103 protein-coding genes, 1 tRNA gene, 1 rRNA gene and 8 pseudogenes (1 of these 113 running past the window's edge) are annotated in these 115,343 nt (G+C 36.3%); 44 read left to right on the top strand and 69 right to left on the bottom strand.

Annotation, left to right across the window (positions count from 1 at the left end; all coding sequences use genetic code 11):
• Nucleotides 1-291: 291 nt before the first annotated feature.
• From AAHI02_RS09140 to AAHI02_RS09130, 3 genes are all read left to right on the top strand, one after another.
• The gene (locus AAHI02_RS09140) at nucleotides 292-1,824 is read left to right on the top strand and encodes a M20/M25/M40 family metallo-hydrolase (protein WP_346986376.1); all 1,533 of its coding nucleotides are present in this window, start codon (nucleotides 292-294) and stop codon (nucleotides 1,822-1,824) included.
• 437 nt (nucleotides 1,825-2,261) lie between these two features.
• Nucleotides 2,262-2,948, top strand: coding sequence for a hypothetical protein (locus tag AAHI02_RS09135; protein ID WP_346986375.1), 687 nt, complete (start codon nucleotides 2,262-2,264; stop codon nucleotides 2,946-2,948).
• 140 nt (nucleotides 2,949-3,088) lie between these two features.
• On the top strand, nucleotides 3,089-3,460 hold the full coding sequence (locus AAHI02_RS09130; RefSeq protein WP_346986374.1) for a hypothetical protein: 372 nt from the start codon (nucleotides 3,089-3,091) through the stop codon (nucleotides 3,458-3,460).
• Nucleotides 3,461-3,572: 112 nt separating this feature from the next.
• Here the strand turns inward: AAHI02_RS09130 and AAHI02_RS09125 are convergent, their stop codons facing one another.
• From AAHI02_RS09125 to AAHI02_RS09030, 20 genes are all read right to left on the bottom strand, one after another.
• Nucleotides 3,573-4,268 carry a hypothetical protein gene (locus AAHI02_RS09125; protein WP_346986373.1) on the bottom strand — a complete coding sequence of 232 codons (696 nt, stop codon included), beginning with the start codon at nucleotides 4,266-4,268 and terminating at the stop codon, nucleotides 3,573-3,575.
• Nucleotides 4,269-4,388: 120 nt separating this feature from the next.
• On the bottom strand, nucleotides 4,389-5,453 hold the full coding sequence (locus AAHI02_RS09120) for a hypothetical protein (RefSeq protein ID WP_346986372.1): 1,065 nt from the start codon (nucleotides 5,451-5,453) through the stop codon (nucleotides 4,389-4,391).
• A gap of 76 nt (nucleotides 5,454-5,529) precedes the next feature.
• Nucleotides 5,530-6,000 carry an SH3 domain-containing protein gene (locus tag AAHI02_RS09115; protein WP_346986371.1) on the bottom strand — a complete coding sequence of 157 codons (471 nt, stop codon included), beginning with the start codon at nucleotides 5,998-6,000 and terminating at the stop codon, nucleotides 5,530-5,532.
• Nucleotides 5,921-6,520, bottom strand: a complete 600-nt coding sequence (locus AAHI02_RS09110; protein ID WP_346986370.1) for a peptidoglycan recognition family protein — start codon at nucleotides 6,518-6,520, stop codon at nucleotides 5,921-5,923. Before AAHI02_RS09110 ends, AAHI02_RS09115 begins: the two co-directional genes overlap by 80 nt.
• Nucleotides 6,521-6,768: 248 nt before the next feature.
• A complete protein-coding gene (locus AAHI02_RS09105; protein ID WP_346986369.1) occupies nucleotides 6,769-9,669 on the bottom strand; it encodes a hypothetical protein in 2,901 nt (966 codons plus the stop codon).
• A gap of 113 nt (nucleotides 9,670-9,782) precedes the next feature.
• Nucleotides 9,783-13,193, bottom strand: a complete 3,411-nt coding sequence (locus AAHI02_RS09100; protein WP_346986368.1) for a hypothetical protein — start codon at nucleotides 13,191-13,193, stop codon at nucleotides 9,783-9,785.
• Nucleotides 13,194-13,197: 4 nt separating this feature from the next.
• Nucleotides 13,198-17,418 (bottom strand): hypothetical protein, encoded by a 4,221-nt coding sequence (locus AAHI02_RS09095; RefSeq protein WP_346986367.1) that lies wholly within the window; start codon nucleotides 17,416-17,418, stop codon nucleotides 13,198-13,200.
• The gene (locus AAHI02_RS09090; RefSeq protein ID WP_346986366.1) at nucleotides 17,375-19,993 is read right to left on the bottom strand and encodes a hypothetical protein; all 2,619 of its coding nucleotides are present in this window, start codon (nucleotides 19,991-19,993) and stop codon (nucleotides 17,375-17,377) included. The genes AAHI02_RS09095 and AAHI02_RS09090 overlap by 44 nt, the downstream gene beginning before the upstream one ends.
• Nucleotides 19,994-20,269: 276 nt before the next feature.
• Nucleotides 20,270-21,073 (bottom strand): hypothetical protein, encoded by an 804-nt coding sequence (locus AAHI02_RS09085; protein WP_346986365.1) that lies wholly within the window; start codon nucleotides 21,071-21,073, stop codon nucleotides 20,270-20,272.
• The gene (locus AAHI02_RS09080) at nucleotides 21,070-22,632 is read right to left on the bottom strand and encodes a hypothetical protein (protein ID WP_346986364.1); all 1,563 of its coding nucleotides are present in this window, start codon (nucleotides 22,630-22,632) and stop codon (nucleotides 21,070-21,072) included. The genes AAHI02_RS09085 and AAHI02_RS09080 overlap by 4 nt, the downstream gene beginning before the upstream one ends.
• Entirely contained in the window at nucleotides 22,583-24,388 is a 1,806-nt protein-coding gene (locus tag AAHI02_RS09075) for a hypothetical protein (protein ID WP_346986363.1), read from the bottom strand. Before AAHI02_RS09075 ends, AAHI02_RS09080 begins: the two co-directional genes overlap by 50 nt.
• A 270-nt stretch (nucleotides 24,389-24,658) precedes the next feature.
• Complete coding sequence (locus tag AAHI02_RS09070) at nucleotides 24,659-25,036, bottom strand: LuxR C-terminal-related transcriptional regulator (RefSeq protein WP_346986362.1); 378 nt, start codon at nucleotides 25,034-25,036, stop codon at nucleotides 24,659-24,661.
• A gap of 19 nt (nucleotides 25,037-25,055) precedes the next feature.
• Nucleotides 25,056-25,325 (bottom strand): response regulator transcription factor, encoded by a 270-nt coding sequence (locus tag AAHI02_RS09065; RefSeq protein ID WP_346986361.1) that lies wholly within the window; start codon nucleotides 25,323-25,325, stop codon nucleotides 25,056-25,058.
• Complete coding sequence (locus AAHI02_RS09060) at nucleotides 25,315-26,079, bottom strand: histidine kinase (RefSeq protein WP_346986360.1); 765 nt, start codon at nucleotides 26,077-26,079, stop codon at nucleotides 25,315-25,317. Before AAHI02_RS09060 ends, AAHI02_RS09065 begins: the two co-directional genes overlap by 11 nt.
• Nucleotides 26,058-26,273 carry a hypothetical protein gene (locus AAHI02_RS09055; protein WP_346986359.1) on the bottom strand — a complete coding sequence of 72 codons (216 nt, stop codon included), beginning with the start codon at nucleotides 26,271-26,273 and terminating at the stop codon, nucleotides 26,058-26,060. The genes AAHI02_RS09060 and AAHI02_RS09055 overlap by 22 nt, the downstream gene beginning before the upstream one ends.
• 425 nt (nucleotides 26,274-26,698) lie before the next feature.
• Complete coding sequence (locus AAHI02_RS09050; RefSeq protein WP_346986358.1) at nucleotides 26,699-27,013, bottom strand: hypothetical protein; 315 nt, start codon at nucleotides 27,011-27,013, stop codon at nucleotides 26,699-26,701.
• 161 nt (nucleotides 27,014-27,174) lie between these two features.
• Nucleotides 27,175-27,795, bottom strand: a complete 621-nt coding sequence (locus AAHI02_RS09045; RefSeq protein ID WP_346986357.1) for a site-specific integrase — start codon at nucleotides 27,793-27,795, stop codon at nucleotides 27,175-27,177.
• A gap of 86 nt (nucleotides 27,796-27,881) precedes the next feature.
• A complete protein-coding gene (locus tag AAHI02_RS09040; RefSeq protein ID WP_346986356.1) occupies nucleotides 27,882-28,046 on the bottom strand; it encodes a hypothetical protein in 165 nt (54 codons plus the stop codon).
• Between the two features lie 56 nt (nucleotides 28,047-28,102).
• Complete coding sequence (locus tag AAHI02_RS09035; protein ID WP_346986355.1) at nucleotides 28,103-29,035, bottom strand: IS3 family transposase; 933 nt, start codon at nucleotides 29,033-29,035, stop codon at nucleotides 28,103-28,105.
• Nucleotides 29,036-29,049: 14 nt separating this feature from the next.
• Entirely contained in the window at nucleotides 29,050-29,484 is a 435-nt protein-coding gene (locus tag AAHI02_RS09030; RefSeq protein ID WP_042722216.1) for a helix-turn-helix domain-containing protein, read from the bottom strand.
• Between the two features lie 226 nt (nucleotides 29,485-29,710).
• Here AAHI02_RS09030 and AAHI02_RS09025 point away from each other — a divergent pair, with 226 nt between their 5' ends.
• From AAHI02_RS09025 to AAHI02_RS08995, 7 genes and pseudogenes are all read left to right on the top strand, one after another.
• A complete protein-coding gene (locus AAHI02_RS09025; protein WP_346986354.1) occupies nucleotides 29,711-29,842 on the top strand; it encodes a hypothetical protein in 132 nt (43 codons plus the stop codon).
• Nucleotides 29,843-29,857: 15 nt separating this feature from the next.
• Entirely contained in the window at nucleotides 29,858-30,589 is a 732-nt protein-coding gene (locus AAHI02_RS09020) for a hypothetical protein (protein WP_346986353.1), read from the top strand.
• A 91-nt stretch (nucleotides 30,590-30,680) separates the two neighbouring features.
• Entirely contained in the window at nucleotides 30,681-31,148 is a 468-nt protein-coding gene (locus AAHI02_RS09015; protein WP_346986352.1) for a hypothetical protein, read from the top strand.
• Nucleotides 31,149-31,538: 390 nt separating this feature from the next.
• Nucleotides 31,539-32,716: pseudogene (locus AAHI02_RS09010) on the top strand (IS3 family transposase).
• A gap of 44 nt (nucleotides 32,717-32,760) precedes the next feature.
• Complete coding sequence (locus tag AAHI02_RS09005; protein ID WP_346986351.1) at nucleotides 32,761-33,573, top strand: hypothetical protein; 813 nt, start codon at nucleotides 32,761-32,763, stop codon at nucleotides 33,571-33,573.
• An 18-nt stretch (nucleotides 33,574-33,591) separates the two neighbouring features.
• On the top strand, nucleotides 33,592-35,214 hold the full coding sequence (locus AAHI02_RS09000; RefSeq protein ID WP_346986350.1) for an RHS repeat-associated core domain-containing protein: 1,623 nt from the start codon (nucleotides 33,592-33,594) through the stop codon (nucleotides 35,212-35,214).
• 1 nt (nucleotide 35,215) lies between these two features.
• A complete protein-coding gene (locus AAHI02_RS08995) occupies nucleotides 35,216-35,680 on the top strand; it encodes a hypothetical protein (RefSeq protein ID WP_346986349.1) in 465 nt (154 codons plus the stop codon).
• Nucleotides 35,681-36,380: 700 nt separating this feature from the next.
• Here the strand turns inward: AAHI02_RS08995 and AAHI02_RS08990 are convergent.
• A tRNA-Ser gene (locus tag AAHI02_RS08990) sits at nucleotides 36,381-36,467 on the bottom strand.
• A 54-nt stretch (nucleotides 36,468-36,521) separates the two neighbouring features.
• Nucleotides 36,522-37,538 carry an asparaginase gene (locus tag AAHI02_RS08985; protein ID WP_346986348.1) on the bottom strand — a complete coding sequence of 339 codons (1,017 nt, stop codon included), beginning with the start codon at nucleotides 37,536-37,538 and terminating at the stop codon, nucleotides 36,522-36,524.
• Between the two features lie 80 nt (nucleotides 37,539-37,618).
• Here AAHI02_RS08985 and AAHI02_RS08980 point away from each other — a divergent pair, with 80 nt between their 5' ends.
• Complete coding sequence (locus AAHI02_RS08980) at nucleotides 37,619-38,299, top strand: RNA methyltransferase (RefSeq protein WP_346986347.1); 681 nt, start codon at nucleotides 37,619-37,621, stop codon at nucleotides 38,297-38,299.
• A 15-nt stretch (nucleotides 38,300-38,314) separates the two neighbouring features.
• Here AAHI02_RS08980 and AAHI02_RS08975 read toward each other — a convergent pair whose 3' ends face one another.
• Genes AAHI02_RS08975 through tsaD form a run of 3 tightly spaced genes read right to left on the bottom strand, consistent with a single transcriptional unit; the run spans nucleotide 38,315 to nucleotide 40,418 of the window.
• The gene (locus AAHI02_RS08975) at nucleotides 38,315-39,013 is read right to left on the bottom strand and encodes an RsmE family RNA methyltransferase (RefSeq protein WP_346986346.1); all 699 of its coding nucleotides are present in this window, start codon (nucleotides 39,011-39,013) and stop codon (nucleotides 38,315-38,317) included.
• Nucleotides 39,010-39,405 carry a hypothetical protein gene (locus AAHI02_RS08970; protein ID WP_346986345.1) on the bottom strand — a complete coding sequence of 132 codons (396 nt, stop codon included), beginning with the start codon at nucleotides 39,403-39,405 and terminating at the stop codon, nucleotides 39,010-39,012. Before AAHI02_RS08970 ends, AAHI02_RS08975 begins: the two co-directional genes overlap by 4 nt.
• Nucleotides 39,402-40,418, bottom strand: a complete 1,017-nt coding sequence (gene tsaD / locus AAHI02_RS08965) for a tRNA (adenosine(37)-N6)-threonylcarbamoyltransferase complex transferase subunit TsaD (RefSeq protein WP_346986344.1) — start codon at nucleotides 40,416-40,418, stop codon at nucleotides 39,402-39,404. The genes AAHI02_RS08970 and tsaD overlap by 4 nt, the downstream gene beginning before the upstream one ends.
• A gap of 4 nt (nucleotides 40,419-40,422) precedes the next feature.
• Between tsaD and AAHI02_RS08960 the strand changes: the two genes are divergently transcribed.
• The 4 genes from AAHI02_RS08960 to AAHI02_RS08945 all read left to right on the top strand — a co-directional run bounded on the left by AAHI02_RS08960 (nucleotide 40,423) and on the right by AAHI02_RS08945 (nucleotide 46,271).
• On the top strand, nucleotides 40,423-44,004 hold the full coding sequence (locus AAHI02_RS08960) for a translocation/assembly module TamB (RefSeq protein WP_346986343.1): 3,582 nt from the start codon (nucleotides 40,423-40,425) through the stop codon (nucleotides 44,002-44,004).
• A complete protein-coding gene (locus AAHI02_RS08955; protein WP_346986342.1) occupies nucleotides 43,955-45,220 on the top strand; it encodes a translocation/assembly module TamB domain-containing protein in 1,266 nt (421 codons plus the stop codon). Before AAHI02_RS08960 ends, AAHI02_RS08955 begins: the two co-directional genes overlap by 50 nt.
• 134 nt (nucleotides 45,221-45,354) lie before the next feature.
• Nucleotides 45,355-45,825, top strand: coding sequence for an AsnC family transcriptional regulator (locus tag AAHI02_RS08950; RefSeq protein ID WP_042723244.1), 471 nt, complete (start codon nucleotides 45,355-45,357; stop codon nucleotides 45,823-45,825).
• Between the two features lie 68 nt (nucleotides 45,826-45,893).
• Entirely contained in the window at nucleotides 45,894-46,271 is a 378-nt protein-coding gene (locus tag AAHI02_RS08945; RefSeq protein WP_346986341.1) for a hypothetical protein, read from the top strand.
• Between the two features lie 170 nt (nucleotides 46,272-46,441).
• Here AAHI02_RS08945 and AAHI02_RS08940 read toward each other — a convergent pair whose 3' ends face one another.
• The 14 genes and pseudogenes from AAHI02_RS08940 to AAHI02_RS08875 form a co-directional block, all read right to left on the bottom strand.
• Nucleotides 46,442-47,386: a transketolase family protein gene (locus tag AAHI02_RS08940; protein WP_346986340.1), complete on the bottom strand. Its 945-nt coding sequence runs from the start codon at nucleotides 47,384-47,386 to the stop codon at nucleotides 46,442-46,444.
• A 98-nt stretch (nucleotides 47,387-47,484) separates the two neighbouring features.
• Nucleotides 47,485-48,337 (bottom strand): annotated as a pseudogene (locus AAHI02_RS08935) (transketolase).
• Nucleotides 48,338-48,589: 252 nt separating this feature from the next.
• On the bottom strand, nucleotides 48,590-50,029 hold the full coding sequence (locus tag AAHI02_RS08930; protein WP_346986339.1) for a sodium:solute symporter: 1,440 nt from the start codon (nucleotides 50,027-50,029) through the stop codon (nucleotides 48,590-48,592).
• 156 nt (nucleotides 50,030-50,185) lie between these two features.
• Nucleotides 50,186-50,479: a GNAT family N-acetyltransferase gene (locus AAHI02_RS08925; protein WP_346986338.1), complete on the bottom strand. Its 294-nt coding sequence runs from the start codon at nucleotides 50,477-50,479 to the stop codon at nucleotides 50,186-50,188.
• A 1-nt stretch (nucleotide 50,480) separates the two neighbouring features.
• Nucleotides 50,481-50,879 (bottom strand): OsmC family protein, encoded by a 399-nt coding sequence (locus tag AAHI02_RS08920; RefSeq protein ID WP_346986337.1) that lies wholly within the window; start codon nucleotides 50,877-50,879, stop codon nucleotides 50,481-50,483.
• A gap of 10 nt (nucleotides 50,880-50,889) precedes the next feature.
• Nucleotides 50,890-51,424, bottom strand: a pseudogene (locus tag AAHI02_RS08915) (NAD(P)H-dependent oxidoreductase).
• Between the two features lie 18 nt (nucleotides 51,425-51,442).
• Complete coding sequence (locus tag AAHI02_RS08910; RefSeq protein ID WP_346986336.1) at nucleotides 51,443-52,345, bottom strand: pirin family protein; 903 nt, start codon at nucleotides 52,343-52,345, stop codon at nucleotides 51,443-51,445.
• A 97-nt stretch (nucleotides 52,346-52,442) separates the two neighbouring features.
• On the bottom strand, nucleotides 52,443-53,318 hold the full coding sequence (locus AAHI02_RS08905; protein ID WP_346986603.1) for a pirin family protein: 876 nt from the start codon (nucleotides 53,316-53,318) through the stop codon (nucleotides 52,443-52,445).
• Between the two features lie 534 nt (nucleotides 53,319-53,852).
• Complete coding sequence (locus tag AAHI02_RS08900; protein ID WP_346986335.1) at nucleotides 53,853-55,256, bottom strand: MFS transporter; 1,404 nt, start codon at nucleotides 55,254-55,256, stop codon at nucleotides 53,853-53,855.
• Nucleotides 55,257-55,422: 166 nt separating this feature from the next.
• Nucleotides 55,423-56,235 carry a hypothetical protein gene (locus tag AAHI02_RS08895; RefSeq protein ID WP_346986334.1) on the bottom strand — a complete coding sequence of 271 codons (813 nt, stop codon included), beginning with the start codon at nucleotides 56,233-56,235 and terminating at the stop codon, nucleotides 55,423-55,425.
• 279 nt (nucleotides 56,236-56,514) lie between these two features.
• Nucleotides 56,515-58,199: pseudogene (gene asnB / locus AAHI02_RS08890) on the bottom strand (asparagine synthase B).
• A gap of 317 nt (nucleotides 58,200-58,516) precedes the next feature.
• Nucleotides 58,517-59,545, bottom strand: a complete 1,029-nt coding sequence (locus tag AAHI02_RS08885; protein ID WP_346986602.1) for a PNGase F N-terminal domain-containing protein — start codon at nucleotides 59,543-59,545, stop codon at nucleotides 58,517-58,519.
• A 248-nt stretch (nucleotides 59,546-59,793) separates the two neighbouring features.
• Nucleotides 59,794-60,183, bottom strand: coding sequence for a hypothetical protein (locus AAHI02_RS08880; RefSeq protein WP_346986333.1), 390 nt, complete (start codon nucleotides 60,181-60,183; stop codon nucleotides 59,794-59,796).
• Nucleotides 60,184-60,338: 155 nt separating this feature from the next.
• Nucleotides 60,339-61,544, bottom strand: a complete 1,206-nt coding sequence (locus tag AAHI02_RS08875) for an RsmB/NOP family class I SAM-dependent RNA methyltransferase (protein WP_346986332.1) — start codon at nucleotides 61,542-61,544, stop codon at nucleotides 60,339-60,341.
• Between the two features lie 149 nt (nucleotides 61,545-61,693).
• Between AAHI02_RS08875 and AAHI02_RS08870 the strand changes: the two genes are divergently transcribed.
• Nucleotides 61,694-62,038, top strand: coding sequence for a zinc ribbon domain-containing protein YjdM (locus AAHI02_RS08870; RefSeq protein WP_346986331.1), 345 nt, complete (start codon nucleotides 61,694-61,696; stop codon nucleotides 62,036-62,038).
• A gap of 470 nt (nucleotides 62,039-62,508) precedes the next feature.
• Here the strand turns inward: AAHI02_RS08870 and AAHI02_RS08865 are convergent, their stop codons facing one another.
• Entirely contained in the window at nucleotides 62,509-63,444 is a 936-nt protein-coding gene (locus tag AAHI02_RS08865) for an ABC transporter ATP-binding protein (protein WP_346986330.1), read from the bottom strand.
• Nucleotides 63,445-63,529: 85 nt separating this feature from the next.
• Between AAHI02_RS08865 and AAHI02_RS08860 the strand changes: the two genes are divergently transcribed.
• The 5 genes from AAHI02_RS08860 to AAHI02_RS08840 all read left to right on the top strand — a co-directional run bounded on the left by AAHI02_RS08860 (nucleotide 63,530) and on the right by AAHI02_RS08840 (nucleotide 67,781).
• Nucleotides 63,530-64,189 (top strand): YceI family protein, encoded by a 660-nt coding sequence (locus AAHI02_RS08860; protein ID WP_346986329.1) that lies wholly within the window; start codon nucleotides 63,530-63,532, stop codon nucleotides 64,187-64,189.
• Nucleotides 64,190-64,320: 131 nt separating this feature from the next.
• Nucleotides 64,321-65,331, top strand: a complete 1,011-nt coding sequence (gene pheS / locus AAHI02_RS08855; protein WP_346986328.1) for a phenylalanine--tRNA ligase subunit alpha — start codon at nucleotides 64,321-64,323, stop codon at nucleotides 65,329-65,331.
• Between the two features lie 82 nt (nucleotides 65,332-65,413).
• The gene (locus AAHI02_RS08850) at nucleotides 65,414-65,977 is read left to right on the top strand and encodes a hypothetical protein (RefSeq protein ID WP_346986327.1); all 564 of its coding nucleotides are present in this window, start codon (nucleotides 65,414-65,416) and stop codon (nucleotides 65,975-65,977) included.
• Between the two features lie 236 nt (nucleotides 65,978-66,213).
• Nucleotides 66,214-67,131: a HAMP domain-containing sensor histidine kinase gene (locus AAHI02_RS08845; RefSeq protein ID WP_346986326.1), complete on the top strand. Its 918-nt coding sequence runs from the start codon at nucleotides 66,214-66,216 to the stop codon at nucleotides 67,129-67,131.
• Nucleotides 67,128-67,781, top strand: coding sequence for a response regulator transcription factor (locus AAHI02_RS08840; RefSeq protein WP_346986325.1), 654 nt, complete (start codon nucleotides 67,128-67,130; stop codon nucleotides 67,779-67,781). The genes AAHI02_RS08845 and AAHI02_RS08840 overlap by 4 nt, the downstream gene beginning before the upstream one ends.
• Before the next feature lie 428 nt (nucleotides 67,782-68,209).
• Here AAHI02_RS08840 and AAHI02_RS08835 read toward each other — a convergent pair whose 3' ends face one another.
• A complete protein-coding gene (locus AAHI02_RS08835; protein WP_346986324.1) occupies nucleotides 68,210-68,980 on the bottom strand; it encodes a DUF3108 domain-containing protein in 771 nt (256 codons plus the stop codon).
• A 156-nt stretch (nucleotides 68,981-69,136) separates the two neighbouring features.
• On the opposite strand from AAHI02_RS08835, the gene AAHI02_RS08830 reads away from it, so the two are divergent.
• A complete protein-coding gene (locus tag AAHI02_RS08830; protein WP_346986323.1) occupies nucleotides 69,137-70,192 on the top strand; it encodes an NAD(P)/FAD-dependent oxidoreductase in 1,056 nt (351 codons plus the stop codon).
• Nucleotides 70,193-70,268: 76 nt separating this feature from the next.
• Nucleotides 70,269-70,598 (top strand): ferredoxin, encoded by a 330-nt coding sequence (locus AAHI02_RS08825; RefSeq protein ID WP_346986322.1) that lies wholly within the window; start codon nucleotides 70,269-70,271, stop codon nucleotides 70,596-70,598.
• Nucleotides 70,599-70,668: 70 nt separating this feature from the next.
• On the opposite strand, the gene AAHI02_RS08820 is transcribed toward AAHI02_RS08825, so the two are convergent.
• From AAHI02_RS08820 to AAHI02_RS08790, 7 genes are all read right to left on the bottom strand, one after another.
• The gene (locus AAHI02_RS08820) at nucleotides 70,669-71,241 is read right to left on the bottom strand and encodes a type II toxin-antitoxin system RelE/ParE family toxin (protein WP_346986321.1); all 573 of its coding nucleotides are present in this window, start codon (nucleotides 71,239-71,241) and stop codon (nucleotides 70,669-70,671) included.
• Between the two features lie 70 nt (nucleotides 71,242-71,311).
• Nucleotides 71,312-71,893, bottom strand: coding sequence for a TIGR00730 family Rossman fold protein (locus AAHI02_RS08815; RefSeq protein ID WP_346986320.1), 582 nt, complete (start codon nucleotides 71,891-71,893; stop codon nucleotides 71,312-71,314).
• Nucleotides 71,894-71,906: 13 nt separating this feature from the next.
• The gene (locus AAHI02_RS08810) at nucleotides 71,907-72,206 is read right to left on the bottom strand and encodes a type II toxin-antitoxin system RelE/ParE family toxin (RefSeq protein ID WP_346986319.1); all 300 of its coding nucleotides are present in this window, start codon (nucleotides 72,204-72,206) and stop codon (nucleotides 71,907-71,909) included.
• Complete coding sequence (locus AAHI02_RS08805) at nucleotides 72,190-72,423, bottom strand: hypothetical protein (RefSeq protein ID WP_346986318.1); 234 nt, start codon at nucleotides 72,421-72,423, stop codon at nucleotides 72,190-72,192. Before AAHI02_RS08805 ends, AAHI02_RS08810 begins: the two co-directional genes overlap by 17 nt.
• A gap of 115 nt (nucleotides 72,424-72,538) precedes the next feature.
• Nucleotides 72,539-73,984: an aminoacyl-histidine dipeptidase gene (locus tag AAHI02_RS08800; RefSeq protein ID WP_346986317.1), complete on the bottom strand. Its 1,446-nt coding sequence runs from the start codon at nucleotides 73,982-73,984 to the stop codon at nucleotides 72,539-72,541.
• A gap of 92 nt (nucleotides 73,985-74,076) precedes the next feature.
• Entirely contained in the window at nucleotides 74,077-74,529 is a 453-nt protein-coding gene (locus AAHI02_RS08795) for a hypothetical protein (protein ID WP_346986316.1), read from the bottom strand.
• Between the two features lie 60 nt (nucleotides 74,530-74,589).
• Complete coding sequence (locus AAHI02_RS08790) at nucleotides 74,590-75,195, bottom strand: hypothetical protein (RefSeq protein ID WP_312901631.1); 606 nt, start codon at nucleotides 75,193-75,195, stop codon at nucleotides 74,590-74,592.
• Between the two features lie 383 nt (nucleotides 75,196-75,578).
• On the opposite strand from AAHI02_RS08790, the pseudogene recR reads away from it, so the two are divergent.
• From recR to AAHI02_RS08755, 7 genes and pseudogenes are all read left to right on the top strand, one after another.
• A pseudogene (gene recR / locus AAHI02_RS08785) lies at nucleotides 75,579-76,194 on the top strand (recombination mediator RecR).
• 15 nt (nucleotides 76,195-76,209) lie between these two features.
• Entirely contained in the window at nucleotides 76,210-77,001 is a 792-nt protein-coding gene (locus AAHI02_RS08780; protein ID WP_346986315.1) for a glycosyltransferase family 2 protein, read from the top strand.
• Nucleotides 76,998-77,195 carry a hypothetical protein gene (locus tag AAHI02_RS08775; protein ID WP_346986314.1) on the top strand — a complete coding sequence of 66 codons (198 nt, stop codon included), beginning with the start codon at nucleotides 76,998-77,000 and terminating at the stop codon, nucleotides 77,193-77,195. Before AAHI02_RS08780 ends, AAHI02_RS08775 begins: the two co-directional genes overlap by 4 nt.
• Nucleotides 77,155-77,547: an acyltransferase gene (locus AAHI02_RS08770; RefSeq protein WP_346986313.1), complete on the top strand. Its 393-nt coding sequence runs from the start codon at nucleotides 77,155-77,157 to the stop codon at nucleotides 77,545-77,547. Before AAHI02_RS08775 ends, AAHI02_RS08770 begins: the two co-directional genes overlap by 41 nt.
• 6 nt (nucleotides 77,548-77,553) lie before the next feature.
• Nucleotides 77,554-78,687: an NAD-dependent epimerase/dehydratase family protein gene (locus AAHI02_RS08765; protein WP_346986312.1), complete on the top strand. Its 1,134-nt coding sequence runs from the start codon at nucleotides 77,554-77,556 to the stop codon at nucleotides 78,685-78,687.
• The gene (locus AAHI02_RS08760; protein ID WP_346986311.1) at nucleotides 78,684-79,328 is read left to right on the top strand and encodes a hypothetical protein; all 645 of its coding nucleotides are present in this window, start codon (nucleotides 78,684-78,686) and stop codon (nucleotides 79,326-79,328) included. The genes AAHI02_RS08765 and AAHI02_RS08760 overlap by 4 nt, the downstream gene beginning before the upstream one ends.
• A 22-nt stretch (nucleotides 79,329-79,350) precedes the next feature.
• Complete coding sequence (locus AAHI02_RS08755) at nucleotides 79,351-79,713, top strand: hypothetical protein (RefSeq protein WP_346986310.1); 363 nt, start codon at nucleotides 79,351-79,353, stop codon at nucleotides 79,711-79,713.
• A gap of 89 nt (nucleotides 79,714-79,802) precedes the next feature.
• Here the strand turns inward: AAHI02_RS08755 and secG are convergent, their stop codons facing one another.
• The 3 genes and pseudogenes from secG to AAHI02_RS08740 form a co-directional block, all read right to left on the bottom strand.
• Nucleotides 79,803-80,159, bottom strand: a complete 357-nt coding sequence (gene secG, locus AAHI02_RS08750; protein ID WP_346986309.1) for a preprotein translocase subunit SecG — start codon at nucleotides 80,157-80,159, stop codon at nucleotides 79,803-79,805.
• A 133-nt stretch (nucleotides 80,160-80,292) separates the two neighbouring features.
• Nucleotides 80,293-82,339: pseudogene (locus AAHI02_RS08745) on the bottom strand (pitrilysin family protein).
• 49 nt (nucleotides 82,340-82,388) lie between these two features.
• Nucleotides 82,389-83,702 carry a pitrilysin family protein gene (locus AAHI02_RS08740; protein ID WP_346986308.1) on the bottom strand — a complete coding sequence of 438 codons (1,314 nt, stop codon included), beginning with the start codon at nucleotides 83,700-83,702 and terminating at the stop codon, nucleotides 82,389-82,391.
• 179 nt (nucleotides 83,703-83,881) lie between these two features.
• On the opposite strand from AAHI02_RS08740, the gene AAHI02_RS08735 reads away from it, so the two are divergent.
• The 4 genes from AAHI02_RS08735 (at nucleotide 83,882) to AAHI02_RS08720 (ending at nucleotide 89,770) form a co-directional block, all read left to right on the top strand.
• On the top strand, nucleotides 83,882-85,738 hold the full coding sequence (locus AAHI02_RS08735; protein ID WP_346986307.1) for an ATP-binding protein: 1,857 nt from the start codon (nucleotides 83,882-83,884) through the stop codon (nucleotides 85,736-85,738).
• A gap of 10 nt (nucleotides 85,739-85,748) precedes the next feature.
• The gene (locus AAHI02_RS08730) at nucleotides 85,749-86,117 is read left to right on the top strand and encodes a response regulator (protein ID WP_346986306.1); all 369 of its coding nucleotides are present in this window, start codon (nucleotides 85,749-85,751) and stop codon (nucleotides 86,115-86,117) included.
• A gap of 324 nt (nucleotides 86,118-86,441) precedes the next feature.
• Nucleotides 86,442-88,775 carry a UvrD-helicase domain-containing protein gene (locus AAHI02_RS08725; RefSeq protein WP_346986305.1) on the top strand — a complete coding sequence of 778 codons (2,334 nt, stop codon included), beginning with the start codon at nucleotides 86,442-86,444 and terminating at the stop codon, nucleotides 88,773-88,775.
• 176 nt (nucleotides 88,776-88,951) lie between these two features.
• On the top strand, nucleotides 88,952-89,770 hold the full coding sequence (locus AAHI02_RS08720; protein WP_346986304.1) for an alpha/beta hydrolase: 819 nt from the start codon (nucleotides 88,952-88,954) through the stop codon (nucleotides 89,768-89,770).
• A gap of 56 nt (nucleotides 89,771-89,826) precedes the next feature.
• Here AAHI02_RS08720 and AAHI02_RS08715 read toward each other — a convergent pair whose 3' ends face one another.
• From AAHI02_RS08715 to AAHI02_RS08700, 4 genes are all read right to left on the bottom strand, one after another.
• Nucleotides 89,827-90,918, bottom strand: coding sequence for a serine hydrolase (locus tag AAHI02_RS08715; protein WP_346986303.1), 1,092 nt, complete (start codon nucleotides 90,916-90,918; stop codon nucleotides 89,827-89,829).
• Between the two features lie 105 nt (nucleotides 90,919-91,023).
• On the bottom strand, nucleotides 91,024-92,046 hold the full coding sequence (locus AAHI02_RS08710; RefSeq protein WP_346986302.1) for an alpha/beta hydrolase: 1,023 nt from the start codon (nucleotides 92,044-92,046) through the stop codon (nucleotides 91,024-91,026).
• Between the two features lie 277 nt (nucleotides 92,047-92,323).
• Complete coding sequence (locus AAHI02_RS08705; RefSeq protein WP_346986301.1) at nucleotides 92,324-92,707, bottom strand: DUF3037 domain-containing protein; 384 nt, start codon at nucleotides 92,705-92,707, stop codon at nucleotides 92,324-92,326.
• On the bottom strand, nucleotides 92,694-93,467 hold the full coding sequence (locus tag AAHI02_RS08700; protein ID WP_346986300.1) for a HipA family kinase: 774 nt from the start codon (nucleotides 93,465-93,467) through the stop codon (nucleotides 92,694-92,696). The genes AAHI02_RS08705 and AAHI02_RS08700 overlap by 14 nt, the downstream gene beginning before the upstream one ends.
• Before the next feature lie 88 nt (nucleotides 93,468-93,555).
• On the opposite strand from AAHI02_RS08700, the gene AAHI02_RS08695 reads away from it, so the two are divergent.
• A complete protein-coding gene (locus AAHI02_RS08695) occupies nucleotides 93,556-94,404 on the top strand; it encodes an alpha/beta fold hydrolase (protein WP_346986299.1) in 849 nt (282 codons plus the stop codon).
• Between the two features lie 69 nt (nucleotides 94,405-94,473).
• Here the strand turns inward: AAHI02_RS08695 and AAHI02_RS08690 are convergent, their stop codons facing one another.
• From AAHI02_RS08690 to AAHI02_RS08660, 7 genes and pseudogenes are all read right to left on the bottom strand, one after another.
• Nucleotides 94,474-95,295, bottom strand: a complete 822-nt coding sequence (locus AAHI02_RS08690) for a flavin reductase family protein (RefSeq protein ID WP_346986298.1) — start codon at nucleotides 95,293-95,295, stop codon at nucleotides 94,474-94,476.
• Between the two features lie 97 nt (nucleotides 95,296-95,392).
• The gene (locus AAHI02_RS08685) at nucleotides 95,393-95,803 is read right to left on the bottom strand and encodes a GxxExxY protein (RefSeq protein WP_346986297.1); all 411 of its coding nucleotides are present in this window, start codon (nucleotides 95,801-95,803) and stop codon (nucleotides 95,393-95,395) included.
• Between the two features lie 101 nt (nucleotides 95,804-95,904).
• Entirely contained in the window at nucleotides 95,905-97,155 is a 1,251-nt protein-coding gene (gene fahA / locus AAHI02_RS08680) for a fumarylacetoacetase (protein WP_346986296.1), read from the bottom strand.
• A 122-nt stretch (nucleotides 97,156-97,277) separates the two neighbouring features.
• The gene (locus tag AAHI02_RS08675) at nucleotides 97,278-97,748 is read right to left on the bottom strand and encodes a hypothetical protein (RefSeq protein WP_346986295.1); all 471 of its coding nucleotides are present in this window, start codon (nucleotides 97,746-97,748) and stop codon (nucleotides 97,278-97,280) included.
• 69 nt (nucleotides 97,749-97,817) lie between these two features.
• Entirely contained in the window at nucleotides 97,818-98,948 is a 1,131-nt protein-coding gene (hppD, locus tag AAHI02_RS08670) for a 4-hydroxyphenylpyruvate dioxygenase (protein ID WP_346986294.1), read from the bottom strand.
• Nucleotides 98,949-99,062: 114 nt separating this feature from the next.
• Nucleotides 99,063-100,337 carry an acetyl-CoA hydrolase/transferase C-terminal domain-containing protein gene (locus AAHI02_RS08665; RefSeq protein WP_346986293.1) on the bottom strand — a complete coding sequence of 425 codons (1,275 nt, stop codon included), beginning with the start codon at nucleotides 100,335-100,337 and terminating at the stop codon, nucleotides 99,063-99,065.
• Between the two features lie 153 nt (nucleotides 100,338-100,490).
• Nucleotides 100,491-101,679, bottom strand: a pseudogene (locus AAHI02_RS08660) (homogentisate 1,2-dioxygenase).
• A gap of 121 nt (nucleotides 101,680-101,800) precedes the next feature.
• Here AAHI02_RS08660 and AAHI02_RS08655 point away from each other — a divergent pair.
• Together AAHI02_RS08655 and AAHI02_RS08650 are read left to right on the top strand one after the other, a co-directional pair.
• Nucleotides 101,801-103,874: pseudogene (locus AAHI02_RS08655) on the top strand (TonB-dependent receptor).
• A 207-nt stretch (nucleotides 103,875-104,081) separates the two neighbouring features.
• Entirely contained in the window at nucleotides 104,082-104,543 is a 462-nt protein-coding gene (locus AAHI02_RS08650; RefSeq protein ID WP_346986292.1) for a thioredoxin fold domain-containing protein, read from the top strand.
• 3 nt (nucleotides 104,544-104,546) lie between these two features.
• Here AAHI02_RS08650 and AAHI02_RS08645 read toward each other — a convergent pair whose 3' ends face one another.
• Nucleotides 104,547-104,918 (bottom strand): DUF1304 domain-containing protein, encoded by a 372-nt coding sequence (locus tag AAHI02_RS08645; protein ID WP_346986291.1) that lies wholly within the window; start codon nucleotides 104,916-104,918, stop codon nucleotides 104,547-104,549.
• A 65-nt stretch (nucleotides 104,919-104,983) separates the two neighbouring features.
• On the opposite strand from AAHI02_RS08645, the gene AAHI02_RS08640 reads away from it, so the two are divergent.
• Together AAHI02_RS08640 and AAHI02_RS08635 are read left to right on the top strand one after the other, a co-directional pair.
• Entirely contained in the window at nucleotides 104,984-105,556 is a 573-nt protein-coding gene (locus AAHI02_RS08640) for a Crp/Fnr family transcriptional regulator (protein ID WP_346986290.1), read from the top strand.
• A gap of 65 nt (nucleotides 105,557-105,621) precedes the next feature.
• Nucleotides 105,622-106,065: a carboxymuconolactone decarboxylase family protein gene (locus AAHI02_RS08635; RefSeq protein WP_346986289.1), complete on the top strand. Its 444-nt coding sequence runs from the start codon at nucleotides 105,622-105,624 to the stop codon at nucleotides 106,063-106,065.
• 84 nt (nucleotides 106,066-106,149) lie between these two features.
• Here the strand turns inward: AAHI02_RS08635 and AAHI02_RS08630 are convergent, their stop codons facing one another.
• Together AAHI02_RS08630 and AAHI02_RS08625 are read right to left on the bottom strand one after the other, a co-directional pair.
• Nucleotides 106,150-106,437: a putative quinol monooxygenase gene (locus AAHI02_RS08630; protein WP_346986288.1), complete on the bottom strand. Its 288-nt coding sequence runs from the start codon at nucleotides 106,435-106,437 to the stop codon at nucleotides 106,150-106,152.
• Nucleotides 106,434-107,051 (bottom strand): NAD(P)H-dependent oxidoreductase, encoded by a 618-nt coding sequence (locus AAHI02_RS08625; RefSeq protein ID WP_346986287.1) that lies wholly within the window; start codon nucleotides 107,049-107,051, stop codon nucleotides 106,434-106,436. Before AAHI02_RS08625 ends, AAHI02_RS08630 begins: the two co-directional genes overlap by 4 nt.
• Nucleotides 107,052-107,274: 223 nt before the next feature.
• Between AAHI02_RS08625 and AAHI02_RS08620 the strand changes: the two genes are divergently transcribed.
• The 4 genes from AAHI02_RS08620 to AAHI02_RS08605 all read left to right on the top strand — a co-directional run bounded on the left by AAHI02_RS08620 (nucleotide 107,275) and on the right by AAHI02_RS08605 (nucleotide 110,050).
• The gene (locus tag AAHI02_RS08620) at nucleotides 107,275-108,192 is read left to right on the top strand and encodes a LysR family transcriptional regulator (protein WP_346986286.1); all 918 of its coding nucleotides are present in this window, start codon (nucleotides 107,275-107,277) and stop codon (nucleotides 108,190-108,192) included.
• A 47-nt stretch (nucleotides 108,193-108,239) separates the two neighbouring features.
• A complete protein-coding gene (locus AAHI02_RS08615) occupies nucleotides 108,240-109,115 on the top strand; it encodes an aldo/keto reductase (protein WP_346986285.1) in 876 nt (291 codons plus the stop codon).
• 103 nt (nucleotides 109,116-109,218) lie between these two features.
• Nucleotides 109,219-109,488: a RebB family R body protein gene (locus AAHI02_RS08610; RefSeq protein WP_346986284.1), complete on the top strand. Its 270-nt coding sequence runs from the start codon at nucleotides 109,219-109,221 to the stop codon at nucleotides 109,486-109,488.
• Between the two features lie 115 nt (nucleotides 109,489-109,603).
• Nucleotides 109,604-110,050 carry a lipocalin family protein gene (locus AAHI02_RS08605; RefSeq protein WP_346986283.1) on the top strand — a complete coding sequence of 149 codons (447 nt, stop codon included), beginning with the start codon at nucleotides 109,604-109,606 and terminating at the stop codon, nucleotides 110,048-110,050.
• A 50-nt stretch (nucleotides 110,051-110,100) separates the two neighbouring features.
• Here AAHI02_RS08605 and AAHI02_RS08600 read toward each other — a convergent pair whose 3' ends face one another.
• The 4 genes from AAHI02_RS08600 to AAHI02_RS08585 form a co-directional block, all read right to left on the bottom strand.
• Nucleotides 110,101-111,438 (bottom strand): Mur ligase family protein, encoded by a 1,338-nt coding sequence (locus tag AAHI02_RS08600; RefSeq protein ID WP_346986282.1) that lies wholly within the window; start codon nucleotides 111,436-111,438, stop codon nucleotides 110,101-110,103.
• A gap of 213 nt (nucleotides 111,439-111,651) precedes the next feature.
• Complete coding sequence (locus tag AAHI02_RS08595) at nucleotides 111,652-111,882, bottom strand: hypothetical protein (RefSeq protein ID WP_346986281.1); 231 nt, start codon at nucleotides 111,880-111,882, stop codon at nucleotides 111,652-111,654.
• A 12-nt stretch (nucleotides 111,883-111,894) separates the two neighbouring features.
• A complete protein-coding gene (locus AAHI02_RS08590; protein WP_346986280.1) occupies nucleotides 111,895-112,701 on the bottom strand; it encodes a lysophospholipid acyltransferase family protein in 807 nt (268 codons plus the stop codon).
• A 27-nt stretch (nucleotides 112,702-112,728) separates the two neighbouring features.
• Nucleotides 112,729-113,355, bottom strand: a complete 627-nt coding sequence (locus AAHI02_RS08585; RefSeq protein ID WP_346986279.1) for a CoA pyrophosphatase — start codon at nucleotides 113,353-113,355, stop codon at nucleotides 112,729-112,731.
• A gap of 1,062 nt (nucleotides 113,356-114,417) precedes the next feature.
• Between AAHI02_RS08585 and AAHI02_RS08580 the strand changes: the two genes are divergently transcribed.
• Nucleotides 114,418-115,343: ribosomal RNA gene (locus AAHI02_RS08580) — 16S ribosomal RNA — on the top strand; it runs 592 nt beyond the window's last position.

Genomic DNA, 115,343 nt, shown 5'->3' with positions numbered 1-115,343 from the left:
GTAAAAGTAGATATGAGCATGGTTGTTTAATATTTTAGCTGTGTAAAAATAAATATGACCAATGTTGATTTAAATGTTTGCGTAGTCGAATAAGATTTTTACGATGTAAAAGTATTTTCTTTCAATGATATTGATGAATTTTTGATTGTAAATTAAATTTTTTCTCAGGCTGTTGATTATTTCAATACCTTAGAAATTCAAAACAAGGCCATCGTGAAAGCTGTTAAAAATCCTTAAGTCAAACCCTATATAATATCTCATCCTATAAAAACAACCCAATCCGAAACGCCCATGAAAAAACTCATCTTCATCATAATCGGCATTATTCTCCTCCTCATCATTATTGTTTTAATCAAAACATTTAGCTATCCTTTTAAAAAAGCTAATGCTAATTCTTCTAGTGGCTGGAAAATGATAAAAGACGATTCCGCAGTTCAAAGACTCTCAGGCGGACTGAAGATTCCTTCTGTGTCATCTGGCGAATTGGGAGAATTTAATTACTCACCATTCGATACCATTAAAGAATATCTTAAATCTTCTTATCCTCTTGTTTATCAGAATACGGAATTTATTGAGGTCAATACTTACGGACTGGTATTTAGACTTAAAGGAAATAACTCTTCTCTTGACCCCATCTTATTTCTTTCCCACACCGATGTCGTTCCTCCGGGAGGTGCCGAGGTGAAAGATAAAAGTGAAAATGTTTTCAAACCCGATGATAAACCTTTGCCTGCCGTATCAGACGTTTCTGAAGAATGGGATTTCGGGCCGTTCTCCGGGGCAGTTGCTCATGGAAGAATCTATGGAAGGGGTTCCATCGATATGAAAGGAATGCTTTTCTCTCTTCTTGAGTCCATGAACAATCTAATCAAAACAAAGCATACTCCTCAAAGAGATATCTACCTTGCCTTCGGATTTGATGAAGAAGTAGGCGGACAACAAGGAGCTGTAAAAATAGCGGAGTACTTCAAAAACAAAAATATCACCTTTGATGCCGTATATGACGAAGGCGGTTTAATTCTCGAAAAGGGTAGTGTAACAGGAATTAATTCAGATATTGCAGTAATAGGGTGTGCCGAAAAAGGCTTTCTCTCCATAAAGATTAAAGTAAAAGGTCTTGGCGGACATTCCTCAATGCCGCCCACAGAAAGCGCCATCGGGAAAGCAGCGATCATCATGCAACGTCTTGAAAACGACCAGATGAAGCCTGTTGTAACACCTCTTATTAATCAGTTCTTCACCAATGTTGGTGGATCAATGTCTTTCATCAACAGGATGGCCATCGGCAATCAATGGCTGCTGAAGCCCGTGCTTCTTTCCCAGCTCACCAAAAATAATTCCACCAATGCATTGGTACGTACCACAACCGCGCTCACGATGATGAAAGGAAGTGATGCTCCCAACGTCCTTTCCCCTGAAGTAGAATTCATTGTCAACTTCAGGCTGCTTCCCGGAAATACCGTCAAAGACGTTAAACAGCATATTGCCGAAGCCACCAAAGGATTCGATGTGGAAATTGAAGAAATTGACACTGTCAAAGAAGCTTCAGCCGTTTCCCCAACCAATACAAAAGCCTTTAATTTAATAGAATCTGCCATTAAAGAAATTCATCCTTCAGCAATTGTTACACCTTACCTCACCGTTGGCGCAACAGATGCGTACAAATATCAGATCGTAAGCAAGAACATCTATCGATTCATGCCCATCAAAATAAACAACGCCGAAAAACAATCCATCCACAGCACCAATGAATATCTTAGCATCGAAAACTATATGAAAATGATTCATTACTTTGAATATATCATGAGAAACTATGATGAATAATAATTGATAAAAGATAAATGATAATTGATGAAGGATCATTGATAGGCTTTAAAGATGATAGCAAAAATCGGTCATCATCCTTATCCCGCAGCAGTAGGATCTCTCAACAGAAGTACAATTAAGCCAAAAAGTATATTGTCAGATAGCGATCTTAGCTGAGTGAAGCGCCTTTGCGAACGAAAAATATGCGCACTTATTTAAAAAAAATTAGCGCTCTCCGGCGTTAGAACAAGTTTACCACGATCAATTACATAGCGATCTTAGCTGAGTGAAACGCCTTTGCGAACGAAAATATCCTCAATAATTTAAAAGAAAAACTTAGCGCCTTTTGCGTTCAAAAACAAACCCACTTCAAAAAAAAGTTTTTCAATAAAAATAATACGTCAAGTTTTGTCGCATTACCCAATTAGCTTTGTCATATCAAAAACAACGAAGCTATGGAACTGCCATTATATTTAAGTTTTAATGAATTTGAAAACCATTATTACGACAACCTTGAAAAATGGTTTGAAGAATATCATAATACATCCGAGACTGACTATCTGAAAGCACTTGCAGAATTGTATAGTCCTTATTTGTATTACAATTTTGCCAATGACAGACTTAAGGCAGACGCTTCTATTCAGATCAAAGATTGTTTCTTTCCTTCTTACGACAAAATAGGTCTTTCATTCTGTACAGGTTGCGACAACGGTAAATCTCCGAAAAGTTCTAAAAATATGAATCATGTGTTTGAGTGGAAAACCATCACCATGATGGAATATGCCCAGCATATTTTAGACAAGATCAACAGGCATATTTCCGGAAACAAGGATAAAGATGTCATGAGTTTAATCAACGACTATGACGTCATAACTGCCAGAGATGGTGCCGGATATTGCGTGAATTACAATCAGCACCAGTCTACGCTGCCTTTCCTGAAAGCCTATCTTCCTGTTTACGGGCAAACAGTTAATATTTCTGTTTACAGAGACTTTATATTCTCAATCGTTCAGATCGCAGAATATATAGATCATAAATTAAAAGAATTAGGACTTTTTGAAAGTACGATTTACGCAAAGCTGAAATCGGATGCTAAATTCAAAGTACAAATGAACCACCAGTTCCTTACCTTATGCAACTAAACTAATACACCAACATCATATAGCTAAATTATAGTTTGAAAAGGGGTTGAGACTTTTCAAATGAATATCCCGGTCATTGCAGGCTGGGATTTTTTTGTTACGACTTTACGTAAAATTTGGTTTTCTCTTTTTTCCTATATTTGAAAAAACTAAACTATGAAAAAGCTGTTATTTCTTTTTACAATGATTTCCTGTGTGATAAATATACTGCAGAAATGGAATATACTATAGCGTTTCCTTTAACAAATAATGTAGAATTACAAAAGGAGCACTATAAATTTGATGCTAAAACTGATAGGGCTGCAAAAATTGAATTTGTAGTTACAGCAAATATTTTAAGCAACTTATCAAAAGATATTAAAACTGATTTTAGATCCGGAATTCTAAGAAAGAATGGTGAAATTTTAAAAATAGATTTAGATCAAAAAACAATTGATAGTGTAAACGACAGGTCAAAGAAAATGTTTCCAAATGTAAATTTTAAGCCTTTTAAAATAATTTCTAATTCTTAGACAAGTACGAATGTTAGGTAAAGAGGTTTTTTATTAAATAATTTTTAAATCAAGATGTCCGACCTATTTTAGAGAATCATTAATATTCCTCAACTTCATTAAATCTTTTAAGTTACTTCAAGAGCATTTTTTCTTCCAAATCCTTAAGAACTTTTTCAATAAGTGCTTTGGAAATTTTTCTTGCTATTTTATTTTTATTAGTCTGAAAAATGATACTGAGCGTCTTACTCCCTATCCATCCTGAGAAACGAGTGAATATATTTTCACGATAGTACTTTTGGACAATATAATTTGTTTTTGGATGATTGTTATCTTCTTTGGAATCTGTGATTTTTTTATACGTTAGCTCTATAATTTTTTTCACTCGGGCTTCCATTTTATCAGAAAGCTGGAGTAATTTGTTTGCATCGTATTGGGGCCAATTCTTCACTGTCCTTTCATAAGGATTTCTGTCTACCTTATCAAATTTGTCTTTTAACTCAAAAAGATTGGGAATTATGGGTAAAAAATATTTCCCTTCTCTTTTAAACTTAAAAGCATTGATCATATCGATGGTCCAATTCCTATGTATAGGGTGAATGTTGTTATTATCCGGATCATATTCAAATGAAAAATAGACTTTGAAAAAATTTCTGGCATTATCTCTTCCCAAAAAGAAATCATGATGCCTGAAACTGATGTCTAAAAAACCTCCAAAAGCAAAAACAGAGGAACAAGCAATATGATATTGTTCAAGTTTATGTTCTTTTGTATATCTGACAGGATAGATCTCACCTCGTAAATATTTTTCAGTGTGAAATTCCAGCATCTCTCTTCTTTTTTATTCTTGCCTGGTCCTGCAATGTTCCTAAAATTGAGGGGATTACCGAAAATACATCTTCGGGTTGACTATATTCATCATTGTAAATATGGTTGGGAAATGGATCGATCATGATAAGTCCAAACTTATCATATTCTCCTTCTTTTTTTCTCCGTAACGTTCTTTCAAGACATTCAACACCTCGCCAATAGGCTCGTTATTGATTGCACCTCCGTCAACACCAACAAAATTGAAAGGATCCGCGACATCTTCAAAATCAATCGGAGGATCTGTTGGGATGTTTTCGGGCTGTATTTTATCGTGCAATAATTTTCTGGAATTATTCTTAATATATTCAACAGTAAATTCATTGTTAAAAAACTTTCGAAAACTTAAACCGATCGGAAATGCTCCTGTTGCTTTTGTGGTAAGTTTTAATCGGTCTACAATCTCTTTTTGGCTACTAAATGGAGCAAGAGGCAGATAAAAATCTTTGTGTAATGGATTATTCTCATCATAATCCAATTTAAAATGTGAAATTACAAAATGTTCAAACGTGTTGTATTTTGGATTTTCTTTTCTTTTTTTCAGGCTCCCAAACGGAGTTGAAAAATCCATAGGTAATGGAACATTTCTCAGCATGGTCTGTGATAGCAATACCTCTAGCTCCACTGAAATGTATTTGGGCAATTTCTTATCGCTTCCAACATCATCTATGAATGCATTATCGCAAATTTCATCAATAAAATCAGAATTCAGCAAGGAAATTATTTTATCTTCTTCCAAATCTTTCAGAGACAAAGATTTTTCAAAAACTTTTTCCTTGCTATTTTCATGATCTCCCATTAAGACCCAACTGTCATAAAGGATATTATCTTTTATTGAGGAGACTTTGTAAGGATTATTTACCGGATTTATCTTCCCTTTCATTGCATATATTGCCGACATCATGGTAGTCATCCCTCCGGCAGATGCGCCTCCCATAACATCAATAACAACATCATGCCTGGGAATAAAGTTCATTAAATTTTTGTTCCATCCTGAGGGCAACTCACCGGCTTTTGCATTCTCCCATACTTCGAGAATTTCAAAAAGATAATCCATTACACCTGCAGTGTAACATCCTGCCGATACAGCGCCAGCCATAGTAAGTCCTATGTGGAATGTTTCTTCTTGCACTAGTTTTTCGTCCATGGTTATTAAATTTGAATAATTTGAATATTAAAAAAATCCATTTTAGGCACCTATAATTGTATTGGGTAGAAATTTCCTATAAAAAATCAAGAAAGGAATCTTTTACCCATCGGGACTCAATACCAATCTGCGACCATCCATCTTTTTGAGAATACACAAATATTTCAGTTCCTTTCTTTAAGGAGGCTAGTTTTGGATAGGCAGTCCCTGCTCCTGACCGGACATTCAATACATCGGCGTTTACAACAGCTCTTCTAACTACCTTGGTATATCGGGAATTTACCCAATGCTCTGCAGATGAAGAAATCCTGTACCAACCATTATTTTCTTCATATACCCGAAGGACAGCACCTAAAATTGCCGGAGCTCTCTCTTTAGATAGTGCATAATTATTTCCTGCTCCTCTCCGGATATTTAGTGTATCAGAAGTAACGGAAACATATTTTGAAACAATGGTTAAAACATCTTCAATGACTGGAACATTGAGCTTTTGTTTTATTAATGGGATAAAGTTCTTTTGACAATCTTCTACTTTGTTTCCCCCCAAAGAAGTTAGTTCCCGGACAGGATTTATTATTCCCGGAACCATTATTCCTGACACCTGTAGCTAAATTGAACCAATGATGATAAACGATTCTATTGGTATCGGGATTAAAATTGAATTTCTTACACAGTGCAGCTGTAACACTGATGATCGCATCTCGCTGAGCATCTGTCATTTCATCAGCGCCCTTATCAAAATTACCTATATTCTCAATGCAGATAGCATTCGCATTGTTCCCGGTGATGCAGGCTGGAGATTTTTCAATGCTCCTTCCCGTAAGAATACTGCCATCAGGAAAAATGGAAAAATGCTGACCGATGTCCGCCCAGCCATTAGTATTGATATGGGTGTTCTTCATACTTTTCTGAAGCTCAAAATGATTGTTGTTCTTAAAATGAATATACGAAGGAATATAGGTATGATGCTGCTGAATGAGAAGTATCGTTCTTGCAATTTTCAGATTAGCAATATAAGTTTCAAACTCGCCCAAAGTCATTTTAATGAAGCCGAATTTTGTTTCCATTGGTTAAGTAGTTTTTGATTATCAGGTATGATACCACATACGTTCCAGCATTCTCCTTTATGATACCTACTTGTTTTTCATTAAGCATTATCTTATCCTTTTTAGTTTTTATTTTCTGAGAAAATGCTAAAAAAGGGAAAATTAGTAAAAGAAAAAAATATTTTTTTCATAGGTATTGTTTTCGATTCATTTTTTTTACTACATTTGTCTCATAGGATTGCCTCACCCTCGGGTGAGGTTGTCTTTTTTTACAGGGTTAGTATTTCTTCTCTGGTATAATGTGATAATATATTATTAATTACCAAGCTGATTCTTTTCATTCCTTTATCGTTTCCTGATAATAAAGCTACTTTTAGAACTTCAATATTTTTAGAAACAAAAACAGTATCGTTTCCAAGATTAATGATACATTCTCTTGCTCCCGTTTTTCTGGCTTTTTTTACAGAATTCTTTAAAAAGTGATGTGAACTTCCAGGAATACTTCCATCCCACATTCTCATATAGGAGTAGTAGCATCCGAACTCTTTGGTTCTTAAGTTATAAACATGAGGATTCTTCTTTATATCGGTATTGATTTCAGGAAGAACAAGATACTCATCCTGCATTTGTTTCCAAAAGCTCAGGGCTTCAGGATTATTCATATTAAATGTCCCCGTATTATCCTGATGACCACCTGCAGTATTGTAAAAAGTAAAAGGAGGCATCAATAGATTTTCATCCTTTGTCAGATTTGAAGTTCCAAAATATGGTTTATAACGGGCAAGGTTAATATCATCTTCAATGATATTGAGCAAATCGCTTCCTATCGTAAGGATATTTTCCTGAGTGCTCATCATTCCTGCCGTATTTTCTGTAATCACTTTGAAATGATGGTAGATAGGGTTACCCTCAGAATCCTGAACGGGCAGATTACCAGACCCCCAATCGGTATCGGCAAGATTTAATGATACGAGACTATCATTGGTTTGGACAGTTGCTATTTCTACCCAATTCCCCTGATTATTCATTTTATATAGATGATATTTTGCTTTATAAGCTTGTTTATCCCAATAGAATATAACATCGGACAGTATATTTTGACTATTTTGCGGAAATGCTGTATAAGTTAACACTGGCGAGTTAGGAAGTATATTTTCAGTAATAGTAGTGACCATCAGTTTTGAAACCTCTGAAGGTGCGTAGTCCGTTACAATAACAGGAGTTTGACCAGTATATTGTGCTTCCGCATATTCAATTTCGGCCTCTACAGTTACCCTATAGTACAGCGGGTCACTGAAAGGAATTTCCGGCAGATCTGAAAAATCATCTAGTACAGTCCATAATTCATCTCCAATGATATCTGCTTCTTCAAGATTGACTTCTTTGACCAACGTCATGGAACGGACAGACATTGCATCCGCCATGTTCAATGCCCGGTATAATTTTGCCTTTTTGATATTATGAACACTATCGTAGGAATTAATTTTCACATCCATTCCGGGAGAGATTCCTAAAACAGTATTTTCAAGTTTCGGAATAACACTTCTGATCTCAGGTGTCTTTACAGGATAAGAATTGACAAGTCTTACTGGTCCTACCGCAGGACTCAGCTCACTTTGTTCCATTTGGGAATTGGATTCCTTTACCGCATAGAAATATACACTCTTAGAATTTCCGTCTAAGGTAAAATCTACAAAAAGTGTTTTGTGTGGATTGGTTCCCAAAACCTTTGCCATCGGTGCCATATCGAAGTCGGGAGATGAAGGACTTAAAAGTGTACCGTTCCTGTCTCTTATTACTTGTATCTTTGGAATAGGCTTATAGTCTCCTGATTTGATATATTGATAGATAATTGGTATTTCTGTCAAAGGAATATAGGTATTCTGAACAGTTTGTTTTACAAAATCATAAAATTTCAATTCACCATATCTCCCTTGAGAATCAATGGGAATTACCACCTTTTCAAAATTATTAATATCCTGAACAGAAATATGTGGCACGTTTACACTGAAGTATATGTTATGTTCATCAATAAAACGGTTGATATTTTCAAAAAACGCAGCGTTATTAGGGATTGGCAATCGATAGCCATTATACTCTTTAAACAGATGGTTAACAGTATCAATCGTTACATTCGCCAGGTCAAGCAAACGGTCGTTGATGAATTCATCATTATTATTGTTTCTTATGTCCTCTACAGAATTCGCTTCTACATCTTGTCCATATTTGGTTTGCTTGTAAAGTGAGCTTAGCAGAATATCGTCATTGGTTCTTAAGAAATTTGCACTAAAAGGCTTATGCTCATATTGAGTTGTAAAAGCGTAAGTAGAACGTCCGAAATAGTCAGGTCTCGTAGCATATAATGCCCCAATTGGTTGTTGAGGAGCTTGAGGTACCTGAATCTTCCTTGAAAACATCAGAGTCGGAGTAGAAATTTTAGATCTGTTATTAGTCGTAATATCATTATCTAAACTTCTTAATCCAAAAATGGTATATTTTTCCAAAACATTCTCATCCTGCGAATAAATATTCTGCACATCTAAACGACATGGAGCATTATGATAAAGATATACTCTGTATCCAGGATAAAAGTTTACAAATGATTCATAGATCGGTGTTGTGGCTGAATCAAATAACTCATCACTATCATAACTTTCATCAAATGCATAAATAATTAAATCGCCATTCCCGATCGTATCCTGATCAATTCTCAATACTTTTAAAATTTTTCTTTCCTCTGATTCCCTGCCTTTTCTTGGGATCCGAATAGTTCCCTGATACCATTGAACGCTTACCTGTCCCGGAGAAGGATTGTATTGAGGATGATTATTCAAAATATATCCCGGAAAAGTTATTTTATAAACACCCTGAAAAACAGGAGTAATACTATCTGTAAATTCTACGATCTGAGCTTCCTTGTAAACTCCCCTGAATTTTCTATAGTACAGATTGGTTGTAATATCGGGGTCCTGACCGGAATAAGAAACGACCTCTTCGGTGTGCTCTGACCAATCTGCAGCCCCTATTCTCACTTTTAACGGATGAGGATTTACATTTCCCCAAGTTGTTTCGTTCTGCATATTTTCCACCACCATAAAAGATTGTCCGGTTGAAGGAGTAACAAAATTAGCCGGGTCAAAAGAAATAGTTCCCCCCTTGCCCAAAAGCATCAGCGACTTGTTTTTTTAAAATATGAATTATAGGAAGATCAGGATTTGATCCCAGGACGATGTCTTGAATAATGAATTCGTCCGTTCCTACTGTAAGAATTCCACCTATATAATTAGGAATCTCTGCTGATGAAATGGAAGGTGATAACACCTGTGCAGAATTTGGCGTATTTGGATCCCCCCGTGCTGTACAAAGTTAGATTTCCTGACTGGATAATACATACCAAAGGGTTACCCGGCAGATCAGAAATACTTGAAATGGTTCCGAATATCTGTTTTGGAATCTGAGGACGGTAGAATAGTTCCACTTCATCTCCAAACATTACGGGATTAGCGATCGTTTGATCAAAATCATTGACTTCCTGTCCATTGACTGATTTAAGGTAGGAGATCATATCCTGTGAGGCGTCATAATCGAACGTTAGACGGATAAATGTTTTGTCCTGAATTCCTGTATTCGCAGTAATTATTTCAAGGATATCCTGTTCATTCTGTGACGTGAACAGTAAAGGATTTTCCTTTTGTATTAGAGTAGCATTAATATTTGATGGAGGTAACAGAATATTGGCCGGTTTTATTTCCGTTATAATACTCCAGGTCTGGTATGAGGATCTTGATCTTGAAAACCAGTTAACTCCATATGAACCATAGATATGTGTTGCTGTTTCGGTTTCTCTGTGGACAAATGCGGCCTGCCCAATATCAGGCAATGCAATTGATATGGTCTCATTATGGGCAATATTGCCTGAAGAATCTACATTCTGATACAGAACATCATTCGGCAATTCCGTTGATCTCCATTGCATCTCGCCCTCCCGTTTGTATTCTATGCCCACAAATACCGGATAGGTAAACTTCGACATATCAAAGTTTTGGTTTGAAAAAAAGAATGGACTGTCTTCTGGCTCGTCAGGGGTCAATTCTTTCGCAAATAAGCTCAAAAATCTGGCCGTACCATCGTGTGTGTACCCATCATCGTCAGTTATATTCTGTGTGTTTCCGGTACTTGGATCAGAAGATATGATTCCCGGAACGGGTTCCAACAGGTCGACTGGAAGGGTAGTTCTTTGGTCATTTAAGGATGTTGGCAAAGAGAGCGATAAATGCACTACGGTCTGCGCGCCATTACCATCATTTAGATCTGCGTCAGTAGTGTACTGTGCAGCATAAACAAACTGAGCTCCACTGTAAACCTCCGAAGCAAAATCCAAATGACCTAATCCCAGCATACGGGCAACGTGATAATCAAAGGAAGCCATCTGAAGGATACTAAGATGTGAGATCTCAAGATTATTTTCATCATCAATAACTTCATTATCGTCATTCTCCAAATGATAGATCTCAATAGCAAGAGGATTGTTTGGATCATTGCTTCGTTCTATATATTCTTTTACTGAATGTTTGATCTGGTTTCTTTCGTCATCCAGATCTCCATTCCATTTGGTAAGGTAATTTTTAATATTTACAAATTCTCCGTCATTATATCTGGGCCAAACTGCGTGTACAGGATGATTATCGGGATCAGGATCCAGCCAATTCCTAATTTGATCGTCATCAAGAGATAAACTGTATTTTCCAAGCTCCTGCCACCCACCTGACCTGTTAGCGGAAAGAATAAAATCATTGTAGAATTCAAAATCTATTGCAGTAATATAAGAACCGGATGAGGCAAACCGGATACTTCTTCCGTTTTCAGAAAATATTTTTTGGGATAGTCCATTCACATCAAGATTTTGCCTGAAAGTAGTATTTTTGGGAAGGTTGATCTGATTGGTCTCTACAGAAAGTATCTCGGTTTTAAACGTACCTGTCGAACCGGATGCATACATCCTCACAGCAAAGAACAGATGTTCTTTTATTTCTATTTCAATAAGATTATTGCCATATTGCTGAATAAAGCCTATTGGATTACCCAATGGATCTATTGAGTTTCTGATCTGCTGGTATTTGGTCTGATTTCTAAAGTAAACATAGAATTTCTTATTATTCACCTGATACAGCCAGATTCCCATATTATCGACCGTTGCATTGGGCGGAACGGAAAAATCTAATCTGGTCGATACCGGGTTATAAGGAACTTTGAATATCTTTACAAAATCATCCGGGCGGTTAAATCCTTCCGGAGATCCTGAATAATGATCTCCTTTTGGTAGATGTTCTGCAATAGCTCCTTTGAGCATCCATCTTAAATGGATTCCTGCTGAGCTGTCCTGACCTGTTGAACCGGCTGCCTGAAGATAAAGACAGGCAGATTGTTCCAACCCTTCCAAAATGGTTCCTTCAGATTTACAAATCTCACTTACTTTAGGAATCTCTTCAGAAACTTCATAAGAAATCTTTTCCTCCCGTGCTTCAATGTCCCGAGGATTCTCTGCACGGAAATCCTCGGTATAACTTTGGCTAATTCTAAGTTTATCCCGCTCTAATTCTTTTGTTACACAGGTATTGGCATCTCTATCCATATAAATAGATAAGCCGTTTCCTCCATCAGCAAAAGAACTTGCATATAGCGTGGCTGTAAGGAAACCTGAGGACTCCAGAAACGACAACATATTAAAAGCTGTAGATTCTAAATCTACCGAAATTTGTTTTTTCCAAATAATGTTTAAAGACAGATCTGTTTTATAAATGATATCCTCAATTGCAAAATATAGATGGTCATTTGAAAGACAAAATGCATTTACATCACTTCCTGTTATGATATAATTGGATGTTGATACCGGTGCTGCGACATTTTCAAGAACTTCCTGATTTCTGTTTAAAAGCACTATACCTATTAAACCTTCTCCATTTTCCACTTTTGCAGCCAATATGAGATTATCATTCATCTCTATCCTAAAGATATTATGGAGATCTTCTCGTGCATTTAGGAAATAGATATTCTGTACCGAAAAATCCCAACTGTACAATTCGGCAATTGCCGCTCTTCCCTCATAATTTCCGGCAAGGTATAAAGTGTCGTTCTTGACCTGTAGATCATTTGCATTAATTATTTTGGATAGCGACACTTTTTGATGTAACTGACTCGAACTGTCAAACCTTGATAAGGTTTGGAAAGTGATACCAGAAGATTCATCATATTCCAGACTAAGAACATAGAAATAAGTTTCATTGTTCCCTGCATTAACAATTCTCTGGATATGGTATCCCATGTTGAGATGACTGAATGCCCGTGCTCTGTTTATATCACCGTCACTATTGATGGTCAGTAGATTCAGCGTACTGTTATCGGTACTTTTGGCGGTAATGATATATTGACCATAGAAAGCCGCTTTAACATCTGATTCCTTCATAGGTATTGCTCCAACCTGAATCATTTCCAATTCTATTTCACCAAATGACATTTCGGAATGAAAAAATTCTTTGGACCAGACCACTTTTCCATTAGTGTCTGTTTTAGTGACATTGAAACGATCTCTTATTCTGCCTCCCGGGGAACCGATAGAATAAATGTATGATTCATTATTCTCTACAAATTCTTTTGAGAATGACAGCGTGCGATAATATTGATTTACGAATGACATAGTCTTAGTTTATTTTAATGTTTTCTGCAGTTATCACCGAAGAGTTTATATATTCTGTCCCATTCCATGTTTTATAAATAAATTGGAAGTCAAGCTCTACATCATCGATCCATTTATTGTTATTCATAATAATTGCTTTGGCAAAATCTTTTGAATAAAGAAAATGGAAGTTTTGATCTACGGTAGTCGTACCACTTTGAGGCACTTCAATCATTCCTGGTTTGATACCGTTGCGGTTGACCTCACTCAGTGGAATTTTTGGATGATTGAAAGGTTCAGGATTTCTAATCAGTAAAGCCACCACTTTTCCGGTATTAACATCAATAACCTTATTAAATTCAGTTGTAACCGCATCTTCCAAAGGAGAGAAACCAAATAATCCTTCCATAACCCTGTCAAATGGATGTTGATATTGCAGTGCGATCTGCTCACTTAATGTATTATTTTGTCCTTTGATGGTATCAAGCGCAGCTTGTATCTTCGCTGGTTCAAGAGCTTTTTCCAGTGGATAAACTGCTTGCTTGATCAGATCATTTCCATTTTCGTCCTGATAAGATATGAAACAGCTTTTCACCTGCTCTTCAAACTTACCATATCGGGAAGTTTGGAAAACAAATTTGTGAACTTCCTTGGCATACTTCACTTTGCCCTCTTCATTGATATTCTGGATATCAAAAGCATTTTTCCCCCAATAGAAATTAAGGACCTGAACAGTGTATAATTTCTGTGGTTTCAGCTTTTTAGGAGTGATAATTCTATAGTTTGATCTAGGCTTTATCAGCTTAATATCTCCTATACATGTATTATTTAAAAGCATGTTGAAATACTGATTATAAACTGGAGATACCGGTGGATTATCATCTTCCTCCCAAGATTCTATGGTCTGAGGAATTTCCACATCTTCCACAACAGTATCAAGCCTTGGTGGATTGATAATTTCTGTTCCTTCTACCGGATCTTTGATGATGATCTTCATCGTTCCACCCAACTCGGGAAATACAGGATTACCATTTGTATCTTTAATGGCTTCCCATCCTTCAAGAAGTTTTGAAACATAGGTCTTGTTAAAGTATAATCTGATCTCAGTCGTCTCATCATCATAGAATAAAGGTTTTGCATTGACCACATTTCCATCAGCATTGGGATAAGACCGGTCATAATCAATATAGTTTCTCAGATTGGTATGAGGGTACAAGTCAGGATGTGGTGTTTCTTGTCTCACTGTATTCCAATTTGGATCACGGACGATTCCAGTAGTATCTTCTAATATATTTGGTATTTCAACCGGAATATCTCCGTATGTTGACTGATGATCGAGATGGAAGAATCCTAACGGCCCTGCTGTACGGAATCCGTAAGCATAAGGATAGGTTTGTCCTCCCTGCCCGTTATCTACCGTATCTTTTAGTATAAATTTTACATAATATTTGGTATCTGGTCTCCAAATGGGCTGAATGGATTTTGTAATACTTGCAACAGCTGCCTCTGTATCAGACTGAATTGCATCTTGCCCGGGAATATTAACATTGTATGTATAATTCTCTACAGTAAGCCATTGTATCTCGTGGAAAAGCGTGATACATTTCTTATCTGGCTTACAATTGCCTAAGTCTTTAATAATTGCAACCAATTCATCACAAGCTTGATTATAGCTTACCTCGTTGAGTGAATACAACATCCATCCTCCTTCAAGTATTGACTGAATATAGGTGATCTGTCTATCAAGTATTGAATTTAAATAGCTGTAGTTTGGATTCTGTTTTATAAAATCAAGATATGCGCTTAATAGCGGAGATTCGCTTATAGGAGGTTTATCAGCGAAATGTCCATGGTCTTGATAGGAAAGGTAATCGGCCAGATCACATAGAATCTGATCCTCACAAGGACGAGCAAGTTTCAGCCAGTCTAATATTTGTTCATACTTAGATTTTAATATTTCGAAACGGCTGATAATACCATCAAAGTCATAGGGATCACCTACTATAAAACGTTCTAATACTCTTAGATATCTCGCATATTGCTCCATATTAAGCACAAATAATGATGAGTCAATACCGCTTCCGCTTAATATTTCAAGAACTGTTCTAAAGGCTTCCAGATTATTTTTGATAAAATCCGCAAAGACTTCCTTCAACGTATCAGGGTCGGGCTGATCACCACGATAAGGATACATTTGATTGAAGTTATTATTGAAATACCCGATCAGTTCAGGGTAAATACGGCAAGCGATCTCGTAGTACTCTTTTTCTACGCCCTCACATCCAACTGATCGCAATTTTTGAAGCTGTATGGATAGCTCATTATACAATCTTGGATTGCTTGGCTGTATATTATCAATAGCCCCGCCTTGTTCCAAAGCGATCTGGTAGCCTTCATCCATCAATATTGCCATCTGCTCTAAAATTTCATTGATGGCATCAGTATCAGGTGTGTCAGGGGTAATAACGATTCGGGTCACGGCTTCCTGTGTATTAGGATTTGTGGCGGAGTCAAGATAAATTACTTCCTGATTAAGTTCATCTTTGGTTTTATAGATCTCAAAAACATTGCTATATTGAGGATTATAAATTGTACTATTTAAATCTCTTGTATAGAATGCAATCGTTAAACCTGTACTATAAGTACTTAATTTAAGTTTAATATCCAACGATGGAGCAGGAAGCATAATGATCAGTGGTGTCTTATTTGGAAATTCCAAAGACCGATTGAAACCGAAAACATTAGGTTTATCTGACACCATTGCCGAATCTCCCTGCATCGTAATACTGCCATCAGGATTTACAATATACTGCACATCTCCCTGCAACTGGTAGGAAGCTCCTTTACTTTGGAAGAAGTTGGACGTCGATGCGTAATATACCGTACCTACTGGTTTGTCCAAGAAATCGGAAATAGAATTCTCTATCGTCTGTCCTTGACAGAAAAGTGTAGAAGACATTATCCCATATTGCTCAGGGATGAACCAGCCCGGCTGCCCCTGCTCTGTATAAGAGAACGGTGTAGTCGCTAATAAACGAATGGCATTATACTGGTCGTCCTTTTTCTGCCATTGTCCGACTTTCAAACCTGCGAAAGTGTTTACATCTTCAGGGTATAAGGCTATATATGGATTATAATCTTTCCATTGCCCGGTCAGCTCACTATAGGCTTTGATTTCGATGCTTTCCACAGAATACTGGTGTTTCACCTGTCTCAACTCTAAACCTTTCATTACTTTTTCAGGTGGAATCAGATCTGTGTACAATCCTGCAGGATTGCTGTAACCTCCAATGATATTGGCAGTCGTCGTGTTAGGCAAAAGTCCTTTGGTGGTTTTGATATCGATATAGCTATCCAGAGGAATCACTTTATCAATAGCATTTACATTAATAGAATTAGGATCTAACCTTTTAAGATCAAAAGTTTCATTGGTTAGCATACTGATCCCTTTTACAAGAGCGTCTTCCTGACCAGATATTTCGGTGAATGGATTCACAGGAGTTCTGTCTACCTGTTTGTTGAATTCCCATTTCAGTTCTATCTGGGCTTTGAATTTGATCTTGAAGAATATAACTTTTATTTTGAATTCTACTGTGAAACGCCCATAGATCAGGAATGGTTTTGGAGATTCTACTGCAAGTAAAATTGTTACTGCAATATAAATTCTGAATATTTTTACATTGATATCAATCGCCAATCCTGCCTCGATGTAGGCACCCATCTGAGGTTTTTGGAAACTGATTCGTCCGCCTAGTTCCAAGTATGCTAATACAAAGATCTTTACCGGTCCGAATTTTCTGTCAAATCTGAATTCTCCTCTTGCTCCGGCTTTGATACCTTTTCCTGAGATCATCAGGTATGCTTTCAGAGTAAAAAGTTCCATAAGGAGCTTAGCCGAAATCGGCTGCTGCTCCGTTCCGAAATTGATGTACCAAGCTGACGGATTGTTGAAGTTGAAGCCTGCCTGTATCTCTGCATAGAGCTTGATAATATCTCCTGAATCTTCAGGGAACTTATAATCTGCTCCGAAGCCAAATTCCAGAGAATTATCTCCGAAAATGAAGAATGCAAAGAATGGCGGATCATCAGAGAAACTTACTCGTTTTGAGAGAAGCTTCATTCTTGCATCAACCATAACCATTGATGGCAATGAAAGCAGCAGCATAGCATTGGCGGAAATAATATTTCCCATTGCCATTGTATCACCGATGATTGCCCCAACCCCCCAATGAGAAAGGGAAACCATAATTTTCTGTCTGATCCGGACGGCTGAATTTATGTACGTTAACTCCTCTTTCCGGAGCGGTATAATATTGATACCATGTATTGGTTTCGTTCATACCAATGGCCTTTTTCTCAGCTACATAACGATAGCCTAAAAGTCCACGGAAACCATATAATGAAACAGGTCCCAATGCGATGGGGTTTGGTAATTCTATAGCGGCATCAATAAGAAATGCAGGATATTTTGGAGCCAATCGCATATCCACTTTTCCATTGATTCTAGGTTTCTTTATTTTAAGGTCTACACCTCCCTGATATTCCTGCAATGGATCACCAGGTTCCGGAATAGTCAACCAGCCTTTGATGGCAACACTTGGATCACCGGAATTGGCTGGAATGACCATATCAATATGAATGGTTTGGATATGAAGATAGGAGTCATGCGGTTTGTCAGGTCCGTCATCTATGGTGTAATAATACTTGATGCCATCTCCACGGGCATCTATACCCGCAACACCAATACTTACACCGCCATCAAAACCGAAATAGTTGTATTTCCTGATCTTTCCTTTATATTCTCTTTCGTGGGAACCAAAATGAATGGCAGTGACTGAAAGCTCAGTAGGACCAATTTTTAATTTTACAGGTTTAGGAAGTGTAAGATTACCTCCATTTACACGGAAATCTATACGCCCGTCACTGTAAATACGAAGAGCGGAGATGCTGATGGTCTGACCTTCCAAGAGATCACCGAGAAAATCTAAAAATTCTATTTCTGCTGTTGCTCCAATAAATAAATCGTCTCCTTCTTTACCAAGTTCTATCGAACGTAAATGAAGTTTGAAAACATTTCCAAATTGTATTGGAAATGGAGGATTTGTTGATGCTGTCAACAAAAAGTCTCCGTTGCCATCCAGATGTCCGGCAACATCTATCTGCACGGGTTGCCCGCCAACTACTGGAGTATCATCAGGATATTTGAATTTAGGAATTTTTAGACTTCCCGCAATGTTGGATGCTGTTACAGAATTTTTTAAAAGGGTAACATCAAAAGATCTGAATCCTACGGCAAAGCCATCTTCTTTCCCTATTCTTTTCCAAAGCACATTATCACTAAGACTTGCTAGATATAGCTGATAGGCGGGTGCTGTATCAAAAACAAGTGAATCTGATTGTCCAACTGGAGTTAATGACAAAGGAAACTTAAAAGGATAAGGTGCTTCTGAAGAAGTACTCAGTGATTGTAAAATATTCTTGAGTTCCTGATAATTATTAACATCTATTTCTATCAGTTCTTCTGTTGACGGAGAGATTATATCATAAATGGTAATTGGATAATCGAAGCTGAAATCGTTATTATAATACTCAAAACTACCTCCCGGGTTTATAATCGGAACAGATTCCAGCATTATAGTTCCTGAAACACCGCCATTTCCAACCAATAAATCATATGCTCCTAATCTTAAAGTGGTGGACGAATTTCCAGAAGATGTATTATCATCATAGAACCATTTTGGAGGGAAAGTGACTGAAATAGCTCTTGCATACACTCCCATAAAATCAGAAGAATATCCGTAAGCATCAGCTTCAGGTATGTTTTTAGTTCTGCTCAGGTCTAGTTTTAATCGGTCTATTTGGATGAGCAGACCTGTATTTCCTATTTCCGAATAGTCTGGTCTTAATGTTCCGGCAATGTCAATGTTGTAACCGATTCCGGCAGCAGTATCTGCATAAAATACAGCTTTTGCAAAATCAAAATAGGTCTTATGTGTTTCGTCAGTATCGGGTGTAAGTTCACCATTAACATTATATATCCAAGGCTTTAATATGTTTCTTGGGAATTCAATTGAAGCTGATGTTTCTAAAGTTACTAAAGCGTTAGGTGTTATTATCTCTTGTATATATTCATTAATATTAATAGGTATAATAGCTTCGAAGAAAAAATTGAGATTATCTTTTGTATTGGAAATACTGGAACTATCAAAAATATAAGTGAAAAATACTGCCAGTGATGTACCTCCCAAATAGGCATTATCGATAGACTCTGCTAATTCGCTTATCCTATCTACAGAAGTGGGATATGGAATTGGAGTTGTCAAAGATCCTGCTAATTCATCATTAATATCATCAACAAACTTATTTACTACATCCCCCATTGTAACAGTAAAAATATTTATAGCATTGCTAATAATTGTAGTTTCGGTAAGATTAAGACTAACTACTGCGACATTAAAGAGTTCTTGTGGAGAAAACGAAAAACTGTCAAGATTAAATTCAGAAAAATTTACCAGAATCGGCCAATTATACTGTACAGTTATAGGAAATGAAGATATATTCATATCATCATAATCCCTATTTAATATAAACTTTAGTCCATAAACCAAATCAAAACCGATTTTATCACGAGGCACTATGCTAAGGCTGTAAAACGCGCTGTCTCCTGCCTGGCTGATACTGGCCTGATAATTTTTATAGTATAGTTTTGCAAATATGCTTTGGGCAAGGTTTTTTACAAAGTCCAGCGAACTTGGAATATTATCCAAAGTAATTAAATCGGATAGCTTTGGATAATATGGTTTTTGTGGTAATGTTGGCATCTGATCTATTATTTTAACATTAAAATGGTGTTCTATTTAGTCAACAGTTTCAATTTTAGTTTCTTAAAATTTATGTAAACTAGTGATACATTTTTTCTGTATATATTTGTACAGTATTTCTTTATTAAATAATCCCATGTTTTTTGTTTTTTTGTATTGAACACATTTTGTGAATAAGAGAGTACTTATTAATGAAAAAAGCACTAAGAATATCTTTTTCTTCTTTTTGCGTTATAAATCTTCAAAAAAGAAAATAAACCGTTACAAATCATACATTCACTTAGATTCAAACAAGTGATACAGTTGCTTTCCATATTGTTCCATATTATCTAGTCCTCTGAAGTTATTAAACTCTTCTTGATTCATCTCAAATAAAACTTTTCCGGTTTTGTCATCAATAATAATGGTTTTAGGCTCTATTGGTTGATCCTGTAGTCCCTCCAATTGTATTATCCAAAAAGAATTATTTTTTCCATCAAAACTTCTACTAATTATTATTGAAGGATAGTCATATGAATCTGCAATTTTACCCACATCATAATAGCTCATCCTGAAATATTTTTCGTGATCGATGTGCTGTAATAGATTTCCAGCTTCATCATAAACATACCAATTCCCAGCTGGATAATAGCCATTTGGAGTATTAATCCAATGCCTTATCATATGAACATTTTCATTAGGGTAAAATTCTATTGTAGTTTGCAAATTTTGGGTAAATTCTTTTGGGCTATTAAAATGTTCTTTTCTTCTTGGAATCGGTTTTTGTATATCATCTTTTTTCCTTCTACCAATCAAGACCAATTTGCCATCTTTATATTTATAACTAAAATCATTATGTTCAAAAACTAATTCGTTTTCATTTTTGTTTAATAATTTAGAAGAATCTTTAGTTTTTTCAAATATTTTTTCATTTTTTGCTTTCACTAAATCGCTTAATTTAGGAACTCCTAAATTATCTTTGGTTATATTTGGTATATTCATTCTAAGATGTTTTTTCTGTTTTACAATAATATCTTTATGCTGAGCGTTGCAACTTGTAAAAATTAATAGCAATACGATTATAAAAATTAACTTTTTCATTTTTTCACATTTTTTCTTGCAAGTATCCATTGCCAATGAAATAAAGACCTGCGATTTTTTCCAATATGGTGAGAATAATCTAACAAATTATCCGTCATAGTTCCTTTATACACATAAAATGAATTTACATCAGTTTTATCAAATGTGTGAGGTATACCTAACGAATGATAAACTTCGTGCGCTACAGTTTCATTATTATCAGTAGCGAGTTTAAAGACCAATAGATTAGTCCATTTTCCGCTTGAATATCCATTTAGCTGGCTTTTGAAGGTTGTATCATTAGTCATACAATAGCCATTAATATTCATAAAAAACACTACCAAATAACTTTTATATTTGCTATCATTGTATTTTGCTGGCAATTGATTAGTAAGATATTGCTTAAGATCAAGTCTATTAGCTTTAGAGGGTTCATAATAGGCTCTTATACTATAAATAGGACTACCCGAGGTCCCAGTATTTCTAATAAACATTCCTTCATTGTTTGAAGGATTAGCATCATCAGGGGCGAACTCTTTGTTGAAGTTGATATCAGAGGTTAGATCCAATTGTTTATAATCATCTCCTACTAAAGGAGTACTTGTGTCATTATACATTTCTATATTGGTTTTTATCTGCGATTGTAATAAAAACTGTTCCAGCCACTTCTTATGATTTTTTATATAATCTACACCTACAGGATTTGGATCATCAGTAGAAGAGGGAGGAACTGAAGGCTGCGAAAAGTTTCTTCCTTTTCCATCTGGCATTTTAATTTTAACAGGAACAAGAAGTATATTCTGCACAGGCTTGTTGGCATTGGTAAAAACTTTCAAAACCCCTGCTAATTTATCATCGGCTTTTACCTCAAGAATCTGTGTTGCTCCGAATTCTTCTATACAAGTAATTTCCAAGTCAAAAAACTTTGCTGATGAAGAGACTTTTTTCTGTGCTGCGGGGAGGTCGTAGAAACTATAATTAGGATCAGCTGGATCAATATAATCTGTTGCAGTTATTTTAAAATATTTTTTCGGATATCTTACTCTTAATTTTCCTGGTTCCTTTTTGACTCTTATTCTTAAATTAAGTTTTGCTACGTTTCCTTTATCCAAACTAAGCCAGGAAGTAAAACTTTCTTTTTCACTGTCTGCTAATGACCAATTGGTTTGATTTACAGAATATTCTCGACTTTTTAATTTAGTTAGCATCTTTTTATCAGGCACAAAAGAGCTTAATGGTTCATAGCTATTTCCATCTATTTGATTAGGTAAAGTTCCAACATTATTAGCAAATCCTGTATCATAAATCTTGTTTCCACTTGTATCTTGCCACGTATACTGTCCTTTTCTATACCAATCCATTCCAAACTCTCCGTCCCAATTTTGGTTTGGCCTAAATTCTACAGTAGTTTCTGCAAATTCTTTATAGTAATTAAAGTATTTTGAATAATCACTTGTAAAAAAGAAATACCCGTCAATACTATATACTGAAATTGAAGCTGTAGTTATTTCCTGTATGCCACTAGCATTATCAAATTTTATCTTTAAAGCATACTTTAAAAAAAGAAGCTCCTGTGCCAATAATTTCGTTTTCTAAACTAAAAAACATATTTGTTGCGTTTGGATGATTGGTATTTATGTCATCTATAAGCGTTTTGTAATCTAATTGTGAAATTCCAAGTTGATATATTGGCATACCTTCATCGTTTCTGCGATAAAGTAAACTAAAAATCCCAACACTGCTATCTGTAATTTGACCTCGCCAGATGTCACCTTCGCCATATATGTTTTTACAATATTCAGATGAATCTTTAATTGAATCAAAATATCCAGCAGTAAGATTTCCCTTATTAGAACTCGATAACTCCACATTGGACTCTTGTGGAAATAGGATGTAAGTTCTCAATGTTTTTGATAATATGTTGGGATCTGTTGGGATATTTATAGGATCACTATCTGCAATGTATCCCTCTAAAATAATTTTTAAATTGTAAGCTCCTACGTTTTCACTTTCTTTCTTAAGTGTATACCCTAGAAAGTTAACCACTGCGCCCTGCTTATTAGTAAAATCTTCTCTTTCAAAAATAGAATTAAGATTAGCAAGACCAAATAATAATTCAGATTGGTCTCGGTTGGCATTGTAAAAAATGTAGGTAAAACTGCATATAATTTTATTAGCTCCCGAATCAGCTACAAATGGTAATACAATATTTTTTATTCCCAGAAAATTTGGTACTAAATATCCTGCATTATCAAAATAAGTACTACTATATGCTGAACCTGTTAAATTACTATTGGTGATTTCTAAATTAATTTGTGCTCCCGCAAAAATTATAATCGGCCATTTGGGAGAACTTATATCTTGTTCAGCAGCGTTAATTTTAATCTTATTATTTGTGTCATAAAAATTTAAACTCCTATTTCTAATTCCTTTGACGTAAACATATGTCTTAAATTTATTGATGAATTTATTAATGATATTGGTATAAATACTGCTCTTTGATGAATATGGTGTACTTATCCCCGCAATTCGAATAGCACCTTTATTGTCATTATTATCGGTGATATGAGATCCGTAAAACGCAGCAGGATCTAAAAATTTATAGATGTTTTCTCTAAAGATTTTGGCATCTAAAGCAGTATTGGATTGTGTACCAAATACGTTTGGTAAATTCGCTGTCGACGAATCTTTCGTTGTTAAAATAGTAGAATTGGCTACTATGAAGGACAAGTCGAAATTTAAACCTGTATCAGAGGAATCCTGTGAATAATCTCCTTCATCTAATACGATCTCAAATCCACCGGCATTAGCAACGAACTTACCTAAAGGTGTTCCAGCACTAACCTTTAACAAATTATATGTTTCAGTACTGAAATACTTCTTGATAAGCTCTTTATTTAGACCTCCCGAACCATCTATTACTCCGGTTTTATCTGCTGTAAAATCAGCAGTCGTTTGATTAAACTCTACATATGCATCCCATGCCTTCGTAATAAAATTAAGATTGCTATTTTCATTTATTAAAACGGTTCCTGAAACATCTTTAAAATAATCCGTTGCATCAATGCCTCTATATACAAAATATTTGATTTTAATTCCTAATCCAATTTCCTGCGTAGGTTTCAGAAAAATATTTATTCTATTTGTTGCTCCAGCTTGTTTTGCAATCAATAAAACTCCGCCGGTCACTGCATACGCCTTCAGTGATTGTGCGAAGGTCGTCGTAATCTGAAATCTGTTATTATCTATTGGTCCAAAAGCTTTATCAGTCGGTGCTTGATTGAAATCAGATTCTGTGAAAAAATATGAACTGGGAGATTTTACTTTTATGGCCATTTGCGATTTTATGTTTAATTATTTGTATAAATCTTTCTTACATCTCCAAATATTATATTATTTGAATAACAGAATTTTTAAATTTCTGGCGGAGTGTGATAATTGTTTCGTCTCAAAAGAATCTGAGAATCGTAGCGTACATCAAGGACTGAAAATAGCTTGCAAATTTTAAAATAAAAAAAGCAGGACCATCAAGACCTGCATCAAAGTTCAAATTTAATTTCCAAAAAAACAATACGTAGTTCTACCTGATTTTATAGGTAATGAATATCATAATAATTCTTTGGATATCAAATTAAGATCAATGGCCAAAAGAATAATACCAAGAAATGTTTTGCACCCCGTTTTCTTAATCAAATTATTTTTATGGCCTTCTACAGTACGAAAGCTTATATTTAATTTATCCGCTATCTCTTTACTTTTTAATTCCATAGCAGACCAATAAATAATTTCCAGCTCTCGCTTGGAAAAGTCTAATTTGGTATCTTTTCCACATGGTGCCAATTTCAGATCATCCGTTACTTTTTCAATCCATTTTCTTAGCCTACCTTCAAAATAAAAACCGCCTTGCTTTATTTCCCTGATAGCAGTCAATAATTCATCAGGATCAGAGTCTTTTGTAAAATAACCACGAACTCCATTTATCAAAGACTGTTTCAAATAATGCTCACCTGATAAATGTGATAAAATAATAACGTTTATATGCGGGTAACTTTTTTTGAAGTAATTGAAGGCATTGCAGACCATCCATATTTGGCATCTGGATATCCAGTAATATAATATCTATCTGGTCTGAATTAGAAGAAAGCTTTTTCAATAATTCAGCACCATCGCCGGCATCCAATACTACTCTGATATCTGAAGTATCGTGAATCAGTCTTGTCAAACTTCTTCTAAACATACGATGGTCATCCGCAATAGCAATATTAATCCCCATTTTTTATAAATATTACAAAATGATTACCCGTATCTACATTCATTTGATGTAAATTACCATGCAGATTCTCTATGCGGGTAAGAATGTTTTTTAGCCCATATCCCGAGGAATGCTGTATTTCATTATAAAAATCATACTTCTGACCATCATCTACATAAGTCATTATATTATAGTTCTTCGTCGAACTAAGAGTTATTTTAATATTTTTCGATTTTCCGTGCGTACAACTATTGGTAACAAATTCCCGTAAAATTAACAAAGCTTCATATGACACCTGCTGAGAGAGCTCAAGAAATCCAAAATTATGAACTGTATAAACAAATTCATTACGGCCACTTCTCCTGCGAAGATAATCTTCTAGGGAAGGGACAAAACCAGATGTCACCAATATAGGTGGCATAAGGTTATACGTGATTCGTTTGATTTTTTCTTGAGTACCTTTCAATTCATCTGCTGCTTCATTAATAATCTCCAAAATTTCAGGTTCTTTGATTCTGTTTTTTAATAAGCTAAAATAAATATTGATGGATGATAAATTTCCCGAAACTGTATCATGCAAATCGGATGAAATTCTTGCTCTCTCTTCCTGTTCCTTATTTAGAATTGCCCTCATTCTGAGAAAGGATTCACTTTTCTTTAGTTTGAACATTCTGTCTTGATAGAATATCGCTAAGAATATAACTCCAAAAGCAAGGAAAGCCATTACTGCGGTTCCAAGCCAAAAAAATAACTTTATCTGTGCGGAGTTTTCCAAACGCCAATAATTAATAATGTTCTTAATATAAAAGTAGCAATGATATTCAACAACCAATAATCCATAAACATTTCGGAATCAATATTCAGAATAACATCACTAAGTAAAAATAAGAAAAATGTTGTGGAGTGGTATATGAAAAGACCTGAAATGTAATAAAAATCAGGTGTTTTCCATAGACTCGGAATTTCCATTTTTTTGAAAATATCTCTGAACCACAAAAAGGTCATTATAAAAACAAATACAGTTATTCCTCCTGAAAATAAAGCCTGGACATTTAAAAAATGATGGATACTTTTGTTGATTTGAAACACATTCGGAATAATTAAAAATAGGGACAGACCAAAAAATGTCCATAGTATGACTCTGTATTTAGGAAAATTAAGTTTTAAAAAAAAGTAAAATATTAACAAAAACTCAATAATATCATAAATTGTAAACCAGATTTTGACATCTTTTTTCAGGATAATTGTAATAATTATCTCATACAATGAACTTACTGTTGTTAAATACAAAAAGGGCTTTATAGGTCCTATATTATTTCTTCTATTTCCTAATAAAAGTATTTGAATAACAGGAACAACTCCCAGCAATAAAGTGATATATAATACAATCATTTTTAGTATAATCCACCCGTACCTCCGCTACATATAGGAGGACAAGGTACTAATTTTTCCAATATAACATCTTCGGTCATATCATCACCGTTTGAATTAACACCAATCAGGACTTTGTTCGATTGGGAATCTTCATCATTATATCCATTATAGATACGAATTCCCATACATTCAGAATTTTCCAATATTTTCATTAATGGGTCTCTTCCTACGAAAAAAGCTTTTTTCTCGTTTGGATACAATTTTTGGAAAGACTGCGTATATTTTTTAGCTTCTTCCAAAGTAATAATTTCTCCTGATGTTCTATTGATTTCCATAATAATATTAATTTAATTGTAAAAATACACGCAATTTTGAATTAAATCAATAGGTATTTCTACTTGGTTTATTAGTTATTTTTTTGAAATTTGTTCTTTTTTATTTTCATTAAATCATCTCATCAAATTTTTAGAGAATTTTTTTATAAGAAATTGGTTAATCACCCAACCTTATTGTTCTTAATTAACACATTTCTTAAAATAGATATATCTTCCCCGATTTTTTTGTCCTGTATTTTAGCATAATGCTGGGTCATCCTAATACTGGTGTGTCCAAGCATTTTGCTTACAGTTTCTAAAGGAACGCCATTATTAAGCGTAATTGTCGTTGCGAATGTGTGTCTCGCTGTGTGGAAGGTAATATCAAAATCAATTTCGCATAACGCTCCAATCTCTTTTAGATATTCGTTCATCTTTTGGTTACTTAATACAGGTAAAACCATATTCTCATTCAAACATTTTGGATGATTCTCATACCTTTTCAAGATTTCCTGTGCTTCGGATAGCAGGGGAATACTGGCTTCAATTTTTGTTTTTGCCCTTTTTGTTTTTATCCACAATCCTCCATCAATACCTATACTGATTTTATGTTTTGTAAGGTTCTTGACATCAATATAAGCTAAACCTGTATAACAACAGAAAACAAAAATATCCCGAACGATGCCTAAACGATCAGAAATAAAGTTTTTCGATTGGATGCTCTTTAATTGTAAATCGGTCAGAAATCTGACATCTACATTTTCTATCTTGGATTTATATCCTATAAAAGGGTTCTTATCCATCCATTCGTTATTAAGGCAGATATTGATTATCTTCTGAAAATTCTTGATGTATTTTACAGCAGAATTATTGGAACAATCTCTGATCGTTAGTAAGTAAACTCATAATCGGAAACAAATGCAGGATTAATATTGCAAACATCAATATCCGATAGATTGAATTTCCATTTTAAAAATGATTGAGTATGTCTCAAAGAGGTTTCATATCGTTCCCACGTGCCTTTGGAAAATTCTTTTCCTATTAGCTCTTTCATTTTTGAATTATGGTCTTTAAAAGCTTCTACAAGGGTAACTTTTCTTTCCTCAATTTTCAGATATTTGTTACGCAGGCTATCACAATGTGACTAGTCCTAAAAAATCGATACAAATTTATTAGACAAAAATAATTAATTAAACACTTGCAAAAACGTTTTTGCAGGTGTTTTTTTGATTTATAAGTTTTTATTTTCAATGTGTTTTGCTGATGCATTTGATTAGGTGTAAGCATATGATTGGAATAATGGGGTCTTTTTTCATTATAGATTTCAACCGTTTCTTTTATTATTTGTTTCATAATTGGCAAGTCTTTATTGTACTTATCAATATTGAATTCTTGTTTTAAAATACCATTTATTCTTTCGGCGACAGCATTTTCATACGGATCAGAGTTTTGTGTCATACTTGGTTTTATTCTGTTTTTGCTTAATACTTTCTGATATTCATTGGCACAATATTGCAGTCCTCTATCGGAATGGTGTATCAAAATTAAATCCTTGTTTTTTCTTTGTTTTATAGCTAATCTTAATGCTGCCAAACTACTTTCTGTGTTTAAATTATCAGATACATTGTACCCAACGATCTTTTTAGAATAGGCATCTGTTATCAAACTTAGGTAGCAAGGTTTGTCTCTTTTCCCTATGTAAGTGATGTCAGATACCCAGACTTGTTCCGGCTTGTTTATTTCCAGCTCTATTATTTGATTGGTGTATTTCCTAAAACGATGATGCGGGTTTGTGGTGATATGATAAGAACGTTTTGGAGTGATTAGCAAATGATTAGCTCTAAGGATGTCTATAAATTTATCTCTGCCAATTTTCAATGTTTTTAAGTCTTGATGTAATAAATAATATAACTTTTTAGATCCAATTCTTGGCATTTGCTGTCTAATTTCTAAAACCATATCAACCACCAGCCGGGCTTTGTTTTGCTTGTTAAAACGAAGTCTTATTTTTCTATAATAAACCTGTCTATCTATCCCAAACAAAGTACAGGCAAACTTTATTGTTTGTTGTTCTTTTTCTTTAAAATGGTCGATTGTTCGGGAGGTAAGTTTTTTCTGATGTCGATTTTATACTCTTGTTCGGCAATATCAATCATCATATCAAAGATGATGGCTTTCTTATCGGCTACAAAAGCTTGCCTTTCCAAAAGAGCTTTTTGCTTTTCTAATAATTTAACCTGAGCTTCAAGTTCCATTATTTTTTGTTCGGGTGATTTTGGCATATGGGATGGGTTTTGATTCTCCCAATCAAAGTTACCAAATTTCCTGAGCCATTCCACAACTGTTTTCCTACTTTGAACACCATACCTCCTGGTTGCTTCAGAAATAGAGAGCCTGCCTGTTTCTATTTCTTGGACTATTTGAAGCTTTAAAGACATTGAATAGTCTTTTTGAGTTCGCTTTACATAGCGGTTTTCTTGATTGTTTTCCATAACGATAAAAATTTGTGTATCGCTATTTCAGGACAGGACAATTATAACCTGCCTAGTATTACAAATCAAAAGATGAATGAGTATATCAAGGAGGTTTTTAAAAAGTTAGAATTTACTGATGAAATAAAAAAAGACTATGAAATATGGGGATGAGTTGGTAGACCAAAAGGCTGAGTTTTGGACAAGAATTTCCTCACATACTGCAAGAAGAAGTTTCATCACTATAATGAAGAACAAACGAGTTCCGGATAAAGTAATTATGAGTTACACTGGTCATACTAGTTTGGAGGTCTTTAATGCTTACTACAGACCAAGCGAAGATGACAAGATCAACTATATGAATGAGGTTTTTAAATAATCAATAGTTTATATTATGGATCAAAAAAAAATTTACGGACGGTGGAATCTTTGGGAAGAATTTGCAGGCTATCCAATGATGATTTATGGATTAGAAGGCAAAAAAATTCACGAACGTTTGCGAAGTAGAATTGAAAAAGCGCAACAAAAATCCTCTAAAATTGTTCTCAATGAAAAATTGAGGAATGAGTTTTTGATTAGATATGAAAAGTTAGACAATTTCTTCAGTTTTCATTTCAAAGATATTGATGAATCAAGAAATCACAATTTTGAAGAAAAAATCCAATACTGTTTGGATCAATATAAAAAAGAATCAAACAGTCTGTTAAGTCCAAGTAATCTAATGAAATTGCAGGGCAATTTTTTAAATGGTGCCGAAACTACACTTTTTCTATATTTCGCCTTGGAACACAAAACAAATAGAGAAATTAGTTTATCAGATATTATGATTGGTGATAACAGTTCAAAAATTTTACTCACTTTTTTAAAAGACAAAAAATTCATCGATGAAAATCACAATCTGCTGGTTGATCAGAAATCATCATTTATAAGAATTCACCGTTTTCTAAAAGACAATCACATAATCAATCCAGATTTTCAAGATACTACAATAATCGAGGCTATGGAAAATGAATATAATACCAATTTTGACAAAGGAACATTTTCAAGAGCAATCACTGTCAAACCAAATGACTTTGAAGAAAATATCTACCAAGAATTATCGAAGTTACTTAATATAAAGTATTGATTTTATATAGTTGTTAGAGTTAAATTAATTTCACTGGCAATAAATTGTATATATTTGGATGTTATGCGACATTTCAAGGCGACCAACAATAATGAAACAACTGACATTTAAACTTATACTTCCACTAACAGTAATTTCGTTTGCGACAATTATTAAATGGTGGTATGTTTTACCTATTGACGCACCAGACACATTGTATAGTGGATTTCCATTCCCATTTGTTGGTGACGGCTGGCATACGTCAATGTCCTTGCAAATTTTTATTCTCGAACTATTTACCGACTTTCTTATTTACTTTCTTTTCTGGTTTTTAGTCTTGTTTTTTGTGAATAAATATTTGACAACAATTAGAACGTATAAAATTTTGACTGTCGGACTTTGGACAATTTCAGGAATAATAATTCTTGGAGCATCATACATCGCAAGCTTTCCAGAACATAGATTTTACTTTAAACGACCCTATCAAATGGAAATAATGCAGACTGGTTACAAGTTTATTTGGCAGCATACAGAACGACCAGACTATTATAAGTATCATCCGGAAGACAAAAAGGAATGAAAAAACGACCTCATAAAAGCATATTTGCAACAGGCGGGGTTTCGTCTCCGCTTGGAACGTTTGTGATAGCAGAAAGTTCTGTTCTCCGAACTAAAATATAGACTGAAAAGCTCGCGCATTGCCCATTCAATTAAATAGGCATAACCCCACGATGTCAATTCTACAAAAGTTGGAAAATTCTTTTTGGTCTTTAGATTACCGAGGAGCAATATGCCTACACCAATAATTTATATATAACTAAATATCAATTATTAAACTTCACGCAATTGAGTAGAATTGCAATATTATTTATTCCAATCATACAATTTTGTCTGCAAATAAATACCACAGATTATGTGGAGTTGCTAACTTTGTTAGGACACAATTCTTATACTCTTTATCTTTAAGAGTATGAAAAAGATCAGAAAAAATTACAGTTTAGAGTTTAAGATCCAAGCAGTATCTTTAAGTGAGCAGCGAGGCAATATATCCTCGGTAGCTGAAGAATTGGGAATTTGTAAAGAAAGTTTAGTCAATTGGAGAAAGCTTCACAAAGAAGGTAAGCTTACAAAGGAAAAACAAATATCCTCTGATCCGATAAGGGAAGAGCTATTGAGGCTACGTAAGGAACTGGAAGAAACAAAGCTTGAACGTGACATCTTAAAAAAAGGTAGGCATCTTCTCCAAGAGAGATGGGTAAGATATAAATTTATCAAAGAACACGCTGGAGTGTTTCCTGTCGGGAAGATGTGCAAAGTATTAAAGGTAAGCAGGAGCAGTTTTTATCATTGGAAGAAAAGAAAACCGAGTAGTCGGTCAGAAAGAAGAGCCATTTTATCAGCAGAAATCTTCAGTATTTATCATTGGAGCCGTGGGAGATATGGAAGCCCTCGTATTGCCCGAGAACTAGAAGCAAAAGGAATGAGAGCCTCACGTCCTTTAGTGGCTAGATTAATGAGAGAACGCAACCTGAGAAGTATTGTAAAGAAAAAATTTAAGAAAACTACCCAACTCATCTCATCGATACCCTGTTGCTGAAAATTATTTGAATCAAAACTTTCAGGTTAAAAGCAGTAAAGAGGTCTGGGTGTCTGATATTACGTATATCCGCACAGGTCAGGGTTGGTTGTATCTTACTACAGTCATTGATTTGTTTGACAGAAAGGTTATCGGCTGGTCATTAAGTGAGACGATGAAGGCTCAGGACACCAGTATTGCAGCCTTGAAGATGGCAAGGCGCAAGGCTTCATCGGCCTTTACAAGATCATGATAGCTTGATTTTCCATTCAGATAGAGGGATACAGTATGCGTGTACAGAATTTACATCAATAGTCGGAAAAAACATTACCCGAAGTATGAGCGGAAAAGGAAATTGTTATGACAATGCTGTAGCTGAGAGCTTTTTCAAAACTCTGAAAACCGAACTTGTCTATCAAAATAAATATGAAACTAGAGACCACGTCAAAAACTCTGTGTTTGAATATATAGAAACATTTTACAACACTCACAGAAGGCATTCGGCTTTAGGAAATTTAACCATAAAAGAGTATCAAAATTTAATGTCTAATCAATCTAAAAATGTAGCATAAGGAGTATATAAATTTTGTCTCAAAAATAGTTGCAAGTTCAAAATTTGGAAGAATCGTATATACTGGCTTTTTTTGCAAATACTGCCTCGAGAATAGCAATGCAAACGGCCATTAATAATATGTCAGCCAATGCGAGTAATAATGAAACAAGGACTTCCAATCCTTTTACATTAAACGGTTTAGATATTTATTACACAAAAGAGGCATTTCCGACAGGGAGTATGACCGTTTTAACTGTTAATTATTATGATGTTTATCCTGTTGGTGCTCTGGTTATTCCTTCTGTTATTTTGGGGCAAGAAGTTTTGCAAGACAGTCAAGGGCTTACGAGAAGTACCAGGACTTTACCGGTTGCGTATTTTGCCAAAAACATTGATGATAATAACTGGACAAAAGTTTTTAATTGGTACAATCTTAAGGGGCAAATAATTGGAGCTCAATCAATTAATTATTTTGGAGGATATACACGTACCGAATCGTTAGTTGATTTTAAAGGAATGATATTGCAGTCAAAGAAATATCATAGGAGAACCGTTAATGATCTTGAGGTTAAAGTTACAGAAACATTTGAGTATGACAACCAAAATAGATTACTAGTACATAAGCATAAAGTAGACAACTTTAACGAAGAACCGCTTGCTATTAATAGTTATGACGAATTAGGGCGACTTCAGACAAAAAAAACTGGGAAGACGGACGATGATAACTATTCCCCTTTGCAAAATATTGACTATAAATATAATATCAGAGGATGGTTATCTGGTATAAATGATCCAGATAATCTAGGAGGTGATTTTTTCGCAATGAAACTTAAATTCAACAATCCGCAGGATAATCAATATGGAGTTTCATCATAAAATGGAAATATTTCCGAAATGGATTGGAAAACGGCTTCCGATGGTATATACAGAAGATATGTTTATCAATATGACGGGTTAAATAGACTAACAAAAGGAATTTACCTTACTCCGAATTTAGCTTCTGAAACACAAAATCACTTTTTTGATGAAGAGTTATCTTATAATTTGAATGGAAACATTAAAACTTTAAATCGATATCAGTCTCCGCTTCAATCAACTAATACTGCCATGCAAATTGATGAATTGGAATATGAATACGATAATAATAATTTTTCCAACAAGTTGATACGTGTGACGGATCATAAGAACAATTTTTCAGGATATCCGGCAGGTGGCAACCTTATCACCTATGATGTAAATGGAAATATGAAAGATCATCAAGACAAAGGTATATCTTCGATTATTTATAACTATTTGAACTTACCTAGGCAAATAGTAAGTGGTGGTGGCAATATGTCTTATCTTTACAGAGTAGATGGTACAAAACTGAAGAAAACTTTCGGGACAAAAACGACCGATTATTTTGATGGATTTCAATATGAAAATGGACAGCTTAAACTTATAGCGACTGGAGAGGGTACATATGATTATGAAAGAACTCAGTATATATATAATTTCACTGACCACCTGGTCACATATTCTGTAGCTGACGGAGGTGGAGTATTTTATTTAAAAGAGAACAATTATTATCCCTTTGGACTACAGCACCAAGGATATAATGGGTATGATAATTTATCTGATTTCAATATTCCTTATAAAAACAGATATAATGGAAAGGAGCTAGAAGAAACGGGAATGTATGATTACGGAGCGAGAATGTATATGCCTGATATCGGAAGATGGGGAGTAATGGATCCTTTAGCCGAGAAAGACAGAAGGTGGTCACCTTATCGTTATGGATATGATAATCCAATGAGATTTATGGATCCTGATGGTATGTTCGAAACGATGTTTGGTGCATGGTGGCATAGATTATGGAACGGAGGAGGTAATAGTACCATTAAGTTTGATGAGAAAAAAGGAGAATACTATTACAATAGATTAAACCCATCAAAAGGAAATGAAGTTAATTTTACCGGAGTTTACGGAAATTCTGCAAGAAGCGGAGGCAGTTTTGTATTTAAGATCGAGGCTACAGGAAGTTTTGGGGTTCAATTGGGAGCAAAAGTAGGAGGTCCGTTGTCGGCAAATGCGGAAGCAGGTATAATGACTACCGAACTCGGGAAAATAGGTTGGAGCAATCGTGAAGCAAAAAATAATGGTTTCTTTGCTAAATCAGGAGATGGTAAAGGTCATAATTTTGCAGGTGTTGGTGTAAAGCTCTTATCAAAAAGTGTAAGTGCTGGAGCAAAAGTTGACTATGTAACAGACGATGTAATTCCTCCTGCTGGTGATCTTTTAGAGTATTATCCTTCTAATGGAGAACTTGATTGGGAAGGAAACTTAGGGCCAGGAAAATCATATTGGAGCCCAAAAGGAGGGTCTCCTTTAGATGTTTTAAATGTAGGTCTTAAAACCAAAGTAAGAGCAAGTAATAAAGAAAGTTGTTCATTTTGCGTTGATTTAGGAATCGCTGGAAAAGCTCTTTTGGGACTTGATATTAAATTACAAACAGGTTTTACAGGACAAAATGACTAATATGGAATATAAAATAACCTTTGCTGAAAATACTATAAAAGTACTAGATATTTCGTATAACATTATTTTAAAAACAATTCGAAAACAGCATTTTTTTAAAAGAAAATATCTTATATATGATAAGAATGATAATTTATTGTTACTATTCCAAAAGACTGATTTTATACTAATTTTTACAAAAACTAAAATTCTAATTAATAATCTAGAACGCAATCTTGATTACAAAGTAAAAGGATTAACATATATTTTAAAAGTAAATTCCGACTGCATTCAGTTTCGTGGAAAAGTGGCCGGATATTTGAAATCAGAATTTGAAATGAACGGTAAGAGTATTGGATTTATAAATGAACAATATAAATACCCCAATAATATGATTACTGTTAGTTTTCCAATCGATGATACGATTAATAAATTTTGTTTGATATTACTAATAATAGCTACTGTAAATTATTGGGATCCTAACTAAATACGCTCTTTATATTTTTAATATAAAAATAGTAATATAATAACATCTAGTTTAGATAACACTCTAAACTAGAATTTTTTGTTAGAAAATTATGTTGGAATGTGGGAAACTTGTTAACTTTAGTTTGGCAGGTTTTCCATATCTCAATAAAAAATCGCTTGTGTTGGATAGTATAACGATCTGCGAGGGTGTATAATCTTCTTTGCTTACTCTTCTTTCACCTTCAGTTTGGCTTTATTGATAAATCCTAACTTATGATTCTGGCGACAATTTAGCTTGTATATCATGTGGAGAAAAAGAGTTATATATATTTGGAATCATCAAAAAGAAGTAAATTATAATACTTCTGATGAAGATGATTCAAACTTATATTCAATATAAAAACCGTAATTCTTTTCTTGAAATTTAAGAAGAATAAACACGATCTAATTGATGTGTTATCATAAATTTGTTCAAAAGGCAGAAAGTTCATTTCTAACTTTTTGTTACATAGTAATCCTGACGAATAAAAAGTCTCATAAAACCATACAATATTGTTTAATCACAAAAATGTTGTGGCTCAGAGATTGATTTAGAAGAAATTAGTTATGTCATTTTTAATTAAAAAATATTAGTAAATAGAAATAAGAAAAATACTAGCACCTATTTTAGCACTTTGTAATTAAAAATCCCTGTAAATAGCTATTTACAGGGATTTTAGCAGAGAGGAAGGGATTCGAACCCTCGATACAGTTACCCGTATACTACCTTTCCAGGGTAGCTCCTTCAACCACTCGGACACCTCTCTATTTGAGACTGCAAAAATAATGGAATTTATTGGATTTCCAAATTATTCATGCAATTAGTGTGAAATTTCTCCGCAAAGGCTTCTCGTAAAGTTATCGGCGAAACTTCCTTCGTAATTTGGGTTGTCAATAAGATGCATGGCTTTAGTGATAGCACTTTCGGCCGTCATATCCCTTCCACTGATAGCACCGATCCTTGAAAAAATATTACTGTTTTCATACTTTCCGAATGATATTCCTCCTGAAATACACTGACTTACTACTACGATTTCCGTTCCGTTATTCCTGATCTGCTGAAGAGTTTCCACTGTTTTTTCACTGCTGAAAATAGTTCCTGATCCAAAAACCTGAAGAATGAGAACTTTCATTTTCGGAATTTCTTTAAAATGATTGAGATTCATTCCCGGAAAGATTCTCCAGAAAATAATATCTTCCGAAATGTGATCGTCTATCTGAAAATCAATTCCAGAATCATAGCGATGTAGATTATCTTTTATAATATTTAAATGCACCCCGGATTGTCCCAGAATAGGATAATTAGGACTTGCGTATGCATCAAAATACTCCGCAGAATATTTTAGCGTACGGTTTCCTCTCAGTAGTTTATATTCAAAATAAATCGCAACCTCCTGAATTACTGCATCATCGTTTTCATACAAACTGGCATAATAGAGGCTTGTCAGAAGGTTTTCTTTGGCATCGGTACGAAGATCTCCGATTGGAAGTTGGGAACCGGTAAGAATTACGGGCTTTTTTAGTCCTTTCAACATAAAACTTAATGCTGAAGCAGTGTAAGACATAGTGTCTGTTCCGTGAAGAATCAGAAATCCATCGTAGTTGTGGTAATTTTTATGGATATAACGAGCAATAATTCTCCATTCTTCCGGACCCATATCAGATGAATCAAGCGGTTTTGAAAAAGGATGAACGAAAACTTCACATTCCATAAGCGTCATTTCAGGCATTTTTTCGAAGATATTTCCAAAATCAAATGCGCGCAGGCTGCCGGTTTCGTAATCTTTCTCCATACCGATGGTGCCGCCGGTATAGATCAAAAGGACTTTTCGTTTCATACATGAATTTTATTAGATTTCCATACCTCTTTCAGGATGATTCCTCAAAATTACGTTAATTTGCAAAGATTTGAAAATGAATGGAAGATTTAGCAAAAACTTTTGAGTATTTAAAACAGTTTTTAACGGAAGAGCGGTTGGCAAAAATTGAACATTTTTCCCAGGAAAGCTCAGATTTTGTGCTGCCTGTCGTAGAAGATATTTACCAGTTCAGGAACGCTGCTGCTATTGTTCGTTCCGTAGAAGCCTGCGGTTTTCATAAAGTGGTAGCTTTGCAGGAGGAATACAATTTTGAACCGAATCTCCGCGTTACAAAAGGTGCCGATACCTGGGTTGAGGTGGAAAAGCTTCCCAGAAATATGGAGTCTTTTCAGAAAATTAAAGACAGAGGCTATAAAATATTGGCTGTTTCACTGGAGAATAATGCAACCATGCTTCCCGACTATCAAATCACTGAACCGGTTGCCTTGGTTTTCGGAACCGAAATGGAAGGCGTTTCCCAGGAAATTCTTGACTTTGCAGACGAAACCCTGGCTATTCCGATGTATGGTTTTACCAGAAGTTTCAATGTTTCGGTAGCGGCGTCCATCTGTATGTATGAGCTGAAACAAAAGCTTATAAAATCTAATCTAAATTATAAACTTAATGAAGAGAAACTTCTGAAAATGAAGATTCGATGGGCTGTCAATTCCATACGAAGCGGGCAGGAAATTTTTAGTAAATATCTGAAGGATCATCAGCTTGAAGAATGGCTGATATAAGAGAAATCTTTAATTCTACCATTGTATATTATTATAATTCCACGCTGCAACAAAAACTCCTGCAGTTTCCGTTCTCAACCTTTGATTTCCCAGGGAAACCGCTTTTACATTGTGTTCAGCCAACGTCATAATTTCCTTTTCAGAAAAATCGCCTTCAGGACCAATGAGGAAAGTAATGTGGTCTAGCTTCGGAATTTCCTTTAATGCAATTCTTTGGAGATTTTCATGACAATGTGCTACAAAAGTATTTTCGGGAGTGATAGTTTTTAAAAAATCCTGAATTTTAATACTGTCATTAATGACGGGAAAATGAAATCTCAAACTTTGCTTAGAAGCTGCTATCGCCTGTTTTCTTAATTTATCAATATTGACGTTTTTACGTTCGGTTTTTTCAGTCTGTAACAATGTGATTTCTGAAATTCCCATTTCCACTGCTTTTTCAATGAAAAATTCGATACGGTCGATATTTTTTGTCGGCGCAATAGCAATATGAAGTTTTGGATTGAAATTTGGCAGTTCGGTTTTAATTTCATCTACGACAAGATTCACTTTTTTGCCTTCAATCATCAGACTTCCGGAAGCAAGATTTCCTTTTCCGTCTGTTACATGAATTGCTTCACCTTCCTTCATGCGAAGAACTTTTACAATATGCTGTTGTTCTTCGTCGCTGATCGTAACTTTATTTCCTTCAATTTCTCCGTAGAATAGTTTCATATATCTTGCGTTAAAAAGGCAACTCCTGTTTTTATTGTTGTGTAAATGTCTGTATCACAGTCGCGGTAAGAGCAGATGAAAATTTCTTCTGTCCAATTGTTATTGATGAAAATCAGATTTAAATATTCCTGTTTTCTTAAGTTGTTTTTAATAGATAAATAATCTCCTTCCTTGGATTCATAGGAAAAACTGAAAATATTTTCAGAATTTATCTTTTTTATAATTTCATCTTTTATATCCTGAATATATCCTTTTTCTGAAGAGGATGGGAAATAATCTATAGAAACTTCTGATGCATCATTTTTTCCTGTAACGGTTTCCAAAATCCAATAATATTTTGAATTTTTCTTAGAATGTGTTCCAAGTATTTTTTCTTCTAAAAGGATTTTCATAAATCGTATTTCGCTGTTGCACTGGTTCTTAAATCCGTGAATTCACCTCTTTCAAATTTGAGTTGGGCCACCATGGCAATCATTGCTGCATTATCGGTTGTGTATTCAAATTTTGGGATGTAAATATTCCAGCCGAGTTTTTCATGATTATCCTCCATTGCGTTTCTTAATGCTGAATTAGCCGAAACACCACCAGCAATGGCAACTTCACTGATATCTAAATCTCTTGCCGCTTTTTCCAGTTTATTCATCAGGATTTCAATGATTGATTTCTGAACGGATGCGCACAGATCATTCAGATTATTTTTAATAAAATCTGGATCCTTTCGTACTTCTTTCTGTATGAAATACAATACAGAGGTTTTGATTCCACTGAAAGAATAATCGTAATTCTCAAGTTTTGGCTTATTAAATTTAAAAGCATCGGGATTGCCCTCTTTTGCCAGTCTGTCTATAATCGGACCTGCAGGATAATCAAGGTCAAAAATTTTTCCGATTTTGTCGAAAGCTTCTCCGGCGGCATCGTCGGTTGTTTTTCCGATAATTTCCATGTCAAAATAATCCTTCACCAGGACGATCATCGTGTGTCCACCACTTACGGTAAGGCATAAAAAAGGGAATTTCGGCGGCATAGGATTTGCATCCTCAATGAAATGCGCTAAAATATGTGCCTGGAGGTGGTTTACTTCAATTAAAGGAACATCTAGGCTCATTGCCAAAGACTTAGCAAAGGAAGTTCCTACCAGAAGTGATCCTAAAAGTCCAGGGCCGCGGGTAAAGCCTATCGCGGAAATTGCATTTTGTTGTATATTTGCTTTAGTTAGAGATTTTTCAACAACCGGAATGATATTTTGCTGATGAGCACGTGACGCAAGTTCAGGGACAACACCGCCATATTCTTTATGGATCGCCTGATTTGCAGCAATGTTCGACAGAATAGAATTTCCCTTGATGATAGCTGCTGATGTGTCGTCGCAAGACGATTCAATACCTAAAATTATAGAGTCGCTCATAATAATGGCAAAGTTAGAGAATAATAACGAGAATGAGAACAAAAAATCGGTAGCTGAAAACCTAGGTAATCAGGTACAAAAGGCCGTTGAAAACGCCGGTGATAAAGTAAAGGAGACTGTAAAAGAGGCTTCTGAGCTTGCCTCTGATGCTATTAAACATCCTGTGGAAACTGCTGAGGAGTTCGGAAAACAGGCCGTAAAAGACGTTACCAGCTATTCGTGGTGGGCGCGTTTGCTGCTGATTCTTTTCTGGCTCGGACTCAGTCTTGTCGTTTCGATTTTTATCATTATCAACCTTCCCGTTACCAAACAATGGGCTGCCGACCAGGCGTTACAGGTGGTGAACAGGGATTTTAAAGCGCAGATGTCAACTGAAAGTGTTGAGGTCAATTTTTTTGGAAATGTAAAGATCAAAGGGTTAAAAATCAAAGACTATAAAGGATACGATTTTATTCAGTCAAAAGAATTTATTGCCAATTCAAACTGGCTTTCTCTGGTTAAAAATATAACTAAAAATAATTCGTTAAGCTTTAATTCTTTGACGTTAAAAAATGCTGATATAAAAGTTATTACGTATAAAGGTGACAGTATTTCAAACTTTATCCGCTTCACACAATTATTCGACAGCGGGAAGAAAAGAGATCCCAATAAACCTCCTTTTCAGCTGGATTCGAGACTTCAGATTCTTGATTCTAAAGTTTCCATTGTCAATTTAAATTCTCCGGGAGAAAACGGAAAATGGCTGACCGCTACCAATTTTAATCTTAAAGCACCTAACGTAAAAGTTAACGGGAGAAATATTTCAGCCATTATTAACAATATGTCTTTTACGACGACCCGGTGGGGGAAATCTCATTTCGTAGACACTTTTTCAACCGAACTCTCTATGACTCCGGAGTATCTTGCGTTAAAAGAACTTACTTTAAATACAGATCATACCCTTTTACAGGGAGATATTAAATTTAATCTTCATGATGACGGTTCATGGTCCGATTTTGCCGATAAAGTAAAATGGGAGATGAATCTTATTCAGGGAAGCCAGCTGAGCGGCTACGATATCAGTTATTTTGTAACGAACTGGGATAATTTTAAACCATTTAATGTTTCCGGCAAAATGGCAGGCCCTCTAAATGATTTTAAGCTAAATAATTTCCTGATCAGAAATCCTGACGTGAATATTGCGACAAAGTCAATGAAGGTCAATAAGCTGTTAAAAGGTGATTTTTTAATTGAAACGAATGATCTTTCTGCAGATTTTACCTATAAAGACCTGAAAGCGATGATGCCTACATTCATTTCCCAAAAAATGAAGAATTTTGCTGATGATTTCGGGAAGTTAAAATACAACGGAACAGCAAGCGTCAATCCTAATCGGGTGTATGTTGCCAGCGGAAATTTAATGACAGGAATCGGACAGGCAAAAATCACTCAGTTTTCTTTGACGGATTACAGTTCATCCATGCCTAAATATGTCGGAATTGCCGATGTTAAAGATTTAAATACTTCAGTTATCACAAAGAATAAATCAGTGGGTTTAATTTCAGGAAGATTTGATATCAACGGGCAAAGCTTTGATGTGAATACCATGAAACTTACCACCAAATCCAGAATTACCAGTATTGAGATCATGAATAAGGAGATTAATAATGTGTACCTCGAAGGCCTGCTGGATCATAAAAAATACAACGGACTCATCACCGTCAATGACGAGCAGGCAAAAGCGAATATTAAAGGATTAATTGATTTCAGTACTTCGAGAATTTCGATGAATGTGAATGCTGATGTTAATTATCTCAACATGAATTATTTCACCAATACTCCCGGAACACAAGTGTTAAGCGGAAGAGTAACCGGCAAAATGGCTATGTCATCAATCAATGATCTGACTTTAGATGTTGAAGCCAATGGAATTAATTTCGCTACGGCGACCCAAAAATATTCAATTCCAAGTGCCAGGTTGAAAACCTTCATCGAAAACGGTGGTCGTGTAATAGATGTTGATGCGCCGGGAGCGGCCAATGGAAAAATTTCAGGCAGATATAATCTTGGCGATCTCGCAGGAATGGTAGAGAACGGATTAAACAAAATTCTTGTAGGACCTGCTCCGAGAAAAATGTACAGAGGACAGAGCTTTGCCATGAACTTTGATGTTCAGCAGGGTTTAATAAGCTATTTCCTTCCTGATCTTAAATTGCCGCAGGGAGCAAAAGTTGAAGGTCAGTACGATGGGAATTCCAATAACCTTATTTTAAACCTGGATGCTACCTCGTTAAAATATATCATGACGAAAAAGCAGGAAATCACTGAGGCTGATAAAGCATTAGCAGACGCGAATCCTGCGTATTCCATTAACGATAGAGACAACATCACCAGAGACAGTGCGATGGTAGACAGTGTTATGGTGAGAATTAATACTGCCAATCTTGACGAACAGATCTTTGCGAAGATCAACAGATTGCAATACAATAAAAACATTATTAAAGATCTTACATTAAGTGGCAGAAATGAAAACAACGAAGTTCTTCATCTGGCAACGAAATTCAAACACGGAAGTCCTGAAGATGAATTGGATGATAATCTGAAAGAATATGCCATCAATATTAATCAGTCTACCAATGCGGGAGGTGATTTTGTATTCCGTTTTGAGCCTACCGAGGTGAAATTCAATGATGTGACTTGGGCTATTGATACAAGTCCGGAGCTAAATCATTCCATTACTTACCGTAAGAAGGAAAAAGATTTTGATATCAGAAACCTCAGAATTTACTCTGATAAAAGTGCATTATTTGTAAAAGAAGCACAGTTTAAATCTGCAAAAGACTTCTATCTTGATGCTGAAGTCAATGATTTTGCCATAGAAAAGGTAATGGAAATGCAGCCCGGCGGAAATTCATTGAATATAAAGGGCTTAGCCAATGGTAGCGTGAAAATAAGGATGGATAAAAGTACGCTTCAGCCATTAGTGGATATGACGATCGACGATATCATGATGAATGGAAATGATATGGGTGATATCACGATTTCTGCAACCAATGGATTCTCTTTAAATGTATATGATATTGACATTAAAGTAAATTCCGCCGGCGTTATCGGAAACAATAGCCTCCATGTAACAGGAACCGTGAACAATAACGCTTCGTCACCTGTCATAGACCTTACAGCTGAAATGAGGGATTTTGATATAGCGTTTGCCCAACAGTTTGTGACTACTGTTTTTGGTAATTTACGAGGTAAAGCGACCGGAGATTTGAAAATCAGCGGAAAATTCAGCGATTTGGATTACAGCGGAGATATCGCCTTGAAAGGATTTGGACTTAAACTTTTATTTACCGGTGTAGATTATTCATTTGATGATACGGTCATTCCGTTGACTAAAGGTCTGGCCATTCTCAATAATATTGAAGTTCATGATGGAAGAACAAATTCGAAAGGAAATATTTCAGGGGCGATCCAGTTTGAAACTCTTTCTTCAATGGGGGTCAACCTCGTTATGAGAGCAGATAACTTATTGGTTTTAAATACAACTCAAAAGGATTATGATCTTTTCTGGGGAAGAGTGTACGGACAGGGGGGATTTGTACGTTGACGGTCCGGTTTCGGGCTTAAGTCTTTCTACTCCTAATATGAAAGCGCTTAGTGGAAGTACCTTCACTTTCAATTCTAGCTCGACGTCTAATGTGGAAGAGTTTAAAATGTTGAGGTTTCTTAAAGAAGGAAAGGACGGTCTCGTGACACTTGAAGATAAGAAGAAATCCGGTGCCAATATGAATATTGATTTTGCCCTTGATGTAGATAAAGGAACTACCGTAAATGTACTCATTGGCGATGATGTGGGAAATATTACCGTAAAAGGAGCTGCAGAAAAGCTGCGTTTCCAGATGAGCAGACAGGGTAATATAGCCATGAACGGAACTTATAAGGTAGAAAACGGAACTTTTGTTTCCAAAGCTATTCTAAATAAAACTTTCCAGATCGAAAAAGGAAGCAGCATCCGATGGGATGGCGATGCCATGAAACCCGCGCTGGATATTACGGCAAACTATGTAAGAATGGTTTCCAACGCTGGAGAATACCTGAATATGGGAAGTCTGCAGCCTATCAGTATTTTGCTTCAGGCTAATATTACACAATCTCTCGTTGACCCGAAAATTGATCTCGATGTCACGGCATTAGATGTTTCCAGCCAGGTAAAAGAAACGCTGGCAGCGAAAATGAGTCAGGAAGGGGAAAAAGTATTACAGTTCGGGTCTGTGTTGCTTTTAAATAGTTTTAATGTTTCCAGGACCGGTGGAGTAGACGTAGATGTAGCAGGCGTTGCGGAATCTTCCGGATATAATATGCTGTTAAAACAATTGGGTTCAGTGCTTAATACAATGAGTAACGAATTCCAGATTGACCTTAATTACGTAAAAGGAGACCAATATTCAAACACCGGTGACCGTGCCAATGCCGGGGTAAGTTTTGCCCTTTCACCGAGAATTAAAGTAAAAACAGGGTTGGGAATTCCTCTTACGAAAACAGAGAATACAGAAACCAATTATCTCTCCGGAGAAGGAACTATTGAGTATGATATATCGAAGAAAAATGATGGGAGTCTTATCTTAAGAGGGTATTCTAAGCCTTCAAATATTGGAGTTATTAATGGTGCAGGATCTAATGGAACTGCTAATCAAGCCTATGGAGGAGGTATTGTTTGGAGTAAGAGCTTTAATTCTTTATTCAAAAAGAAGAAAAAAGATAAAAAAGCAGCTGAGGATAAAGCTCAGATAAAAACAGATTCTACAAAATCAAATGCAAAATAATCTCAAATTTATAATGATTTTTATCATATGTGTTAATTATTGTTAATATTTGATATAAATTTTTTAGTTAAATTATTTTTTATAAATTTGCAAAAAATACATTGTTTTTTTAAGAAAATTGTAATTTAACTAATATGAACTATCAACTGGACGAAATAGACAAGAAAATTCTTGATTTCTTAGTAGAAAACACAAGAATGCCTTTTACTGAAATTGCAAAGCAGATGGATGTTTCCGCTGGTACAATTCACGTAAGAGTGAAAAAGATGGAGGATGCAGGTATTATTTTGGGATCATCTCTTAACATCGATTACGGAAAGCTAGACTATCATTTCACGGCTTTTATCGGAATTCTTTTAACAAAATCCAACAGAACTCAGGAAGTTTTGAAAGAACTTACAAGTATTCCTAATGTAATTGAGGCGAGTGTAATTTCAGGGAAATATAATATTTTCTGTAAAGTAAGAGCCAAAAATACAGAAGATGCCAAAAGAATTATCTATCAGATAGATGATATTCAGGATGTAATGAGAACTGAAAGTATGATTTCTATGGAAGAATACTTAAGTGACAAGAACAGATTGATCAACGCTATCTCTATCTAATTCAAATTTTAAACGAATTATATAAAAGAACTTATGAAATCTCTCATAAGTTCTTTATTTTTGTACCTATGGAAGAATATAGCTATTTTGACGAAGATCCGAAGAAAGGATGGGGATTTATTCTAGCTTTTGCAGCGTTAATGCTTTTTACCTTTATGGGATTCGGGATTGATCTTGATGAGTATTTACAGCACGAATATCTTCATATTCCGAGATGGTATTTCTTTGTAATTTTTGCCGTAGATGCATTGATGGCAGTAAGTCTTGTTTTAATGTTTTTCTACCGTAAAATAGGCATCTTTGCCTTTCCTGCGCTACTCGTTCTGCATTTCTTCATGCATAACTATTACTTGTCGACTTTTCTTTACACAGATGTCACCAATCTTTTCCTCTTTACAGGTTTCGGAATGCTGGCAATTATTCCGAAGTGGAAGTTTTTCAGGTAATTTTTTAAAGATAAAAAAAAGTTTTAATAATATGAATAGGAGCGGACTTCAGTCCGCTTTCTTGTTTTCAATATATAAGGCTTTAGCCGAAACTTACATTTAGTTTACTTAAAAACTAACAAAAAAAAGTCCCCAAAATGAGGACTTAAATATATTTTATTCTTATTTGATTAAGCTAAAATTCTTTTCACCGCTTCTTTTACAGCCGTTGAATCAATTTTATATTTCTTCATAAGCTCGGCAGGCGTTGCAGATTCTCCGAATGTATCATTTACTGCAACAAATTCCTGTCTTGTTGGTCTTTTTCTTGCAAGCATTCCCGCAATAGATTCTCCAAGACCTCCAAGATAGTTGTGCTCTTCAGCCGTTACGATTTTTCCTGTTTTTTCAACCGATTTTAAGATGATTTCTTCGTCAAGAGGTTTAATAGTGTGGATGTTGATCACTTCACAAGAGATGCCTTCTTTTTCAAGCTCATCTGCAGCAATTAAGGATTCCCAAACCAGATGACCTGTTGCAACGATTGTTACATCAGTTCCTTCTTGTAGCATAATTCCTTTTCCGATCTCAAATGGCATATCTTCCGGAATGAAAACAGGAACTACAGGTCTTCCGAATCTTAAGTAAACAGGACCTTCAAAATCAGCGATTGCCAACGTTGCAGCTTTTGTCTGGTTGTAATCACAAGGGTTGATTACCGTCATTCCCGGAAGCATTTTCATCATACCGATGTCTTCCAGAACCTGGTGAGTAGCGCCATCCTCTCCTAAAGTAAGACCTGCGTGAGATGCGCAGATTTTAACATTTTTATTGGAATAAGCAATTGACTGACGGATCTGATCATACACTCTGGAGGTAGAAAAGTTAGCGAAAGTTCCTGTAAAAGGAATTTTTCCGGTAATGCTCAATCCTGCAGCAAGGCCCATCATATTCGCTTCCGCGATTCCCACCTGGAAGAATCTTTCCGGAGCTTTTTCAATGAACTTCTCCATTTTTAAAGATCCGATAAGGTCCGCACAAAGTGCTACAACATTTGGATGAGTATCTGCAAGTTCAGCAAGTCCGGCTCCGAATCCTGAACGGGTATCTTTTTTTTCTGTATATGTAAATTTCATTTTACTTAAAGTTTTTGATAATTGATAAATGACAGTTGAACAATGATCTTTTAAAGATCTAGGATCATCATTTATCGTTAATAATTTATCATTTATAATTAATAATCAGCAGGAGCTTCTAAATACAATTGTTTGAAGGCTGTTTCAAGTTGCTCATCATTAGGCGCTTTTCCGTGCCAAGCGTGAGATCCCATCATAAAGTCTACACCATTTCCCATTTGGGTATGAAGGATAATAGCAACCGGTTTTTCTTTTCCTGTTTCAGTTTTTGCCTTTTCAAGGATCGCAATTACTGCTTCAAGATCATTACCGTTTTTCTCTTCCAGCACTGTCCATCCGAAAGCCTCAAGCTTTGCATGAAGATTTCCTAAAGAAAGTACATTGTCTGTACTTCCGTCAATTTGCTGTCCGTTGTAATCTATTGTAGAAATGATATTGTCGACCTTTTTTGGAAGCAGCATACATGAAAGCCTCCCAATTCTGACCTTCCTGCAATTCGCCGTCTCCCTGTAAAGTATATACGAAAGATTTATCTCCGTCTAATTTTTTGGCTTGAGCTACACCTAAAGCGACCGAAAGCCCTTGACCTAAAGATCCCGAAGCCACTCTGATGCCCGGAAGTCCTTCGTGAGTCGTCGGGTGACCCTGTAATCTGGAATCTAATTTTCTGAAAGTTTTCAATTCATCTACCGGGAAAAATCCGAACCTGGCCAAAGTAGAATAGAATACTGGAGATATATGTCCGTTCGAAAGATAGAAATGATCTTCATTTTTACCTTCCATGGTGAAAGGAAGTTTATAGTTCATTACCTTTCCGTAAAGAGCTGTAAAGAATTCAGTACAACCTAAACTTCCACCTGGGTGACCGGAATTCACAGCGTGAACCATTCTTAAAATGTCTCTTCTGATTTGCGTAGTAAGAGATTTCAACTCTTCGATGCTTTTACTCATTGCTTAGAATTTATATGCACACAAATCTACAATTTTTTAGTGGCTTATGGAAATGTAACAAACCGGATTTGTGTCCGGATCTGAATCTTTTAACGTATTTTGTATGATAAGTGTTTTTAATTTTAAAGTAAATTGATTTTGTATTTAATAATCTGATGAAGCATGATTTAAATGTAATCAGATTTTTATCATTGCCATATTTTTCATTTGGAAATGATAAGTAAAATATAATAAATCTGTATAAAACGTAAATTATTTTTTCCTGATCAGCCAAAGCCCGACAAAAGTTAGCAAACCATTAATAATTAACAGTTCCAGTCCTATTTTAAATTCTCCAAAAAGTGTTTCCTGATATTTATCGATAAAGAAAGAAATCAACGGAGCTGCAATACATACAAAAGGAACCAGCTTGTCCTTTACCTTATATTTTGTGAAAATTCCGAATGCAAATAAACCTAAAAGTGGTCCGTAAGTAAATCCTGCCAGCTTAAGGATTAATCCGATCATCGAATTATCATTAATGACTTTAAAAATAATCACCATTATTAAAAAAGATAACGCAACCAAAAGGTGAATATTTTTTCTGAATTTTTCCTTTTTTCCGTCATCCCATTGCGTTTTTTCTCTCATTCCGAAAATATCAATACATAGAGATGAAGTAAGCGCTGTCATTGCACCGTCTGCACTTGGAAATAAAGCTGAAATTAATGCAATGATAAAAATAATTGAGATAAACGGCGGCATATGATTTAAAGCAATATCCGGAAACAGCTGGTCACCCGCACTGGAAACACTTTCCTGCGCACCGTAAAGATGTAAAAGTCCTCCCATATAAAGGAATAATGAAATAACACCCAACAGAATAAATCCGAGGGTAACCATATTTTTCTGGGAATCTTTCAGTCGGGTTACCGAAAGACTTTTCTGCATCATCTCTTGGTCAATACCTGTCATGGTGATCGTAATAAAAGCTCCTGCAAGGATTTGTTTAATGAAAAAACTTTTCTGATTAGGATCAAAATCAAAAATTTTCGTGTATCCTTTTTCATTCATGGCGGTAAAGCTGTCACCGAGACTCAAACCGAGGTGATTTAACATATATACCGTGCAGATGATCAATCCCAGTAGCATACATGAAGTTTGTAATGTATCGGTCCAGACAATTGTTTTTACACCGCCTTCATAGGTATAAAGAATGATCATCGCCAGAATAATTAAAGTCGTAACAATAAAAGGAATCCCGAGACTATCCAGGATGGCGAGTTGTAAAATATTAACCACAAGATATAATCTCGCTGTAGCACCCACCAGTCTTGAAACAATAAAAATCCACGCACCCGATTTATATGAAAGCTGTCCCATCCTTTGCTGAAGGTATCCATAAATAGAAGTCAGCTTAAGCCTGTAATATAAAGGCAGAAGAACATATGCAATCACAATATAGCCGATCAGATATCCCAATGTGATCTGTAAATAGGAAAATTTATCATTTCCTACGGCTCCCGGAACGCTCACGAAAGTAACACCGGAGAGAGATGTTCCGATCATACCAAACGCGACCAGCATCCAATTACTTTTTCGGTTTCCGATGAAGAAACTCTCATTATCACTTCCTTTTCCGGTTTTGTAGGCTACCCAAAGCAGCAGTGCGAAATAGACAATGATAATAGATAATAATATAATCGGAGACATGTTCTGCTAAATTTAAATTTTAGCAAATATAGTTTTTTCTCTTCTGTCTAAAAAAATAAAAACCTTCCGGGGTTGAAAGGTAAAGGTAAAGGTAAAGGTAGCGGAATATTGTTCTCTTACAGTTTCATGCTTAGCTTTATCTCAACCTTAGTCTCGTTACACCTTATTCACCAGCACGTCCTGAATTTCTTCATCCTTCTGGAAAGTAGCTTTTGCAAAAGGACACAGCGGGATAATGGTTTTGCTGTTTTTTCTTGCAAAGTCTACCGCAGCCAGAAGCATTTCTTTGCCAACGCCTTTACCGTTGTAGTCTTCTTCCACTTCAGTATGATCGATGATGAATCTTTCTTCTCCAGCCCAAGTATAAGTCATAAGACCTGCGTGGTTTCCATCTATAAATGCTTCAAAATTTCCGTTTTTCTCGTTGTTGTTCTGCTTTACTTCAATCATATTATGAAAATTTGGTTAGTATTTCGATATCGTTAGTCAAAATTTTATGAATAGGGCAGGCATCTGCTATCGTACGCAGCCTTTTTATCTGTTCCTCGTCAAGAATTGTGCCTTCAAAAGTAATATCTCTTTTAAAAATCGCTCTTTTGGTTAAAGGAAAGTTCTCAAGTTCAACTTCTACATTGATGGTTTCTATATCCCATTCTTTTCTGTCAATATACATTCTTAGGGTGGCAGCCGTACAGCTTGCCAGCGAAGTTGCCAGAATTTCAAAAGGATTGAAGCCTTTGTTTCCTCCGCCTTTATCTACCGGTTCATCGGTGATCAGAGTGTTTTCACCGGCGATAACTTCGGTATAATATTTCTCTTTGCCTAAACTTGCTTTTACGATGATAGACATGATTTTGGTTTTATTGGTTGACCTGAGCTTTAAAGCTTTCTATTTTATTTTTTAAATCCTTTAGCATTTCAGGATTGATAACACCAGCTTCCAGATCAAAGTTCTCATAGAACTTAGGCAGTGAAAAGGTTTCTTTTACATCAGCCCCGAATTGCGGGAAGAATGTTTTTGCCGTATTCATGACGTTTCCCCCCTCCATATCCACCCGGGGAAGTTGACATCAGGAACATCGGCTTATTCTGGAAGACTTTTACATTAATTCTGGAAGCCCAGTCGAAAACGTTTTTAAATGCAGCACTGTAAGACCTGTTGTGTTCAGCAAGTGAGCAGATAATTATGTCGCAGTCTTCAATCACTTTCAAAAAATGATGAGCCTCATCAGGAAACCCTTTCTTTTCGCGGTCTACAGAAAATACAGGCATGTCGAAATCATTTAAATCAATTAAATTAATCTCCTCATTCTGAAAATCTTTTAAAACAAACTTTACCAGTTCTCTGTTGATGGAAGTGGAAGAAGTACTTCCTGCAAATGCTAATATTTTCATAGTTTATAATATTTCTTCCTAAGGTTTTCTGTTTAAAATTGCTTTTGGAAGCGGTACGTATTCTTCTTCATCTCCCGGAACAAGAGGAAAAGCTTCGTGATTCTGATCATTCCAATTTACTTTGGCCTGCTCAATCAGTTCTCGGTCTGAATTTACAAAATTCCAGAATATAAAGCGTTCTTCGTCAAAAGGCTCACCTCCGAAAAGATAAACGGTTCCGTTTTCGCTCATGTCAAACTCGCAAAGCTTGGTGTCTTTTGCAATCATGAGCTGCTTGGAGCCGTAAGAATTTCCGTCTGTCGTTACCGTTCCATCCAGCACATACATTGCGGCTTCTCCGTAAAGATCTTTTCCGATGCTGATCTTTTGGACATCTTTTGTTTTAATTTCAATAAAGAATAATTTGCTGTGAACGGGAACCGGTGATTTTCTGCCGAAAGCTTCTCCTGCAATCAGTTTGTATTGAATGCCATCTTCTTCCCAAACCGGAATTTCTTCAGCTTCGATGTGATGAAATGTAGGCTCCGACTGTTCAAGATGTTTAGGAAGACCTACCCAGATCTGGAAACCGTGAAGTCTTTTGTCAGAATGTCTAAGGTATTCCGGTGTTCTTTCGGAATGCACGACACCTTTGCCTGCGGTCATCCAATTCACGGCTCCCGGTTTTATTTCCAGCGCACTTCCCAGGCTGTCTCTGTGAAATATGGAACCTTCCAGCAGATAAGTTAAAGTAGAAAGTCCGATATGCGGATGTGGCGGAACCTCAAGATTCTGGTAATCTTTAAGGTCAGCAGGTCCCATGTGGTCGATAAAAACAAAAGGGCCTACCGCTCTTTTCTCACGGAAAGGCAAAAGTCTCCCCACCAGGAAGTTGCCGATGTCAGCTGATTTTTCTTCTATAATAAGTCCGATATTTGACATGATCAATTAATTTTTAATTAGGCTGTTAATGAGAAACTCAATAACATTTTCCATAAAAATAAGGAAAATAATAAATGGATTTTGGTTTTAGGTTAAATTAATCCGGTAAATAGCCGAATCTTCCCAGATTATAATCCTCGAAAGTCTGCATGATTTCATCTCTTGAATTCATCACAAAAGGCCCATGGGCATGGATCGGCTCATTCAAAGGCATACCGCTGATAATAAGGATAATGCTGTCTTCCTGAGCCTCAATTGTAAACGTTTCTCCTTCATTTTTAAATAAGACTAAATGATTGACAGGAGCTTTTTCACTGCCGTTCACCGTAATGCTTCCTTCGATCACCAGAGCAGCCGTATTGTAGTCAGCCGGGAAATTAAATTCCGCTTTTCCGTGTTTGTTAAGTTTTGCATTCATTACATGAACAGGGCTGAAGGTAAAAGCCGGACCTTTCTGATCATTGTGTATTCCTGCAATAATTTCAACAAACCCATTATTGCCAAGGTCAACTTTTGTCATATCGGTATTCGGGATAGACTGGTATTTCGGGCAGCTCATTTTATATACAGCAGGAAGGTTCACCCAAAGTTGCACCATCTGAAAAATTCCTCCTGTTTTCGCCCATTTTTTCTCGTGATATTCTTTATGGAGTACTCCTTTTGCTGCAGTCATCCACTGTACATCTCCCTCTCCGATAATTCCGCCGCCTCCTGCGCTGTCATGATGCTGAACTTTTCCTTTATACGCTATCGTAACGGTTTCAAAACCTCTGTGAGGATGTACACCTACGCCACGGGGCTGATCTGTACCGTTGAAATGAAATTTTGAATTGTAGTCAAGCATAATGAAAGGATCCATTCTTTTCATATCCATCCCCGGAATTCCCGGAATGAAATTATGAACTCTGAAACCATCACCCACAAAATGAGCAGGTTTCGGAGATATTATCTTTTCTACTGTTTTGGTTGTCATAATATTGTTGGTATTATGGAACAAAGGTAAGTCAGGTAAAGATCTGATGCATTGATCTGTGGTAATATCGGGTTCGGCTTTATTAGTTGTTAAATAATTGCTGTAAAATGAAACAAAAATGAAATAAGATTTTAAGATGAGTGGATTTTTAGCTTTAAAATGAATGGGATCAACAGTAAAAAGAATTGACATTATATATTGAGATTGTAGAATAATATTGGTTTGCCTTTTCTCGGTCTGAGAAACCTTCCCACGAAATTGGTTGGGGCCGTCTCAGGCTGAGAAAGCTTCTCCTAAAACTGGTTTACCCATTCTCAGCCTGAGACAGTGTGCCCGAAAATGAGTTCACGATTTCTCAGGCTGAGAAAGCTTGCCTGATAAATGATTGGTTTTGTCACGCCTTGAGAATATATAGAACAAGACGTTCAGGTTTGGTGATTACAGAGATTCTAGCACGGATTGCAGTGGAAATCCTTTTTTTGCGGCTGGAAGTCCCTCTCCTCAGGAGAGGGATTTAGGGTGAGGAAGAATATATTAATCCTCCTTTGATTTCATATTTTTTCCGTCCGAAATATGGAGTCTGCGAAAAACAAATCCTGAAATAATGGTGAGGATACCAATGGTGAGAAAAGTATAGCGGAATGCATTGTGCGTTTCACCATGAATAAGATCGGTATTTTCAAAAATCTTTAAAACGATTAATCCGAATGCAATACCAAATCCGATGGCCAATTGCTGGTTGACGGAAAGAAGAGAGTTTCCGCTGCTGGTCTGGAAATTCCGCAGGTCTGCAATAGAAATCGTATTCATGGAAGTAAACTGAATTGAATTGAAAAATCCTAATACAGCAATGATCGGCACAAACCAATAGAGTGAAGTATTGATGTCCGGAATAGCCAATAAACAGATCAGAGTTCCTATAATAAATGTATTGATCATAAGAGTCTGGCGGTAACCGAACTTATTTAAAATTTTAATGACATACGATTTTCCGAAGATGGCTGTAAGGGCCATAGGCGCAATAATCCATCCTGACGTAACGGCCGATTGTTTATAGGCGATCTGAATCATCAGTGGCAGCAGCAACGGAACGGAGCTGATTCCTAATCTTGTTGCCAGGTTTCCTACAATCCCCACCCGAAAAGTTCTTACCTGAAATAAATTTAGAGGGAAAATCGGACTTTCATCTTTTTTTGCATGGCGGTAATAATAATACATAAAAAGAAACCCTAGAATGAAAACCACTAAGACAGGTGTTGTGTTTTGAAGGTCTCCAAAAAGTTCCAGGGAAATCGACAACAGAAGGGAGGCTGCTGCGAAAATAAGGAAGCCCTTCAGGTCAAAATCAACATCCGCAGATTTATAATTGGGCATGAATTTCAGGCCTAAAGTTATTCCTAGAATTCCGATCGGGATATTGATAAGGAAAATCCAGTGCCAGGAGAGATAATCAACCATATAGCCTCCAACCAACGGGCCGAGAACAGGACCTATCAATGCAGGAATAATGGCGAAGTTCATCGCTTTAAGCAATTCATTTTTATCAAATGTTTTTATAAGTGCCAATTTACCGACAGGAGTCATCAGACTGCCTCCGATACCCTGAACAACCCTTGAAATAACAAGGTGGGTAAGGTTTTGCGAAATCGCACAAAATAGAGATCCCAGACTGAATAATACGATTGATGCGATAAAAACTTTTTTTGTTCCGAACCTGTCTGCCAGGAATCCGCTGGCTGGCATGAAGACTGCTAAGGTTAAAACATAACTGATAATGGCATTCTGCATATTGAGTGGTGATTCTTTAAGATCGCGTGCAATCGCCGGAAGGGAAGTGTTGAGAATGGTAGAATCCAGCATCTGCATAAAGATCGCGGTTGCCAGGATCAGGGGAAGTATTTTTTTTATCGAATTGGGTTGTGAAATTACATCTGACATTTTTCTGATTACTGGAAATCAACGTTCCAGGTTTGTTTAGTTCAAGAATAGATAATGTTATTTGAAAGCAATATTTGTTCCTTTAGATATTTTAATTTAAAAATTTGGTTAGGTTATTATATTTTTTGATTAATAAAAAAAGTCCTGCAAATGCAGGACCTTCATATTATTTTCTGGGTTTTTCAACGCCTTTCCATTCGTCGCCGGCTTTTCTGTACTGGCTCAACTCGAAGGTTTTGAAATCTTTTGTTTTATATTCAATGTTGTCTGTGTTTTGCTCAAACGGCATGATGTAGTAGTAGTCTGCATCAGTTCTGTCTGTTTTGGTTCCTTTTTTTACGGAAGGAACATATTTTGAGAATTTGTAGCTCGGAAGATACTGCTTTAACCTTGCGTAGAAAGCTTTGTTTTCTTTTTCTTCAGGAATAATATCTACAATATTGAAGTCGTCTTTCTTCTTGTCGATCCACAGATAATAAGTTTTGTCTTCGCCCGTATTTCTGTTGGTGGAATTGAAGGCGAAAAGTTCTTTCGGTACCAGTTCTTTGATTTTTTCAGCATCAACTTTTGTGTAATACTGTCCTTTTGACGGGTCTACGTAAGTTTCAAGATTATACATCAGAACAGAATTGTTCTCAAGATTTTTATTTTTGAAGTATTGATTCAAAGATAATTCTGCTGTTTCTCTTAGCTCTTTTCCTCTTACATCCAGTTTTTTAGTAGGATTCTGAGGGTTTACTTTCTTTACAAATTCGTATAAAACTTTAGGTTTTATATCTTTCAGGTGAGGATATGTTTTTAGCTGCTCAGCTTTTACCAGCCAATAGTATTGTTGATAAAAGTCGTCTTTATCGGCATCCTTCACACTTTTATACACCATTGCAAGTTTTTTGGAGCTAAGATATTTACCATATTTTCCCTGCCCGAAAGCCAAAGTCATGGATAATAAAGCAAATAAGAGAGTAATGTTTCTTCTCATTTTTTTATAATTGATTTTTCGTTTTCCAAATATAATTATTTATTAGATAATATTTTTGATTAACGGTTAAATTCTGACAATATTATTAAGGTTTATTCAAAAGAAAATCCTGTATTGCTACAGGATTGATAAATTTTAAAATTTAGCCATAGAAAATGAATACAATTTATGATTGATCAAATCACCATTCGCATGATGTCAATGGTCAATTCCTGCTGGTCAATGGTCAATCTGAATTATTAAAAATTCACTTGCAAAGCAAAATTCACCATTGACTTCTCACTTCGAAGATTCTCCGTAAGACGTTTCATGTACTTTTACGGCTCTTCCGCTGGGATCGTTCATATTTTTGAAAGCTTCATCCCATTCCAATGCAATTGGAGTAGAGCACGCAACCGAAGGTACGGATGGCACTGTAGCAGCGGCGGTTTCACTTGGGAAATGTTCTTCAAAAATAGATCTGTAACGGTATTCTTCTTTATTTTGTGGTGTGTTTAAAGGAAATCTGAATCGGGCATTGGTCATCATTTCATCAGTCACTTCTTTTTCAGCCACGGCTTTTAAAGTATCGATCCATGAATAACCTACACCATCTGAAAATTGTTCTTTCTGTCTCCATACAATAGATTCCGGAAGAATGTCTTCGAATGCTTTTCTTAATACCCATTTTTCTATTTTTCCTTCGGATGCATTTACCATTTTATCTTTAGGATTGATGGTCATGGCAATATCCATAAATTCTTTATCTAAAAAAGGAACGCGGCCTTCTATTCCCCAGCTCATTAAAGCTTTGTTGGCTCTCAGGCAATCATAAAGATGAAGTTTCCCTAATTTTCTCACGGTTTCATCATGAAATTCCCTGGCATTCGGAGCTTTGTGAAAATAAAGATAACCTCCGAATAATTCATCAGAGCCTTCCCCGGAAAGCACCATTTTAATCCCCATAGATTTAATGACTCTCGCCAAAAGATACATCGGGGTAGAAGCCCTTATGGTAGTAACATCATACGTTTCCAAATGATAAATAACGTCACGGATCGCATCTAGACCTTCCTGAACGGTAAAATTAACCTCATGATGAACGGATCCTATATATTCTGCCGCTTTTTGTGCCGCCGCAAGATCAGGAGATCCTACAAGGCCTACCGCAAAACTGTGAAGCCTCGGGTACCATGCTTCCTGAGTGTCTCCGCTTTCCACTCTCTGCCGGGCAAATTTTGCCGTAATGGCAGAAATTACTGAAGAATCCAGGCCGCCGGAAAGCAAAACTCCGTAAGGAACATCGCTCATTAATTGTCTGTGAACAGCATCTTCCAAGCCTTTTCTTAATTTTTCAATATCGGTTTCAGCATCTTTTACAGAATCATAGCTTTCCCAATCTCTTTTGTACCATTGCTGAAGTTCGCTTCCGTCTTTGCTGTACACCAGATGTCCGGGAAGGAAAGTTTCAATCTTTTTTGCAGACACCTTCCAATGCTTTCAGTTCAGAGGCAACATAATAATTTCCGTTTTTGTCCCAGCCCTGGTATAGTGGACAAATACCCATGTGATCGCGGGCAATAAGGTAAACGTCATTTTCGGTATCATACAGGGAAAAGGCGAAAATACCGTTCAGTTTTTCAATAAAGTCTTTACCGTATTTTCTGTAAAGTGCTAAAATCACCTCACAATCAGATTGTGTCTGAAATTCATAATCAGGAAATTCTTCCTTTAATTCTCTATGGTTATAAATTTCTCCGTTTACGGCCAGTACTACTTTACCGTCTTTAGTGAAAAGAGGCTGTTTTCCTGAAGTAGGATCTACAATAGCCAGTCTTTCATGAGAAAAAATTACTTTTTTCGTCCTGGAAAACTCCGCTCCAGTCCGGGCCTCTGTGGCGGATTTTTTTTGACATTTCCAACACCTGGGGTCTTAATATTTCGGTTTTTTGTTTGGCATCAAACAAACATACAATTCCACACATATTTTATCATTTAATTTAAAACAAAAGTATAAGTGTGGTTTATATTAAACAATAAAAAAAATCATTAAGTTTAAATTTTTAACTTAATGATTAATTATATAGTAAAATTTTAATTATAAACGGAAATTCAGCTGATTTTAGTTAATTTTTTTCGTTGGGAATATTCGTTAATCATATACAAAATAAAAACAAGATAATTAATAATGTATGTTAATTTATTACGGAAATTTTTACCATTACTTTGTGGCTCGAAATAATTTTTTTTCATCATTTGTGTTTTTACCTTCTTGCAGAGTTAATTTGCAAGAAGGTTTTTTTTATTCATTTCCAAGTAATACTCCTGAGACATTCCATGAACTGAAGCTTGTTCCTTCGGTAGGCCCTTGTGGAATTTTTACCTGAATGGTATGTTTTCCTGCTTTTAAATCTCCAAGAGGAATGAAATTTGGATTGGTCACAGTACCCGGACACCAATTGGAACGACTCAGATCCGATGATGAAAGTCCATCACCAAAATTTCCCGAAGCGGGATTGTAAAGCCGATAACAGCCACAATCTGATCTCCATGGCACGAATGAAAAAGCCATCTTTCCATCCAGGAAAATGGAATTTGCTTTAGGAACGAATTCATCGCCGTTTTCCCAGCCGCCGTGGCCGGTGGTAATATATCTCAGCTGTGCGTTCTTCAGCTCTTTTTTAAGGGTAAATTCTACAAGAAGACCTTTATCCTGACTGAACATAGTAGAATAATCCTGCCCGGCCATTTCCATAATATTAAGGCTGTTGAATAAAGGAATCACAGTATTGTTTTTATGGATATTCTGATCACTTTTATGAATAGTGATCTCCAGGCTTACTTTATGCCCTCCTTTGTCGTAGTTTCCGATAAAAGCTCCGATCCACAGTTCTTTTTCACTCAAAGAAGGCTTCAGCTCAGTGATGTCCTGACGGTACGGGCTGATCGTCTGCCAGGTTTTGTCTTTAAGCTGAAGGTTATTAAATTTGTTAATTCCGAAAGCAGTAAAAAAACGCATCATTTCAATGACGGGATTATAATTTTCTGTTGAAACAACTCCGAAGTATTGCTTACCATTTCCATTATCATAAAGCGGAAGGGTTTTTACTCCATTTTCGAGTCCGTCCAGAAAAGATTCTTTTTTATCTTCAGGAATAAAAAATACCGTTCCGGTTCTGTCGTAAGCATCTCCGTTGGATTGTTGTTTTAATTCGACGAAAATATTTTCGCCTTCCGAAATTTTCGGGAACTTAATTTTTTTAATGATAATGGTTCCTTTAGCGAATCTTTTAACATCACTGTCTGTTTTTGAATCATCTGAAAAATTAATAGTTTCGTTTTCAAATACTTTTAAAGTGGTGAATCTGCTTTTCCAGACCAGATCTTTGTAGCCAAGCTGATCGGTAGAGTTGACCTGGCCGTGAAGGATTTTATCAATACCAGTTTTTTTTACTTTTTTTAATTGAATTGGCAGTAATAAGAGAATTTTTATTTCTTTCGATCTCTAAAACAAATCCCAGACTTTGTCCGAGTGTGGAAGGGCCGCCATAAATTTTCAGATCATTGGTGTACCAGATCTCAATGGTATTTGAATTGATTTTGGTGACTGCTTTTTTTACAAGTATATCCTAAAATCTTTTTCGTTTCGTTGGTGAATTCAAAAGTTTGCTTTCTGACCGATTCTGAATCGGAAGTTGAAATTATTTCGTCGGGTTTTAAAAAAGCGTAAGAAATTATAGTATTTGATGGCTTTTCAATTTTCGTTATTTCATATGGAAATTCCGCTTTTTGTTCCCTGATTTTGGTGTTAAGAATAAAATTTTCTTTTTCATTGGCCCAAACTATGGTGAAAGGTTGGTCTGCATTTACTTTTCCGTTGTATGAGCTTACGTATTGAACTTCATATGTTTGCGCGAAAGCGAATAATGACAAAAAAATAAAGAAACTGAGTAAAATTCTTTGATGCATATTGATTGATCGTTTTTCACAAAGATAAATTTTAATATCAATTTTATGAATTATACTTATTTTTCCGTTAAATGTAGTAATTAAGATAAAGTAGAAATAAATAAAAAACTACCCTGTATGCAGAGTAGTTGTATTGTTTTATATGTATCTGAATTTTAAGAAATTCTTTCAATAAGAGCCATGTAGAATCCGTCGTAGCCTTCACTTGGCATTACTTTCTCATCTTTGACCATTTTAAAATTCGGATTATTTTTCAGGAATTCTTCAACCTGGCCATTGTTCTCTGAAGGTAGGATAGAACATGTCGCGTAAACCATTTTTCCTCCTTTTTTAAGCATTTTAGAATAATCCTGAAGAATCTGCTGCTGCTCTGTTTTGATTCTGTCAATAAAATCCTGATCGATTTTCCACTTGCTGTCCGGATTTCTTTTTAAAACACCAAGTCCTGAACAAGGCGCATCGATCAGTAATCTGTCGGCTTTGTCATGCAGTCTTTTAATGACTTTATTATCCGAAATCATACGGGTTTCGATATTGTGGGCACCTGCTCTTTTGGCACGGCGTTTCAATTCGGCTAATTTCCATTCAAAAATATCAAGGGCAATGATCTGTCCTTTGTTTCCCATCAAAGCTGCAAGGTGAAGCGTCTTTCCACCTGCACCGGCGCAGGCATCAACAACTCTTTGGCCTTCTTTTACGTCAAGGAAATACCCGATTTTCTGCGAAGAAGCATCCTGAACTTCAAATAATCCTTCTTTAAAAGCAGTCGTAAGAAAAACATTCTTTTTTTCTTCAAGCTGTACAGCATCGGGATAATTTTTTATTGGATATGCAGTAATATTTTCGTCTGCAAGATCAGAAATAAGCTCTTTTGGAGTTGTTCTCAAAGAGTTGGCTCTCAGTACAGTAGGTGCCTGTTCGTTTAAAGCATACATTTCTTTTTCCCATTTTTCTCCCAATTCCTTTTCCAAGGTCTCCGCGAGCCATTCCGGGATAGAATGTTCAATTGCTTTCGTAGGAACAGTACCTTTCTTAAGTTTCGTAAGAATATCGGCAATCTTTATTCCGTCAAATTCTTCAAATTTTTTATAATTGGTTTTGCTCCAGAGAAGATAAGCCATTATCAGCTTGTAAACATTATTGGGTTTTACGCCTTCTCCCATATAATATTCGAGACGCTTTTTCCAACGGATGATATTATAGAAAATCTCAGAAACAACAGCTCTGTCCTGGCTTCCCCATTTTTTGTTTGCTTTTAAAAGTCTTTCGATCACTTTATCGGCATATTTGTTTTTCTCAAAAAATGTTTCCTGTAAAGCATCGTGAATTCCGATGGCTAAGTTTCTGTGAATAAGTTCCATAAAATTGGGTTCTGCTATTTTGAATCTGCAAAAATACGACTTTTAATTGATAACCAATAAGCAATTGGTTATGAGTAATGTTGTCAATCTTTCAATCTTTGAATTTTAACATATTTAATTTAATCTTACCTTTGCAAAAATTGAAAAATATGAGTGATACTGTACTTTGTCCAAAATGTAGCTCCGAGTTTACCTACCCAAGTGATAATATGATGGTCTGTTCTCAATGTTTCTACGAGTGGAATCCTCAGGAAGCAGCAGCTGAAGCATCAGATTCAGGGAGAATACTGGATTCAAACGGTAATGAACTTCAGGACGGAGATTCTGTAGTTGTTATCAAAGACCTTCCTGTAAAAGGAGCGCCGAAGCCTGTAAAAGCAGGAACAAAAGTAAAAAATATTCGCCTTAGACCGGGCAGCGATCATAATATTGACTGTAAAATTGATGGTTTTGGCGCAATGGCCCTGAAATCAGAATTTGTGAAAAAGGCGTAAAAAAAGGAAAAAATTGGACAGTGTAATCTTTCAAAAAACTAGATTGCAGAACTGCTAATTTTCGTCTTAGGAGGCAGAAAGAGAATTAACCAAAAATTTCCTTATGCTGTGGGAATACAAATGTAAGAAAAAGTTTTAAACCGGATTCTTATATTTGTATTTTTTTTATGCACAATTCCACAGTAACTATTGGGAAATGTGTTAATTATATCTGAAAAAGCAAAAGCTGATAATTTAAACAAAATATTTTTCATGAGCTTTTTGACTCCACCGAATTGTTTTTTTTGGAGCAATTTGATTATATCGAAAGCAATATATTTTTTATTTGAAGCTTTTTCCCGCTTTTACTACTCGCTATTTTTTGGATTTCGGTGCGGCGGCTCCGCCGCCGCACCGAAATCCAAAAAATGAGCTCAGACATGCCGCTCGATCGGGGCTGGGAAGTTGTCATTACATGGGATATTAGACCGTTAATCAAAGGAAATAGTAACTGAATTTTCAATTTTCTGATCCGTGTAGATCACCAGTTCTTTATTTTTAGCACTCAATTTATTCCAGTAATGATTTCCTGCAAAACGGCTTTCCAGAACTTCTGCTTCAACACCATTTTCCGAAACTTTTATTTCTTTAGGATAATATGAAAATTTGCCGATACCGAATTCCATAATTTCATTATCAGTAAAGATATTTACTTCACCGAAAAGCTTGGCTACATAAGGATTGTATGGATTTCTGAAAGTTTCTTCCGGCTTATCGTTCTGAACCAATCTTCCATTCTCAAGAACAACGATCTGGTCCAGCCATGGAATAATATCCTGAAGTTCATGCGTAGAGATAATTAGTGAAATATTTTGTTGCTTCACATAGCGGAATAACTTTTCGCGCAATTCAATTTTTCTCGGGAAATCCAGATTGCTGAAAGGTTCATCAAGAATCAGAAGCTTTGGAAGTACAGAAAGAGCCCTTGCTATGGCAACACGCTGTTGCTGGCCGCCACTCAGGTATTTTGGAAGAATATTGGCAAATTCTTCAAGTCCTACCACTTCAAGAAGTTCGGCAACGGTTTCTTTTTTCTTTGTTAAATTAATATTAGAAATAAATTTACCCACATTTTCAGCAACGGTTGCATAAGGCATCAGGTCAAAATTCTGGGCTACAAATTTCATTTTTGCCTCACCCGGAACCAAATTTCCTTTAGGTCCCATCAGTTTTTCGCCGTCAAAAACAATATCGCCGCTCTGCCAGTCGAGAAGTCCGTAGATCAGGCTTAATAAAGTCGATTTCCCACAACCGCTTTCTCCTGCGAGCGCAATGATCTTACCTTCATCAAACCTAAGGTTAAGGTTCTGAAACAAAGGTTTTTCTTTAGAATATGAAAAGTATAAATTGTTTATTTCTAATAGCATATTACAAATGTAATGAAATGAAATGTTTCTAGGAAAGAACCGTTTTTTTTATTATTTTAGCAGAAGTAATAAAATTTTAAAAATTATGAAAAGAAAGCTATTTTCGGTAGTTTTTTCTGCTTTTTTTGTTGCATCCGTGCTGATTTCCTGTAAAAAGGAAAAGCCTGTTTCCGGAGAAAGTGATGAGGCTGTCACTTCTAAAGAGGGTGCTCAATTTACAGTAGATACTTTAAACAGTAAAGTAGAGTGGAAGGGATATAAAATTTTTAAATCTGAAAATACGAGCCACTTTGGAACCATCAAATTTGAAAGCGGCGATGTAACTGTGAAAGAAGCAAAGCTGGAAAGCGGAAAATTTGTTGCGGATATGACTTCTCTCACTTCCGAAGATCTTAAAAACAACACCAGCCAGCTGGAAAAACTGAACGGACATCTGAAAAGCGGCGATTTCTTTGAAGTGGAAAAATTTCCGACAGCTTCTTTTGAAATTACAAAAGTAACTCCTTCTGCTGAAGGTGATTACAATACACTTCTGGATGGAAATTTAACCATAAAAGGGATTACAAAACCCACTCAGTTTAAAGCCAATGTTTCTGTGAAAGACGGAGTAGTAAGTATTGCTACGGAACCTAAAGATATCAGCAGGAAAGAGTTTGGTATTTCCTTCCAAAGCCCTGTTGAAAATGGAGTGATCAAAGATGAAATCACCCTACAGATTAATGTAAAAGCTTTAGAGAAAAAATAATTTTTTTATTTAAGTGAAATAAGTGATTGAAGTCTGCTTCCTGAATGGGGCAGATTTTTTTTTAACAGTTTAAGGAAAAATATTTCGCCGAAAAACCGTATTTTTGCAAAACATTTTGAAAGGGTAAAACAATGATAGAAAAGATAGAAGAGTTACTCGTTGAGGTAAACAGCTTCAATGCCACATCAAAAGAGGAGATCGAAAACTTCCGTATCAAATACAATGGGAAGAAAGGAATTCTGAACGATTTTTTTGAAAAATTTAAAGAAGTTCCTAATGACCAGAAAAAAGATTTCGGGCAGAAGATCAATACATTGAAACAGGCAGTTAATGTAAAACTGGAGGATTTGAAAAATGCTTCAACATCTTCTGTTGTAGCTGAAAAAGAAGATCTTACTAGACCTGCGTTTCCTTTGGAACTGGGCTCAAGACATCCTATCAATCTGGTAAAAAACAGAATCATTGAGATTTTTAAATCTATTGGTTTTGCCGTGGCAGACGGGCCTGAAATTGAGGACGACTGGCACAACTTTACCGCACTGAACCTTCCGGAGTATCATCCGGCAAGAGACATGCAGGATACCTTTTTCATTGAGCAGAATCCTGATATTCTGCTGAGAACGCATACATCTTCGGTGCAGATTCGTTACATGGAGGAAAATCAGCCGCCGATCAGAATCCTTTCTCCGGGAAGAGTGTTCAGAAACGAAGCGGTATCTTCACGTTCACACTGTATTTTCCATCAGATAGAAGGTTTATATATTGATGAAAATGTAAGTTTTGCAGATCTTAAGCAGACCATTCAATTCTTTACGACGGAACTTTTCGGAAAGTCAAAAATAAGATTAAGACCTTCTTATTTCCCTTTTACGGAACCGAGTGCTGAAATCGATGTTTACTGGGGATTAAACTCTGAAACAGATTACAGAATTACAAAAGGAACCGGATGGCTGGAAATTATGGGCTGTGGAATGGTAGATCCGGCAGTTTTGAAAAATGTGAATATTGATTCTGAGAAATATTCCGGCTATGCCTTCGGGATGGGAATTGAGAGAATTGTCATGCTTCTTTATCAAATGAGTGATATCAGAATGTTCTTCGAAAATGATATCAGAACGCTTGAGCAATTTAAAAGTCTTTAATTAGTTTAAAATTTAAACATAATGTCCTGCAAATTAATTATTGCAGGATTTTTTTATTATTTTTATGCTTTAATTTACACCAATGTTTGAAAAATTAAATTTTAGATCAAGAAGAATCGTTCATTATTCGCTGATTGTATGTATCTTACTGATACAGGCTCTGATTGCTGCCTTTTTTTATAATGAATTTATTACGAAGAAAAATCTAACGTTTATTAAGAATCAGCTGAATGAAATTCATTCACTGGAAATGCTTACAGACAATTCTAAAAAAGAGCTTTTTAATGCTCAGGTTGACTTTAGGAAATATGTGATTACTGAGGACGAAAATTATCTGAAATCATATTTTACATCTTTAAATAATTTAGATAAAAACCTTGACAGCATCGGGCAATACGGAAATAAATATCCGAGATTGAAAAATGCTCTTACAACAGAAAAAAACAAACCAGCAGAAGTTAAAAAGCTAAAATCCCTTATTGATTCTACGTACGAATATTCTTCAAAAACAAATTTTAAAACCGAAACCGATTTTCCTAAAATCAGAAAGTACGATCTGGATTATAATTTTGATAAATTTAATATTGAAACCAAAACTTATTCGGATACCGTAAAGAAAAAGGGTTTTTTTCGGACGTCTGGGTGATGCAATTTCCGGAAAAGAAAATGTACGGAAAGAAAGTACGATAATTACTGTAAAACAAGGGAAAACTCCTGATGCAGCTACTATAAAAGCTGAGTTTGACAGTATTATCCATCTCGTAAATAATCATTATACGGGACAAATCAGGAAAATGCAGATTAACGTTACCAAAAAAAGAGAATAATAATGCTGCTTTTTACAAAATATTCAGCAATCTCCTGACGTATGGAAATGGCGTTATGAACATTTATGAATACGCTATCAAGAATTCCAGAGCTGATCTTGAAAAGGAATATGAAAAACAGAATTCCAGAAATAACAGAGTCAGAATGAATCTCATCTTCGCTGCTATAATTCTCATGTTCATCGTTTCGGTACTCATTATGATGCTTACGAGTATCGCTTTTTCTTACGAAAGAAAACTAAAAGCTGCCAACAGCCAGATTAATGCAAATCTGGAATTTAAAAACAGACTTTTAGGGATGTTGAGCCATGAATTAAGATCTCCTTTAAAAATCATCAGTATTCTTATTGGCAGAATCAGCGAAAAAACAAATGATGAGGAAATTAAAGAGTACCTCAGGTCAATTGATTTTACAAGCAATAGTTTACTTCTTCAGTCTAATCAGATTTTGGAATATACTAAAAATCAACGAATTGAAAATAAATTAATTCCGGTGACTTTTAACCTAAATAGTCAAATAAGAGCTATTTTAAATTCTGTCGAACCTTATATCCAGACGAGAAATAATAGGTTTATAATACATATTGATATACATCCTGGCCTAACTGTATATTCTGACAATACGAAGATCAATCAGATTTTTATGAATATCCTTGGAAATGCCAATAAGTTTACCGAAAACGGACAAATAACTGTTAATACAAAAGCTGAGAAAACAGATGATGATACCATATTATTATCAACAGAAATTATTGACACCGGCACAGGGATTTCAAAATCGGATCTTAAAAAAATATTTGAGCCTTATTATCAGGGTGTCTTGTCGGAAGATGTTCAAAATATCGGTGCCGGATTAGGCTTAAGTTTGTGCAAAGAATTGGTGGAATTATACAATGGAAACATATCTGTAACTGCCGAAGAAAAGATAGGAACTTCTGTCTTTTTCTATCTTAAACTAAAAGTGAAACAATGAAATCAGATTCTCGGGTTACCAACTTTTTGGTGGCAGATGATCACAGCCTTATCAGACAGGCAATCGTAATGATTCTGAATGCTATCGGAATTGAATATAAAGTTTTTCATGCTTCGACAATTCAGCAGATCACAGAATGTATAAAGACCCATCATATAGATATTGTCATTATTGATGTCTATTTTCCCGATGGAAACAGCCTTCATCTTATCCCTGAAATCAAAATTTCCAATCCGGAGACCAAAACCCTCATTTTCACAGGAATTGATGAAGATAAATATTCTTTAAAATTTCTTAAAGCTGGTGCTGACGGATTTTTAAGCAAGCTAAGTGAAGACAATGAGGTTGAGAAAGCCATCCGCCAAATAATCAATGAAGGTCAATATATTTCTCCATTAACACAATCTTTATTGATGGCTTCCTTACGGAGTACGAATGTTATAAATCCTTTGTCTTGCTTAACAGAAAAAGAGCTGCAAATTGCTGAAATGCACGCCAGAGGATACGGCAATCTCGAAATTTCCAATATGCTCAACGTAAGACAAAATACCATCAGTACAATAAAAAAAAGAATATTTCATAAGCTTGGAATAGAAAATATTGTAGAGCTGATTGATTTAATTAAAATTCATTCCGAAAGTTTTTTGTAGAAAAATATCTACAACGATGTCGATTTATATCTAATAGTTTTATAGCTGTTGTGTAATGACCTATTAATATCTTTGTACCACAATAATAGTTATTATTTAAATCTTTGATTCTGAAAACGCAAATGATGAATTACTAAAAAAGGGTCAAAGATTGAAGCACAAATGATGAACAATAAGTAGGCTCTTTTGGGAAGCAGAGCCTTCTTACTTAATTGCAGGTTGCAAAATTAACCTCCGAAATTTTTCGGAGGTTTTTGTTTTTAATTGCTGACCTAGAAACAAAACGCAATTAAAAACGATGATTAAATTGCAACGGTTATCATAACCGATATTCTGAATCATTTTCATATATACTTAAAAGACAATTGGGAATCAATATCCATTACATATAAAAAAAATGCCTGTAAACATATACAGGCCTGATAACTTTATTTTGTAAACTTAAGAGGATATTTTACGTTCTTATATCCGTCAATACTTGCTTTTAAAGAACCAACCGCCAATTCGGCTTTCAGCAATATAGGAATATGATTTGCATCATTGGATACCCACATCGTTACTCCTTCTTTTTCTTTAAATACTCTTCCGCTTTTTACTGATGGGATGATTCTGAGACAGTTAATCGTTCCGAATTTTGTTTTAAGATTTTCCGTTCCGGTGACTTTCAGTTGAAAAGGAAACATTTCGTCGTCAATCCATACATTCATGTTGATCACGGTTCCTATTTTCAATTCTGCGGCGCTTTTACTTCTTAAAAAATAAAAACAGGAAAGCATATCCTGAACACCTTTTACCGATTTTATCACTTTCGAGCCATTGGCAGGTGTTTTTTTATCTGTCAGAATTAAAGTATTGTTATCGTGGTTAAAAACTGTTTCAAGATGTTGACGGTAGCTTCCTTCTTTCACATTTCTTACATAAAAACTCGGAAGTTCGGTATTCATATTAATGTAGCTTTCATAAAAATCATCAACTTTAAAAAATGCTTTTACCGCTCCCGTTGTCTGCCCCGTTCCTTTTACATGGAGATGTGGAACTCCTTTATAAATAGTCTTTTGTGCTGTAAGATTGGCTATTCCGGCATTAAGAAATCCGTAATGAATTCTTAAAGTAATAGATTCACCGTCCGAGATATTGGTAATCTGGCTAAAACTAAAGGTGAATAAAAATATTAACACGATACTTAAACATTTCTTCATAATCAAAATTTTACAAAAACGTTGCCAAATGCAATAACTTAGAAATTTGAAAGATATTTGATAAATCTCAGTTTTTTATTTAAACTGAATTAAATATGCTTCGCATTAAAATTAGTAAATTTGCAGCCACAAGTATAATTAAATTATCTTATTATTATGATAACGACCGATATATTGATCATAGGAGCCGGACCAACAGGGCTTTTTGCTGTATTTGAAGCAGGTTTACTGAAAATGAAGTGCCATATTATCGATGCGCTTCCTCAACCGGGAGGACAGTTGGCTGAGCTTTATCCTAAAAAACCTATTTTCGATATTCCGGGTTATCCGTCTGTAAATGCAGGTGAGCTTATCGACAACCTGATGGAGCAGATCAAGCAGTTTCAGCCTGGCTTTACGCTGGGAGAAACAGCGGTTTCTTATACCAAAATTGATGATGAATGGTTTGAGGTAATTACCAATAAAGGAACGGTTCACAGAGCTAAAGCTATCGCTATCGCAGGGGGATTGGGTACTTTTGAACCAAGAAAACCTACCATTGAAAACGTTGCTGATTACGAAGAAAAAGGGCTTGAATATTTCGTGAAAGAGCCTGAGCATTTCAGAAATAAGAAAGTGGTTATTGCCGGTGGAGGAGATTCTGCGCTGGACTGGAGTATTTTCCTTTCCAATGTTGCAAGCGAAGTAACATTGATCCACAGAAGAAACGAATTCCGCGGAGCGTTGGATTCAGTAGAAAAAGTTCAGGATCTTAAAAATCAGGGAAAAATCAAATTAATTACACCTGCTGAAGTTACCGCTATCAAAGGTGACGGAAAGGTGGAAGCCATTACCGTAGCCATCGACGGGCAGGATCCTTACGATATGGAAACGGATTATTTTATTCCATTATTCGGATTGACCCCAAAATTAGGTGAAATCGGAAACTGGGGACTGAATATCGAGAAAAATGCAATCGTGGTAAATAACGCTCTGGATTACCAGACTAATATCGAAGGAATCTACGCGATAGGAGATATCAACACTTACCCCGGAAAACTGAAACTTATTCTTTGCGGTTTCCACGAGGCAACTTTAATGTGTCAGAGTGTTTACAACAGATTAAACCCAGGAAAAAAATTCGTTCTGAAATATACAACAGTAAGTGGAGTAGACGGATTTGACGGAAGCAGAAAAGAAGCTGAGAAAGCAGTTGTGAAAAAAATTGACTAAATTTGTTGCCAGTTTTTGGATATATTGATAGTAAAACAAATTCCATCAACTGTCAACCATTAACCATCAACAAAAGATGAACGATATCAATATAAAAATTACCGATAGAGAAGGGGTAACCCACGATGTTGTAGCGCCAACGGATATGTCTATGAACTTAATGGAAATCATTCGTTCATATGAACTGGCAGAAGAAGGTACAATCGGGGTTTGCGGAGGAATGGCAATGTGTGCTTCCTGTCAGGTTTACGTGGTTAATGATCCCGGGCTTGAAGAAATGGGTGCTGAAGAAGACGCCATGCTTGGAGAAGCTTTTCATGTGAAGGACAACAGTAGGTTGGGCTGCCAATTGCATATCGTTCCCGAAATGGAAGGACTTGAAGTGGAAATTGCTCCTTATCCTTAGGAAATTCATTTTAAAGTATAAAAAAACTCCCGAAGATTTTTCTTTGGGAGTTTTTTATCTTAAAGGATTATTATTTTGTTTCATTTAATTTTGAAGGATTCTGTCTGGAATCAAAAACATTGGCAACAATAATTTTATTGATTTCTTTGTTAATGTAATAGATGATTTTATAATTTCCGCAAACAAGATATCTAAATTCATATTTTCTATTAAGCAATAATTCTTCAATTTGTCCTGCTTTACTATTTTGCTCTAATATTAAAGTTTGATCGACAATTTTGGTAACAATTTTTTTTGCAATTTTTATTCCTGCTTTGTATTTGTAATATTGAAAAATATCATGCAGCTTTTCCTCTGCAAGTTGAGTCCAGAAGATTTCTAATGCCATTTCTGGATTTTGTTTTTTTAAATCTACAACATTAGTTATCCTGTTATTATCTGCATCATCAATTGCTGTGTCAATTTCATCATTGAATTCTTCTAAAGACATAGGCTTTAAATTTTCATCAAAATTTTCAGACTTAATCTTATGAAGCGCATTTTCCAAAGCATTGATAATTTTCTCGTTATCAATTCTTAAAAATTCCTGAACGAGCAATATTTTACGTGCTTCTAAATTCATAACTTCTAATATTTGAATCAAATTTAGTGATTTTTATAATAAACAATACTTAAATTGTTTTTCTCTAAAAGAATGTTTATTATAATGAAAATTAGACTTCATCCTTCGAAATCCATTTCCCAACCGTTGGAGCTTCATAATTTTTCATCTTTTCAAGTAAATTATCAATATCATTACTGATCAACAGCATGTCGCGGTTAATTTGCTTTAAAAATCCTTTGTCAACCATTGTTTGAACTAGCTTAATCAAATCATCATAAAAGCCGTCAATGTTGAGAATACCAATCGGTTTTTGATGAAGCCCGAGCTGTGCCCAGGTAATCATTTCAAAGAATTCTTCCAGTGTTCCATAACCTCCCGGAAGTACGATCACACCATCGCACAATTCATTCATTTTGGTTTTTCTTTCATGCATGGTTTCCACCAGAATCAGTTCGGTCAGCTGTTTGTGGGCAATTTCTTTAGACTGTAGAAAGTGGGGAAGGACACCAATAACTTTCCCGCCGGCGCCCAATGCTGCGTCTGCCACGACGCCCATCAGACCGACATCCGCACCGCCATAAACCAGCTGCATATTATTTTTTGCCAGTGTTTGTCCAAGCAGTGTTGCCTGTTCTTTATAAATGTCTTCCGAACCAAAACTTGATCCGCAGAATACAGTGATGCTTTTCATGGTTAAATTAGAATTAAATTTTTCTTTTTTGAGGAGATTGTCTGTTTGAAAAGAATGATAAAATTTCCACATCGCTATCATTTACACGATAATACATAGTGTTAAATTGCAGAATAATTGCCTTGTGAACATCTTTGCTTTCGGATACAGGAAATATAAAAGGATTTTGAGATATAATTTCTATCGAGCTTTCAATTTTATGAACAAGTTTTCTAATTTCTTTATCTGTAAAATTATTTTGAAGATAATCTATGGTTTGTTCTAGTTCCTTTAAAGCATTTGGAGTCCAGAAAATTTTATAACCACTTTCCATATAACTGTCTGGCTTCGGAATGAGATTTTAATTCGTTATTGTCAGCTTCTGATATTCCTTTTTCAATAGATTTTTTTTCTTCTTCCGAAATTGAATTCCACCAGTCTTTGGTTTCTTCTTTCCTGAATTGAATCAGTTTTTTAATAATAGAAGCATCCTCCAATGTAGATAACCATTGAATTAATTCAAGTTTTTCATTGAGAGTCTGTGTATTCATAACTTGTATTATTTATTCAAATTTATAATTTTATATAACAATCTGCAAAGATTCAAAAACAAAAATATCCAAAGCCATCACAACTTTGGATATTCAATATAGTCATTTTACAATCCTATTTTAAAGGAATATTCGCTAAAATATCTTTCGTAAAGCTCCAGAATTTCTGTGCTGAACGAATATTGGCCTTTTCATCAGGCGAGTGTGCTCCTCTGATCGTCGGTCCAAAGCTTACCATTTCCATTTCCGGATAGTTTGCTCCGATGATTCCGCATTCAAGGCCGGCATGACAGGCAACAACGTGAGGTTTATCACTGAATTTTTCAGTATAGATTTTTTCCATCAGCTTTACAATCTCGGAACCGGGTTTTGGTTTCCAGCCGGGGTAAGAACCACTGAAAACAGTCTTCATTCCCGCCAGTTCTGCTACGGATTTCAATTGCTCTGCTACGGAATCTTTTGACGAATCTACAGACGATCTCGAAAGATTTAAAATTTTTAATGCTCCATCTTTTAATTCTACTCTTGCAACATTATTGGAAGATTCCACAAGATCCTTTACATCAGGACTCATTCTGTAAACACCATTGTGAAGAGATTTCAGGGTAAGAATGATTTTTTTCGAATCTTCTTCGGAAAGCGCTTTCTCTGAAGTTGTGGAACTTTCAATATTGATATGAAGATTAGGCTCTACCGTTGCAAACTCTTCAAGAATTTCTTTTTTAAGTCCGTTTGTTACTTCATCGATGAATTCCTGTGCATTTCGTACAGAAACTACAGCAACGCCTTCTCTTGGAATGGCATTTCTTAATCCGCCACCATCAATAGAGATTAATTGAATATTTTCTTTTTCCAAACCTTTATAAAGGATTCTTCCTAAAATCACATTGGCATTTCCAAAACCTTTATGAATATCCATTCCCGAATGACCACCCTGCAAACCTTTAACTTCGATTCTGATAATTTGCCCCTTTGCCACTTCTGTATTATAATCCTGCGAAATGGTTACATCAATCCCGCCGGCACAGCCGATATCAATTTCATCATCTTCTTCCGTGTCGAGGTTAAGAAGAATCTGGCCGGTTAGTTGTCCTGGTTTTAAACCCAAAGCGCCTGTCATTCCGGTTTCTTCATCGATGGTGAAAAGTGCTTCCAGATCAGGATGCGGAATATCGGTACTTTCTAAAATCGACATGATCGTAGCCACTCCAAGACCATTGTCTGCACCCAGGGTCGTTCCTTTCGCCTTTACCCAGTCACCATCAACCTCCATTTTGATTCCTTCCGTGTCAAAATCGAAATTGACATCGTTGTTCTTCTGACACACCATATCAAGATGCGATTGAAGCACCACCGATTTGCGGTTTTCCATTCCCGGTGTTGCCGGTTTTTTGATGATGACATTGCCGACTTCATCAACTGTAGTTTCCAATCCTAGATTTTCACCGAATTCTTTGATGGATGCAATGACTTTTCCTTCTTTTTTTGATGGTCTCGGAACAGCATTTAATTTGGAAAAATTCTTCCAGATAATCTGCGGTTCTATAGTAGATAGTTCCATTGAAATTTATTTTTCTCAAAATTACAAAATAAAAAATGCTTCCGATAATCCGGAAGCAGTAATTTTGCCAGAAGCCAGAAGCCAGAAGCCTTTTAACAGCCGCATTCTCCATAGATCGGCATCTTTACGATAGTCCCGTCAGGCTTTTCGATCGTTAAAGTACCTTCAAACAACAGGGCTTCTTCGCCTTTTATTTTTTTACCTTTTACAGAGATTTTATAGTTATCATTTTCTATCTCCTTGCTCAGTTCTTCATCGCCTTCCATATCACTTGATGAGATCAGGTTTAGAGAAATCTTTTTTCCATCAAGCTTCATGTAAGCAGTTTTCCCGGCATCGTCTGCATAAATATATTTCTCGGCAAGGAAGTCAGCTTTAGTTTTGGCAAAATAGCACGAACATTCCTTAATTTCTGTCGGAAAGGGAAAGGTATCAACGGCAATTTTTCCTGAAGAAATATCAGCTGCTACAGTATCCTGAACTGTCTTGGCAGAATCTGCCGGAGCAGAAGTCTGAGAGGTCTGTTGTTCTTTTTTTACAGGCAACCAGCAGAAAAGCAGAAAAGAAAATGATAAGGTATTTCATTGTTGTGGTTTGTTAAAAGTTTATCCTCTTGCTCTTTCAAGAAGTGTCATCATCAATAGCGAAAGGATTACAAGGCTCTCCTCTTCATCATCAATATCGATGAGGCGGTCAAGCTGGAATCTTCTTCCGAAGAATGAAGGCATTTTTTTCAGTTTAAAATACTCTTTTCCATCTAATCCGGTCACCGTGTAGGAAGGATTTAGAAAATATCCCGTAAATGCTCCGATGAGTGGGATCTCTCCAACCATTCCGTCAAAAAATCGTACCCACGCATTGTCTTCCTGAATTTTGAATTTGGGCTGATCGTTGGCATCCAGTACATCATAGCTGGCCTTCCAGATAGAACGCATGCCTTTTCTGGCCATTCTTCCGAAGTTTCTGCCCGTAGCAATTTCGGTTAAAGAATACGAGGCGTTGAAATCGATCCACTGATTGGCTTTGATTCTGAAAAGTTCTTTAGATTTGCTCTCATCATTAAACACGATAACGTCTTCTTTCAGCTTAAACATTTTCTGACGCACATACGCAACATAGTTACCGTTCTTATCCGTGATGTTGAAATCACTGGCTAATGTTGTAATCTTAAATTTAAAATCCAGAGGATAATTTAAATTGTTAAGTACCATTTTAGTTTATTTTCAAGTTAATATTTAGTGGCTCAAAGATAATATTATTTGCTTTAAAATGCAGGATGTGTTAACGCCATTTAAGCTAAAAAGTAAGGTTTTTATGAACATTTAAGAATTAAATATTTCAGAAACACGGAAAGTTCCTTACACTCTCGCAACAGGTTTTCCCGACAACAGGAAAATCTGCTGCACCCTTGCGACAACCTTTCCGGTGACCAGGAAAGCTTCATGCACCCTCGTAACAACTTTTCCGGAAGCCGGGAAAGTCTCTTACACCCGTGCGGCAAACTTTCCGGAAATGATATTCCGATTAAGATCTCAAGTTCGGGCAGCTTCTTAAAAATATTCCGAATCCGCATCTTTTTGTTTATTTTTGTGTCATGGATTACCCAAGTAAAGTTTTGGCAAAAGCGGTGGATGAAATTTCCGGATTGCCGGGAATAGGCAGAAAAACGGCGTTGCGCTTAGCATTACATTTATTAAAACAGCCGGCTTCCAGAGCAGCAAGCCTTGGAAATTCCCTGATCAGCCTTGTGAATGATATCAAATACTGTAAGGAATGTCATAATTTTTCAGACTTTGAGGTCTGCGAGATCTGCAGTAATCCGAAAAGACATGACGAACTGATCTGTATCGTAGAAGATGTTCGTGACGTGATTGCCATCGAAAACACGGGGAAATATACCGGAAAATACTTGATCTTAGGTGGGAAAATTTCTCCGATGGAAGGTATAGGGCCCGCCCAGCTGAATATCCCAAGCATTGAAAAAAAAGATTAATGACGGAAAGGTGAAAGAGTTCATCTTTGCGCTGAGCGCTACGATGGAAGGAGATACAACAGCATATTATATTTACAAGAAATTTAAAAACTTTGATATAAGTTTTTCGAGCATAGCGAGAGGAATCTCCGTAGGAGATGAGCTGGAATATGCAGACGAAATATCTCTGGGAAGATCGATTGTAAACAGGTTGCCCTATAATGAAGAAAAATCATGATATAATTCTTCCGATATGATCTCTGTAATAATACCGATGTTTAACGCTGAAAATACAATAATCAAAGCTTTGGATTCTGTGAGAAATCAGGATTACGATCTGAAGCAGTTTGAGATTATCATCATTAATGACGGCTCGACGGATCAGAGTAAAGTATTGGCGGAAAACTACAGGGATGCAAACTCCGAACTTGATATAAAAATTATTACCCGGGAAAATGGAGGTGTTTCCAAAGCCAGAAATACAGGTTTGAAAGTAGCTGGTGGGGATTATATTGCCTTTCTTGATTCCGACGACGAATGGCTGCCGCAGAAAACAAAAAGACAGATGAAATTTTTGGAGGATAAAAAATTAAATATAGATTTTATTACAAGCCTTCGAAATGGTGAGAAGATATGGTTCCCTTATAAAAAAGATCATTTGAATCTTGCGGTAATGACTGTAAGAAAATTACTTTTAAGGGTAGACGGACAAACTTCTACGGCTTTATTTAAAAGGAAAGTTCTTGAGAATACAGGTTTTTTTGATGGAAACCAAAGATATTCTGAAGACGCCAATTACTGGATGAAGATTTCTAAAAACAATTCAATGTATATTCTGGGAGAAGAACTGGTATATACCGGCGGAGGGAAAAGATCTTTCGGAGCCTCCGGTCTTTCAGCCAATCTTCCGGAAATGGAGAAAGGGATACAAAAAAATCTTCGCGAGATGTACCAATTGAAAAGAATTAGCTATTTTGAATACGTTTTATTTTTTATATTTTCAAAATTAAAATATATTGTAAGGATTTTTAAAAGCAGGGTATGATTTATAAAATCTTTTGGGCATTAAGAGCTTTGCTGTATGCTCCCTTTTTCGGAAAGTTTGGTTTTCCTTCTTATTTGGGGAAACCGATATTTTTGATGGGAACCCGAAATGTTTTTATAGGCAAAAAAAGTAAGGATATTTCCCCACCTCAGAATGGAAGTGCATCGAAAGGGAAATATTCATATACAAGATGATGTGGTCATCTCTCAAAATGTTCACATTACTTCTGCAGGAAATCTTGTGATTGGAAAAAGTTCCTTGATATTAGCAAATGTATTCATCACCAATATTGATCATGATTATGAAGAGCTTGATAAGCATATAGTCAATCAGGAATATATCATCAGTGAAACTATTATTGGTGAAAACTGCTATATAGGAATGGGATCAGCGATTATGGCGGGAACAAAGCTTGGAAAACAATGTGTTGTCGGTGCAAATTCCGTTGTAAGGGGCGAGTTTCCGGATTACTGTGTTATTGTCGGAGCGCCGGCAAAGATTGTTAAAAAATATAATTTCGAAACCCAGGAATGGGAAAAAGTATAATAAAGTATGCAGAAAATACTTATCACTGGAGGAGCCGGGTTTATCGGCAGTAAATTGTCTTTGGAACTGAAAAGAAAAGGATATGACGTTACGGTTATGGATAATCTTTCCTGCCAGATTCACGGGGACAATCCTGAAGAAGATTCTCCCTTGTACAGAAGTATTTTAGGTAAGGTAAATTTTATCAAAGGAGACGTTGTCAATTTCCAGGATTGGGAAAAAGCGATTGAAGGACAGGAGGTAATTGTACATCTTGCTGCCGAAACGGGAACCGGACAATCAATGTACCAGATCGAAAAGTACACAGAAGTGAATGTTTCCGGAACAGCAATGATGCTCGATCTTCTGGTCAATAAGCCGCATAACGTAAAAAAAGTAGTAATTGCTTCTTCCAGGGCGGTATATGGTGAAGGGAAATACCTTCATCCTGAGCTGGGACTTATTTATCCCAAACCGAGAAATGTAGAAGAAATGCGCAACGGTATTTTCGAGATCATTTATCCCGACGGGCAGATGCTGCGCGCTTTGCCGACCGATGAAGAATCGAAAATACATCCTACGTCAATCTACGGAATTACAAAATATGCACAGGAGCAAATGGTGATGACAGCCTGTTCTTCTATGGGCGTTGCACCGGTTGCGGTGAGATTTCAGAATGTGTATGGTGAGGGACAGTCACTGTTGAACCCTTACACCGGTATTTTATCTATATTTTCTTCGCAAATTCTTAATGGAAATGATATCAATGTTTTTGAAGATGGAAACGAGTCACGGGATTTTATCCATGTCAATGATGCCGTGGAAGCTACAGTGAAATGTATTGAAAACGATGCTGCAAACGGAGAAATTTTCAATGTAGGAACAGGTGTTTCCACATCAGTAACCACAGTGGCAGAAAATCTGAAAAGGTTTTATAATGTAGATTTTGAGATCAATGTCTCCGGACAGTTCCGGTTGGGAGATATCAGGCATAATTTTGCGGATATCAGTAAGATTAAATCAAAACTGAACTTCCAACCGAAGATATCTTTTGAAGAAGGGATGTCAAAATTTACCAATTGGGTATTACAGCAGAATATTCAGGATGTGAAATTCAAGGAATCTCTTGATGAAATGAAAGTAAAAGGACTTTTAAAATGATCGATTTAAATGGTAAAAAAATACTTTTCTTATCAGTAAGTTTTTTTAATTATGAAAAAGCCATAGCAAAAAGACTTTCTGATCTCGGTGCTGAGGTTGATTTTTACGACGAAAGGCCTTCCAACTCCAATTTTTCCAAGGGAATCGTACGCCTTAATAAAAAGTTTTATCATTTAAAAATAAATGCTTATTACGACCGTATCTTAAATGAGACCCGAAATAAAAAATATGATTATTTCTTGTTAATTAAAGGTGAGGCGACACCTTCTTTTTTCCTGAAAAAGATAAAGGAAAGCAATCCTGAAATGGAAATGATCTACTATAATTTTGATCCTCTGACAGAGTATCCTGACCTGATTGATCATCTTAAATATTTCGATAAAAAATTTACCTTTGAATATCGTGATTCGGTTACTTACGATATGAATTTCCGTCCACTTTTTTATCTGGATGAATACAAAAACCTGAATCAGCGTTCCGAAGCTTCGGCCTATGACATAGTATTTATCGGAAGCGCCCATACAGACCGGTATATTGTAGGTGAGAAAATCCGTGACGTTGCCGACAAGTTTGGGCTCAAATCTTATTTTTATTATTATGCGATGGGCAAAATAGCTTTCAGATTAAAAAAAGATCATTGACAAAAATTTAAAGCAGTTTGACATGGCAAAAGTAAGTTTCGAAAAACTGAATCATCAGCAGATCATTGATTTTTACAGAAAAACGAAATCGGTTGTTGATATCAATAAACCCTTCCAGAACGGGCTTACGATCAGGACTTTTGAGGTTTTAGCTTCGGGAAGGAAACTTATTACTACGAATTCGGATATCATACACTATCCCTTTTATTCTCCGGATAATGTTTTGGTGATCGATCGGGAAAATATACAGCTGAATCCCGATTTTTTTAAAACAGATGGTAAGGAAATAGACCAGGATATTTTGTATAAAATGTCTCTGAATTCCTTTATAGATTGTCTTTTCGGGGATGCGCAGGATGATTATTGGAATTCCTTTAGAAAATAATAATAGAGATTCAATTCGTCGATACGATTAGAAAAAATAAAAAGCAACTCAAATTTGAGTTGCTTTCATTATGTAAAAATATTATTTGCTTATTTCGTCGGTGCAGGAGTCTGAACCGGGGTCGTAGCTGGCGCTGTGGTATTCGCAGGTACCGCAGATTGCTTAGCCGGAGCTTCTTTAGATGCAGGAACCGGTACCGGTGCTGCAGAAGGTTTACCAGTAATAACAACGCTTAAAAGAATAAGAACGATAATTGTCGCTCCTAAAGTCCATGTTGCTTTTTCCATGAAGTCGTTGGTTCTCTGTACCCCAAACTGAGCAGAAGACGCACCTCCAAATGTACTGGAAAGGCCTCCTCCTTTCGGGTTTTGAGCCATAACGATGATTACCAGAAGGATACTGGCGATCATAATAAGAACCATCAATAGTATAAATATAGAATCCATTAATTTGATATCTTTTTGAATGGGCAAATTTAATCTTTTTTTACTGAACAGCAAAGAAAGATGTGATCAAATATCTGATAAAAATAAAAAACGGCAACATTTGTTGCCGTTTTCTTTATAAAGTAAGAAAGTCTTATTTAAAATCAGAATCCTTAGCCTGATTTACTTCGTAAGATTTCACTTTCATGGTCATATCCATTCCCATTTGGTTTACGGAAATAGTATATGGCATTTTCACTCCTGCAACATCTTTATAATCTGAATATACCGTAGGAACAGTCATTTCTTGTCCCTGAGCTTTTATCGTTTCTGTTTCTCCGGTTTTCAATCCTGTTTTTACGCTGTAATAGTAAGTCGTATCTCCTCCTTTTATCACGTAAGAATCTTCACCGCCTACTTTTTCAATTCCTGCAAGTTTGTAATCTGCTGACTTAGCAAAGCCTAATTCTTCAAAAAGCTGTGTATTTTTTTGTTTGTCAGCAATCTCGTCTGCTTTCATAGGTACTTTTTGTCCCATTTGTTCAGAATATCCTGTTTTTCCATCAAATACCTGCTTCTGAACTACCTGTCCCATAGCGGTAACCATAGTGAGTTCTTTTCCACCCTGAGCTTTTACGATCTTAAAATCGATATTCTGTCCCTGCATAGACATTGAAGCGTTTATTGTGTAAGAAGAAATCTTATCAACATTAGCTTTTCCTCCAATGGCATTGATATATTTATCTGCGATGGAAGCCACTGTTACGCTGGCGTCTACTTTCTGTGCTGTCGGTTTTGCTACCGGATTTGCATCTTTATCGTAATATTTTACAGGATAACCTAATTTTTCCAAGCCTTCAGAAATATCAGAGGCCTTACCAGCGATGAAAATTCTGCTTTTTCCTGGATAGATGGTAGAATTCACAGCGCTCGAAACGTCAGCGGCAGTTACTTTATCGATCGATTTAAGATAATTGGTGTAGAAGTCATCCGGAAGGTCCTGAACTTTTTGGTTTAAGGCAAATCTTGCAATCGTTGCAGGCTGCTCAAGAGACATAATGAAAGATCCTTTCAGTTTAGCTTTAGCATTTTCCAGTTCTTCAGGTTTTACGGTAGAAATTGCATTAAGCTCATTCATAAATTCTTTAACCGCTTTATCCGTTACCTCATTTCTTACACTTGCACTGGCAGAGAATTGCGGAGAATATTTGCTTGCACTCATGTTGGAATAAGCGCCGTACGTAAATCCGTTTTTCTCACGAAGGTTCATGAAAAGTCTCGCTTCACCGCCACCTCCAAGAATGTAGTTGGCAATAGTAGCAGCGAAGTAGTTCGGATCCTTCATTTTCAAAGTATTCAGGTTGTTTACGGAAACTACAGACTGTACTGCGCTAGGCACGTCAACAACATCAATTTCTGTAGCAGCTACGTTGGCAGCAGGCTCAACAGGAGTGATGGGGGTGTTGGCTTTTTTCCATCCGCCGAATGCTTTTTCGATCATAGGTTTTACCTTGTCGAATTTTACGTCTCCTACGATTACCAGATAAGCATTGTCAGGAGCGTAGTATTTTTTATATGTATTTTGAACATCAGCTAATTGGATTTTGCTGATAGATTCAACGGTTTCAAATTCTCCTCTTGAAGTATTTTTACCATACATCAAAGCGTTGGAAACTCTTGATGCAATAGAAGATGCATTTTTTTCTTCAGATTTTAAACCTTCGATGGCTCTTTCTTTAGAATCTTCAATTTCTTTAGCAGAAAATTTAGGATTGATAATAGCGTCAGCCATTAAACTTAACACCTGAGGAAAATATTTTGAAAGTGCATTTGCAGCAGCACCGTTTGAAGAAAAATTAAGATTAGCGCCAAGATAATCAACTTTTTTTGTTGAAATCGTCCTTACTCATGTTGGTTGTTCCGTTTTCGAACTGTTCCGCCATGATTTCGCTTACTCCCACTACGTTTCCTTCATAATACGGAGGTCTGTCCATAGAAAGGCTGGCGCTTACTCTTGGAAGTTTGTTGTTTTCTACAACCATTACTGTAAGACCATTGCTCAGCTGGAATGTTTTAGGTTTCGCAATGTTGATAGCAGGAGTCGGCCCCGGCTTCGGCATTGCGTTAAGATCAATTTTTTGTGCTGAAACCATTCCTGTGAAGAAAAACGCTGCAGCTATATATGTTAATTGCTTTTTCATTTGTAAAAATTTAATGTTAATAATCAATATTATAACCTATATCAGTTGACTACTTTTTTTCAGGTACGTAATTGATGATTATTCTTTGGTTGGAATTAAGATACTTTTTAGCAGCATTCTGAAGATCCTGTCTTGTGATAGATCTGTAAATGTCAAGTTCTTTGTTGATAAGATTTGTATTTCCCATCAAAACGTGATTGGTTGCCAGTGAAGCAGCAATACCCTGGATACTTGAGTTCGCGTTTACAAACTGGTTCTCAAACTGGTTCTGAAGTTTTTGATAATCTTCTTCGGAAATCAAAGTCGTCTGAAGTTTTTTGATCTCAGCATCAATGTCAGCCTGTAAAGTTGCTTTTGTAGTCTGTCCCATCGGAATCGCGAAGAATGCGAAAATTCCGTAATCTTCAAGCCCTTGGTTGAAAGCAGCTACCTGCAATGCTTTTTTATCCTGATCTACCAATTTCTTGTATAAAACAGAAGATTTTCCGCTGCTCAGGTAAGAAGAAAGCATATCTAAAATATAAGCGTCTTTCTCTTTGTTACCCGGAGTTCTGTATGCAAAAACATAAGCCGGAAGCTGAATGTTCGGATCTGTAGCCGTTACCTCTTTTTCCTGAGTGATAGGAGTATCTTTAGGGAAGTTTTTAGGGTAAACCGTTCCTTTTGGAATTCCCCCGTAATATTCCTGGATCCATTTTTTAGTCTCTTCAGGCTTGATATCTCCTGCGACAACTAAAGTAGCATTATTCGGAACGTAATATTTTTTATAGAAAGCCTGGAATTCTTCCAGTTTTGCAGAGTTCAGATCTTCCATAGAACCGATCGTAGGCCAGTTGTACGGGTGATTCGTGAACAGATTTTTTTGAATGGTAGTGAACAGATTTCCATAAGGTTGGTTGTCCATTCTTAATCTTTTCTCTTCTTTTACAACCTCTCTCTGAGTATCAACACCAATTTGGTTGATTACGGCATGACGCATTCTTTCAGCTTCCATCCAAAGACCCAGCTGTTCATTGTTTGATGGGAAAGTTTCGTAATAATACGTTCTGTCGTTTGTGGTGTTCGCGTTGTTTTGTCCTCCGTTTGAAGAAACTATTTTGAACCAGTCACCTCTTTTGATATTGGGTGTTCCTTCAAATAAAAGATGCTCGAAGAAGTGGGCGAAACCTGTTCTCCCTTTTACTTCATCCTTTGCACCCACATGGTACATCACACCTGTCGTTACAACCGGTGCCGAATTGTCCTGATGAAGGATTACGTGAAGACCGTTTGGTAAGTCATACTCTTCAAATTTAATTTGTTGTGCATTCAGAGCCATTCCGAAGAAAGCCGCTGCAGCAACCGAAAGAAGTCGCTTTTTCATAAAGTAGAAATTGTTTTGTCAATTAGTGCCAAATTTACTTTAATTGTTACAATCTTTCAACATAATTTTTTTTGAGATCAAAAGTTGTATATTTATTTAAAAAATACCCTCTGTGTGGTATTGTTTAATTTTATTCTGTTCAGAATATGAATTATTTTTACACGATAAAACAATAAAGAATGAAAAGCTTTTTAGAGCAAAACATTTCCCACGATTCTCTTATTACGCTGTTCAGTCAGGCGCCTGTGGCCGTATCTTTAGTCATTGGCGACGATTACTGTATTCACAGTGCTAATCCGCAGATGCTGGAACTTTGGGGAAGAGATGCTTCCGTTATCGGAAAACCGCTGTTTGAAGTTCTTCCTGAAATAACATCTCAGGGTTTTTTAGATATTTTTAAAAGTGTTTATCACCACGGAGAAATTTTTAACGGAAACAAATGGTCTGTATTTCTTGAAAAATACGGCAAATATGAAGAACATTTCTTTAATTTTATTTATGCCCCTGTTTACAATGATGATAAAAAGATCATCGGAGTAAGTATTGTGGCTACGGAAGTTACCGATCAGGTAGTTTCAGAAAGAAGATGGAAAGACAGTGAATACCGTTTTGAAGATCTCATTAAAAAATCCGATTATTCTATTGCGATATATAGTACAGAAGATCTCTATATAGAATTTGCCAATGAAAAAATGCTGAGAACATGGGGTAAAAGCCCGTCGGTTATTAATATGAAACTAGAAGATGCTCTTCCCGAGTTGGAAGGCCAGCCGTTTATTGGTATTCTCAAAAATATTTTTAAAACCGGTGAAACCTATGCCGCAAAAGAAGATAAAGTAGACCTTGTGGTGGATGGAAAGCTTCAGACATTCTATTATAATTTTTCATATAAACCCCTGAAAAATTCTGATGGTGAGGTATATGCTATCCTCAATATGGCCGTGGATGTTACAGATCTTGTAATGGCACGGAAAGAAATTCAGGAAAGGGAAAAGAAATTCCGGGATCTCGCAGATTCTATGCCTCAGTTTGTCTGGACCTGCGATGACAAAGGAGAGATCACGTATATGAATGACAGCTGGTACAAATATACCGGTTCAACAGCCAATGAAAATCAAACCAAACTTGTAAAAAGAATGATGCGGCCGGAAGCTGTCGAAAATATCGATAGAATCTGGGAAGAATGTGTAAGCGCAAAAACTCCTTTCGTCATGGAATATGAGCTTGAAAATCCTAATCATAAAGGAACCTACCGATGGTTTCTGGGAAGAGCTGTTCCTAATTTTTCTGAAAACGGAGAAGTGAAACAATGGACAGGGACTTTTACCGACATTGATGAATTCAAGCAACTCGAAACACAGAAAGATAATTTTCTCGGTATTGCCAGCCATGAGCTTAAAACACCACTTACCAGCCTTAAATTATATACCCAATTCATTAAAACAAATCTCGAAAAAGCGGGTGATCCTAAAAATGCAGAAGTAGCCAGAAGAATGGATTACCAGATTGATCTGCTTACAGGTCTTATCAACGAACTGCTGGATGTTACCAAAATACAGAAAGGGCAGATTCAGCTGAACGAATCGTATTTTGATTTTGATAAGCTGGTAGATGAAGTGGTAGAAGAGCAACAGATGACTTCAAGGCATAAGCTTTTTGTAAGTAAAACAAGCAAGGTCGGAGAGGTGTTTGCAGACCGCCACAGGATCTCACAGGTGATGGCCAACCTCATCAGCAATGCAATCAAATATTCGCCGGAAGCAGATCAGGTGCATATTTCTACCTCTTTGAATGGGAATGATGCTCAGTTTAATGTCAGAGATTTTGGCATTGGGATTCCGGAAGAACAGCAGTCGAAGGTTTTTGAGCAGTATTACCGGATCAGCACGTCAAAAGATTATACCTTTCCGGGGCTCGGCCTTGGCCTTTATATCTCATCCGAAATTATAAAAAGGACTGGTGGGAAGATTTTTGTTTCGTCTGCGGAAGGAAAAGGGTCTGATTTTTGTTTCAGAATCCCCAAGAATAAAAAATAAAGTTTTTACCATGTCTAATGCTGCAAAAATTATGGTAGTAGACGACAGTCCTGCGATTGTTGACTCTATTGAAATGATGTTGGATTTTGAAGGATTTGAAGTTTCCAAATTTTACAAAGGTTCAGAAATGTATAATGCCCTTGACCCCGATAAAAAACCGGATGTTATTTTAATGGATATGTGGCTGTCCGGGGAAGACGGAAGAGATTTCTGCAAACTCATCAAAGCGCACGAGAATTTTCAGGATATACCCGTACTGATCATGTCGGCAAGCCGCGGACTGGAGCAGTCAGCAATCGATGCCGGAGCGAATGAATTTATCGCTAAGCCTTTTGATCTGGGCGATATGGTAGAAAGAATAAGGCATTATTTAAAATAATTTTACATAACACCGGCAGTTCTCTGTCGGTTTTTTTATTTTAAAAAGTAAAATAAAATTATTCCCGGAAAACTTCATGCAACCGTGCGACAACTTTTCCCGGCTTCCGGAAAATCATTTACTAGGGTGCAACAAACTTTCCGGAACACCAGAAAGTTCGTTGCAAGGGTGCGGCAACTTTTCCGGGTTACCAGAAAACCTGTTGCAGGGGTGCAGCAAGCTTTCCGGAAGACCGGAAAATATTTCTGCCAAAACAACGCAAGACCAAAGTTTGAATTCTCCATATAATACACTAATTTTGTGTTCCCAAAAATTTTTTGTCGCATGGAGGATTATCTGAAAGGACTGAATGAATCACAATTTGAAGCCGTTACCACATTACAGGGACCATTAATGGTTCTCGCAGGAGCGGGTTCCGGGAAGACACGTGTGCTTACTATGCGTATCGCGCACCTCATCACCAATGGAGTGGATCCTTTTAATATTTTAGCCTTAACCTTTACCAACAAGGCGGCAAAAGAAATGAAGGAACGTATCGCCAAAGTCGTGGGGCAAAGTAATGCAAGAAGCCTCTGGATGGGAACTTTCCACTCGGTTTTTGCAAGAATCCTAAGAGGGGAGGCTCATTATCTGGGATATCCTTCCAATTTTACCATCTATGATCAGCAGGATGCCCTGAATGTCATTAAAAAAGTACTCAAAGACATGAATATCGATGCCGATCTTTACAAACCTAAAAAAGTTCAGGCAAGAATTTCTACCTATAAAAATAATCTCATTACCGTAAAGGCTTACTACGCCAATCCCGAGCTTATGGAGGCTGACGAAAAAGCCAATATGAAGTTCATCGGACAGATCTACCAACGATATGTTGAGCAGTGCTTCAAAAACGGATCTATGGATTTTGATGATTTATTGTTAAAAACCAATGAACTGCTGACCCGCTTTCCTGAAGTACTGGCCAAATACCAGGACAGATTCAGATATATTCTGGTGGATGAGTACCAGGATACCAACCATTCGCAGTATCTTATTGTAAAAGCGCTGGCATCAAAATTTGAAAATATATGCGTGGTGGGAGATGACGCACAGTCTATTTACTCTTTCCGTGGCGCCAATATCTATAATATTTTAAACTTTAAAAAAGATTATCCTGATGCCGTAACGGTTTCTCTGGAGCAAAATTACCGTTCTACCCAGAATATCGTGAATGCGGCTAATGTGGTGATCGCCAAAAACCTTCAGCAGTTTAAGAAAAATGTTTTCAGTGAGAATGAAGAAGGGGAGAAGATCAAAGTCTACCGTTCCCTTTCTGATGCGGATGAAGCGAATTTCGTTGCAGGAAATATCTGGGAAACCCGGAACCGCGAACAGAGAAAATACAGCGATTTTGCCATTCTGTACCGTACCAATTCGCAGACACGTGCTTTTGAAGATGCCCTGAGACGTAAAAATATTCCGTATAAAGTGTACGGAGGTTTATCTTTCTATCAGAGGAAGGAAGTAAAAGATCTGATTGCGTATCTGAGACTTTTGGTCAATGAAAACGATTCGGAAGCGTTAATGCGAATCATTAATTATCCTACAAGAGGGATCGGTGAGACGACTCAGAATAAATTGGTGGTATTTGCTGATGCTCAGAATGTTTCGGTTTCGAAAGTATTGGATAGCCTTCCGATGTATGCTCCTCATTTAGGCTTTAACAATGGAGTTTTAAATAAACTGAACGATTTCTGGTCGATGATCAAAGCATTTCAGGTGTTGCTCAAAACGGAAACGGCTTACAATGTAGCAATGGAAGTGGCAAAAAGAAGCGGACTGATTAAATTTTTAAAAGACGACCAGACTCCGGAAGGAATTTCCCGTGTAGAAAACGTTCAGGAATTGATGAACTCGATGCAGGGATTCATCGAAGAGCAGATGCAGTTGGAAGACGGAGATCCTAGTCTACCGAATTTCCTTGAAAATATTGCGCTTTCTGCAGATACGCAGGATAAGAATAATGAAGAGGATATGGTTTCGTTAATGACCATTCACCTTTCAAAAGGTCTTGAATTTCCGGTCGTACATTTGGTGGGTCTGGAAGAAAATCTTTTCCCAAGCTTTATGAGTTCTGCCACGAGAGAAGATCTTGAAGAAGAAAGACGCCTTTTCTACGTAGCGTTGACAAGAGCAGAAAAGCAGGTATTTTTCTCCTATGCGATTTCACGTTTCCAATGGGGAAAAATTACAGACGCGGAACCATCAAGATTCTTAAGTGAAATTGATGATGAATATATCGAATTTGTAAACCCGGCTATTGAAAAACGTTTTATCAATAATGCAGGATTAAGGTCAAACATTTTTGATGAGCATCCTTCCGAAATGAAAAGTTTTAAAAAGGTTGAAAAGAAAACCATTGAAAGAAGCGAAAATTCAAAGCCTGTTGCCGAACCGAGAAAACTAAAACCTGTAAGCACTGCAAAAATCATTAATCCGAGCGGCGCCTCTTCGCAGGACATTGAAGTGGGCGATAAAGTGAGACACGACCGCTTCGGAGTCGGAGAAGTAACGTTCCTCGACGGAACCGACCCTCAGAATATAAAAGCAAAGGTAGTTTTCATGCATGAAGGCGAGAAAAATTTGATTTTAAAATATGCTAAACTCACGAAGATTTAAATTTCCCTACAGATTACTTTTAGATATGCATCCTGATCTGCGTTATTTAGCATAATCCGCGGGAGTTCTTTTACGCTCGCAGATTTTGGAGATTGAGCATATCTTTTTCCATCTGTGAAATCTGTGGCAGCTGTGGGAAAATACAGATTTCGTATCTTAGCCCTAAAAGTTTTACAATGAAAAGGATTCTTATATTTTTAATAATCACCGTATTCTCACTACCGTTACTTTCTCAGGAATACAATACGATCCAAAATATCCATTATTATGACAACAAAACAAATGCATCAGATGCTTACATCAACGAAAGATGCGTCCTGGATGTGTATGTTCCTAAAAATGTGAAAAATTTTCCGACAGTGATCTGGTTTCATGGCGGAGGTTTAACAGGTGGACAAAAAGAAATTCCTGAAGCTTTAAAAAATAAGGGGATTGCAGTGATTGGCGTTAATTACAGACTTTCCCCAAAAGTAAACGCTCCGAAATATATTGAAGACGCTACAGCGGCTACGGCCTGGGTTTTCAACAATATCAAAAAGTATGGCGGAGATGAAAATAAGATCTTTATCTCGGGCCACTCTGCGGGAGGTTATCTCGCCATTATGGTTGGTTTAAATAAAATGTATCTTAAAAAATACGGAATCGATGCCGATCAATTAGCGGCAATTGTTCCCTTCAGCGGACAGATGATTTCCCATTTTACCGCAAGAAAAGAAAAAGGTATTGATGAGCTGGATGCCAGAATAGATGATATGGCACCGCTTCATTTTATAAGAGCAGACGCTCCGCCATTATTGTTAATTACCGGCGACCGCGAAAAAGAACTATTGGGCAGATATGAAGAAAATGCCTACATGGCCAGAATGATGAAGCTGAAAGGTCATAAAGAAACAACGTTATACGAGCTTCAGGGTTTCGATCACGGAGGAATGGCACAACCTGCATTTCCATTATTGCTCAATGAAATAAAGAGAGTTGAGAAGCTGAAAAAATAATCTATATTTCATTATAAATAAAAACCACTTTACAGATTTTGTAAGGTAGTTAATTTTTATTGATTGATCACTGCATTTATTTTTTGCCATAAAACATCATCAAAATCAGATAAGGCAGGATTCACATTATCTGCAGCATCGCCCATTCTTATGATCACAAGCTTTTTACTGGGAACTACATAAATTTTCTGGTCATTTTTTCCCAATGCGCAATACATATCATCCGGTGCGTTGGGAATCAGCTTTCCGCTAAACTGAAACTGTGTCTGTGGCAAATGGTAGCTCGATTTTCCGTTCAGCCACCAAAGATATCCATAAGCCAGATTGATGTTTTGGGAAGTGTTGACTGCATTTTGAAAATAAGCCGTATTGATAATTTGACTGCCGTTCCAGTTGCCGTTGTTTAAAGCCATTAATCCAAACCGTGCCATACTTCTGGTGGTACTCCAATAAACGCTGTTGTTACCGCTTTGGATCCAACTTCCAGTCATCCCGATCTTATCTCTTAACTTAGAGTTGAAATATTGTGTCCACGTTTGTGCTGTGGCAGCCGCTACAACATCCTGTAGTTTGACATATACATTATGATATGCCCATCTGGTTCCGGCATCAGCTTTATATTTTAAATTGCCGGGGCTTACATCATCGCCCAGGCTGTCATCCAGTCCGGAAGTCATAGTGAGCAGATTTTTACAGGTGATTAAGTTTTCTTTGGCTAAAGGAGCGCTTGTCCATCCTGTTCCGATATAGTCGGAAACTTTATTATTGATATTTAAATAGCCTTCCTGCTCGGCAATTCCTGTAACGGCAGAGGTTAATGTTTTCCCGGCACTTGCCCAATACCATGGCGATGTTGCTGTATGTCCGGAAAAATAATTTTCCATAACAATTCTTCCGTTTTGAAGAATCATAAAACTTTTAGAATTTTTTGACTGGAGATAAGTCAGTAAATCCTGGACTTTATCCTGGTGCCATCCTAATGAAGAAATAGATTTGATTTCCCAGATATCACTATCTGATGGCGGAAAATATATGGCTTCTGCAGAGACGGGATTTTCGTTCTGGGAATTTCCTTCTGTAGAATCTTCAGAGCTGCAGGTAATTAAAGTAATACATGCATAAAAAAACAGTAGAGTTTTCAATTTCATCTAAATTAGTTTTAAATTGTAGCTTTTGGATATGTTAATTTCCGTTTAGTTAAATTTAAAATAGTAAAAAGATGATAAATGTGAATATTCAGTAATTGATGCAGATTACTTTTTATGCATCATAATAAAGTTTACCATTTCATCCGTAAGCTGATCTAAGTAGGCTTTATCTGTTGCCCCAAACCCGTGTACACCGTCTTTTACGACAACTAATGTTGCTTCTATATTTTCTTTTTTGAGCTTTCTCGCCAGTTTTTTAGAATGTTTTAAAGGGGCGACTTTATCTTTGTTTCCGTGCAGGATGAAAGTCGGAACTCCATTTTCAACATCATTGATAGGAGAAACCGTTTCAAGATAATCAATCGCTTTTCTTTTTTCTGTTTTGATGCTGTAGCCCGAAATCCCGAAGACCAGCTTTTCCCTGATTTCTACGATAGGCTTAAAAAACAACCCGACAATAGCCACCGGAACTTTTCCTAATCTGGTGTGCAGGAGTTTATTAAGATCGGTCGGACCAAAATTATCCACCACATAATTCACTTTAGCCGAATAGGCTGAAAGTTCAGAACTGCCGGCAAAATCATTATCATTGGTATAAGCAGCAAGTAGTGAAAGATGGGCCCCTGAAGATACTCCGAAATATCCAATATTATAAGGGTCAAAATTATATTTTTCTGCATTTTTACGTACCCATCTTACCGCATCTTTAGTATCCTCGATCGGTGAAGGAAAATGAATCTTATCGCTTACTAAAGTATAATCGATACTGATAACAGCAAAGTTTTTTTCAACTAATTTTAAAATGAAACTTTCGATATAATTATCGGCTCTCACTGTTTTATCTCCTTTTGCCCAGGCTCCGCCATGTACATAAATCACAACCGGCAACTTTCCGGAAACTGAAATTTTAGGTTTATAAATATCCAGGCTGACCGGGCTGCCAGATGAATTTGTTTTGTATGTAATGTTTTTGGAAAAAGCCGTTTTTTCAGGAAGAAGGGTGCTCGGAGGAGTTTTCATCTCCGGTAAATCCTGTGAATACCCGAAATTAAATATACCTAAAAAGAAAATAAAAAACAGGTTTATCATAAACCTGTCCATTAATTTATTGTTCGTAGAAAATTTCATAGAATAAATTTTTGCTGAGTTTTTTCATTTTCAAACCCCTCAAAAACTTTACCAAACATTCACCTGTTTGAACTAATATTAAATTTAACCACAAAAGTCACAAAAGATAAGTTTAAAAAGTTTTATTAGCTAATCAAAGCTTTCAAAAGAACAAAAATCAAAGATTTTTAAAAACTATTGTTAGCTTTTTCTTTTATAAAAATTTCTTAAGATAGAACTTTCTAATCTTTTGTGATTCTTTTGTGGTTAAATAAAAAAGTTTTAAACATTCTTTTTGTTAAAGAATAAGCTCTTCAAAAAGCTTTTCGAAAGTTTTGTCGAGATCTTTCGATTTGCCGGGATGAGGTCTGGACGTCTGTATCACAGAGCTTCTTACCGCAGTAAGCCAACGGAAACGCTCGGGAATTTCAAGCTGAGCAATGGGACCGCCATCTTTATCACCATTTGCGATTTTTTGAAAGCTTTCAAGGTTCTGGATAATATCATCGTAATCGAGCTTGCTTCTCATCAGTTTAAATTTATCAGGACATAAATAAAACCCGACTTTGATAAATTTCTCTCTCTTTGAAAACATCACCAGACCGATGTTGAAAAACTCTTCTCTTTCAACCTTCGGAACCAATCGTATCACAGCGTATTCGTAAATTTTATCCTCTTGCATTTTTGGCTTCGTTTAAAAAGATTTCAGAATTTTCCAGTCTTGTTTTCAGGAAATTAAAATAGATATCGCGAATTTCTTCGGGACTCTCATCAGCGTCGTTCCAATGCAGCCAGTCTTCAGGAATCAGATTGACAATTTCCCTGAATATGTTTTCATTTAAAACCTCTTTTGCAAACCGGTCGGCTTCATCCAGCTTTGCAGCTTGCGGAAGAAGAACGTGGTCTTTTACATATTTGAAAGGTGTTTTCGCCGCAGTATCAAAATTTTGCCATGAATGATGGAAGTAGAATGAAGCACCATTGTCAATTACCCAAAGTTCTTTATGCCACATCAGGAGGTTGGTGTTTTTAAAAGTACGGTCGATATTGGTGATAAATGTATCCAGCCATACGATCTTTGAAGCCAGAAGCGGATCTATCTTTACGCTTGGGTCATAGGCAATTGATTCGGATAGATAATGCAGGCCGAGATTCAGGCCTTCAGAAAATTTCAGCAGATCCTGAATTTCTTCATCGGCTTCGGTTCTTCCGAAATCGACATCAAGATTTACAAAAACCAGTTCAGGAATTTTTAATCCCAGCGCTTCTGTAATTTTTCCACCTAAAAGTTCTGAGATCAACATTTTAACTCCATGACCGGCGCCACGAAATTTTAAAACATATTTAAAATCATCATCAGCTTCTGCCAAAGCGGGAAGAGAACCTCCCTCACGAAGCGGCAGAATGTAACGCACTACGGTTACCGTTCTTAAATCCAACATGAAGCAAAAATAAGGTTTTTACTTTGTGTTTATTTCTATTTTTGATATTTTTAAGTGAAAATCAATTTGATTTTAAAATAAAGTAAATATGAATATCACAAGAAAACAAAATATTATCATTTCAAATCCTGAAACCAAAGATTTTCTCGCCGATGCATTTTATCCTGAAGAAGGAGAAAAGCTGCCGCTTATTATTTTTGTTCACGGTTATAAAGGGTATAAAGACTGGGGTGCATGGAACTTACTGGCGGAAAGGTTTGCAGAAGCAGGATTTTTCTTCGTTAAATTTAACTTTTCACATAACGGAACTACAATAGAAGATCCTCATAATTTTGCTGATCTGGAAGCGTTCGGAAACAATAATTATTCAAAAGAACTTTCTGATCTTGGAGCTGTGATCGATTATTTTAGTAAACATGAGAAAGTTGATGATCATAAAATCATTGTCATCGGACATAGCAGAGGAGGCGGGATTTCTATCATTAAAACCTATGAAGATGAGAGGATTAATGGGTTGATCACTTTTGCCAGTGTTGATACGCTGGATCGTTTTCCAAAAAATGAAGCTTTTGAACAATGGAAAAATGAAGGAGTTTACTATGTTATAAACGGACGGACAAAGCAAGAAATGCCACATTATTTTCAGTTGTATGAAAATTATGAAAGAGACATTCACCGGTTTGATGTGGAGAGAGCGACAGAAATGGCTAAAGCTCATTTTCTGATCATTCATGGAACGTATGATGAAAGCGTAAGTGTGAAAAATGCGGAACATCTTCATCTTTTGCACCCGAATTCGGAACTTTATTTAATAGAAAATGCAGATCATACTTTTGGAGCAAAGGAGCCCTGGGAAAAAGAAGTGCTTCCAAAAGATTTAGAGGATGCGGTTGACCGGTCAATTAAATTTATTAAAGAAAAGATTGTTAATGAGTAAAGGATGGAAGATGGAAGTTTTGAAACTATAAAATTAAGGTTTCCAAATAATTGCCATCTTCCATCCAATTTATTTAATTAACACTTTCCAGGCTTCATCAATTTTGCTTTCCAAAAGGAGCTGCTGTGCATTCTTATGAACGGTTTCGTCTGCATGAAAATCTCCTTCAGGCAGAACTTCTACATTCGCCAGCATTCCCAGATCATTTCCTGTAAATACTTTACTGAATTTAATCTGTTCAGGAAGAAGATCGAATCCGATACCTTTTGTTACCAATGGTTTTGGAACCTCAAAAAGATTATTTTCATTATTCCTTGAATACCAGTTGCTTCCGAGTCGGGCCACCATATCCAACTTTGTCTGATCGAGATTTCCTTCTTCATTCAGATATTCTTCTTTAATATGAATTTTCTGCACTTCACAAATTACTAGATTTCCAGCACCGCCCTGATCACCTAATGGTTTTACTTCTAAAACTCTGCATTCAAAATTTACCGGACATTCTTCAATTAATTTAGGCTGAATGAGATCTGCATCTTTCATAGTCAGCCCCGATTTGATGAATTCATTCACACCGTCACCATATTCGGTAGACGCTAATGAAATCTGCTGAACAATCGGGAAATTTACTGTTCCTATTACAACTTCAGGGACTTGCAGGATGTTTTCCAGGGTATGTTTTGTCGTATTGTCGCGCACTCTTCTCGATGGAGAAAAGATCAAAATAGGAGGCACGGTGCTGAACATATTAAAAAAGCTGAACGGCGATAAATTGCTGTTGCCATTTTTATCAATCGTGGAAGCTAACGCAATAGGCCTCGGCGAGATTGCTGTCTGCATTACGGTCTGTAGCTGCACGGGAGTTATTTCGGATGGGATGAGTGTTTTCATTTTTTTTATTCTTTTAACACATGAGTCACATTAGATTTAGATTATTACACGTTGAAAATATTTTAGAACACATCAGAGCGAAAATCAAAGATTTTCATTAAATGAGTTTTTCAAAGCTTTTTCCCACAAATGTTTCAGTTCCCTCATTGTATAAATTATAAACATTGAAGTTAATTAATATAGATTTTGGAGCTTTCAGCAAATTCATATAATTCATTGTTTGTGCTTTATGAATTTTGTGTAGTTGTTCAACGGATTTAATTTCTAAAACAATTGCATTTTCAATCAGAAAATCACATTTTACTTTACAGTTAATATTTAAATCTTTGTAAAAAAGTGGGATTTCCAATTCACTTTGATACTTTATTTTAAGCAAATCAAGCTCTTTCTCCAAGCATTTATGATAAATATCTTCATAAAGACCAGGACCGACTATTTTATGAACTTCAATACAGGCTCCAATTATTTTATAGGTGAGTTCATTAATGTACTTTTTAGTAAGTTCCATATCTAAATCATCTGAAAATCTTTGATTTTCATTCTTATGTGTTCTTTTTAAACGTACTTAGAAAAATTCTCTCTGTGACTTATGTGTTAATTGATATCGTTTTAGCTGTTTGCAGGAATAATTTTACCGGAAACTTCACCGAAACCAACTCTTATCCCGTCTTTTTCAGCCCATGCTTTCATGGTTACGGTGTCGTTGTCTTCAATGAATTTTCTTTCTTCTCCGTTGCTTAAAGTGATAGGATTTTGACCCCTCCAGGTAAGTTCAAGCATAGAACCGAAAGACTTAGGATGGCTTCCTGAGATGGTTCCGCTGGCGTACATGTCGCCAACTTCCACATTGCAGCCATTTACGGTGTGATGCGCGAGTTGCTGCGTCATGTTCCAATACATGTGCTTGTAATTACTTTCTGAAATAAGGTTTTGATCTCCGTTTTCAGGTTGAATATATACTTCAAGGTTGATATCGTAATTTTTATCCCCTTCAAATTTTAAATAATCCAATACTTCAGGATCCTGCGTAGGAGAAGATGTTCTGAAAGGCTCCAGTGCTTCGAGGGTAACTACCCATGGTGACACAGATGATCCAAAGTTTTTTGCTAGAAATGGTCCCAATGGAACGTATTCCCAAGATTGGATATCTCTCGCAGACCAGTCGTTGAAAACGACCATTCCGAAGATGGCATCTTCTGCTTCTTTGGTAGAAATACTTTCGCCCATCTCAGTATTCTTGTTGATGATAAATGCCATTTCCAGTTCAAAATCCAATTGTTTGCAAGGTCCGAAAATCGGTTTTTCAACATCTGCAGGTTTCATCTGACCTTTCGGACGGTTGATTTCCGTTCCTGAAACGACTATTGATGAAGCTCTTCCGTGATAGCCGACAGGAAGATGTTTCCAGTTTGGTAGTAAAGCATTGTCCGGATCTCTGAACATTTTCCCAACGTTGGTGGCATGTTCGATGCTGCTGTAGAAATCTGTGTAATTCGGGATGTGTACAGGCATCATCATTTTTACTTTATCCAGATCATAGAAAGCTTCTTCAATCGTTTTTTCATCTTTCGACAGAATAGAATCCTCCTGCAATAATTCCTGAATTTTCAGGCGTACAGCATTGGTTATCGGTTTCCCAAGTTCAATGAATTCGTTTAGGGTGTAAGCTTCAAATACATTGTCAATTAAACCTTCGATTTCTTCAAAGTAGCCAAAATCGTAAAGCGTTGCAAGGTCTACGATCTGATCTCCGATCCTTGTACAGCAACCAATATATTCTTTATTGAAAACGGCAACTCCAAAAGGAATATTATGTATTGAAAAATCTGAATCTGCTGAATATTCTACAAATGATTTCATAATTTTTTAGTATTTAATTTGTTAGCTATTATTCACAAATCACCTGATATTTATATGAATAAAAAAGACATACAATATCGCAGTTTGTGAAGGGTTTTATGCTTTAGTGTTTAGAAATAAATTTACTTTTTAGTTTTAACCTTAGAAAATGCCTGTTCGTCAATCCATCTTGCTTTTGTATTGACGTCAATCAGATACAGAATATTATCCTGTTTGGTCAGCAGTAAGGTTTTGGTAAGCGGAATCGGAACTTTTTTATTCTCAAGCATATCGGCTCTTAAAGAAATAATATTTTTCTTTCTGATGATATCTCCTGAAAATACATTGGAACTGCTTTGTCCGGTTTTTTTATCGTCGAAAACTTCCACATAAGTAGCTTTGTTTCCTTTAATTACAATAAAATCACGTTCTGTATGGTCTGCTTCATCTTTGATGAAAACAAATTTTTTATTGTCAATATTTACAGATTCCAGATTCTGGTTGACTCCCGAACGTTCTTCGAGCCGGGTAAGGATCTGGTCCATTGTTCCGTATTGAGCTTTCGCAGTGAATATTGCTCCGACAAATAAAACTCCTAAAAATGTTTTCTTCATAATGATGTGTTTAAAAAAAAGTTTTGTCAAGACTTTTGATCCTGACAAAACTTATTATTGTTGTTAAAATTAAAGATTTCCTCTTCTTTCCTGCTCTCTTTCCAAAGCTTCAAATAAAGCTTTAAAATTTCCGGCCCCAAAGCTTTGTGCGCCGTGTCTTTCAATGATTTCAAAGAAAAGAGTAGGGCGGTCTTCCACAGGTTTTGTAAATATCTGTAATAAATACCCTTCTTCATCATGATCAATAAGGATGCCTAAGTCCTGAAGTTTCTTAATATCTTCATCAATATGTCCCACTCTTTCAGGAACCATATCGTAATAAGCCTCCGGTGGAGCGGAAAGGAATTCAACGCCACGTTTTTTCAGCTCACTCACCGTATGGATGATATCTTTTGTCGCAACGGCGATGTGCTGTACCCCTTCTCCTTCATAGAAATCAAGATATTCTTCTACCTGAGATTTCTTTTTACCTTCTGCAGGCTCATTGATTGGGAATTTTGCGTATCCGTTTCCGTTTGACATTACTTTAGACATCAAAGCAGAATATTCTGTGTTGATCTGTTTATCGTCGAAAGAAAGGATGTTCACGAATCCCATTACTTTTTCGTACCATTCTACAGTCGGGATCATTCTGTTCCAGTCTACATTTCCTACACAGTGGTCTACATATAATAATCCTGTTTCTTCCGGATTATATGCGCTTTCCCATTTTTCGTAGCCCGGCATGAAAGAACCTGTATAATTTTTTCTTTCAATAAACATATGAATCGTCTCTCCGTAGGTATAGATTCCGGACATTCTTACTTCACCATTTTCATCGGTTAAAGTTACCGGTTCCAGATAAGGTTTACCTCCTCTGTTTGTCGTTTCTTCAAATGCTTTGTAAGCGTCATCCACCCAAAGTGCCAAAATCTTCACTCCGTCACCGTGTTTCTTTACGTGTTCATTAATAGGCGAATCAGACTTCAATCCTGTGGTAAGCACCAATCTGATTTTCCCCTGCTGAAGAACGTATGAAGCGCGATCTCTCACTCCTGTTTCAGGACCGGCATACGCTACAGACTGGAAACCGAAAGCGGTTTTATAATAATGCGCAGCCTGTTTTGCATTTCCTACATAGAACTCAATGTAATCCGTACCGTTAATCGGCAAAAAATTCTCTGCTTGAGCAATTTTTTCGGCAAATGTAAGTGTTGACATATTTCTATTTTTACTTTTATATTATTGCATGCAAATTACGAATTTCTCCCTAATACGAAAAATATTAACAAACAAACGTTAGGTAAGCTGTAAATAAGCATAAAATAATGTCATTTAATGTTTGAATCTCTCATACGCTGCTCTTTCCAGCATTTCTCTGTCATCAGGATGTGCAATGCTGATGAGTTCCTGCGCTCTTTGCTTTAGATTTTTACCATACAAATAAGCCGTTCCGTATTCAGTAACAACCCAGTGGATATGCCCTCTTGTTGTAACGACTCCGGCTCCCGGTTTAAGATAAGGTACTATTCTGGAAATTCCTTTTTTTGTTCTGGAAGTGATCGCAATGATCGGTTTTCCATCTTCACTTAACGCGGCGCCTCTCATAAAATCCATCTGCCCGCCGATTCCGCTATACTGCATCGTTCCGATGGAATCTGCACAAACCTGTCCGGTGAGATCTATTTCAATGGCTGAATTGATGGCAACCATTTTTTTATTCCGCATAATATTGATCGGGAAGTTTACTGTGCTTACATCATCGAAGGAAAATACCGTATTGTCATCGACATAATCATAAAGTTTCCGTGTTCCGAAACAAAAACTGGTGATGGTTTTGTTATCGTTGTATCCTTTATATTTATTATTGATCACATCATTTTGGATTAAATCAACAACACCGTCGCTCAGCATTTCCGTATGAACTCCCAGATCTTTGTGATTTCCTAAACATTTTAAAACCGCATCAGGAATCGTCCCGATACCCATCTGTAAAGTGGATCTGTCTTCAATGAGTTCTGCTACATTTTTCCCTACTTCCATTTCTTCAGGACCTACTTTTGCGCCGTAATCCACTGTTTGAAGCTCTTCTTCGTGCCAAACCAACTTGTTGATTTTGCTGATGTGAATCATTCCGTCTCCGTGAGTTCTCGGCATTAAAGGATTGACGATGGCAACAATTATTTTCGCAGTATCTACTGCAGCTCTGGCAACATCTACGGAAGTTCCCAAGGTACAGAAACCATGCTTATCCGGTGGAGAAACGGTAATTAAAGCAACATCCAACGGTAAAATATTTTTTCTGAAAAGAATAGGGATCTCACTTAAAAAAACAGGGACAAAATCTCCTCTGTCGGAATTTACGGCATCTCTTACAGGTGAAGAAACAAATAATGAATTGACGAAAAATTTATCTTTATACTGAGGTTTTGCAATTTCAACATTTCCCTGCTGTGTTATGGAAACCATTTCTACATTTTCCAGGCGGTGAGACTGTCTTGCAAGTTCGTCGATCAGGTAATTGGGAGTACATGCACTTCCGTGAAAAAATACGCGGTTTCCGCTTTTAATGGTATAAATTGCTTCTTCTGCACTTATATAATTATACATACTGAATTTTTTATATTTTTTTCTGTGATTTAAAGATAGCTTATATTGTTTTTATTAAGACCAAATACCCAAAGATTTTTATCATGTTTGGCAGGAAATGAGCAATAAAAAACCGAATCTATCGGATTCGGTTTCTTTATACGTAATAAAAAATTATTCCTGCGAGCGGTCTTCCATTGTTTTGTCCTGTTCTTCCAGCCATGAAGTTTTATAAGAAGGATCTTCAACTTTTAAAGCTTCTTCCGTTATTTTCAACGGACGAAAAGGGTCAACCATTACAGCATATTCTTCCGTGAATTTTTTTCCGATACTTCTTTCCATTGCTCCCGGGTGAGGCCCGTGAACGATTCCTCCCGGATGAAGGGTAAAATCCATTAAATCAATATGGTTACGGCTCATGAAATCTCCTTCTGTGTAGAATAAAACTTCATCAGAATCGATATTCGAGTGGTTATATGGGGCAGGGATTGCCATCGGATGATAGTCATACATTCTTGCGCAGAATGAGCAGACTACAAAATTGTGTCCTTCAAAATTCTGGTGAACCGGTGGCGGTTGATGAATCCTGCCTGTAATCGGTTCAAAATTCTTGATATTAAATTTATAAGGATAAAAGTATCCGTCCCAGCCGACAACATCGAAAGGATGCGTTGCATAAATGAAATCCGTGATCTGGTTTTCTTTTTTTACTTTTATTAAAAATTCTCCCTTTTCATCCTTCGGTTCAACGAAAGTCGGAGCTACAATATCTCTTTCGCAGAACGGAGAATGTTCCAGCAGCTGGCCAAACTCATTTCTGTATCTTTTCGGAGTATAAATCGGTGAATGGCTTTCCAGGACAAATAAAACCGCGTTGTCTGATTTTAATTCTACCTGATAAATGGTTCCCCGGGGAATAATTAAATAGTCACCTACAACAAATTCAAGATCTCCTACAAAAGTTTTGAGTGTTCCGCTTCCGTGATGAACGAAAAGAAGTTCGTCGCATTCCGCATTTTTATAGAAATAATCCATTGATTTTCTAGGTTTGGAAAGTCCCATTTTCAGGTCGTTATTGACCATCAGGAACTTTCTGCTGTCCAGAAAGTCATCTTCAGGAGTTACATTCATTCCCTTAAACATTCTTGGCGTTACATTTTTATCAACGGCAATTTTAGGCGTTACATCTTTGGCTTCACCAATTGATTTAATCTGTGTCGGACGGTGAATATGGTACAATAATGAAGAAATTCCATGAAAACCTTCCGTTCCGAAAAGCTGTTCATAGTAAAATTTATCTTCCGGAGATTTAAAGATCGTATGTCTTTTTTTGGGGAATATTTCCCGACTGATGATATCTCATTTTACTTTTATATGTAGTTTTTCAAATGTAATAATTTTTGATGAATTGAATTTAAACAATATTTCATAAAAGTTTTGTGATTAAAAATTAATTGTTAGTTTTGTCTAACAAATTTAATTTCATGAAACGAATACTATTTTTTATTGTCTTTCTGTCCGGGTTTTGTTTTTCTCAGAAGACTGACAGTTTGAGTACGAATGAGTCCCAAACTATAGATTCACTTGCAATAAAAAGTAAAAAGGCAATTAAGACAAAAGACATTGATGATGTAGTTATAACGGGAACTTTGAAGCCTGTGAGCAGATCAAAAAGTCCTGTTGCCGTAGAAATATACAGTCAGAAATTTTTCCAGAAAAATCCAACACCGAATATTTTTGAAGCTATCTCGATGATTAATGGCGTAAAACCGCAACTGAACTGTTCAGTTTGTAATACGGGGGATATTCATATTAATGGTCTTGAAGGCCCTTACACGATGATTTTAATCGACGGAATGCCGATTGTCAGTTCACTTTCTACAGTCTACGGACTTAGTGGAATTCCAAACAGTCTGGTGGATAGAATAGAAGTAGTGAAAGGCCCGGCTTCTTCTATTTATGGTTCTGAAGCGATGGGCGGAGTTATCAATATTATCACCAAAAATGCACTGACTGCCCCGAAATTGAGCATTGATATGATGACCACGACCTGGAGCGAGAATAATCTCGACTTGTCAACAAAATTTAACGTTGGTAAGAATATCGCTTCTTTATTAAGCCTGAACTATTTCAGCTTTGAAAAAAAAGTTTGATGAAAATAATGACAATTTTACGGACGGAGCTTTACAGAACAGGATTTCTGTATTCAATAAATGGAATTTCAGACGTAAGGAAAACCGGCAGGCAAGCTTTGCACTCAGGTACCTGTATGAAGATCGTTTCGGCGGAGAAATGCAGTGGAATAAATCGTACAGAGGAAGTAATGAAGTGTATGGTGAAAGCATTTATACAAATCGGATAGAAGCTTTCGGTGTTTATCAATGGCCTTTGAAAGAAAATATTATTACACAGTTTTCGTATAATTTTCATGATCAGAATTCATTTTATGGAGATAATCCTTTCACGGCGACCCAAAAAGTTATTTTTACACAAACTTACTGGGATAAAAAATTCGGAAATCATGATTTTATTGCAGGATTTACTTTTAAAAGGACTTTCTATGATGATAATACGCCCGGAACGTCGTCGTCTGACGGGCAGACAAATATACCGATGAAATCTCCTATTTTCGGAATGTTTATTCAGGATCAGTGGGAAATTAATGAAAAAAATACAGTATTGCTGGGCTATCGGTTTGATTATGATAAAATTCATCATGCGATCCATTCTCCCCGTTTTGCATGGAAATTTTCTCCCAATCCTTATCATACGATCAGATTGAACTTTGGGACAGGTTTCCGGGTTGTTAATCTTTTTACGGAAGATCATGCAGCGCTTACAGGATCCCGTGAAGTTGTTGTTCAGTCAAATTTAAAACCTGAAAAATCAATCAACGGAAATCTTAATTACATCTGGAAAATCCCTGCAGGAAAAAATCTGATCAATCTTGATGCTTCCGCTTTTTATACGTATTTCAGCAACAAAATTGTAGGAGATTTCGATACTGATCCCGCAAAAATTATTTATGATAACCTTAATGGTTATGGTATTTCAAGAGGTTTATCTTTAAATGTGGATTACAATTTCAGTTTTCCCTTAAACGTCGGTCTGGGTGTGACTTATCTTGATGTTTATCAGAAATTTGATGATGAAAGGCAAAAATCGCAACAGCTTCATGCCCCGAAATGGAGTGGAACGTATAATTTGACCTATAGATTTGCAAGCAATTTGACGATAGACTTTACTGGCCAGTTTTATGGGCCGATGCGATTGCCCGTTTTACCGGATGATTACCGTCCTGAATATTCTCCGTTTTACACATTGGCCAATATTCAGATTTCAAAAAGTTTTAAATCCGGATTTGAGGTGTATTGCGGAATCAAAAATTTATTCAATTTTACTCCGAAAGATCCTTTGATGCGGCCGTTTGATCCTTTTGATAAATATGTGAATGATCCTGTTGGTAATCCTTATCACTACACTTTTGATACGACGTACGGATATGCTCCAATGCAGAAGATAAGAGGATTTCTGGGAATAAAATACATTTTAAAATAAAGATTAATTAAGTGTAAGATTTTTACACAAAGATTATTAAAAATGATTATTTTTAGAAAGCTAAGGCAAACAAATTTGCAGCACAAAGCTTAAACGAACCGTTTCATCAAATCAACTTGTTGATTAAACTTTGCTCACTTTAATAAATTAGGGAAATTTAAAAACTTTGTGCTTAAAATAAAATTCATAAAGATTAAAACTTGTCAAATGAGAACTTTAGTGATATTTTTAATGGTTGTTCCGTCTTTTTGTTTTTCACAGATAAAGACAGTTACCTTTCATGAGGTAGAGGCTCAACAGAAAGAAAATCCAAAGCCCGTCATTATTCATATATATACGAGCTGGTGTTCGGTTTGTAAGATTGAATATTTTAAATTAAATAAAGACAGAGATTTGGTCAAATTAATCAATGAAAATTTTTACTTCATCAATTTTGATGCGGAAAAAATGAGAGAAAAAATCCATTTTCAGGGAGAAGAATTTAATTATCTGCCTAACGGGAATTCCGGAATTCATGAATTGGTTTTGGCTTTATCAAAGAATAAAAAGCACCCTGTTTATCCATTATGGATTATTTTAGATAAAAATCAGAATTTAGTGGAGTATCACGAAGGAATTTTCACTCCCGAAGAGATGAAGCAAAAACTTAATGAAATTTTCAATCATTAAGTATCAATTTTGTAGTAAAAGTACGGTAATAATTGCTAAAATCGCAGGCAATGCCTGAACAAAAAATATCTTTTTCGTTGCTGAAATGGCTCCGTAAATTCCAGCTACCGCAACACATCCAAGAAAAAATAATGCGACGTTCGATTGCCACTTCGGATCTTCAATAAAGAATGACCATATCAGTCCCGCAGCCAGAAAGCCATTATAAAGTCCCTGATTGGCAGCTAAACCTTTTGTGGGCTTAAACATTTCTGCCGGTAAAGCTGCTTTGAAAACTTCTTTACCTTTGGTTTCCCAGGCAAACATTTCCATCCAGAGAATATAAAGATGCTCAAGGGCTACCACTGCAATTAAGATTTTGGCTACGATTTCCATAATTTACTGTTTTGTCATTGTAAAACTAAAAAAATAAAGTTAAGTTTGGTCATACAATTTCATAAATGGAAACTTTTAAGCAACATTTAGCTAAATTTATCAGTATTAATGAAGAAGAATTTGCTTCTGTTCTTTCATTTTTTCAGGTGCTGGAAGTTAAGAAAAAGCAGAATCTGATGCTGGAGGGAGAAATTTGCAGGTCGGTTTTCTTTGTTGTAAAAGGATGTGTCAGGAAATTTTTTATTAATGAAAAAGGTATTGAGCAAACTACGGAATTTGCTATCGAAAACTGGTGGATCACGGATACTTTTGCTTATGAAAGACAGATAACATCCAATTTCTTTATTCAGACGGTTGAAAAATCGATTCTTTTAAAAATTGATCTTCCATCACAGGAAGAATTGTTAAGAAAGCATCCGGCAATGGAAAGGTATTTCAGAATGGTCTATCAACGTGCTTATGCAGCAGCGGAAAGAAGGATTCGGTATCTTTACGAACTCTCACGGGAAGAATCCTATATACTGTTCAGTACGCAGTATCCCTGGTTTATCCAGAGAATTCCGCAATATTTAATTGCTTCATTTTTAGGTTTTACCCCGGAATATTTAAGTGAAATCAGGGCAAAATTACGATCTTAAACCAGTTTAAGATTTTTATCGATGATAAGAATGAACTTTGTCTCAGAAATTTAAAACAAAATATTATGAGCGCAAGATTCAACATGGCAACGACCAATGCGGCCGCCTACAAAGCGGGAATAGGGATGGAAACTGCCCTTCAGAACAGTTTTTTAAGCCCGATTCAGAAAGAATTAATTAAAATCAGAGCTTCCCAGATCAACGGTTGTGCATTCTGTCTGGATATGCATACGAAAGATGCTTTGAAATATGGTGAAACACCCCAGAGGATTTTCCTTCTGAATGCCTGGAGAGATGCTAAAGAATTTTTTACAGAAGAAGAACAGGTTATTTTAGCTGTTGCGGAAGAAATTACTTTGATCAGCCAGAAGGGACTTTCGGAAGAAACATATCAAAAAGCAAAAGAACTTTTCAATGAAATTCAGATTGCTGATATCATTATGGCTGCAATAACGATCAATATGTGGAACAGAATAGCGATCTCCACCCACATGCCGGTTGCGAAATAAACTTATTCAAAGTTATTCAAAAGGCGCCTTCTCAGTAACGGGAAGCGCCTTTTCTTATAGGGCTAAATTTATGTCAATCTGTATTCAGATCATTTGGGTCAAATATATTTGTGGTTTTTCCTGCAATTTGTCATCAATCAAAGCTCCGAAATCCTGAATGTAAGGTTGTTGATTATGTTTTGATAATCCTTCTTCGTTTTTCCAGATTTCATAGAAAACAAACTGATTTTTATCTTCAATTCCCTGGTGAAGTGTGTACAGTTCATTGGCTTCTTCTTTTCTTGTTTCTTCGACCATATGCTGAAGAACTTTCAGTACTTCATTCCTGAATTCTTCTTTTGCTTTGATAACAGCGGTTAAATAAATTTTCATAAGGCTAATTCCGTTTTTATTTCTTTTTCAAATATGTTAGTAAGATGTTCTCTGTACAGTTTCATATCTCGTTCTATGTTTGCATTTTTTTCTACATCATGAAAATGAAAACTGTCCATTTTTTCCAATGAAACAAAAGCATTCATTCTGTGGAATCCAAATAAAGGCCCGTTGTCAACACTCGTTTCATTGAAAAATTCTCCCGGAAGTGTAAAGGCTGTTTCAGGAGCATTCCAACTTGTGGTAACCGTGTATTTTCTGCCGCCCAGCATTCCTCCGGTTCCATAGTTAATCTCCGGATTTTCAGAGGTTCTTCCGTCATTCATATAAATTCCTTTGGCATGACCGGCTGTGAAAACTTCATCAATATATTTTTTGAAACCGTTGGGTAACTGAAACCACCAGATCGGTGTATGGTAAATAATATAATCTGCCCAGACGAACTTTTCAACTTCTTCATTTTTGTCATACCCTTTATCAATATTAGTGATTTTTACTTCTACATTTTCAAAATTTCTCAAAACCTGCAGAGTATTCTCTGCAATAGTCTGATTGTATTTTCCTCCCGAATGTCCAAAGTTCTGTCCGGCGTTAATAATTAGTACTTTTTTCATTGTTTTATGATTGTTTAAATTTTACTGGACAAAGGTATCAGGTAATTTACTATAAGTAAAATAATAAAAATCATAGCTAAGTATTATTTAAATGATATTGAGTATAAATATTTAATAATCAAAATCTTATTGCTTGAATAGACAGCCTTTATTGTTTATATTGATGTTAAAAATATTATAATTGTGATTATTAAAGTATATTTGCATCATAAAAGTAATACTTATGGTTAATTTAGAGTGGTACAGAACTTTTAAAGCAATCTATAAAACAGGAACGCTCACGGAAGCTGCAGATACGCTTTTCATTTCTCAACCGGGAGTGAGTTTACACCTGAGTTCTCTGGAAGCATATGTAGGATACAAATTGTTTGATAGAACTGGAAGGAAAATGATTCCGACCGAAAGAGGAAAGGTTTTATTTAATGCTATTTCTGAACCATTGACAAAACTGGAAGAAGTTGAAAAAAACTTCCAGAAATCAACAGAAAAACTTACTCCAACCATAAGTGTCGGCATGTGTTTTGAAACATTTCAGACAACCCTGGAGCAATATGTTTCAAGTTTACCCTTTAATCTTATTATCAGTTTCGGGGAATATCGGGAAATGCTGGATCAGCTGGATAAAGGAATTTTAGACTTAATTATCACTCCTAAAAAAGGAACTTCTCCTAATATTCTTCACGAAGCATTTTCTTCTGAACAGATTATTCTTGTTGGTGGAAAAGATGTTGATATACAGGAATTTGAAAATGTTCTAAATGACAAAGGCATTGAACATGCTGAAGAGTGGCTGAAAAATGAAAAATGGTACGGTACTGCAGGAGATATGGAACATCTTTTTCAATTCTGGATCCTTAATTTTGGTCACAAACCGAATTTCCGACCGAATTATATTGTCCCAAATCTCAATTCCATCGTACGATGCCTGAAAGGAGGCACGGGGCTGGCTGTCGTTCCTGATTTTCTTTGTAAAAAAGAAATTGAGAATGGGGAAGTGAAACTGATCTGGGAAGGGGAGAAAAAACTGGAAAATACACTGTATTTTGGATGCAGAAAAAATACCAGTTATCAAAATGAAATCAATCATATTAAAGGATTATTTAGAAAAGTCATGGGAAAAGAGGATACCTTGGTGGTATAGATTTCTATAAACATTTACAAACAATATAAATTAATAAAATTTAAAATATGCAGAAAAAAACATATCCGGGCCAGCCTGTGATTACATTAAATAATGGTATTGATATTCCGGCTTTAGGCTTCGGAGTATGGCAGATGGAAGATTTAAAAGAATGTGAAAATGCGGTGATAAAAGCCATTGAAACCGGCTACAGAATGATCGATACGGCTGCTATTTATCAGAATGAAACGGCTGTAGGGAATGCCATCAAAAACGGTGGAGCAGACAGGGAAGAATTATTTATCACATCAAAGCTTTGGGTTCAGGATACATCGTATGAAAAGGCAAAAAGTGCTTTTCAGAGAACTTTGGACAGATTACAACTGGATTATCTTGATATGTACCTTATCCACTGGCCGTATGCCGATTTCTTAGGAGCATGGAAAGCAATGGAGGAACTTTATCAGGAAGGAAAGATCAAGGCGATAGGAGTCTGCAATTTTACAGTGGAAAAATTAGAAGAATTAAAAGCTCAGGCAAATATTCTTCCGGTTATTAATCAGATTGAACTGCACCCGATCTTTCAGCAGAAGGAACTGCAGGTTTATAACAGGGAAAATAATATCATCACCCAACCGTGGAGCCCTCTTGGAAACGGTAATGCCGGTTTGCTGGAAAATAAAGAATTAAAAGCTATCGGTGAAAAATACAGCAAAACTGTTGCCCAGGTGATTTTAAGATGGCATCTTCAGGAGGGTTTCTGCGTAATCCCAAAATCGGTGACTCCTTCAAGGATAGAAGAAAACTTTAATGTTTTTGATTTTGAATTATCAGAAGACGAAATGAATGTTGTCCGTTCTTTAGATACCGGCAAAAGATTATTCTTTGATCCGAAAGATTCTGCATGGGAACAAAAAATGCTTAATGCGGTTGCAGATATTTAATTTTAAATCACGAATTTAATAGAAAGAAGTAATAAATATTTATTGCTTCTTTTTTTATTAAAAAATATCATTTAACTTTACTTTAAACTTAATAACTAAAATTATGGAAACAAAAGTAAATGAACAGATTACAGACGCTGTAACACAATCTAATGTAAAAGTAGTAGGAGAATCTCCTGCTATGGCACTTGCAAATGTTTATCAAACTGCTGCTCATTCCACAGGGCTTATGTTTGAAAATGCAGTTAATGCTCAGAACCAGCAGAATATTCTGGCACAGGCGGCAGCAAATCAAGGAATAGCACAGATTTACAGCATCGATACTATTTCAGATGCTATTGCTATTGCAAAAATGTTGAATGGCAATGCTTAGGATATTGGAAAACTTTTAGAGGCGATGAAGGAAGCTGAGAAATTTCACCTGAATCATAGTTAAAGCAGTGTAAATTCTTTATATTTTTGCTGACTTAAAAGTGCTAGATTTCATCATGAAAAAAATAATTTTACCGTTTATCCTGTTCTTAATTATTTCCTGTAGCAGTAATGATGAAGATCAGAATTTCAGTAATAAAACTTCAATTGTCGGAAAATGGTATATTGAAAAATCTGAGATTTACCGGTCTTTAAATCAGCAGATTCAGACTTCTTTCTCAACGGAGTGCCAGAAAATCAGCACCCATGAATTTACTTCTTCGCATCTTATTTCAATCTCTTTCGCTCAAAACAATAATACCTGCGAAAAAACAGATGCTGTAGCAAGGAAATATACGTTCGAGAAAGGAAGTGGTAAATTCTGGTTTGAAGGTGAGGAAAATTATCCGTATTTCGTAACTAAGCTTACTCCAACCGATATGGTTATGGAAGACCGTACTCAGGATTTTGACGGGGACGGAACCAAAGATATACTAAGACGTTTTTATAAAAGAATTGATTAAAATAAAAACTCCTTTCGGTCTGAAAGGAGTTTATTTCTATATTTAATAAGTTATTTCGTAAGATCAAGTCCTCCGAAATTTCCGGAACTCATCATGAGATAAACTCCTTGGGTTTTATCTAAAGTATTCCAGTAGGCATGAAGATCTTCCGCGTTGGTGAAAACTTTCAGATTTTCATTTTTAAACTTTTCTTTGATCAGGTCGGGAGAAATCGGTTCCATTCTTTTAATCTTTAAAGCATCTTCAGAATAGAAAACAACAGCTTCATCCAGTCCATCCATCGCATGGTCATACTGTTCAAGGAAAACAGGATTTAAGCTTGAATACGTATGCAATTCCAGAAAACCGTATTTATTTTCATTTTTAAACTGCTCCAGAAAAGCTTTTACCGTAGCTTTTACTTTACTAGGAGCGTGGGCAAAATCTTTGTAAAGCGTTCCGTTATCTTCCCGTTCTACTTTTTCAAGACGTTTTGATGCGCCTTTAAAACTCATGATGGCTTCGTAGAAATCTTCATCCATAATTCCCAATGTATGACAGATATATCTTGCGCCCTCCATATTGAGCAGATTATGAGCCCCGAAAACGGAAAGAGGTACATCTCCCATTTCTGTTTTTAAATGAACTTGTCCGTTACTGATTTCGTAATCCGGAGTTTTATAAGGAATCTTTCTGAAATAATTTTCAGCCGCTTCCACAACTTTCACCACTTCAGGATCCTCTTCATTATATACCAAAACGCCACCTGCTGTAATACTTGATACAAATTTTCTGAACTGTTCTATATAATCATCAAAAGTTTTGAAAACGTTGATATGATCCCACGCAATTCCGCTCAGCAAAGCAATATTAGGCTGATACAATAAAAATTTTGAACGGAGATCGATAGGAGAGGACAGGTATTCATCACCTTCCAACACCATAAAGTCGTTGTCTTGTGTTAATTTTACCATACAGTCAAAACCTTCAAGCTGAGCTCCCACCATATAGTCTACGTTTTTCTGATGGAAATTCAGGACGTGGAGGATCATCGAAGTGATGGTAGTTTTTCCGTGGGAACCTGCGATCACAACTCTTGTTTTATTTTTTGACTGCTCATATAGAAATTCGGGATAAGAATATATTTTTAAACCTAATTCTTTAGCTCTTGCTAGTTCAGGATTATCCTGATGAGCATGCATTCCTAGAATGACCGCATCTATATCAGCAGTAATTTTTTCCGGAAACCAACCCATTTCTTCAGGTAAAATTCCTTTATTTTCAAGCCTGGATCTCGAAGGCTCAAAAACAGCATCATCCGAACCTGTTACCTGATATCCTTTATCCTTTAAAGCAATCGCAAGATTATGCATCGCGCTTCCGCCGATAGCAATGAAATGAGTCTTCAATTGTATTACTGTTTTTTTACATTATTATTAATGATCTCCTGAAAAGCATTGGTAATATTTAACCAGTTTGTCTTATAATTAGACATGATCGCGCTGGCGTCTGTTTTACTGCCTTCGTTGGGACCTTTTTTGATCGTAATAGATGTTGATATAAAATCGTAGATCTTCTTATGATCTTCCTGTATTCTTCTGAAATTATTTTGTGAAAGCGTATTATTTATCTTTTTTTAAATCTTCATCCGATATTTTAAAAGTCTGTTTTATCTTTTTGCCCTGCCCCTCAAAAGAGTAATGCGCTTCATTTCCTTTAATAAGAAGGTTTTCATAAATCGGTGCATAGCCTCCGCTCTTAGAATAACTGATATCAAAATCCGAATACACTTTCTGGCTGTTGCATGATACTAATACTATGATCGCGAATAAGATTTCTAATATTCTTTTCATAATTCTTCTACTTTAATTACCTGAATCTTTTTGTTCTGACTTTTTAGCTTTTAGCTCTTCATCATAATTGTGCAGTACATTAAAATCTTCTGTCTGCTCAATGGCGGTCATTATTTTATGTAAAATTTCCTGAGCATTTTCTTTATCATAATCAATATTAAGTGGCGCCTTAAATTCCATTGTAGGCTTTACACCCGTGACTTTTACTCGAAGGCCTTTTTTATCGAAAGCCCTGCGGAAGCCGTTTATTTTTATCGGAATGACAATCGGCCGCTGATTTTTTACCAGTTTCGCCGTCCCTCTTCTTCCTTGTGCAAAGGCAGAAGTCGTTCCCTGAGGAAAAGTGGCTACCCAACCGTTATCCAGAGCCTTCATTATATTATCCACCTCGCTCATATCTACCATTCTGTTCACATTTTTACCCTCAGCCCTCCAAGTTCTTTTTACCGTTACAGCGCCGGCGATTTTAAAGATTTTAGGTAAAATTCCTTTATTCATCGTTTCTTCTGCTGCAACGTAATAAAAATCAATTTTTGGATTCAGCAGATAGATAGGGTTTTTTATAGTGTTCAGATATCCGTTATTCACTGCGCAGAAAGCGTGATACATTGCCGCTACGTCAGCAAAATACGTCTGATGGTTAGATACAAACAAAACATTGGAATCAGGAAGATCCACAAGATGCTCGGTGCCTGTAATTTTTAGTTTATTAAAGCCATTGAATCTTCGGTAAGACACAATTCCTAATATAAAAATGATTATCCTTTTTAAAAAATAAGGAGTTCCGAACGCATCGGTGAAAATGTTTTTCTTCGCCATCTCTCAATTAAACACAGTGGTGCAAAGTTACATTTTTTTCAGTAATTGGCTGAATTCGCTTAATATCATTGCTGTTGCGCCCCAAATGATATATCCGTTGAAGTTGATCACCGGGACTTCGCTTCCTCCTGCGGTAGATAATGCCATAATTTCGGGCTGATCCGGAAGGTTTAAAAAACATGTGATCGGAAATTCGATAACTTCCACCGCCTCAGTTTGCTGTAAGATAAACTCAGGATTTTTCTTCGTATAAGATATATAAGGATATACATAAAAATTACTTGGCGGGATATAAATTGGCGACATTTCCCGGATAATCCTTACATAATGCTTTTCAACTCCGATCTCTTCAGAGGTTTCACGGACTGCAGTTTCAGCAAAATCCCTGTCCGCTTCCTCGCGTTTCCCGCCAGGCAGAGAAATTTGTCCGCTATGCCTGTCATGTTCATTGATAGTCCTTTGGATCAGCGGAAAGTGCCATTCATCATTCTTAAGATAAAGAATAATATTTACGGCAGCAAACTTCGGATTCTTTGTCAAAACTTCATCATAAGTAAAAACAGGCCGGTAAGGCGGCGAGAAAACTCCATGGGCATTTTCCCCCGGCAATTCAGCAATCTTTATTTTTCTCAATAAATCTTTTCCAAAACTCATATCCAAATTTAATAATATATTTTGAAGAAAGGAAACCAACAGAGGGATTTAACAAACATTGACACGAATAGTAGAAAATGAAAAAGATAACCTTATATATACTCTATGTATCCAATACAGAACTTATTCTCTTTCCAACCCTCTTACTCTCCGACCTATAAATGCTTCAATTAGCAGCTTTTTCCGGCTCTTCGCTCTTACTCCTCGCGCCGCAACTTCCCATGCTCCCCACCGCTAAACCCATTCCTTCCCAACCCTCCAACTCCGCTGTGGGGTAACCGCTTCGATCCGGGCTAGGTTGTGGGTGCTTGATTTCAACGGTCACCACTCAAAAACATATGATCTAAAACCCTCCAACTCTTTTCTTAGAATAAAAAAAACCTTTACTATTTAAATTCACCATCTGCGCCATCTGCAAAATCTGTGAGAGCTTAAATACAAAACAAACCATACACACTCCCGAAACACCAACATCCTCCACCCCTCATCCCCTCCAACTCAAAAATCAAACTTTTGTTTAAAATTATTCTCTTTAGTATTCAGTGGGTTAAGGGGTAAATGTGAATAGAACATGAATATTATGTTAAGTAAATTAGGATTATAAGGTTTAAAAGTACTACTTTTGCCCCACTGAAAACGAGAGTATCAGTAAGCGCAGAAGAGCTTTTAAGAAGAGCGGATAAATTAAAAAGAACTCCTTTATTTAATAAGGATACATTTAAAAGTCGGATTTAGTTCATGAATTTTTTTTTCAGAAAATATTTGTGAGAATAAAAAAGATTAGTATCTTTGCAGTCCCGATAAAACGGGAGCGCAGGAGTAGGTTTGACGGATGTTTGAATGGAGATTAGGGTTATCAAAAAACTTTAAAAATTCTTTTAAAAACATTTGGTTGATAAGAAATAATTTATTACTTTTGCACTCGCAAATACGGCGTGAAACTGACAGAGAAAGTAGCGGAGTATGAAGCGGAAGATTTGAAGATCATTGACATACAATATAACAACCAAGTAAGGAAAAACTAAAGCGTTAAAAAACTTTGAGTGAGTCAAGAACAAACATACAATGGAGAGTTTGATCCTGGCTCAGGATGAACGCTAGCGGGAGGCCTAACACATGCAAGCTGAGCGGTAGAGATCTTTCGGGATCTTGAGAGCGGCGTACGGGTGCGGAACACGTGTGCAACCTGCCTTTATCAGGGGGGATAGCCTTTCGAAAGGAAGATTAATACTCCATAATATAATAGATGGCATCATTTATTATTGAAAACTGAGGTGGATAGAGATGGGCACGCGCAAGATTAGATAGTTGGTGAGGTAACGGCTCACCAAGTCGATGATCTTTAGGGGGCCTGAGAGGGTGATCCCCCACACTGGTACTGAGACACGGACCAGACTCCTACGGGAGGCAGCAGTGAGGAATATTGGACAATGGGTTAGCGCCTGATCCAGCCATCCCGCGTGAAGGACGACGGCCCTATGGGTTGTAAACTTCTTTTGTACAGGGATAAACCTATCTACGTGTAGATAGCTGAAGGTACTGTACGAATAAGCACCGGCTAACTCCGTGCCAGCAGCCGCGGTAATACGGAGGGTGCAAGCGTTATCCGGATTTATTGGGTTTAAAGGGTCCGTAGGCGGATCCGTAAGTCAGTGGTGAAATCTCACAGCTTAACTGTGAAACTGCCATTGATACTGCGGGTCTTGAGTAAGGTAGAAGTGGCTGGAATAAGTAGTGTAGCGGTGAAATGCATAGATATTACTTAGAACACCAATTGCGAAGGCAGGTCACTATGTCTTAACTGACGCTGATGGACGAAAGCGTGGGGAGCGAACAGGATTAGATACCCTGGTAGTCCACGCCGTAAACGATGCTAACTCGTTTTTGGGCTTTCGGGTTCAGAGACTAAGCGAAAGTGATAAGTTAGCCACCTGGGGAGTACGTTCGCAAGAATGAAACTCAAAGGAATTGACGGGGGCCCGCACAAG

It is taken from the genome of Chryseobacterium sp. POE27 (assembly GCF_039727685.1).
GTDB lineage: Bacteria > Bacteroidota > Bacteroidia > Flavobacteriales > Weeksellaceae > Chryseobacterium.
The sequence above is the reverse complement of the archived record's forward strand: the minus strand, read 5'-3'. Positions and strand labels throughout refer to the sequence as shown.

What these genes read in the sequence shown, in the direction of transcription:
- AAHI02_RS08870 (WP_346986331.1), top strand. Translation starts at nt 61,694, where the DNA reads ATGAGTGATACTGTACTTTGTCCAAAATGTAGCTCCGAGTTTACCTAC.
- AAHI02_RS09110 (WP_346986370.1), bottom strand. Translation starts at nt 6,520, where the DNA reads ATGGAAACAAAATTCGGCTTCATTAAAATGACTTTGGGCGAGTTTGAA.
- AAHI02_RS08975 (WP_346986346.1), bottom strand. Translation starts at nt 39,013, where the DNA reads ATGAAACTATTCTACGGAGAAATTGAAGGAAATAAAGTTACGATCAGC.
- AAHI02_RS09120 (WP_346986372.1), bottom strand. Translation starts at nt 5,453, where the DNA reads ATGGACGAAAAACTAGTGCAAGAAGAAACATTCCACATAGGACTTACT.
- AAHI02_RS09075 (WP_346986363.1), bottom strand. Translation starts at nt 24,388, where the DNA reads ATGGCCATAAAAGTAAAATCTCCCAGTTCATATTTTTTCACAGAATCT.
- AAHI02_RS08715 (WP_346986303.1), bottom strand. Translation starts at nt 90,918, where the DNA reads ATGAAATTGAAAACTCTACTGTTTTTTTATGCATGTATTACTTTAATT.
- AAHI02_RS09030 (WP_042722216.1), bottom strand. Translation starts at nt 29,484, where the DNA reads ATGGAAAACAATCAAGAAAACCGCTATGTAAAGCGAACTCAAAAAGAC.
- AAHI02_RS09125 (WP_346986373.1), bottom strand. Translation starts at nt 4,268, where the DNA reads ATGCTGGAATTTCACACTGAAAAATATTTACGAGGTGAGATCTATCCT.
- AAHI02_RS08920 (WP_346986337.1), bottom strand. Translation starts at nt 50,879, where the DNA reads ATGTCTATCATCGTAAAAGCAAGTTTAGGCAAAGAGAAATATTATACC.
- secG (WP_346986309.1), bottom strand. Translation starts at nt 80,159, where the DNA reads ATGGATTCTATATTTATACTATTGATGGTTCTTATTATGATCGCCAGT.
- AAHI02_RS08735 (WP_346986307.1), top strand. Translation starts at nt 83,882, where the DNA reads ATGAAAAGCTTTTTAGAGCAAAACATTTCCCACGATTCTCTTATTACG.
- AAHI02_RS08880 (WP_346986333.1), bottom strand. Translation starts at nt 60,183, where the DNA reads ATGCATCAAAGAATTTTACTCAGTTTCTTTATTTTTTTGTCATTATTC.
- AAHI02_RS08815 (WP_346986320.1), bottom strand. Translation starts at nt 71,893, where the DNA reads ATGAAAAGCATCACTGTATTCTGCGGATCAAGTTTTGGTTCGGAAGAC.
- AAHI02_RS08605 (WP_346986283.1), top strand. Translation starts at nt 109,604, where the DNA reads ATGAAAAAAATAATTTTACCGTTTATCCTGTTCTTAATTATTTCCTGT.
- AAHI02_RS08590 (WP_346986280.1), bottom strand. Translation starts at nt 112,701, where the DNA reads ATGGCGAAGAAAAACATTTTCACCGATGCGTTCGGAACTCCTTATTTT.
- AAHI02_RS08595 (WP_346986281.1), bottom strand. Translation starts at nt 111,882, where the DNA reads ATGAAAAGAATATTAGAAATCTTATTCGCGATCATAGTATTAGTATCA.
- AAHI02_RS09065 (WP_346986361.1), bottom strand. Translation starts at nt 25,325, where the DNA reads ATGGGGATTAATATTGCTATTGCGGATGACCATCGTATGTTTAGAAGA.
- AAHI02_RS08995 (WP_346986349.1), top strand. Translation starts at nt 35,216, where the DNA reads ATGGAATATAAAATAACCTTTGCTGAAAATACTATAAAAGTACTAGAT.
- AAHI02_RS08955 (WP_346986342.1), top strand. Translation starts at nt 43,955, where the DNA reads ATGATCTTTTCTGGGGAAGAGTGTACGGACAGGGGGGATTTGTACGTT.
- AAHI02_RS08700 (WP_346986300.1), bottom strand. Translation starts at nt 93,467, where the DNA reads ATGTTGGATTTAAGAACGGTAACCGTAGTGCGTTACATTCTGCCGCTT.
- AAHI02_RS08845 (WP_346986326.1), top strand. Translation starts at nt 66,214, where the DNA reads ATGAACATTTATGAATACGCTATCAAGAATTCCAGAGCTGATCTTGAA.
- AAHI02_RS08835 (WP_346986324.1), bottom strand. Translation starts at nt 68,980, where the DNA reads ATGAAGAAATGTTTAAGTATCGTGTTAATATTTTTATTCACCTTTAGT.
- AAHI02_RS08650 (WP_346986292.1), top strand. Translation starts at nt 104,082, where the DNA reads ATGAGAACTTTAGTGATATTTTTAATGGTTGTTCCGTCTTTTTGTTTT.
- AAHI02_RS08860 (WP_346986329.1), top strand. Translation starts at nt 63,530, where the DNA reads ATGAAAAGAAAGCTATTTTCGGTAGTTTTTTCTGCTTTTTTTGTTGCA.
- AAHI02_RS08925 (WP_346986338.1), bottom strand. Translation starts at nt 50,479, where the DNA reads ATGATTGAAGTAAAGCAGAACAACAACGAGAAAAACGGAAATTTTGAA.
- tsaD (WP_346986344.1), bottom strand. Translation starts at nt 40,418, where the DNA reads ATGAGCGACTCTATAATTTTAGGTATTGAATCGTCTTGCGACGACACA.
- AAHI02_RS08615 (WP_346986285.1), top strand. Translation starts at nt 108,240, where the DNA reads ATGCAGAAAAAAACATATCCGGGCCAGCCTGTGATTACATTAAATAAT.
- AAHI02_RS08940 (WP_346986340.1), bottom strand. Translation starts at nt 47,386, where the DNA reads ATGAAATTTACATATACAGAAAAAAAAGATACCCGTTCAGGATTCGGA.
- AAHI02_RS08695 (WP_346986299.1), top strand. Translation starts at nt 93,556, where the DNA reads ATGAATATCACAAGAAAACAAAATATTATCATTTCAAATCCTGAAACC.
- AAHI02_RS09020 (WP_346986353.1), top strand. Translation starts at nt 29,858, where the DNA reads ATGGATCAAAAAAAAATTTACGGACGGTGGAATCTTTGGGAAGAATTT.
- AAHI02_RS08910 (WP_346986336.1), bottom strand. Translation starts at nt 52,345, where the DNA reads ATGTCAAATATCGGACTTATTATAGAAGAAAAATCAGCTGACATCGGC.
- AAHI02_RS09090 (WP_346986366.1), bottom strand. Translation starts at nt 19,993, where the DNA reads ATGCCAACATTACCACAAAAACCATATTATCCAAAGCTATCCGATTTA.
- AAHI02_RS08640 (WP_346986290.1), top strand. Translation starts at nt 104,984, where the DNA reads ATGGAAACTTTTAAGCAACATTTAGCTAAATTTATCAGTATTAATGAA.
- AAHI02_RS09135 (WP_346986375.1), top strand. Translation starts at nt 2,262, where the DNA reads ATGGAACTGCCATTATATTTAAGTTTTAATGAATTTGAAAACCATTAT.
- AAHI02_RS08760 (WP_346986311.1), top strand. Translation starts at nt 78,684, where the DNA reads ATGATCGATTTAAATGGTAAAAAAATACTTTTCTTATCAGTAAGTTTT.
- AAHI02_RS09025 (WP_346986354.1), top strand. Translation starts at nt 29,711, where the DNA reads ATGAAGAACAAACGAGTTCCGGATAAAGTAATTATGAGTTACACTGGT.
- AAHI02_RS08630 (WP_346986288.1), bottom strand. Translation starts at nt 106,437, where the DNA reads ATGAAAATTTATTTAACCGCTGTTATCAAAGCAAAAGAAGAATTCAGG.
- hppD (WP_346986294.1), bottom strand. Translation starts at nt 98,948, where the DNA reads ATGTCAACACTTACATTTGCCGAAAAAATTGCTCAAGCAGAGAATTTT.
- AAHI02_RS08810 (WP_346986319.1), bottom strand. Translation starts at nt 72,206, where the DNA reads ATGGAAAGTGGTTATAAAATTTTCTGGACTCCAAATGCTTTAAAGGAA.
- AAHI02_RS09095 (WP_346986367.1), bottom strand. Translation starts at nt 17,418, where the DNA reads ATGGTTTCCCTTTCTCATTGGGGGGTTGGGGCAATCATCGGTGATACA.
- AAHI02_RS08620 (WP_346986286.1), top strand. Translation starts at nt 107,275, where the DNA reads ATGGTTAATTTAGAGTGGTACAGAACTTTTAAAGCAATCTATAAAACA.
- AAHI02_RS08905 (WP_346986603.1), bottom strand. Translation starts at nt 53,318, where the DNA reads ATGACAACCAAAACAGTAGAAAAGATAATATCTCCGAAACCTGCTCAT.
- AAHI02_RS08945 (WP_346986341.1), top strand. Translation starts at nt 45,894, where the DNA reads ATGGAAGAATATAGCTATTTTGACGAAGATCCGAAGAAAGGATGGGGA.
- AAHI02_RS08830 (WP_346986323.1), top strand. Translation starts at nt 69,137, where the DNA reads ATGATAACGACCGATATATTGATCATAGGAGCCGGACCAACAGGGCTT.
- AAHI02_RS08800 (WP_346986317.1), bottom strand. Translation starts at nt 73,984, where the DNA reads ATGGAACTATCTACTATAGAACCGCAGATTATCTGGAAGAATTTTTCC.
- AAHI02_RS08970 (WP_346986345.1), bottom strand. Translation starts at nt 39,405, where the DNA reads ATGAAAATCCTTTTAGAAGAAAAAATACTTGGAACACATTCTAAGAAA.
- AAHI02_RS09085 (WP_346986365.1), bottom strand. Translation starts at nt 21,073, where the DNA reads ATGAAAAAGTTAATTTTTATAATCGTATTGCTATTAATTTTTACAAGT.
- AAHI02_RS08675 (WP_346986295.1), bottom strand. Translation starts at nt 97,748, where the DNA reads ATGAAGAAAACATTTTTAGGAGTTTTATTTGTCGGAGCAATATTCACT.
- AAHI02_RS08865 (WP_346986330.1), bottom strand. Translation starts at nt 63,444, where the DNA reads ATGCTATTAGAAATAAACAATTTATACTTTTCATATTCTAAAGAAAAA.
- AAHI02_RS08625 (WP_346986287.1), bottom strand. Translation starts at nt 107,051, where the DNA reads ATGAAAAAAGTACTAATTATTAACGCCGGACAGAACTTTGGACATTCG.
- AAHI02_RS08900 (WP_346986335.1), bottom strand. Translation starts at nt 55,256, where the DNA reads ATGTCAGATGTAATTTCACAACCCAATTCGATAAAAAAAATACTTCCC.
- AAHI02_RS09105 (WP_346986369.1), bottom strand. Translation starts at nt 9,669, where the DNA reads ATGCTTTTGGGCAAGGGGGGAACTATTTCTTTTGACCCGGCTAATTTT.
- AAHI02_RS08720 (WP_346986304.1), top strand. Translation starts at nt 88,952, where the DNA reads ATGAAAAGGATTCTTATATTTTTAATAATCACCGTATTCTCACTACCG.
- AAHI02_RS08705 (WP_346986301.1), bottom strand. Translation starts at nt 92,707, where the DNA reads ATGCAAGAGGATAAAATTTACGAATACGCTGTGATACGATTGGTTCCG.
- AAHI02_RS09000 (WP_346986350.1), top strand. Translation starts at nt 33,592, where the DNA reads ATGGATTGGAAAACGGCTTCCGATGGTATATACAGAAGATATGTTTAT.
- AAHI02_RS08740 (WP_346986308.1), bottom strand. Translation starts at nt 83,702, where the DNA reads ATGAAAAAGCGACTTCTTTCGGTTGCTGCAGCGGCTTTCTTCGGAATG.
- AAHI02_RS08665 (WP_346986293.1), bottom strand. Translation starts at nt 100,337, where the DNA reads ATGTATAATTATATAAGTGCAGAAGAAGCAATTTATACCATTAAAAGC.
- AAHI02_RS08850 (WP_346986327.1), top strand. Translation starts at nt 65,414, where the DNA reads ATGTTTGAAAAATTAAATTTTAGATCAAGAAGAATCGTTCATTATTCG.
- AAHI02_RS09050 (WP_346986358.1), bottom strand. Translation starts at nt 27,013, where the DNA reads ATGGAAATCAATAGAACATCAGGAGAAATTATTACTTTGGAAGAAGCT.
- AAHI02_RS08710 (WP_346986302.1), bottom strand. Translation starts at nt 92,046, where the DNA reads ATGAAATTTTCTACGAACAATAAATTAATGGACAGGTTTATGATAAAC.
- AAHI02_RS08725 (WP_346986305.1), top strand. Translation starts at nt 86,442, where the DNA reads ATGGAGGATTATCTGAAAGGACTGAATGAATCACAATTTGAAGCCGTT.
- AAHI02_RS08895 (WP_346986334.1), bottom strand. Translation starts at nt 56,235, where the DNA reads ATGAGAAGAAACATTACTCTCTTATTTGCTTTATTATCCATGACTTTG.
- AAHI02_RS08960 (WP_346986343.1), top strand. Translation starts at nt 40,423, where the DNA reads ATGGCAAAGTTAGAGAATAATAACGAGAATGAGAACAAAAAATCGGTA.
- AAHI02_RS08585 (WP_346986279.1), bottom strand. Translation starts at nt 113,355, where the DNA reads ATGAGTTTTGGAAAAGATTTATTGAGAAAAATAAAGATTGCTGAATTG.
- AAHI02_RS08765 (WP_346986312.1), top strand. Translation starts at nt 77,554, where the DNA reads ATGCAGAAAATACTTATCACTGGAGGAGCCGGGTTTATCGGCAGTAAA.
- AAHI02_RS08790 (WP_312901631.1), bottom strand. Translation starts at nt 75,195, where the DNA reads ATGGTACTTAACAATTTAAATTATCCTCTGGATTTTAAATTTAAGATT.
- pheS (WP_346986328.1), top strand. Translation starts at nt 64,321, where the DNA reads ATGATAGAAAAGATAGAAGAGTTACTCGTTGAGGTAAACAGCTTCAAT.
- AAHI02_RS08755 (WP_346986310.1), top strand. Translation starts at nt 79,351, where the DNA reads ATGGCAAAAGTAAGTTTCGAAAAACTGAATCATCAGCAGATCATTGAT.
- AAHI02_RS08690 (WP_346986298.1), bottom strand. Translation starts at nt 95,295, where the DNA reads ATGAAAACACTCATCCCATCCGAAATAACTCCCGTGCAGCTACAGACC.
- AAHI02_RS09040 (WP_346986356.1), bottom strand. Translation starts at nt 28,046, where the DNA reads ATGAAAGAGCTAATAGGAAAAGAATTTTCCAAAGGCACGTGGGAACGA.
- AAHI02_RS09055 (WP_346986359.1), bottom strand. Translation starts at nt 26,273, where the DNA reads ATGGAAATTCCGAGTCTATGGAAAACACCTGATTTTTATTACATTTCA.
- AAHI02_RS09100 (WP_346986368.1), bottom strand. Translation starts at nt 13,193, where the DNA reads ATGTCATTCGTAAATCAATATTATCGCACGCTGTCATTCTCAAAAGAA.
- AAHI02_RS08980 (WP_346986347.1), top strand. Translation starts at nt 37,619, where the DNA reads ATGGAAGATTTAGCAAAAACTTTTGAGTATTTAAAACAGTTTTTAACG.
- AAHI02_RS08825 (WP_346986322.1), top strand. Translation starts at nt 70,269, where the DNA reads ATGAACGATATCAATATAAAAATTACCGATAGAGAAGGGGTAACCCAC.
- AAHI02_RS08930 (WP_346986339.1), bottom strand. Translation starts at nt 50,029, where the DNA reads ATGTCTCCGATTATATTATTATCTATTATCATTGTCTATTTCGCACTG.
- AAHI02_RS08770 (WP_346986313.1), top strand. Translation starts at nt 77,155, where the DNA reads ATGGAAGTGCATCGAAAGGGAAATATTCATATACAAGATGATGTGGTC.
- AAHI02_RS08775 (WP_346986314.1), top strand. Translation starts at nt 76,998, where the DNA reads ATGATTTATAAAATCTTTTGGGCATTAAGAGCTTTGCTGTATGCTCCC.
- fahA (WP_346986296.1), bottom strand. Translation starts at nt 97,155, where the DNA reads ATGAAATCATTTGTAGAATATTCAGCAGATTCAGATTTTTCAATACAT.
- AAHI02_RS08635 (WP_346986289.1), top strand. Translation starts at nt 105,622, where the DNA reads ATGAGCGCAAGATTCAACATGGCAACGACCAATGCGGCCGCCTACAAA.
- AAHI02_RS09015 (WP_346986352.1), top strand. Translation starts at nt 30,681, where the DNA reads ATGAAACAACTGACATTTAAACTTATACTTCCACTAACAGTAATTTCG.
- AAHI02_RS08840 (WP_346986325.1), top strand. Translation starts at nt 67,128, where the DNA reads ATGAAATCAGATTCTCGGGTTACCAACTTTTTGGTGGCAGATGATCAC.
- AAHI02_RS08610 (WP_346986284.1), top strand. Translation starts at nt 109,219, where the DNA reads ATGGAAACAAAAGTAAATGAACAGATTACAGACGCTGTAACACAATCT.
- AAHI02_RS09140 (WP_346986376.1), top strand. Translation starts at nt 292, where the DNA reads ATGAAAAAACTCATCTTCATCATAATCGGCATTATTCTCCTCCTCATC.
- AAHI02_RS08805 (WP_346986318.1), bottom strand. Translation starts at nt 72,423, where the DNA reads ATGAATACACAGACTCTCAATGAAAAACTTGAATTAATTCAATGGTTA.
- AAHI02_RS08730 (WP_346986306.1), top strand. Translation starts at nt 85,749, where the DNA reads ATGTCTAATGCTGCAAAAATTATGGTAGTAGACGACAGTCCTGCGATT.
- AAHI02_RS08645 (WP_346986291.1), bottom strand. Translation starts at nt 104,918, where the DNA reads ATGGAAATCGTAGCCAAAATCTTAATTGCAGTGGTAGCCCTTGAGCAT.
- AAHI02_RS09045 (WP_346986357.1), bottom strand. Translation starts at nt 27,795, where the DNA reads ATGGATAAGAACCCTTTTATAGGATATAAATCCAAGATAGAAAATGTA.
- AAHI02_RS08985 (WP_346986348.1), bottom strand. Translation starts at nt 37,538, where the DNA reads ATGAAACGAAAAGTCCTTTTGATCTATACCGGCGGCACCATCGGTATG.
- AAHI02_RS08780 (WP_346986315.1), top strand. Translation starts at nt 76,210, where the DNA reads ATGATCTCTGTAATAATACCGATGTTTAACGCTGAAAATACAATAATC.
- AAHI02_RS08950 (WP_042723244.1), top strand. Translation starts at nt 45,355, where the DNA reads ATGAACTATCAACTGGACGAAATAGACAAGAAAATTCTTGATTTCTTA.
- AAHI02_RS08875 (WP_346986332.1), bottom strand. Translation starts at nt 61,544, where the DNA reads ATGGAACTTATTCACAGAAACTTAGCCATCGGAATTCACGATGCTTTA.
- AAHI02_RS08685 (WP_346986297.1), bottom strand. Translation starts at nt 95,803, where the DNA reads ATGGAACTTACTAAAAAGTACATTAATGAACTCACCTATAAAATAATT.